Raw genomic sequence first — 113,523 nt, forward strand, 5'->3', positions numbered from 1 at the left:
GCCTATGCTACTTTTGGGACCATGCCCACAGATAAAACAAACATCATCGCCTAAGGGTAAAACTTTTTCTCGAAGAGATTGCATCAATTTTTCATAAGAACAGAAGGGGAAGTCCGTACGTCCAATAGAACCACGAAAGAGAACATCACCCAAGAGGGCTAAGCGCTCTTTTTTATTGAAATAAATAACATGACCAGGGGAATGTCCTGGGGTGTGAAAAACCTTAAACACATGTCCAGCAAAATGAACGCACTCACCATCTTCTAACCATCGATCAGGAATACAAATGCAAGCATCAGTGATGCCATAATTTTTTGCGCTTTCGCTCACGGCATCCATCACAGGCTTATCATCGCGATGTGAACCGATAATTTTTACATTAAGCGCTTCTTTCACTTGCATTGCTGCTCCTACATGATCAAAATGACCATGTGTTATCCAAATAGCCTCAACGATAACACCATTCTTTTCGATTACGTCTTGAATTCGTGGCCAATCACCACCAGGATCAACGAGAACCCCCGTTTTACATTCACTATCAAAAAGCAAAGTGCAATTTTGTTGGAATGTCGTAACTGGAATAATATGTATATTAAGACTACCCATAATATCCTTTTCAAAAATAACTTTTTTAAATTTATAAATAAAACTTTCTTTCCTTTAAGGTAAAGGTGCTGCTCGACAGCTTTATACAACTTATGTAAACTTGCATTTTGTGTAAACTAAATTTTTATCAAGGTTTTTTTAAGAATGAGCAATCACGTTCAAGTTTTGTGTGACGATGCCCCTCACCTTCTTGTGATTGATGACGATACACGTATTCGCAATCTTTTATTTCAGTTTCTCATTAAAAATGGATTTCGTGTTTCAGTTTCAGCTAATGCGAATGAAGCAAGACGACTGTTAGTAAGTTTAGATTTTGATCTTCTTATTGTTGATGTCATGATGCCTGGCGAAAACGGTATTGATCTCACTCATTCACTCCGCCAAACAAAAGATGTCCCTATCTTTATGTTAACAGCTTTATCAGAAATAGACAATCGTATCCGTGGATTAGAAGCAGGGGCAGATGATTATCTGGCTAAGCCGTTTGACCCTCGTGAACTTCTCCTTCGCATCAACGCCATTTTACGACGTGGTTTTCCCCCTCACCAACCCAAAATTGAGCAAATAGTTTTTGGTCCTTATATATTTTCAATTTCACGACGCGAACTCAAAAAAGGAGGAGAAATTATTAAATTAACAGATAAAGAACAAGAAATGATGATCATTTTTGCCGAAAATGCAGGCGACACAATTCCGCGCCATAAATTCGCGACCGATGACAGCAATATAGGTGAACGTGCCATTGATGTGCAGATCAACCGCCTTCGTCGTAAAATCGAAAAAAACCCAGCACTGCCTATATGGCTCCAAACCGTGCGAGGAATAGGGTATAAACTCTCTATTGAATAGGCACAAGAATGATCAAACCTTTAAGATTTTTTCTTCGATGGTTAACGAAAAAAATGCCTAAACGGCTTTATGCTCGCTCTTTGATCATTATCATTGCTCCCATGGTGCTTCTGCAAACGGTCATTGCTTATGTCTTTATGGAACGCCATTGGCAAATGGTAACCGAGCGTCTTTCAACGGCTGTCGTGCATGATATTTCAGCCATTATTGATATTCTTGAAACATATCCCCAACAAGATAACTATGAAGATATCAAGCGTATTGCACAACAACGTATGGGATTAAATATTTCTATTCTATCTCCTACCTCCTTACCCCCTCCAGGACCTAAGCCATTTTTTGCAATTCTTGACTATTTTTTAAGTGAAGAAATCACCCGCCAAATTAACCGTCCCTTCTGGATCGATACCGTAGGAGATTCTGATCTTGTTGAAATCCGTATCCACCTTGGTCACAACATCTTACGCGTCTTTGCTCCACGCAGCCAAGCCTATGCTTCCAATACTGCTATTTTTTTAAGCTGGATGGTAGGAACAGCTCTTGTTTTATTGCTGATAGCAATTTACTTTTTACGCAATCAAATCAAACCGATTCAACAATTGGCTGAAGCAGCAGAAAGCTTTGGACGCGGTCGTCCTTTACCAAAAGGATTTCAACCACAAGGAGCTGATGAAGTCCGTCGTGCAGGCATCGCTTTTTTACGTATGCGAGAACGTATTGAACGCCAAATCGAACAACGCACCATGATGCTCTCAGGAGTAAGTCATGATTTAAGAACCATTCTTACACGCTTTAAACTTCAGCTGGCATTAGTAAATACTGACTTTGATATTAAACCGCTTGAGCAAGATGTAAGTGACATGCAAAATATGTTAGAAGATTATCTTGCTTTTGCTCGTGGTGAAGGAAGTGAAAGTGTCAAGACTTTTGATTTAAATGCTCTTATGCAAAAATTCTCCACCGATGCTCGTCTTCACAAACGTCAATTTTCTTACACCATTGAAGGTCCTACAGAAATACAAGTACGTCCCCGTGCTTTCACACGCTTAGTCAGCAATCTTGTAACAAATGCATTTTGTTACGGCACGACTGTTAAACTAACCGCTAACTCTCAACAAGAATCTTTTATATTGATAATCGATGATAATGGACCTGGAATTCATGAAGATATGCGCACAGAAGTTTTTAAGCCATTCTTTCGACTTGATAAAGCGCGAAATCAAGATGCAAGTGGAACAGGACTTGGTCTTTCTATTGCTCAAGACATAGCACGCAGCCATGGTGGCAATATACAATTAGATGAGAGCCCACTCGGGGGAGTGCGCGCTATTCTTGATGTCCCCCTATGAGCAATATTTCCGCAAACCGTCTGTAAAAATAACAGACTGTATATTTTAGGCATTCCCTACAGTTTCAAACAAAGTGTACTGTAGTGCCTTGTAAGCACTTTCTCCCGACAAAGCAACCATCTGAAATGCAACATAATGGCTTTCACAGGCTTTAAGTGCATGTATCAACAATGTTTCAACCTGTATATGAGATGGATGCATCCCACCAGCCAAAAGAAGACCTTGTCGATAAATAACTGAATTATTCCTTTGCCAGTAATCAAAATGTCCCAACAACAACTTTTCATTAATTGCTAGCAATAAGCGCTGTATTTCAGCTGTTCGAGCATTTTTAATAGAGAGATCAAACGAACAAGCTAAATGAAGTGCTTCATGCTCTTCCATCCATGAAAAAGCAAGACGATAGTTTGCGCGTTTTCCTTCCACACAAACGCTAATTTCATCTTGTGCATCCCGCTCAAACGACCAATCATATTCACAGGCAATCTGTTCGATAAAGTCAACAGGGTGCTCTTTTCTTTCTGTGGCGCAAAATGCAAGCCTCATCACAATCCTCAATCATCTTAAAACATTGTCAACAGAATATAAACCGTCTCAACTGTAACAATATTTTGCTACAATCAGAACCTTTACACCAAACAAATACACATAAAAACATCGACAGTACACAAACACCCAGAACACAATCGCGCTGTTTAGGGCAACCTGATAGTCATAAAACGAATCATCAAGTCTTTTCAGTGTATTGATACAATTTCATAGCGCCAGCCCCCCTGATTCAAAAAAATGTACTTTACCCAAAAAAAAATCAAAAATAAACAAATGCTCCGCTCTAACAGACTCAAGATTAAGCATTTTTTAGTTTCACGCATCATATTGAAAAATTGGGGATATTTTTTTGAAGATTCTTTTTTTTAAACTATTTTACTTTTTTGTGTCTGCGTTTTTTTTAATCATCTTTTTTTAAATCATCAAGGCGTCTTTTCAAATCAGCGTTATCAGCATGGATTTTCAGCACCATCTCCTTAAAAGTCTCAAACTCTTCGCGAGAAACAAGATCAAGTTTGTTTGCTATCTTTTCAGCCTGCACACGAAAAGCTGTTCCAGCTTCACGTCGTATGCCTTGCGCAACGTCAGCAGCATCCGTTGCTAATTTTGCTAATTCATCAAGAATACGATTTGATCCATTACGCATAACCTTTTTCCTTAAATTTTAATTATTGACGCACGCATTATAGCGTATTCTCATAACATTTAGATACTGTAATTTGTTCCTTTTACTCTATATTTTACATACTGTGCAGATTTTTCATAATGATTTTGTTTAAGATTTTTTAATATTCCTTTTATCACCATATTTTTTACCGCGATAAATCAGTGGAAATCTATCTCCCTTTCTGACTAGCCTCCCTACTGACTTGACCATTGTGTATTCATCTGTCATTTCTGACCATCAGAGTCACTTCATATTCATCTCGTATAATGTAAGATGCTTAACTCATGAACAATTTGTCTTGTCCAACCATTGCTTTTCCGTCTTTTCTTGATCCTGTTATTATCCAGCTAGGTCCCATAACACTTCATTGGTATGGACTTGGTTACGTGCTGGGTATTCTTTTTGCTTGGTGGTATGCGCAAAAATTATTAAAAAAAACATCTCTATGGTATAGAAACTATCCTCCTATGGATAAAGAAAAAATCGGAGATTTTGTTGTCTGGTCTGCCATAAGTGTTGTTGTCGGAGGGCGTTTAGGACAAGTTCTTGTATGGGATCCCATTTACTATTTTAACCATCCAAGTGCTATTATTGCCGTATGGGATGGGGGAATGTCCTTTCATGGCGGACTTATTGGTATTATCATTGCTATGATCTGGTTTGCCCGTAAAAATCGTATTAACATACGAGCCATGTTTGATATCATTGCTGCAGGTGCTCCTATTGGTATCGGCATTGTACGAATCTGCAACTTCATTAACCAAGAATTATGGGGTAATATTACTACACGTCCTTGGGCTGTTTGTTTTCCTCTCGATCCTTACTATTTACCGCGCCATCCAAGCCAGCTTTACGAAGCATTTATGGAAGGATTTCTTCTCTTCATCATCCTGTGTCTTCTTATTTTTGGGTTCAAAGCATTAAAACGTCCCGGTACTGTATCAGGAACATTTATTATAGGCTACGCAGTAACACGCAGCATTTCTGAAATTTACCGTGCGCCTCAAGAAGATCCAGAATGGTTTTCGACTCTTTTCCATTCTACTGGTTTTACCTATGGCATGGCTTTATCTCTTCCCATGCTTCTTGTAGGGTTTTATCTTCTTCTCCACGCCTTTAAATATAAACCGACAGAAAATGGCCAATCTCAAAGAAAAAATTAAAGAAATTATTGTCCTTAATGGACCAATCACTGTTAGCCAATATATGACGTTGGCACTCACCGATCCCCAATTTGGTTATTATCACACACAAACCCCTTTTGGACATGCTGGTGATTTCATTACAGCACCTGAAATAAGCCAATTATTTGGAGAGATGATTGGCATTTGGACTCTTGCAAGCTGGAAAGCTCAAGGGTGCCCTCACCCTTTTATTCTCGCTGAAATAGGTCCAGGACGAGGAACTTTGATGGATGACATTTTGCGAACTATCCAAAAGCTCTCTCAAACGGCATTTAATGCTGCTGAAATTTTTCTGATCGAAATAAGCAAAAAACTTGCAAAAGAACAAAAAAAGCGCCTTTTCTCTTATCAAAAACAAATCCATAGCATTGAAAATTTTAATCAAATTCCTTCAAATCCTCTCTTCCTCATTGCTAATGAATTTCTCGATACACTCCCTATCAACCAATATATTAAAGTCAATGGAGAATGGAAAGAGCGCCGCATTACAGTCAATCAAAATGGAGATTTCATCTTTATTGCTGCCCCGCATAAACTTCCCTCTTCTTGTCTACAAACCTATTGTTCTAAAGTGCCTGACGGAACAATTTTTGAACATGCCCCCTTACGGCATCAATTCATGCAACAAATCAGCCACCATTTAGTGCAAGTGACAGGTTCTGCTTTACTTATCGACTATGGTGCTTGTGAGCTTGCCTTTGGCGATACCTTGCAAGCACTCTCAAAACATAGATTTCGTGATGTTTTTGATGCCCCTGGTGAACATGATTTAACATCCCATGTTGATTTTTCTTTTTTAAAAAACATAGCTCTTGAACAGGGCTGTTTTGCTGAAATCTTAGAGCAAGGAGAATTTCTTTTTAAAATGGGGCTACTGGAGCGCGCAAACCAGCTTGGAGTTGGCAAAAGTGCTCCTTTGCAAGACAAAATCCGCCAAGACATCGAACGGCTCGCTAGTCCAGATCAGATGGGAAAATTATTTAAAGTTTTACATTTCAGTGATAAAAATATCTCCATACCTCCCCAATTTTAATGATCGGCGCTTTTGTCAATAAGCACATCATTATCTGAAATATTCATTGACAAATATGAACATCTCCATCCTCACTTTAAATAATCTCCATAAGGAACTTTTATGAAATCTATCCCTCATCCCATTCTTGCAAAAAATCTTTCTACTTTACACCCCCATGGAATAAAACATGGATTTTTTACACGTCAAGGTGGTGTTTCAAAAAATCTTTATCATAGTCTTAATGTTGGGAAAGGTTCAAATGATCAACTTGAATATATTGTACAGAATCGTCTTTTGATTGCCAATTATTTTTCTATTGAAGCGCAAAATTTAGTCACAGTTAATCAAATACACTCCTGTAACGTTGTCGTAGCTCATCAAGCAACTATCGGTGCACCTCCTCAAGCTGATGCTCTGGTTACAACCACCCCAGAACTCGTTATTGGGGTTCTTACAGCAGATTGCGGACCCATTCTGTTTGCTGATCCACAAGCTAGAGTCATCGCTGCAACTCATGCTGGCTGGCGTGGAAGCTTAAATGGAATTATCGAGAAAACAATTGCTGTTATGGAAAAACAAGGAGCCAAAAGACAATCAATAACAGCAGTCCTTGGACCTTGTATTGGCCCTTATCACTATGAAGTAACAAATGAATTTTACGACCAATTTATTGATTACCACAGCAAATACCAAAAATATTTTTTAAAAACAGACAAAATAAATCGCTTTTATTTTAATCTATGGGCATTTATTATAAACCAACTCAAAGAAGCAGGTGTTAATGCTTCTTGTGTAGAGCTTTGTACCTATCAAGATGAACAGCGTTTTTTCTCCTATCGCCGTGCAATACACCGCAACGAACCCGATTACGGACGGCAAATTTCTGCTATTATGCTGAAAAACAAAAGATGAGCCCCTTTTATGCTTGAGAACAATACCAAAACTGCAAAACTAAACTTTTTACCCAAATGGAAAAATAAACCCCATTGTACTTTGCTTTTTTCACGAAATTATCTACCAGCCCATAAAATATGATAGCCTTCGCTATGATCATTTTCAATGTTTGGTTATAATGATTGAAGGCAAGATGATACTTCTTTTTATTACTCCCCTTCATTCATCTTAAATATGAAACATTCCCCATATTGAAAGTATTTTTATAAAGTAATAACCAAAAAGCTTAATCAATATGTATTTCTTTGCCGCATGGAGAAAAAACTTTGCTCTAAAAGTAATAAACTTTTGGAAAAAGAGAAAACATACTGCATAGCTCTTTTATAATAATCGATAAAATTGTAAGGCTTTTGTAATTGTTCTCTTGCAATTTAATAAAAAGAAATTAAAAACCGTGTCGCATTCCCACCATGATGATTCAGAGGTTCTACTATGAAACTTTTCTGCGGAAATTCTAATCCACGCCTAGCTGAAGATGTTGCAAATTATTTGAACATCCCCTTAGGCAAAGCAACTGTAAAGCGCTTTGCTGATCAAGAAATTTTCGTAGAACTGCATGAAAATGTACGTGGACAAGATGTTTTTGTTTTGCAATCTACATCCTATCCCGCAAATGATCATTTGATGGAATTACTCATCATGATTGATGCCCTTCGTCGTTCTTCTGCGCGTCGTATTACAGCTGTTATCCCCTATTTTGGCTATGCCCGCCAAGATAGAAAACCAGGACCACGAACTCCTATTTCTGCAAAACTTGTTGCCAACCTCATTACTGAAGCAGGGGCCCATCGTGTTTTAACACTAGACCTTCATGCAGGACAAATTCAAGGTTTTTTTGATATCCCTACGGATAATCTCTATGCTGTTCCTGTCATTTCTCGCGATGTCAAAGTGCATTATTCTCTTGAAAATGTTATCGTTGTTTCACCTGATGTGGGTGGTGTGGTTCGCGCGCGCGCGCTTGCCAAGCGCTTGAACAGTTTGCTCGCTATTGTGGATAAACGTCGCGAAAGCCCCGGTGAATCAGAAGTTATGAATATCATTGGAGATGTATCGGGAAAAGATTGCCTTTTGCTTGATGATATTGTTGATTCAGGTGGAACTTTATGCAATGCAGCAAGTGCTCTGCTTAAACATGGTGCCAATAGTGTCACAGCTTATATCACGCACGGTGTTCTTTCTGGTAATGCAATCGAGCGAATTGCTAATTCAGAGATGAAAGAATTGGTTATTACAGATTCAATTATGCCAACACAAGCTATTGAGAAAACCCATAATATTCGTGTTTTGCCCATTGCCGACCTTATGGGAGAAGCAATAGCAAGGACAGCAGCAGAACAATCGGTTTCCAGCTTATTTGGTTAAAGTGGTTCCTTGGGGTCTCCCGGTGCTGTTTCAACACCAAGATCAGGAAAGGCAACAATACGTTGACCACTAAAATGCGTGTGAATAACAATAAGTCCACGCTCTTCAAAGTAGGTTAAAAGTCGGCGTGCACGGCTTAAAGAATGAGTCCCATAAAGACGTGCTAAAAATGCATCAGATGGACATGGCTTTCCCCCTAATGCGGCCTGTGCCACGTTCAAGAAGACTCCTTGAACATCTTCTTCCAAACTTTCTGATATCTGCAAAATATGTTTCCAATGTTCACTGACAGCCGTTTGTTCATCAACAAAAGCCTGAGCAATAGCCAATTTACGCCGAAATTGTGAAAGATTAAAAGGAACCTTTGACATCCCATGGATACGGCAACGAACTGAAAAATCTTGATAAAGCACCGCTGTTGAACGATAAAAAGCTTCAGAATCCTCAAGAATTTCCCGAATAATATGTTCTGCTTGCCCGTCACGCTCAACATCAGAAAGTTCAGGAAATAAACTTGGGTTTTCTTCTAACAACTCTTGTTTTTTATGCACGACCTCCTCTAACATCTCGTGCATTGACTTTTCCCTCATCGGCTCTCGTGTTTGTTTAAATGGCGTTAAAATTTCCTCTGGTGAAGCAGTAAAAACGAGCTCTTGCACATCATCCCGCTCTGTTGGAAGTGGCATTAATTTAGGGCTAGAAGAGCGTGCCAAAGTTTCAACAGAACCGATAATGATTGGTAAGGGACGTCGTGATAAAGCAGGGCCTAAAGCTATAAAATTTCCCCGTTCAAGATCTCTAAACATTTCCGCTTGGCGACGATCCATCCCCAAAAGATCAGCGGCGCGCACCATATCAATATCTAAAAAAGTCCGCCCTATTAAAAAGTTTGAAGCTTCAGCCGCAACATTTTTGGCAAGCTTAGCCAAACGTTGTGTCGCAATAACACCAGCAAGACCACGTTTACGTCCTCGACACATCAGATTGGTCATAGCGCTCAAAGAAATTTTACGCGCTTCATCAGAAACTTCTCCTGCTGCAGTTGGAGCAAACAATTGTGCTTCATCGACAACGACAAGCATAGGATACCAATAATCACGTTCCACATCAAACAGTGCCCCAAGGAAAGCCCCTACAGCACGCATCTGTTGTTCAGTGTCCAAACCTTCAAGATTAAATACCACCGAAACCCGATGTTGTCGAATGCGATGCGCAATACGTGTCAATTCTAGTTCGCTCCGTTGAGCCTCTACAATAACATGACCAAATTTATCTGCCAAAGTTACAAAATCGCCTTCTGGATCAATTACACAATGCTGCACCCACTTAGCACTTTGCTCCAGAAGACGGCGTAAAAGATGTGATTTCCCTGAACCAGAATTACCTTGTACAAGAAGACGTGTCGCCAATAATTCTTCCAAATCAAGAAGTGCTGGCATCGATTTATGCAAAGCACGACTTTCTGACATCTCACCCAAGGCAATCTCAACCTTCATAACATCTCCAGTGTTTGATTTTGAACATATCAGTGCCAGCACATATTGGTTGATTCTCCATCCACACCGTAATTTGTAACATTTCCTCCTTTTTAACGGTAGAAATCATCGATTTTTCCCACAACTCTTGCATCTATGAATAGTTTGAACTATAGAACAAACTTCTGCGTAGACACCCTTGGAGGCAACGTAGAATGGAGTGATCGCTGTTGGTTAGCGCATATCTTCATATCCATGCAAAAACTATTACTGTTTTTGAAGGATCTCCAATCATGTAAAAAGGACTTAAATTATGAGCAAAAGCTACACTCTTAAGGCCGAAAAACGCGAGCGGGTTGGTAAGGGGTCCTCCCGTGAACTTCGCCGCAACGGTCTTATTCCTGCTGTCATTTATGGTGAAAAACAACCACCTTTGGCAATAACAGTTCCCTATAAAGAAATTTTCTACAAAATTCATGCTGGTGGCTTTCGTACCACTATTGCAACGATTATTCTTGACAAGCAAAAAATTATGGTTTTGCCAAAAGATTATCAACTCGATCCCGTGCGTGATTTTCCCCTTCATGTAGATTTCTTGCGCATTTCAGCAAAATCCGTTGTAGAAGTGAATATTCCTGTCCACTTCCTCAATGAAGATACGGCACCTGGACTTAAAAAGGGTGGTGTCCTCAATATTGTTCGGCACGAAATTGAATGTACAGCTCCAGCAAGTGCTATTCCTGAAGCTATTGAAATTGATCTCTCCAGCTACTCTATTGGTGATTCTATTCACATTTCAGCAGTGCAACTGCCCAAAGATGTGACTCCCATCATCCAAGATCGCGATTTTACCATTGCAACCATTGCAGCTCCTGCTGGCATGGATGTCAGCGATGAAACCTCTGAACAAGAAAATGATGATGAAGACACGCAAACTTCATAAAACTCAAAAGGCGGAAATTTTTTCCGCCTTAATTTATGAGACATTACCCTTAATCATACTTTGACTGAAGATACACATGTGGCTTATTGCTGGTCTTGGCAATCCTGGTTTACAATATCAAAATAACCGCCATAATATCGGTTTTATGGCTGTTGATGCCATTTACCAATCTTTTTCTTTTTCTCCATGGTCGAAAAAGTTTCAAGCAGAAATCTCCAATGGTTTCATAGATAATGAGAAAATTTTTCTTATAAAACCGCAAACTTTTATGAATTGCTCGGGTCAAGCGATCGGTGAAGCTTTGCGATTTTATAAATTAGATTTGAAGAATTTGATCATCATTTATGATGAGTTAGACCTGCCTCCAGGAAGAGTCCGTATAAAAATTGGTGGAGGACATAATGGACATAATGGTATTAAATCTATTGATACCCATTGTGGTACTGACTATTGTCGTATACGCATAGGAATTGGTCATCCTGGAAGCAAAGAACTTGTTCATCAGCATGTCCTGGGAAATTTTACCAAATCTGATCAAGAATGGTTATCCCCTCTCTTAGAGACAATTGCAAAAAATATCGCTCTCCTTATAAAAGATGATAAATCCCTCTTTATGAATGAAGTTTCACAAACGATAAAACACAATCAGAACCATTAGCTTGCGTGTCCCAGTCGCGTGAAGAATATGAATAAAAACTCTTAAAAAAATCCTCTTATAAACTTTCTCAAAGGCAAAATCTGTTGGCAACGTGAGAAGCTAGAAAATAGAACAGAATACAAGCTTGTATACACCTTTGAAAAAGAAAGGCTTATATTCTCTTTTGAGAGAAAGAGAAGATTGAACAGCAAACACAGCTCTCTCCAATCTTCTCCCCTAAATTAAAAAAAATCATTTGGCTGAATGGTCGACTGTAGCGGATCGTAACCATTTGATTGTTGACTATAAACTGTAGGAATACTCCTATTGTTTTGCAATACCACAACACGCGAACCAATGGGAACACGATCATAAAGATCGATAATATCTTGATTAAGCAAACGGATACACCCACTTGAAATAGCACGCCCAATTGACCACGATTCGTGTGAGCCATGAATACGGAAAAGTGTATCTTTCCCATTTTTGAACAAATAAAGTGCCCGCGCACCTAATGGATTATCGGGCCCTGGTGGCATTCCTTTCCCAAGATGACCATAACGTTCTGGTTCTCGAGCCATCATAGCTGCAGTAGGAGCCCAATTTGGCCACCGACGCTTGCGCTGTATAACCCCCTCACCTTCAAATGCTAGGCCTTCTTTACCGACACCAATCCCATAACGCAAAGCTTTTCCATTTTCACCAATAAGGTAAAGAAAACACTCTTGCGTATCTATAACCAATGTTCCAGGCGCATAAGATGTATAATAAATCACCTCTTGTCGCCAATATTTTGGATCAATTGTCGCAAGATCAACAGCAGGTAACGAATAGGTCTCACTCGTTACAGGACCATACAAAGCCTGTATTTCTGGTGGAATGTATCGAACTTGTTGAAAAGGTACCGATGACATATCTGACTGACGTGTAGCACATCCAGCCAAAGCCAAAAGTGCTGCAATTAAAAAGGCACAACGAGATAACACTCTTCTATTTTCTCCGATTAATTATTTATGCAGATTTGCATACCATGAAAAACTTAGCACAATATTAACATTAATTCGAAGTTTTCTTATCCTTGTAACTAAGGAGAACAATAAGGTAAGAAGAACTAAGGTAAAAAAGTAGATACCTATTGCTTTAGACTTTTTTCTCACTTATCGCAAGACCAGGACTATAACTCTTCTGAAAATATGCTATAAAAAGGAAGCTTTATCTTGACCATAAAATTAATAGAAAAGAAAGACTCTCATGGGCTTTAAATGCGGTATTGTCGGATTACCTAATGTCGGGAAATCAACTCTTTTTAATGCATTAACAAAAACAGCCACTGCACAGGCTGCCAATTATCCTTTTTGTACCATTGAACCCAATACCGGAGAAGTTGCTGTTCCAGATTTACGAATGGAAAAAATTGCATCAATCGCTGGTTCAAAAGAAATGATTCCTACACGCATTAATTTCGTCGATATTGCGGGGCTTGTGCGAGGAGCTTCAAAAGGCGAAGGTTTAGGAAACAAGTTTTTAGCCAATATTCGCGAAATCGATGCTATTGTCCACGTTTTACGCTGTTTTCAAAATGAAGATATTACCCATGTAGAGGGACGTATTGATCCTGTTTGTGATGCGACAACGGTTGAAACCGAACTCATGCTTGCGGATCTTGAAAGTCTTGAGAGACGAATCATACAAATCCGTAAACGAGCAACCGGAAAAGACAAAGAAGCTCTCACAATTTTACCTATTATGGAAAAAGCATTAAACATACTGCAACAGGGAAACCCTGTCCGGTTATTACTCAAAGATATTTCTTCCGATGAACACCACATTCTTAAGAGTTTGAATCTTTTAACCTCCAAGCCTGTACTTTATGTTTGTAATGTAAGCGAAAATGACGCCGCTCGTGGAAATAGCTTTACCCAAACAGTTGAAAAAATGGCAACAGAGCAAAATGCGCAAAGCATTATCATTTCTGCTTCTATCGAAGCGGAAATTACACAACTGAGTGATGCTGAAGCATCAGAATATCTCAATGCGCTAGGACTCTTTGAACCGAGTCTCAATCGCCTCATTCGCGCTGGTTACCATTTACTTGATCTCATTACTTACTTCACCTGTGGGCCTAAGGAAACACGAGCATGGACAATTACGCGTGGTACAAAAGCTCCCCAAGCAGCTGGTATTATTCATTCAGATTTTGAGCGCGGTTTCATTCGTGCCCAAACCATCAGCTATAATGACTATATTGCTCTGGGTGGAGAAAGCGGTGCAAAGGAAGCAGGAAAAGCCCGCGATGAAGGAAAGGAATACATTGTGCAAGATGGCGATATCATGTTATTTAAACATAATACTTAAATCTTCACTCTGTCTTAATAGTTTATCTTGAAAACTTTGGTAATAGCTCCTTGGAATCTTGTCGCAAAAATTCTCAAGAGTTTTTAGAACAAAAAAACTGTTGCTAGCATATGATTGTGATAGCAACAGCTTGGTCCATTAAAGAATAGAAATATAAAATTAGCGTGTCCAACGCCCTTCGTATTTAAATGTTGGAGCGTTCTTTAAAGAATCTTTTGTCGCATTTGTAATAAGTTTCCATTTACCATAATCATTTGTCATCTGGATTGTTTCTGGAGAAACGACCACATAACTCTCGCCTATGCCAAGAAAACCACCAACAGCAATAACAAATCCTGCAATATTATTTTCACGTAAAATAATATCTTTTACTTCACCAATATTTTCATCTTCTATATTATATACATTGGCGCCTATAAGACTGGAAGCAACAAAATCCGTTGCTAAAGGTGTCACATAACGCACAGACTTATCTATCCCCACCTGTACAATACCCGTCGAAGAGATCATTTCAGGTTTTGAAGGCACTTCAAAAGACTGAGCATAAGTACTAGAAACCATCAAAATTGACATAAGAGTAGTACATGCAATTTTTTTCATTTTAACATCTCCATTTTTACTTTGCTTTTACTTTATAAAACCTCAATGCATCATAAAAAGATTTGTTCCTTATGCTCTTTATACTCTATACTCTTTTGAGCCTTATCGCTTTACCCTTTTCTCTTTATTTCGTCTTTTATTTCTTTCTCTAATTCTTCTTCTAAACCACACCAAATACGATTTTTTAAAATATAAACAAACCCTGCAAAAATGATTAAAAATAAAATAACACGAAAACCGGTTTTTTTACGAATTTCCATATGAGGATCGGCAGCCCACATCAAAAAAGCAGAAACATCGCGCGCATAATGTTCAATGATTTCTGGGGTTCCATCTTCATAAGTAACCATACCATCACTCAAAGGAGGAGCCATAGTTAAAGAATTACCGGCAATAAAATAAGGATTATACCAATAACCATTCGCAATTTTTATCTCCTTCGGTGCCTTCTGATATCCTGTTAAAAGAGCTGTAATATAATCTGGACCAGCTGTATCATAATGAGTCAATGCATCAGTAATTAAAGCAGGAAACGGCAAAGATACCCCACGTGCACGTGCCATCAATGTCAAATCTGGAGGATAAGCACTATTCAAAATAAATCTTGCTTCTTCTTCATGTGAAAAGGGAGAAGGAAAATAATCCGTTGCAACCCCAGCACGTTTAAAAAATTTTCCTTCTCGATTAGGACCATCGCGCACTTCATATTGCCCCGCCAAAGCTTTGATCTGTTCTTGATCATACCCAAGATCTTTTAAATTGCGAAAAGCCACATATTTTAGCCCATGGCAGCTGGAACAAACTTGTCTATAAACCTTTAATCCGCGCCTCAATTGCGCCTTATCATAAAGCCCAAATGGACCTGAAAAACTCCATTCTTGTTTTTTAGGAACCTGTAAAGGAAAAGAAATAAATCCTTCTTCCTGATCAGAGGCATCACTCGCTAAACTCTGAGCAGAAAAACTCATAGCAACAATAACAACCAGCCCGACAAAAACATTTACCATAGTCTCTTTTTTTTCTGTTTTAAATCTTGCATAATTGAAGAAGGAAGAGAACAATTTTTTTCAAACGCTGGCAAAATCGGCAAAATAACCAAAAAAAATATAAAATAATAAACCGTAGCCAATTGTGTCCATAAAAGAATTTTGTCACTTATTTCTCTTGACCCCAACCAACCAAGAAAAACGACATCAATAACCAACGCCCAAAAGAAAATTTTATAAACAGGTCGATATCTTGCTGAACATATTTTAGAGCGGTCTAACCATGGCACAAAAATTAAAATGCAAATCGAACTGACGAATAAAACAAAGCCAACAAAGTTTGAAGAGAAAATACCGATATCAAAAGTTATAGCACGAAGCATCGCATAAAAAGGCAAAAAATACCATTCTGGAACCACACGAAGAGGTGCCTTTAAAGGATCTGCCACACTATAATTTTCAGCCTGCCCCATATAATCGGGCATATAAAACAAAAACCAGGCAAAGAAGATGAGAAAAACAGTAATAGCAAAAATATCTTTGATAAGCGCATAAGGCGAAAATGGAACTGTTTCCTTATCTGATTGTATAGCAAGACCCGTTGGATTGCCTTGCCCAACACAATGAATTGCCCAAATATGCAGCCCCACAAAAAGAAGCAAAATAAATGATAAAACATAATGGAAAACATAAAAACGATTCAACGTTGGTTGTCCTACGACATAACCACCCAGAAGTGTCTCATGCAACCATGTCCCCACCAAAGGTATCGTTTTTAAAAGCCCTGCAATCACTGAAGCCGCTGAAATAGACATCATCCCCCAAACAAGCACATAACCAAAAAATGCTATTGCCATCATGATGATATAAATAAAAATACCTGTAACCCATACCATTTCTCGCATATTTTTATAAGAACCATAATAAAGTCCACGTGCTAAATGGATATAAACAGCAATAAAAAAAAACGAAGAGCCTACACAATGCCATGGACGAAAAAGCCAACCAAACTGCCCTTCACGCCGAAATCGTTCACTGGTTTCAAAAGCCAAATGAATATCCGGAACATAATGCATAGCCAAGACAATACCAGTCAAAAGCTGTGATAAAAGCATAATGGTCAAAATACCGCCAAATGTATAAAAGTAATTAAGATTACGCGGAACAGGAAAAATCACAAATGCATTATAAAAAAAACGAGGAAGAGGAAAACGCTTATCAAACCAACGGGCAAGTGCATTTTTAGGACAATAAGGAGAAAACCTTGTCATAACCTTATCCTATTTTGAGCAAAGTATCAGAAAGAAATTGGTAAGGAGGAATAGCCAAATTATAGTTAGCTGGACCCGACCGCACTCTTCCAGCTGTATCATAAACAGACCCATGACATGGACACAACCACCCTCCAAATTTCCCAGATTGCCCAAGTGTTATACAGCCTAAATGCGTACAAAGATTAATGACGATAAGCCAATTTTCACGTCCTTTACCTGCTGAACGTGCAAAATCCGTCGCTTCTTTTTCACCTTCAAGATTAGGATTGCGCGCTTGACGATCTTTTAGAAGTCTCAATTCAGTAGCGCGCGCATCAGCAATTTCTTTTGCCGTACGATTTCGAATAACAACAGGCTGTCCTCGCCACTTTACCGTTACTGACATCCCCTCTTCAATACCAGAAAGATCAACCTCAACAGAGGAAGATGCCAAAACAGCTTCATCTGGACGCAACTGACGGATAAAAGGCCACACAACCGCTCCCATTCCAACTGCTCCTGCAACAGCTGTTACCAAAAACAGAAAATCCCGCCTCGTTTGCTCACCCATGGCCTTAACTTAAAGAGACACTTTGCTAAAACATTCTTTTACCATACCCTCTCCCATTGTACAATGCTTGATCACTCCGTTACCTCAACCATAAAAACATCCCCGTAAAACACTCCTGCCATTTGTATGGTTTATACAAAAAACTGTTTTATAATGATAATTCATCGTTTTACAGAGTAAATGAAATCCCTAAACACCGTAAGGTTTTTTCATTTCAAACCTATTCATATTAATCAATCAAAATTACTCCCCCGCCCGTGAAAATCAGAGATAGCATGTAAATAAACACTCCTAAAGAAAGAAACATAGTCTTGTTATGACCATATCTCAGTAAACAAGTTGAGCTTATCGGTTATTTCTTTAACACATTTACAGCATCTCTCCCTCCCTCAATTCCAACTGGTTGCATGAGTATTTTTTTCGCTTCTGTTTTTGCATAAAAAGCATATTTTGTTGATTTTAATTAAAATTGATGATCTAACCTCATTAAATATCCCACTTTTCAACATAATGAGCCAAGTCATTTCATGGATTGCTCAATAAAAGGAAGTCCCTAATAGGGAGCTTCTCTCTGATCCCAAACAGACCTGTATACATAACTTTTCCCTGAAATTTAAAGGGAATAAAAATGAACCGTAAAAAACATGTATTTCTCAAAGCATATTTTTCGAATAAATTGTGGTGCTTCTTTACAAAGTCGAAAGAAAAATCATATTACAGAGAACATGACACTTCATATAGCTCTTTTCCAACCTGATATTGCTGGTAATACTGGAACGATTTTACGTCTTAGCGCTTGCTTTGGTTTACATGTGCACATTATTGAACCTGCAGGCTTTAATCTGTCGGATCGTAATCTCAAACGCGCAGGATTGGATTATCTCGAATATGCTTCCTTAGAACGACACATTGATTGGCAACATTTTATAAGCTCCATGAAACACTTTAACCGCCGCCTGTTGCTTTTAAGTACAAAAGCAAAAACATGCTATACGCAGATATGCTATCAAAGAAATGATGTTTTACTTTTTGGTCGTGAAACAGCTGGCGTTCCCGATTATGTTCATGAAGCGGCCGATTACACATTAAAAATTCCCATGCAACCACAGGCACGCTCTCTAAATCTCGCCATGAGCGTAGCCATAACAACAGGAGAAGCATTACGCCAAATTGGTTATCATGAAAGAAACTGTAATCTATAAAAACATAAATTATCACGAAAAACAATAATACAACATATAAAGAACAGTTAGAGCGTATAATGCCTATCATTTTCCAACAATTAAGTGCTGGTAAAATAAACATTTCTTAGTGCCCATCACATCCATTTCATATCACCTCATATCACCACCTATGAATGATTAAATACTCCTCATAGTAAAAATCCAGTGAACATCCCCCTCTTTATGGTCATACAAGGTGCAAACCGCTACCACTATTCTCTTTATTCGTTCTCATTTTCGAGAATCCTTATCTTTGAGATGATTCATAAGAGACATTTTTCCTCTCTGTAATCATTTTTCCTCACTTGTGACGTGTAAGGCAATAACTTTGATTGATGTAATATGAACAGGTTTGAAATAACTTTACAATATTGTGAACTCTTATTTCACATGAATAATGATTATTATAAATTAATATGTTGACTTAAAAAATATAAACAACAGTGAGTTTATAAACAGAAATATTATAAATCAATTTTTTCTAATAGTGCATGACGATCCATTAAAAATCCGCTTTCAATCCATATCATTTCTAGCTCTTTAAGCTTTTTTCCTAAAAGTACACCTTTTGTAAAACCTTTCTTTATTAAATCGTTACCATTAATAGGAAAAGTTGGAATTTGCCATTTTTGGGCAAATTGATAAAGCTTGACATAACCCTCTGCTTTTTGCAAAGCATCACTTTTTTCCAGATGATCAAGATGTGATACAGCGACAGACAACGATAATTGATCTAAAACTGGCTGTCGTCCATGAAAATAAATCAGTTTTTGCACAAAATGATCAGAACAGTTTTGGTTTATTATTTCTAACTCTGCCCATTCTTTTAATCGCGTTGTTTCCTTAAGAGAAAAACGCAAACGCTGTGCCATTTCATGAAGACGCATGGGATCAGGAGGAAGAAGGCTTTCTAGCCGTAACAATGGATCAACTTTCCAACCAAGAGCCTGTTCTGTCTTCACCAATGCGTGAATTGCATCAATACCCCATCGTTCTGTTTCAGGAAAAATGAGTGCCAAAATTCTGCTTTGTCGCATCCATAAAAGAGCACGCGTTGGATCAAACGCCGCAAGAAGCTTTTTCATTTCTGCCCAAATACGTTCAGAAGAAAGTTTTTTTAAACCGTGTTTTAAACGAACACATGCCTTCAATCCTTGCACATCAGGTCGCCCTGCTCCATACCACGCAAAAAAGCGAAAAAACCGCAAAATACGCAAATAATCTTCTCCAATACGATCTTCTGCAACCCCAATAAAACGAACTGTTCGGCTAGCAATATCACTCAAACCTCCCACATCATCATAAAGGTTGCCAGCAGCATCACAATAAAGCGCGTTTATCGTAAAATCTCGCCGTTCAGCATCTTTTTTCCAATCACGACCAAATGCCACTTTTGCATGACGACCATCTGTTTCAATATCGCAGCGAAGCGTTGTAACCTCATAAGAACATGAATGAGCAACTACTGTTATTGTACCAAAAGCAATCCCTGTAGGAATAGCTTTAAATCCTGCTTCTTCTACACGTGCAATAACCTGTTGCGGCAAACAGGTTGTTGCAATATCAATATCACTAATAGGCTGCCCTAGCAGTTGATTGCGCACTGCTCCCCCTACAATACGCGCCTCTTCCCCCTCCACAGACAAAACACGAAGAAGTGTTTGGATATCACTTTGTTGTAACCACGCAACCTGTTTGAAGTTCTGTCTTATATTCACCCTTTAACCTTTCAAAAAAGTTGTCTTCATTGCTTTAAAAAACTCTCTTCATAAAACAAATTTTTTAAGACATCCCTTATAAAGCACGTCTATTCTTCCAAAGAAACTTTTCTCTTCTATACGAATATGAAAAAAAACGGCATATGATACTTCATTTCTTCTCATTTTCTGTTACAAACAATAAGATATCCATTATCATGCAGAGAAAATTACCATTTTTGCGACAAACGCCTTAAGGAAGAAATATGAGTCAACATGATCCATCATCCAATTCTATAAAAAAGGTCAATATCAATCATGAAGCTCAAGTCATTATTGATGATATTGATACGGCACACAAAGAATTGGATATTTTACAAAAAGAAATTGACAAAGTTATTTTTGGGCAAAATCAGGTAATCGAATATGCTTTAATCGCTATTTTTGCTGGTGGTCACACCCTTCTTGTCGGTGCTCCAGGACTTGCAAAAACACGTCTTGTTGAAACATTGGGAACAGTCTTAGGGCTTGATGAAAAACGCATCCAATTCACTCCTGACTTAATGCCATCGGATATTATTGGTTCTGAAATTATGGATTCCGATAAAGACGGTAAACGTTCTTTTCGATACATTCAAGGTCCTATTTTCACGCAACTTCTCATGGCCGATGAAATCAATCGTGCTTCCCCACGGACACAGTCAGCCCTTTTACAAGCTATGCAAGAATATCATGTTACTGTTGCAGGTAACCGTTATGATTTGCCACAACCTTTTCATGTCCTTGCAACGCAAAATCCTCTCGAACAAGAAGGGACCTATCCACTTCCTGAAGCACAACTGGATCGCTTTTTGATGCAAATCGATATTGACTATCCTGACCTCACAACAGAGCGACGGATTATTTTAGAAACAACAAAAGAAAAAAAATCAAATGCAAAACCAATTTTATCCGGCAAAAAATTGCAAAAAATTCAAAATATCGTTCGCAAAATGCCTCTTTCAGAAAATGTGATTGAAGCTATTTTAAAAATTGTCCGCTCATCTCGCCCTCATAAAGACAATAGCCTTGCTAATACTTATGTTTCTTGGGGACCTGGTCCACGGGCATCACAAGCCCTTTCACTTTGTGTTCGCGCCCGTGCTCTTTATTATGGACGCTTAGCCCCTTCACTTGATGATGTTGAAGCATTGGCCTATCCCGTATTACAACACCGCATGGCTCTTAATTTTTCTGCCCGTGCTGAAGATATAACCGTAAAAGATATTATCAATAACCTTGTGAAAGATGCTCTTTGAATGGCACTTGGCAAAAAAGTTTTACAAAAGCCTCCATTGTCGCTGGCAAATGAACTGCATAAGGATACTGGCAAAATGCCATATTTCCTTTTACAAGCGCGTCATATCGCTAATACATTGATAACCGGGTGGCATAGACAACGTAAAAGCGGTAATGGGGAAAACTTTTGGCAATTTCGTCCCTATATGGAAGGAGAATCCATTAGCCGCATTGATTGGCGTCGCTCAGCGCGTGATGAAAATACGTATCTCCGTGAACACGAATGGCAAACGACACAAACCGTTTGGCTTTGTCCTGATCAGAGCGCATCAATGCATTACTGTTCGCGCTTTTCTAAAATCTCTAAAGGTAATCATGCTATTATTCTTACCCTTACCTTGGCATCCCTTCTTGCACGCAGTGGCGAACATATTGCTATTCCCAACTTAATGTCCCCCACAATGACATCCAATGTCGTAGAACGAATAGCCTTTGCTTTAGAAAATCATTCAGATGAAAATTTATTTCCGGATTTTTCAACGATTACACGCTTTTCACATGTCGTTATAATGAGTGATTTTCTCGATTATCCTGAAAAAATCATCCAACATTTAACCGTTTTAACTACAAAACAGGTGACAGCTCATTTAATTGAAATTTCTGATCCCGCAGAAGAAAGCTTTCCCTACACAGGTCACACAGAATTTTTGGATCCTGAAACAAAAGAGAAACATGTTTCCACTAAAGCAGAAGATCTTCGTAAGAGCTATTGTAAACTATATCACGCAAGGCGACAAGAATTGGTAAATTTTTGCGCACGCCAAGGATGGTCTTATCACGTTAGTACAACAGATCAACCTTTAACAGAGACCATTTTTCATCTTGCAAATACAATGAGCGACTCTCCATTGCAAAAAAGGAGGGCACTTTGAGTTTTGCTGCTCCCTTTCTGTTACTAGGGCTTTTGTTCCTACCGGTCATTTGGTGGCTGTTGCGGATAACTCCTCCATCTCCGCGTAAAGAGCTTTTTCCCCCTTTTCGCTTCTTACCCAAACCAACTCATCAACAAGAAACAGCAAAACATACACCTTGGTGGTTGCTCTTGTTGCGTTTAACCATAGCGGCACTTGTTATCATAGCTCTAGCACGCCCCACTTGGAATCAAAAACCAATAAGCTTTTCTGGGTCTCAACCCCTTGCACTCATTATTGATAATGGTTGGGTTTCTGTAAAAGAATGGAAAAAGCGCATCTCTATCGCTGAAATACTCCTTGCTCAGGCAGAAAAACAGCAAAAAAATATTTATCTTGTTGCAACGGCTGAAAATAATATCTCCAATATAGAGCCCCAACCAGCCAAGATTATAAAACAGCATTTAATGCATTTGCAACCGCGTCCTTGGCCTGTCAACCGTGTGCATGCCTTCAAAAAACTCAGCGAAATAACCAAAGGAAAACCTCTTGATATTGCTTATTTAAGTGATGGATTACAAACAAATGAAGATGAGCAAGCTTTTGCTCTTCTTGAAGAATTAAAACCTAGAAACTTCTTGTGGTATTTGACTGATATTTCCGATTTAACCGGCATAACATCCATAGAAAATAACAATGGAAACATGGGCGCGCGTATTATCCGCTCAACAACACACAGCAACACTCCCGCTATACTCAGCCTCTACGATTCAAATAATCAACTTCTCGGTCAATTTACGAAAAATTTCTCTGAAGGAGAAACAACAGCACTTGTTCCTTTTAATGTACCACTTGAACTACGCAATGATATCGCTTGGATAAAAATAAACAATCAAAACCATGCTGCTGCAACCTTCTTGGTAGATAGCCATAACAGGATAAGCCGTGTTGCTCTTCTCTCACCCGATACCAATGAAATGGCACAGCCTTTACTTGCTCCATTTTATTACATTATCAAAGCCTTACAAGGTCATACACAGCTTATAACAGCCGGTGGAAGAGAACTTTCAACGGATATTGATCATTTGCTTAAACAAAATCCATCTGTTTTGATTATGGGTGACATTGTTAACATATCCCCAAAAGCAGAAAAAAAACTTTCTGATTTTGTGAATAAAGGGGGAACACTCATCCGCTTTGCAGGAGAAAAACTCAGTAGCGCAGAACATTACGATAACCTTCTTCCGATACCACTGCGCCCAGGTCAACGTTCCCTTGGAAGTATTATGTCTTGGACAAAACCACAAAAGCTTGCACCTTTTACAAAAAATAGCTTTTTCTTTGGTCTTCCCTTTCCAGGAGATGTTACTGTCTCGCGCCAAATCCTCGCAGAACCAACCCCAGATCTTTTTGAAAAAACGTGGCTTAGCCTTTCGGATGGAACTCCTCTTATTACCGCAGCAAAACGTGGTAAAGGAACCCTCATTCTCATTCATGTTGCTCCTGACCCAACATGGTCTAACCTTCCTCTTTCTGGCTTTTTTGCACAAATGCTGCAAAAATTAATCACATTAGGTTCTAACGAAAACACAAACCTAACACACAGAGAAAAAAGAACAGTGGTACAAAACCCTTGGCGAACTATAGCCGTTGACGGACAATTACAAGTACCACCCTCTGATGTTGTTCCTTTGATCTTTGACTCTCAAAATCCACCCCATCCTTCCTACCATACTCCCCCAGGACTTTATGGTACCAAAAACAATTTTTATGCACTCAATCTCTTAACTCATTCGTCGCACTTGATGAAACAATCATCATTGCCAACTTCTCTTAATAAAAGCCCTTTATCTTACGATACAAAAGAAAAAAATCTTATCGGTCCACTTTTAGGATTAGCCATCTTATTATTCGCCTTTGACAATTTTCTCATTTTATGGATGGGAGATATTTTTTCTTTCATGAAACGGCGTAATATGTTTCTCGTCCCCTTTATAAGTCTTATTGCCTTGTTTTCATATGATCCAACTCTTCATGCACAAACGAAAGAAAATCATCATGATAGTGTACAAGCTGCTGGCGCAACACATCTTGCCTATGTTATAACCAATAATCATGAAATTGATACAACGAGTAAAAGTGGTCTAGAAGCGTTAAGTCAATTTATCGCAGAGCGCACAATGCTTACCCTTGGCTCTGTTACAGCACTTGATCTCGATAAAGATGAACTCTCTTTTTATCCTCTTATTTACTGGCCAATTGATGTTAAGAGTCCTATACCAACCCCCAAAAGCCTTGAAAAAATAAATAACTTTATGAAACATGGGGGAACAATTTTATTTGACACGCGCGATCAGATAAAGAGCAATCTTAATCTTGAAGGAGACGCTACTCCAGAAACGCAAAGATTACGAGATATCTTAAAAGGATTAAACATTCCATCCATTGAGCCAGCATCAACAGATCATGTTGTTGCACGTTCTTTTTATATTATGCCAGATTTTCCTGGTCTCTACCGTGGTTCACCTTTATGGGTTGAATCCTCATCAACAAACAAAAAAAATAAAAACTCTCTTGCCAACGGCGATAACGTAAGTTCTCTTCTCATCACCGCAAATAACTTTGCCGGGGCTTGGGCACTCGATGAAAAAGGGGCATGGAAATATCCCCTTGTTCCCAATGATCCAATGCAACGTCTATGGGCATTTCGTGCAGGTTTAAATATTGTCCTTTATGTGCTTACAGGAAACTATAAAGCGGATCAAGTTCATGTTCCAGCACTCTTGGAACGCTTTAAAAGAGAAAGAAGGCAATGATATCATTTTTCACTTTTCAGCCTTTTTTACCACTCTTTTGGATTCTGCTCTTAAGCGGAATGTCGATTCTTTTTGTCGTTGTTAGTCTTGTTACGCAACGGCAAGGTTCTTTATTTCGTCTGATGGCATTAAGCGCCCTTATCCTTGCTTTGCTCAATCCAATGATCATAAAAGAACAGCGCGAACCACTGAAAAGCACAGTAGGCATTGTCATTGACCGCAGCAAAAGCCAATCATTTGGAACACGTACAAATGATAGTGATGAAGCGCGCAGGCAATTAGTCGAAACACTGGCGCATTATCCACAATTTGAACCACACTTTATTGAAGCTGGGAAACTTGCTGATAATCAATATGCACCCTCAACGAATTTGTTTGAAGCTTTAACACAAGCACTATCTGATGTACCGTTCTCTCGTTATGCAGGAACCATTTTTATCACCGATGGACAAGTGCATGACATCCCTGACCTATCAGACCTTCATCATGAAGCACCTCTCAATGCCCTGATTACAGGATACTCAGATGAATTTGATCGCCAAATCAAGTTTATTTCTCCTCCACGCTTTGCCCTTGTCAACAAACCACAAACGCTCTCCATTTTGGTAGAAGATAAAGGCCCCGCCCAAAAAACAATATCACAGAAAGCAAATATTACACTAAGCGTCAATGGACAAGACATTGGCCATTATTCTGTAACTCCTGGCGTGATTTTTCAAACTGAAATTACCCTTCCTCATGCTGAAAAAAATATTATCCAAGTTATAACTGATCCACACAAAGGTGAACTAAGCTTTGAAAACAACCGCGCCATAACAATTATTGAAGGAATCAGAGAAAATTTACGCGTTCTTCTTATTTCAGGTGCTCCTTATAATGGAGAACGGACATGGCGAGACCTTTTGAAAGGTGACTCCAATATTGATCTTGTTCACTTTACTATTTTGCGTCCCCCCACCAAAGCAGATAATACGCCCTCAAGCCAATTATCCCTAGTGGTCTTTCCCACAAGAAAACTCTTTGTTGAAGAAATTAATAACTTTGATCTCATCATCCTTGATGGCTACCAGCACTCTACTGTTCTCCCCTTAATCTATTATGATTATATCGCCCAATATGTACAAAAGGGGGGTGCATTGTTGATGGTAACAGGACCTGAGTTTACCCAAAAAAACTCACTTGCGAAAACACCTTTAATAAGCATTCTACCGGCATTGCCCAATGGAACTATTATTGAAAAACCTTTTCGCCCCACATTAACCAAAGAAGGTGAGCGCCATCCTGTCACAAGGGGTCTTGCAACACTTAACCTTCCCGCTTCTCAATGGGGGCAATGGTTGCGACAAATTGCTATTCAAAACATAAATAACGGAATCGCCCTCATGAAAGGAGCCGATGAACAACCACTTTTACTTCTCTCGCATGTTGATAAAGGACGTGTAGGCATGTTGCTTTCTGATGAAAGTTGGCTTTGGGCACGAGGTTTCGAAGGCGGTGGTCCTTATGCTGCTCTTTATCGTCGTATTGCCCATTGGCTCATGAAAGAACCAGAACTTGAGGAAGAAAAATTAAGTGCGACCAGCAGCCATCATCATTTAACAATTCGCCGCCAAACTCTAAAAGACCATCCAGAACCCGCTGAAATAATCTTTCCCTCTGGAAAAAAAGAAAATATTACTCTGACCAAAGAGAAAGAAGGCCTTTTTACTGCAACTGTGACCACTGATGAGACAGGAATTTTTACCATTAAAAATGGCGATTTAACAATACTTTCTTCTGTAGGGATGCTCGATAATCTTGAGTTGTTTGACTTGATTTCAACACAAGAAAAACTAGCCTCCATTATTAAGCACACTGGTGGCTACATCGGACGTTTACACCCTGAAGGAAAAGAAAACATTCATCTTCCTCCATTTAAGCTGATTCAATCAAAAACAAGTCCGTCCTCTTCCCCAGCACATTCAATCGTTCTGAAAGAAGCAACAGAAACCCGTTTAATCAATACCTTTTATTTTTCGATATTTTCTGGTTTTTTTGCACTGCTTGCTTGCCTTTTACTGTTGAGCAGCATGTGGTATTATGAAGGCCGTTAAAAAGTCTGAGATTTCGTATAATAGTTTTAAAATTCAGCTTATCTTTTTACGTATTTACTTGTCTTTTGTAATTAGATAACGTATTGATTTATAACTAAAAATACAGTGGAATTCTCCTTATTTCCAATATCCTCATATTAAAACAATAAAAAACATTCTCTTGCGTATTATTAGAAGGGATGCTGTATGGATAGAAACCATTGAAGAAAAGAGTGAAATACCTCTTATGAATCCTCTTAAAGCAAAGCAAGGATTTTCATAAAATTGGGGAAAATAGTATGATGTTTTTTATTTGCACCTTGTATAAGTGTAGAGATGGTAGTGTACAGTAAGCCCTATATAGTTCACAGAAGCTTTCCATTATAATATCGAGTACCATCGTGAAATTAGCTCAAACGCATTGAGAAATGTTTTTTTTTACAAATATGTGAATCTACAACACAATGATATTTTATTAGGGATATTCTATTTAGAACATTCCGCTTGAGACATTCTTTTTTGCAAGCTAATTTTCATTTTACAATCTTTCTTGCCTTTAAGCACTAACTTATCTTATGTTTATTCTTTAAATCGTTTTTAATACTTTACGAGCTTTTATGTTTTATCTTGCCCATATATCGGATGTACATCTTTCCCCTCTCCCGCAACCTTCCCTTTTTGAACTTTCTGGGAAACGTCTTACCGGCTATCTGAACTGGCAAAAAAAACGTAAGAGTCAGATGGCAACAGATGTCCTAGAAACTTTAATAGATGCCTTGAACAAAACAAAACCTGATCACCTTGTGATCTCTGGTGATCTTGTAAATCTTGCTCTCGATAAAGAATTTGTACAAGCTCATCGTTGGCTACTTAACCTAGGAAAACCTCAAGATATTTCTTTGACATTTGGAAATCACGATGCCTATGTCCGCGGCGCTTTACAAAAAGCATGCACTCTCTTTAAACCTTGGATTACAGGTGACATCCCTCAAAAAAGTGCCTTTCCTTATATGCGCATTCGCAAAGATGTTGCCATCATAGCAGCTTCTTCAGCCATTGCGACATTGCCTTTTCAAGCTTCTGGCTATTTTGGTAAAATGCAAGCGCAAACTTTACCGCTCTTTTTAAAGGAAGCAGCACAGCGCAACCTTTTTCGTGTCGTCATGATTCACCACCCCCCCTTTCCAAAGGCAACGTCTTGGCATAAAAAACTACGGGATATAAAACGTTTTCTAGACGTTATCAAATACCACGGTTGTGAGCTTATTCTTCACGGACATACTCATTTACCCACATTGAATTACATTGAAGGACCAATTAAAAAAATTCCTATTGTTGGTGTTCCTTCCGCATCACAAGCTTTTGGTGATAAAAAACCGCCCGCAGGCTTTAATTTATTTTCCATTGAACGCTTACAAAATCAATGGCATTGCCAATTAAAACGTTATAGCATTATCAACCCCAAAAACGAGATTGCATGTACTGAAACAATTAATCTTTAAACACCTTCATAGTTGCCCAAACAACCAAAAATAAAAATATTTTTATTTCATATCCCTTTGGAAATCATAATTCTTATTTCCCTTTTTCTCCTTAAAAGATAAAGTTTTACCTTCTCTGTCAATAGATCAATTTTTCTCAGACAGTTCCATCTGCTGCCCCACTTATGTGACTAGCTTTTTACAAACTTATCGGTTTTCTTCCTTCCCGCTCTAAAGGACGAAAATTCTACCACATCTGATTTATAAATAATTCGGATTCTTGTCTCACGGGTTCCAGCTGCTAATTGCGCATGTGATTTACTTCACAAAGCTCTACACATAAACCCTGCTTTGAATTTCATCATCCACTCCTCCAAAAGCATCTAATGCGTAAAATTCTTATATTATTACAATGATGATATTTTATAGAATAATAGAGAAGCTCATTCAGCTTCTATACCTGAAAATCAATGGCTAAAAAAGCCAAATAATAACTAAAGTATATAATTTAAATAACCCAACCTACTTGTGATTCATAAACAAATGATGTTGATTGATTTATCGTAAATAGATTTGAAATGATCCATTACTATTTCACTCAAAATTTATTATGGTACATTAAAAATTAGGAAAAATAATAGATTATATTTCGATAACAGACATAGGTAATAATGTTTTTTATGTCTCAATAAATTCCTAATTTTCTCTCTATTTTTTCCTATAAATCACTTTATAATACTCTTTATAATTATTTTATTATTGAGTTATATTGCGGATGTAATTTTACGTTCTTTAGAATTTTTTGCGAGCTTTTTGTTATTAAATAAAATGTTTTACGATACCGCAAAACAGAAACGTTGATTGTATGAAAGATCTTTCAAATAAAATAAAATGCCATTAGCTTGCCAATTCACATGTTGGTTTAAAAAAGCATCTTTTAAAGCACCCAAACCCATTTCCCGACGGTACCTATGAATGATGTAATGTTAAGTCCATTTAGCAACACCATCTTCACGTTTATGGAAAAGCAAGCTAGTATCAAAATCTCACACTTTGCCACCCCTAATGTAGCGACAGCCTTTAGCACTTAAGATGGTTCATAAGAAGCATTTTTATTCTTTCTTTAATGTTTTTATCTCACGACGCCTCCTCTTTTTGACGTGCAAAAGACATAGTTTTGATTGGTTCAATATGGTATAGGTTTAAAATGAGAAAATCTTATGACACTTGGGTCTCTCACTCAACATGACAAAACGTAATTTATGTTTACAAATCAAACTATTGTTCTAATAAAATAATAGCTCTTTTGAGTAAAGGATATTTACTAGAACATATCTGAAAAATAAAAGCCTCATTCGAAAATGAGACTTTTGAAGTGTTTAATTATGCAAAAAATTAAAATTTATAAGCTACACCCACGCGGAAATCATTTGTTTTGTAGCCCATTTCAAATTTATCCTGTATGAACTTCTTTTTGCCAAAATCTGAATAACGATATTCTGCACGCACAATAACATTATCAGTCATTGCAAAATCAATACCACCTCCAAGGGTATAACCAATCATGGTCTTTTTTTCATCATGCAACCAATCAGAAAAATCAACTTCTCCATTTTTGCTATCAGTAACTAACCCAAAAATATTCTGAAGCTGCGTATAAGCAATCCCTCCGGAAATATAAGGCATCATACGCTCAATCGCAAAACCAACTCTCACCCGTGTAGCACCAGCCCATTTTTGTTTTAAAGTATGACGTACAGCTTTAATACGCCTTGTTGAATCATTCTCCTGCAAATCTCTTGTTAGACTTGTTTCTTCTATAGGTTTTGGTGTTTCTTCAGTTGGACTTTTTTTCGGTAGATTGACATCTTTAGAATCCTTTTTACCAGACCACATAATATCTGTATCAATACCTATAATAAAACTATTATCGATATCAATATTGGAACCCGCATAAACTCCCCCGATAAAACCAGAAAGTTTAGGTAAATTCTCCTTTCCAATTGGATTCCATATCCCTGTCTCATGTTTTAAATAACTTGCAGTTGTTTTACCTGAAAAGTTACCAATCTGTCCTCCAAGATAAAATCCTGTCCAAGACAAAGCAGGCGCTGGAATAACAGGAACAGGTTGTTCAGGAATAACGATATCCGACGCCTGTACTACAGAAATTAAAATTAAAGAAAATAGAGATGTTGAGGCTAAATACTTTGTAATCATAATTGCTCCCCTAAAAGCTAATGTGATACATAAATAATGGTAAATCGTTTCACAATTTTTTGAAAAAATCTATAGCAAAAATGACACAGTTAAAAAATTAAAATTAGTTTTAAATAAAGCTTAAATATTATTTATAATTTCCAGAAACTATTAATCTATAGCAGCTTTTATAGCTTCATATTGATCATCATTATATTCAATAATATAAATAATTATAATGTCAATTTTTTGAAAAAATGAGATAACGCTCATAAAAAATATGATTCACTAAATTAATCACTCATCGTTTTTTGTATAAAGAATGATACCTAGAATGGAGAATTTTTTCATCACACTTGAAAAACCAGTAGAGAACTTCACTCTAACCATCTCAAGCGTCTATGAAATGAAAGACAAAAAATTAATATATAAAAATGGAATTAATAATTTTTATTTATTCTTATAGAATTATTTTAATGTTTCATGATTTTTGTAAAAACTGAACAGACCAATTGCCCAGTTTCTGCAATTAATTTTTCAACACGAAGCAAATCAGGTTCCCCAACACTATTCAACAAAAGGTCACTTAATCCAGGTGGCATATCATTGGGATCAAGAGAATCATTTAAGCAAAGCCGTATAATTTGACTCAAATTTGTATAAAGACGATGGGCATAATGTAAATCAGCAATACATGACTGATTAAGAAAACTATTTGGTAAGTGATCTAAAATATCCGCTGTCGTCGCTCCAATTTGAAACTCAATGACATGTGTAATAAGAGAAAATTGAGCAATAAACTCCAAATCCATAATGCCACCAGACATCGTTTTTAAATCCCATTGATTTTTTGGCGGCTTTTCTTTTGCAATCAAGGCACGCATTTCACATACTTCTTTTGCAACTTCCTTCTTATCACGAGAAATAGCAATAATTGCACACACTTCATTTTCTAGCTTTTGTAAAAAATCAGGGTCTCCTGCAATGCCTCGAGCTCTTGTTAAAGCAAGATATTCCCATATCCATGCTTCTTGGCGATAATACTTTTTAAAAAATGGAAAAGAAACAGCAATAGGTCCTTTATTGCCTAATGGCCGTAACCTTAAATCAACGGCATAAAGAATACCTTGGCTTGTAAGAGTGGATAAAGCAGAAACGAGGCGCTGTGCTAAACGCGTATAATATTGAGAGATATAAAGAGGCTTTTCTCCATCAGATATTTCTGCATCATTATCGTGTTCATAAAGCAAAACGAGGTCAACATCGGAATCTGCTGTTAATTCGCGACTTCCAAGCTTCCCCATACCCAATATGCCAACACGCCCCCCTTTAATACGACCATGAAGACGAGAAAATTCCTCTTGAACGGTAGCAAATGTTTTTGTAATCATAAGATCAGCAAGCGCAGTAAAAGCAAAACCCGCTTTTTCTCCTGTAATTGTACCGTTTAAAATTCGAATACCAATCAAAAAGCGTTGTTCATCTGCAAAAATCCTTAAATGGTCAAGAATTTCCTCATAAGAAAGAACATTTTCAAGAAAATATTCAAGCCGTTTTTCTAAGTACGTTTTGGTCGGTAATTCTGAAAGAATATTCGGATCTAACATTCCATCAAAAACATGGGACCTGCGTGCAATAATTTCTGCAAGACGTGGAGCAGCCCCCATAATAAGGACAAGCATATCCAAAAGAGAAGGATTAGACTGCAAAAGACTAAAAAGCTGAATTCCTGAAGGTAAGCCCTGTAAAAAACCATCAAAACGCAACATCGCCTCATCAGCTCGTTTTGTCCCACCAAAAGCTTTCAAAAGAGCTGGTGTTAATTCCGTTAATCTCTCGCGTGCTTCGGCTGATTGCGTTGCTTTATAACGACCAAAATGGAGCGTGCGCATAATACGACAAATATCACTTGCTCTTTCAAAACCTAAACGGCTTAACGTTATTAATGTCTCTGGATCATCTTCTTCACCTGTAAAAACTAAATTACCAATTTCTAAACCAAGCTCTTGCTCATTCTCAAACAGTGCTGCATAATGTTTTTCAACAACCTGAAGTGTTTTTAATAAATCACGGATAAAACTGTTACTGTCTTGATAACCCATTAAATAGGCAACACTCATGAATTGAGCAGTATCATTTGGAAGAAGATGTGTTTGTTCATCGAAAAGCATTTGAATACGATGTTCTACATTTCGAAGAAAAGCATAACTTTTTATAAGGCTATTTCTCGTTTTCTCACTGATCCAACCAAGCGTGTGAAGTTCTGCTAACATTGCAACTGTCTGACGTCCACGTAATTGAGGAAAACGTCCACCAGCAATGAGCTGCTGTGTCTGAACAAAAAACTCAATCTCACGAATACCACCACGACCTAACTTTATATTATGCCCATAAGCTGCAATTTGACCATAATTTTTATGCGCATGAATTTGACGTTTGATCGAATGAATATCAGCAATAGCAGCATAATCTAAATATTTCCGCCACACATAGGGAAAAAGCTCTTTGAGAAAGTTAAAACCTGCCCTCTTATCGCCAGCAACTGGACGTGCTTTAATCATGGCTGCTCGTTCCCAATTTTGCCCACGCCCTTCGTAATAACGCAATGCAGTCCTTACTGGTAAGGCCAAAGGGGTTGATCCTGGATCTGGACGAAGACGAAAATCAAGACGAAAAACATATCCTTCCGCAGTGCGTTCTTGAATGATACGGATTAATCGGCGTACCATTTTAGAAAATACGTCAACACTTTCAGAAAGATTACCAATATGAGGTGATGTTTCATCAATGAAAACAATAAGATCAATATCAGAAGAATAATTAAGTTCCCCTGCTCCTAACTTTCCCATCCCTAAAATAATTAAACCACAGTCTTTTTCTGGATTCTCACGGCTTAATAAATTGATCTTACCATGATCATGCGCTTCTCTTAATAGAAAACGTAGTGCTACACTTAATGCTGCTTCGCCCAAACGTGTCAACCAAGCACATGAAACTTCGTAAGTAAAAACACCACCCAAATCAGCTAAAGCAATAAGAACATGCGCTTCTCGTTTTTTGCGCCTTAAAGCAGCCATCAATGAAGTTTCATTTATAGCTTCATCCTTATCAATAGCTGTAATATCATCTATAATTTCGCTCAGCCTTGTTTCTATATCAACATTTAATAAAGCACTAAGATATGATGTGTTGGCAATTAAAACCTCACGCAAAAAAGGAGATAAGGTCATAACCGAACTGATAAAATCAATCTGCGTTCCACTCTCTGAAATGATGGAAACAATCGCTTCTAAACCTTCTTTCCTTGCTTGTTCTTCCATGTCTTTTAACCATTGGGAACCACTTTTATCGAGAGGACATAAAGGGAGAAGCTGTGTTTTTAAAAAAGCTTGTTTCGTCTGTGCTCCCTTGAAAAGCATTTTGCTTTCCTTTCTATTGCTTTATACTTTTAAAATAGTTGTTACGTATGAAAAGTGAAGAAAAATATCTTTAAGGAAATAACAAAACAGCTCTAAGCCCTGGATTTGCATTTTCAAGTAACAATTCACCCCCATGAAGCTTCATAACCGCTTTTGCTATACTTAAACCAATCCCAAACCCAGGTTGTGTGCGGCTTTCTTCAAGACGAACAAATCGTTCTGTCACTTTTTCACGTTTATCCTCTGCTATTCCTGGTCCATTATCGCTCACAACAACTAATAAATGTGCATCACGATATTCCATTGATAAGCAAACCTTCGCTTGCCTTCCACCTTTAGGCGCATATTTAATTGCATTATCTATAAGATTAAAAATTGATTGTGCAACAAGCTCACGATTCAATTTTAGCTCTTTATCAAATATATCTCCCAACTGAAGTAAAACACCTGACTCTTCAGCAAAAGGTTCGTAAAGCTCAACAGCATCCTCAATAATCAGTTTCATATTCATCATTTCAAGATGTTCAATTGCACTGCTGGCCTCAATACGTGAAATCATTAAAATCGCATTGAACGTACAAATAAGTTGATCTGATTCTGCAATAACCCTATCAAGGACCTGACGATATTCAAGCTTTGTCTTATTTCCTGAAAGCGCTTCTTCAGCGCGATTTCTAAGACGCGTTAACGGCGTTTTCAGATCATGAGCAATATTATCTGATACTTGACGTAAACCAATATTTAACTCTTCAATGCGGTCTAACATAACATTAAGATTGGTTGACAATCGATCAAACTCATCCCCTACTCCAGAAACAGGTAAACGCCCACTGAAATCACCATCCATCAAGCGCTGTGATGCAGCCGTTACATGATCAATCCTTTGTAAAGCTCTCCTGCCAACAAAAAACCATATGAGTAAAGCGCCTCCAACCATTGCAGCAAGTGCAATGATCACAGCTTTGCGAATAACAACAGCAAAACGTTCTGGCTCATCCAAATCACGTCCTATAAGAATCTTCATAGCATTAGGTAAATCAACAATAACCGCCAAAGCGCGATGTTCACTTGTTTTGCCATGTTCTCCAAAACGGGAATACAAAAAAGAGGTAGAAATAAAACCACTCTGATTCAAAAGACCTAATTCAATACGTGCTACATTTCCTGCTAAAATACGCCCCATAGAATCTGTAACAAGATAAAGAAATGCTCCTGGTTGTCTTGAACGATAATCAATAGTGCGCATTAATAAGGATAATCCCCCATAATTATAAGCATTTTCAATATACTTTAATTCTTCATGTAAAGCCTGTTCAGTTTGCTCTGTTAACAATGAAGCAGAAAATGCCGTCATATAAATAGAAAGTCCTGTTGCCACCAATCCAAACAATAAAATGTAAAGTGCTGAAAGCCTTAGCGCCGTCGTGCGCATTATATTAATCAAACGATTCATGCTTTGTTATCTGGTACTTTCAGCATATATCCAGCTCCACGCACTGTATGGAGAAGGGGAACATCAAAATCTTTTTCAATTTTGGCTCTCAAACGAGAGATATGGACATCAATGACATTCGTTTGTGGATCAAAATGGTAATTCCAAACGTTTTCCAAAAGCATAGTGCGTGTAACAACCTGCCCCGCATAACGCATCAAATATTCAAGTAAACGAAACTCTCGTGGTTGCAATAGAATGTTTCTATCACCTCGTTTTACCGTATGTGCTAACCGATCAAGCTCAAGATTACCTACACAGTAAACAGTTTCTGCTTCTTTAGGATTTTTCCGTCGTTGTAAAACTTCAACACGCGCAAGAAGTTCAGAAAAAGCATAAGGCTTTGTCAAATAATCATCTCCCCCTGCACGCAGCCCCGTTACACGATCATTAACTTGCCCTAAAGCAGACAGAATAAGAACCGGTGTTTCATTGCCTTTAGCGCGTAATTCAGCAATAATAGAAAGACCATCACGATGCAAAAGCATTCGGTCAACAACCATAACATCATAATTTTCCGTGGTTGCTAAAGCATATCCCGTATCTCCATCATAAGCAACATCAACAGAATGCCCTACTTCCAAAAATGCTTTTTCGAGATAATGCCCCGTCTCATGATCATCTTCAATAACGAGTATCTTCATAAAACGTATCTCCATTATTTTATTATGTTGTAGGACAAATGTTTAATAAATATTTGTCCTACAACTAAAGCTTTATTTTTTGAAAATTGGAAGAGCAACAAAACGATTCTGATCATTTGTTCGCACTTGTAAGAGTATAGCCTTTCGTCCTAACTGCTGAGCATTTTTGATTGTGTTAATAATATCAGAGACTCGTTTAACTGGTTTATTATTTACTGTCACAATGATATCACCAGGGCGTATCCCTTTATCTGCAGCATCTGAATCGGTATCGACATCCGTTACGACAACCCCTACACCATCATCAGAAGGCATAACAATCAAACCATAATCTTCCAATGTTTCATCTAAATCACTCTGTCCATTTGAATATTTTGAAGTCTCTTTCTTACTTTCATCTTCAGACATTGAAGCGAGTTTAACCTTTATACTCTCCTCCTTACCTGATCTCCAAATCCCTATGGTTACCATTTCTCCTGGTTTAATATTTGCAATACGTTTCGCCAGCTCACGCGCATCAGCAACTTTTTCATTATTCACTGAAATAATTACATCACCCGCTTTAATACCAGCCTTTTCTGCCGGTCCTTTTAACGGATCAGTAACCAAAGCACCTTTGGCTTCTTTCAATCCTATTGAATCGGAAATCTCCTTTGTTACCGGCTGAATCTGAACACCTAACCAACCACGTTGAACTGAACCTTTTTCAATAAGTTGTTGTACAACCTGTTTTACAGTCGCTGCTGGAATAGCAAAAGCAATCCCAACATTTCCTCCAGAAGGAGAAAAAATTGCTGTATTAACCCCAACAACCTTTCCATTAAGATCAAACGTTGGACCACCAGAGTTTCCTCTATTAACAGCAGCATCAATCTGAATAAAATCATCGTACACACCAGTGCCAATATCACGTCCACGTGCAGAAACAATACCTGCTGTCACAGTTCCACCAAGACCAAATGGATTCCCAATGGCAACAACCCAATCCCCAACACGAAGCTTTGAATCATCACCAAAATCAACATAAGAAAATTTTCTTTTATCATTCACTTTTAATACGGCAAGGTCGGTTTTGGGGTCTTTCCCAATGAGCTTTGCGTTCAATTCTGTACCATCATCAAGAACAACAGTATAACTTGTTCCGTCAGAAATCACATGATCATTGGTCACAATGTAACCATCAGACGAAATAAAAAAACCCGATCCAAAAGCAACAGGACGGAGTCTCTGCGATTGGTGCGGAAATTTATTTTTAGGTTTATCAAAATCATAAAACTCTTTAAAAAATCTTTTTAAAGGATGCTGATCTGGTAATTGATCAAGTCCTGGACCACTAAAAAAGTTGCTAAAGAACCTATCTTCTTTCTTTTTATTGCTCTTTACTTGTACTGCTACAACGGCTGGTTTCACTTGAGCAACAATATCGGCAAATCCCTGTTGTTGCATTAACGAAGTAAATACAGAACTTGCATGAGCCTTTGTCATCCACAAGCTTGATGTACATCCACTAAAAAACAGTGCACTTTCCAATATCGCAGAAAAACTCACTGCGACAAATGTTTTAAAGAAAGCCTTTTTAACCATTTATTCTATGCTCCTATTCAATCATACCTTTATTTCAATTCCGATCACTTATAAAATACCAGACCTTACCGTTTTCTGTCTAAATTATTAAAGTTTTGTAAGGTTTCAGTATTCCCTAATATAATTACAATAAGATTGTCTGCTCATTGCAGATGATCTGATTTTTTTCTTTTATGTAACATTTTTTTTAATGCAATGACATTTTTGACTGTTCTTTTTCATTCACATAACTCATGATTATTTCGTTTGAAGTGGAAAAATATGATACTTACGCCAATGATAATAATGATCAAAGGCGAGAACCATAAAAACCAAGTTATCTTATTCAATGGTGGTTTCAAGAGAATAAATTCACCATATCGCTCAACAAGAAAGTCAGTGACTTGCTGATTACTATAGCCCATTTTTAGCCTTTCCCGAATTAAAAGCCGTAAATCACGTGCTAAAGCAGAATCTGAATCATCAATTGATTGATTTTGACAAACAGGACAACGTAAATGCGATGAAATATGGCGTGCTCGCGCTTCAAGAATCTTATTCTTTAAAATCTCATCCGGCTCTACTGCTATTGCTAATCGAAAAGGAAACGTTGCAATTAAAAAAAATACAATCCAAAGAATTTTTTTCATCTCAATGTCTTTTCCAAAAATTTAAAGCAAGCACTACCCTATTGTACATGCCAATGCGAAACCAATACCCCAAAAGAGAAAGACATCCCCCCATAGCCATCATGAATGCCCCTAACCAAATACATATTACATAAGGCTTCCACCATACGTGCACAACGAGACCCCGATTATCAATATGTCCCGGTACAATATATAGCTGTGATAAGCCATGATTTTTAAGACCAACTTCTGTTATTGATGTATTTTGGCTTGAATAAAATCGCTTTGAGGCTGTTACATGACCTACAATGTTTTTATTTTCATATATTTTAAAATAAAACTCCATTGTCGAATAATTCGAACCAACACCATCATACACTGCATCAAAATGAAGCGTTTTATCCGCTATCGTCACCCTATCCCCTTCGTTCATGATTAAAATACGTTCTTGCCCAAAACTTGCTACGCAAACAATACCAAATAATGTAACGCCTAATCCCATATGTGCTATTGCTGCACCAAAAGTAGACCATGGCAATCCAAGAAATCTCTTAACGCGTACTGAAAAAGCTCTCTTGCCATATCCACTCTTTCCCCATAGATCCGCTAAACTGCCTAAAAAAACAAACGCTGAAAGCCCAATCCCTAAAACTGCAAAAATATCACGCACAGATGTCGCATAGAATATTATAAAACAGACGATACCAACCAATACAAAAACAAACCACAAGCGTTCAAAAACTGCAAGAAAATCACCGCGTTTCCATGCCATCATTGTCCCAAATGGAACAAACAACAACAGCAAAACCATTAGCGGTCCACAGGTAAGATTAAAAAAAGCAGCCCCTACAGAAATTTTTTGCCCTGTTAATATCTCAATAAAATAAGGATAAAGCGTACCAATCAATACTGTTGCTGTTATTGTTGTCAGTAACAAGTTATTTAAAACAATAAACCCTTCACGTGAAATTGGTTGAAAAAATCTTTCTGTTTTTAAAATAGGGGTACGCAAAGCAAAAAGAAGAAAAGCAGCTCCCGTAAAAAAAAATAAAAGAGCAAGAATTGCTTGCCCGCGTGCTGGATCAACAGCAAAACTATGAACAGAAACTAAAAGCCCAGAACGCACAAGAAAAGTTCCCATCAGAGAAAGGGAAAAAGTAAGCAGCGCTAAAAACAGAGTCCAACTTTTCAATATTTCTCGTTTTTCGAGAACAAGAGCAGAATGTAAAAGAGCCGTTCCTGAAAGCCACGGCATAAACGAAACATTTTCAACAGGATCCCAAAACCAATACCCCCCCCATCCTAGCTCATAATAAGCCCAATAAGAGCCAACCATAATACCCAATGTCAAAAAACACCAAGCAAGTAAAAGCCACGGACGAATCCCACGCGCCCAAATTCTATCAACATGTCCCATAATCAATGCCGCAACGGCAAAAGAAAAACAAAGTGAAAAACCGACATAACCTAAATAAAGTAGCGGTGGATGAATTGCTAATGCGATATCTTGTAAAAGAGGATTGAGACCATTTCCCTGCAATGCTGGTGGATTTACGCGTAAAAATGGATTGGATACAAAAAGAATAAATAAAAGAAAAGCAGTTGTAATCCAACTTTGGCAAATTAAAACAAGCGTCTTAAAATCTTCTGGCAAATGTTGGCTAAAAAAAGCCATCAATGCGCTAAAAAAAGCAAGACTTAAAACCCATAACAACATAGAGCCTTCGTGGTTGCCCCAAACACCTGTAATTTTATAGAGCATCGGTTTTTCTGAATGAGAATTCTCAACAACGTTCAAAACAGAAAAATCAGATACGACATAAGCATAAATTATCACTAAAAAAGATAAAAGCAGTAATGTAAAAGTGATATATGTTAGAGGAACAACTGTTTGCATTAACAAACGCTCTCTCCACCAAAAACCTAAAGCAGGTAAAAATGCCCCTAATAAGCTTACTGAAAATGCTGCAGCTAAAAAAATATGACCCAGTTCGACAAGCACAATCGAATTATTTCTCCATAATGTAATGTTTTTTCAAACGATCAGCTGTTTCTTTAGGCATATAAGTTTCATCATGTTTTGCTAAAATACGCATCCCTATAAAAAAGCCCTGTTTATCGAAATGCCCTTCTACGATCACCCCCTGACCTTCACGAAAAAGATCCGGTAAGGCACCATTGAAAACTACTTTTTCATGTTTTTTGTTATCCGTTACAAAAAAAACAACGCCTCTCTCTCCAACATATTGAACAGTTCCCTTTTCAACAAAGCCACCCAAACGCAAAGGGCGCTCCGTTAAAATATCTTCTCTTGTAATTTCAGAGGGCATTCTAAAAAAACTGACCGCATGACGCATTGCATACACTATGAGACTTGCTGCAATTGTCATAACCAAACAACATAATAATATGATCAGTAAGCGCTTTTTTTTTCGCTGCTCTAAAATAACCTTCCATGAGGCAGAATTCTTTAAAGATTGACTGTTCATAGACACTCTGCGAAAAAATTTTAAATATGTTATAATTAAGTATCAATATTTTATTTTTTAAGAGCTTTGCACATCTTCTACATAGGTGCAAGATTTCTTTTCTTTGTATACTCACTCGATAAATCACGTAACTGAATCATCATTTTTTTAACACGTGATTGTCCTGAAAAATTTTCAGGCATTGTATCAAGAAAGCTTTGTAAAAATTGTACTGCCTGCGCAGTTTTTCCTGCTTGATGCAATGCATCGGCCAACAATAAACGTGGATAAAAATCTGTTGGCGCTAAATCTGCTGCTTTTTGAAAAGCATTTTGCGCTTCTTGCGTTATCACTCCCCCTTCATAACCAACCAATGCTAAACCGTATCCTACAAGCCTTGGAGCTGTTTCTCCATTCAAACGAAGTGCATCTAAATAAGTATTCACTGCTTCTTGAAAAAGGCTTTCTTCGAGATACCCTACCGCTAACGCATCTGCTAGCTTGCCATCATGAGGTGCACGGAAAAAAAGCACTTGTAAACGAATAAGCTTTTCTTGCTTACTAAGAGTTTGAGGATTTTTATCCATTAATTCGCTAAAAAAATAACTTTTCACTTCTGGATTGCCTGTCAGCCCATAAATATTCCATGTCATAAGGAGAACAAACAAGATACTTAAAGCCTTAAGAATATTTCTTTTTTTATAATGCATGTAAAGCTTGTTAAACTCAATCATACGCTTATGGCTTCTGTAACCATCCATGGTTTGAACTTTCCATTCTTTTTTTATCTCATCGTCAAACCGTAGTGAAAGAAAAAGAACACTTGCCAGAAAAATCAGAAAAAATGCTGCAAAAATTAATAAGAGCATATCGTTTTTTTCCAATACGAATAGAGAATAACTCACTTACATTTTATCCTCTTCATGAGAAAAATGATGTGAATTAATAAAAATTCATTTTTTCATGGAGAATATTATAAAATCTATTATATACATCAATTAAACAAAGAAACTAAAAACAATGTTTCCCTACTCTTTGATGTATTATCTGAAAATACTGCTTTACAAACTTTATAGACATTTCTTGCTTAAGGAGAAAATATGTTATTCTCCCATCTTAGGTAATAAAACTTTTGCATACAATCCACCCAAATCAGAACGTGATAAAAAGAGATTGCCACCATATTCACTGACCATATCTGAAACAATTGCTAACCCTAAGCCTGACCCTAGTTTACTTTCATTAAACCGCCGCCCTCTTTTTAATGCTTCATCAATTTTGTCTTCTGTTAAACCAGGACCATCATCTTCTACAAAGATACTAAAATATTCTGTTTCTTCAGCATTTTCTTCTAAACAACAAGAGATCAAAACCTTTGCGCGAGACCACTGAGTAGCATTTTCAATCAAATTTCCTATAATTTCTTCTAAATCTTCCTTCTCTCCAGAAAAAACAATATCATCAATATCCATAATAAATTGAATTTGTTTTTCAGGATTAAGCTTTTTCATAACCCGCACCAAGCGTTCAAGCACACTGCGAACAGACGTATGATAGACAACACTATCGCATTGTGCTGCAATCCGCGCACGCTGAAGATAATGATTGATTTGAGCTTGCATTATTTGCGTTTGCTCTCTCAACAAACTAGCCTTTTCTCCGCGCATCTTATCTGTCTCATTCATAATCACGGATAGAGGCGTCTTCAATGAATGCGCGAGATTACCAACCTGTGTGCGAAATCGCTCGATAATACGCTGATTATTATTAATGAGAGCATTCATCTCTTGTACAAGCGGCATCACTTCGCTTACTAAATCCGTATTCACATAATGAACTCTTCCTTCGCGAATATCATTCAATGCACGTCGAATAAGCTTCAACGGTTGAAAACTAAAGAAAATAATAGCAATATTAATAAGAACACTCCCGATACCGAAACTCCAAAGAAAAATTTGCAAAGTTCGCTTAAATTCCTTTACCTGGGCATGAGCTTCATCGATATTCCCAACAAGCCGAAAACGTGCAATATGATTTTTATTATCAAGAACAACATCACTCTCAATCACTTGTAGCTTTTGACCATTGTTCCCCGTTATCCGATAAGAGCGAAAGAATTTATTGTCAAAAGGTATATCAACATCACTTGGTGTAAATATCTCGCCTGTTCCCAATGAGGGAGATGTCAATCTTCCTTTTAAATTATGGGATATCGCAACAACTTCCCAATACCATCCTGTTGTTGGATCAGAATAACGAATATCATCAATCCCAGCCCCTCCTATCAAAGTACCTTCCGATGACACCGTCACTGTTGCAATAAGACTGTAGAGTTGAGCAGAAAGGATACGCTCTAGGCTTTGTTCAGTCGAACGCTTATAAAATAAAATACTTACTGCAGAAATCGATAAAAGAGAAATAACAACCCATAATGTTGATAAGATCATAACACGTAAACTGAGAGATCGAGTAATTACAAAAAAGAACCTCCTATACCAATTATTCTCTTCAAAAACATTCATTAATCACCTCGCGTTCTCACGCGATATCCCATTCCTCGAATAGTTTCAATCAAATCCACTCCAAGCTTTTTCCGTAACCGACCTACAAAGACTTCCACTGTATTCGAGTCCTTATCAAAATCCTGATCATAAAGATGTTCAGTAAGCTCTGTTCTTGAAATGACCCTGTCACAATGATGCATGAGATACGAAAGCAGTCTGAATTCATAAGATGTTAGTTTAATCAATTGACCATCCACAAAAACACGAGACGTCTTTGTATCCAACAAAACATTTCCGCAACATAATGCACTTGTCGCATGTCCCGTAGTGCGACGAATTAATGCTCGCAAGCGCGCCATCACTTCCTCCAAATGAAATGGCTTCACAACATAATCGTCAGCTCCAGCATCAATACCTTGCACCTTATCAGACCAACGGTCTCGCGCCGTTAGCATTAAAACAGGCATGGAGAGCCCTTCTTGACGCCACTTTTCAACAACACTAATACCATCAATCTGCGGTAAACCTATATCAAGTATCACCGCGTCGTAAGACTCTGTGCTCCCTAAAAAATAAGCCTCTTCACCATCGAAAGCACTATCGGAAACATATCCTGCACGTCTTACAGCTTCTGCTAATTGATGGTGAAGATTCCGATCATCTTCAACAATTAAGATACGCATCACAACACCATCTGCTAAAGACTAATCAGCAGGAACAAAAAACTCAACACGACGTAACTTTTCACCATTACGGGCTGGTACAACAACCACAATTGCACACATGTCCTTTCCATCCTGAACAACCGGTTTTGAACGGACGAGAACCCCGCTCTCTTGCGCGGCAGCCTTCTTACCTACTTCAGCACACCCAGAAGCTAGAACAGAATCTGCTTCTAAAAAAGCTGCTATTATTACGAACAAGAATTTTTTTTTCATCATAAATATTTCAATAACCCATCTCTTCTCTTCCTTGATAAAGGATAAAAGAAATAATGTTTTTTTTTGGTCGATTAAAAAATCACAAATGGAAACAATTTATCCTCTATCTTACAGAATAACATATTAACATTACTCCAAATTTTTAAAAAATCAAAAAAATATTTTTAATAATGAGAATAAAATTTATTCAATAAAATAATAAAATATTAATATACTATCTTACAAAAAATGAATAATTCTAAAACAAATTCTTTCTCTGTTAGAACTATAGAAAAAAAATACTTCTACTCTATATAATTATTGTAGATTTGTTTGGTTGTATTGCTTTGCCATAGGCTCTCTTTAAATGTTTGATTTTTTTAAAAAAAAGAAAGGGCAGCACCGTAAGCCATTTCATAGTCCTGCTCTCATTGAATTAGACGCACGATTAGACACAGCGCTTTATCACATTCGTTCTGCTAACAGTTTTTTCTGGAAAAAGGCAAAAATCGTCTCACAAAATTTTCATCTTCAAGGATGGAAACGTTTTATCGTTGAAGTTCTCGATGAAATACTGACATTAGGGTTGATGGGATTTACTCTTTTCACTATTTTGGGCATTTCTGTTTTTGAACTGACCAAAACAGATTGGTCTTCTCCTAAAAACTTTTCCATTCTTTTTCTAGATCGCTATGGAAATTCCATTGGGCACCGTGGTGCACTGCCGGCAATCTCTGTCCCCGTTGAAGAAATGCCTGACACTGTCATTAAAGCGGTTCTCGCTACAGAAGACCGTCGTTTTTTTGATCATTGGGGTATTGATTTTCAAGGACTTACACGGGCAATTTCACAAAATATGCAAGCTAAAGGTGTGGTGCAAGGTGGTTCAACTCTCACACAACAATTGGCTAAAAATTTATTTTTAACAAACGAAAGAACCATAACACGTAAAATCAAAGAAGCTTATCTTGCTCTTTGGCTAGAAGCAAATTTTAGCAAAAAGCAGATTTTACAACTTTACCTTGACCGAGCCTATATGGGAGGAAACAATTTTGGTATTGCAGCCGCTGCAAAATTTTATTTTGGAAAAGATATCCGTCATGTCTCTTTAAGTGAATCTGCTATGTTAGCAGGACTCTTTAAAGCTCCAACAAAATATGCTCCTCATAGTCATCTCTTTGCTGCTCAAACACGTGCCAATGTCGTCCTTTCTAATCTTGTTAATAGTGGCTTTATGACAAAGAGCCAAATTATCAATGCGCATCGCCACCCTGCTAAGACACTTCCCCAAAGAGAAAATAATCAGCCAGATTATTTTCTTGATTGGGCATTCGAGGAAGTCAAAAAAATGCGCAATCAACTTCCAAGCCATAGTTTAATTATTCAAACAACCCTTGATCCGAATATTCAAAAAGCAGCAGAAGAATCAATCGCATATCATTTACATCAATATGGTCAACAATATCACGTAACCCAAGCTGCCACCGTTATACTCGATAATAACGGTGCCGTATGCGCAATTGTTGGAGGACTCGATTATAAAAAGAGCCAATTTAACAGAGCAACACAAGGCGGACGGCAAACTGGTTCTTCATTCAAACCTTATGTTTACGCAACCGCACTGGAACACGGACTGTCTCCCTCGACAATCGTTTTAGATGCTCCTATCAATTGGGGAGGTTGGACACCCAAAAATAATTCTGGTCGTTATTTGGGAAAAATTGATTTAGCAACAGCTTTAGCTTTTTCTATTAATACAGTCCCTGTGTATCTCACCTATCAATATCTTAACCGTGATACCCAACCCATCATAGATCTCATCAAGAATATGGGGATTAACGCGCATATTTTATCACACAAAACGATGGTTCTGGGCACTTCCAACATGACCCCCATGGATCAAGCAACTGGCTTTAATGTCTTTGCGAATGGCGGGATAGCTGGTAATCGTCATGGGTTTACGCAAATCAAAACAATTGATGGTCGTGTCGTGTGGGATTTCGAACATAACGGAAAAAAACTACACCGAGTTCTGAATGAACAATCAACAGCTTATATGAACCAAATGATGGTGGGTGTCACGACACGAGGATCTGGTAAGCGTGCTGCTCTACCCATGACTCTCGTCGCTGGGAAAACTGGAACATCACAATCTTATCGTGATGCTTGGTTTGTTGGCTTTACAGGCAATTATACAGGAGCGGTATGGATGGGAAATGATAACTTTTCACCGATGAATCGTGCTTTTGGGGGTGGCGTTCCTGCCATGATATGGCATCGCATCATGCTTGCTGCACATCAAAATATCATGCTCAAACAGCTCTATGGTGTTAAAGATTCTCTCCTTCCTTATCAGCCCCCAGTACTTTCTTCCCATGCAGATTCTGAAGTTCCTCCTCCAATACCCTCTACGCTTTCTCCTGAAACATTGAATATTGTGCGATTGATTAACAAAGATCTGAAAAAAACATCTGTAATTTCTTTGAAAATGAAAACAACTGGAGATTCAACATTTTGAATTCAAGATATTCACTGATGTTTTTTAATATCACCATTTTCTTTTTTATCTTCGCTTTTTCCATTTTATGTGGAACACTGAGTGTCGATTATGTGCTCAATTCCTTTCCTCATTTTGGACTCTTTAGAATTGGAAAATGGAGTGCTTATCCACAGGTGGGAACCGCTAATATGGATCCTTATACCCGCGCCCACACCGCTAAACGAGGCATTGTTTCACTCGGACGAACTGAAGGTATTCAATTCCAGATTTGGCAAGATAACCAAGGGCGTCCACTCCACCCTCGCTGTCATTATTTGCTCAAAGGCACCATCCCTGAAACCCGTCTTTTTACCCTTTATACAGCTGACAAGTCCCTTAAACCCTATACTTCATCCAAAGAAATACCTTTTGAACTCCACACTGACAATATTATCTATGAGCATGATGGCTCATTGCGCATCAATATTTCACCCACACCGCAAACCGGTAATTGGCTTGCAACAATTAGTCCAAAAGAATTCGGGCTTATTCTTACCTTATACGATACCTCAATCATCTCTGCAACGGCATTACAAAAGCTTACAATGCCATCAATAGAACAAATCCCATCAGGACAAATAAATTGTGACTAGATTTATTTATACCGCACTTCTTGCAATCATTGGCGCTATTATCGTTCATATTTGCGTTCTCTTTCTGATCCCCTATTGGGCACAAAATAATATATGGACAGCACTAAAAAAATCCGGAGCCCCTTATCAATTTGTTGATTTTACGCCCAATAATCCTATTCAGCAATCTGCTGATCCACTCTTTCTTCTTAAAGTCTGCAGATTTAATCTTGAAAATGGACCTGTTCATTTAAAAGCTTTGAAAACACGCCAATTTTGGTCACTAGCAGCCTACACACACGACGGAATTATTTTCTATAGCCTTAATGACCGAACCGCCCCTGATGCGACACTCGATCTTATTATTGGAAAACCAATACAAATCATAGAACTCAAAAAATCAAAACCTAAAAAAAATGCCAATTCAGTTTTGGTTGCTAAAAATTTGAATGAAGGGTTTGTTATTTTACGTATTTTTGTCCCTTCTTCCCTTGCAAAAAAAGAAAGTGAAGCTTTTCTTTCATCTGCAACCTGCCGCATATTTTATGAATAAAAACGGACTAACCTCTCATTTGTACAACACCTTCCTTTCTATAAAATACATGAAGCCTATCAAAATGGTTATCTTTTTTCTCTATTAATCAAATATTCGAATTCAGATTTATCTGATTGTAGATCCTTAAATTTTTTATTGAGATAGAATGAAATCTCTATTGCACATCATCATATCCTATTTGATACGCATTATCTGACAGAAAAAACTCCCCGCAATCAGAAGAGAAAAATCAAGAGTAAAGTTCTAAAAATATATGCTGCTAACAACCGTAGAACTTGTTATTTGAGTTTATTTCTTTTTATTTACAAACATTCCCATAAAATTCGCATCAATAACATGATAAACTATAGAAGAAATACTGATCACTTTCAATGAAGTGCTAAAATAACCGCTGGAAACTTATAAGACATTACGCATCCTTGACCTCAAAAATAAGTGCTTTATTTTTGGTTTATGAGCAGAAGCTTTTTGTAAGATAGCACTCTGAAAAAACTTGGCTTATAGTTTACAATCGAGGGGAAAAACTTCATGAAGAAGAGATATGTTCGGTTCGTTTCAAGAGCAGCAGTATGGTCCCCTCGATTTGGTGGATTGTCGTTCTTTATTTTATTATTTTCAGTCATTTTACAACGTTTTTCCGTCATTAACGTAACTGACTTCATAATTTTGATCGGAATCTCTACTGGCTGTGTAATTATTTCTCTTTTTCTGGCTATTAAAGCACTTCATAGTTTGTGGGTCTATGGTGCTCTAGGGGGAATGAAAGCTTTAAAAGGGATCATTTATTCGTTGATAACAGCCACACCATTGATGCTCTTTTTTGGACTTTGGTTTACCTTACCGGCTCTTTACGACGTTTCTACCGATACACAAAGACCACCGGCTTTTTTTCGCACAATACGTCCCAGCGATGCTTTACCACTCAAAAGTGTTTTGACTGAACAAGCAGCAATACAGATGTCACAATGGCCAGAAATATCGGGGCGCCGTTATGATGGCTCACCTGACCGTATTCGCGAATCCGTTCTTAATGTTTTAGCTGCGTATGATTGGCCTGTTGTAGCGCAACGAGAATTCAAAGGCGAAGAAAATGAAATTTATATCGAAACGAGAGCAAAAACTTTTTACCTTGGCTTTATTTTAGATATTGTTATTCGTTTAACTGATGAAGGGGATACAACTTTTGTTGATATGCGTTCTACTTCTCGTTATTTGCCAAGAGATTTGGGGACAAATGCTGCTTTTATTATCGATTTTATGGATGCACTTGATACAGAAATCGCCTCACTTCCTCTTGCTGAAGATAATGAGTAGAGGTTAGAAGTATAGTAAGTTACATTTACTAAATTAGCTTATTTCAAAAATAAATTTTGAGACGTGCAGAAACGCACAAAACATTTATCGTCTCTCGACGGCCATAAGCATTACTGACAAGTTCTTTAAACACCCAAAAGCAACTTATAGCCTCTTTTTAGCGCGTGACATATAGATAAAATATTTGAATTCAAATTCTAAACTTAAATACTATAATTGATTTTACATATATTTTTTATGCTCAGAAATCTCATCATAAAAGTAGGAAAGAAGACTTCTCTAATAAGGAAATTAAGCATTTCTTACAGGCGCATTTTTCCAAAGAAAATAGAAAAATACACCCTCATCAAGAAAGATGAAATACATTTATCATAAAATATGATGCATATGTAATATAGTTACAGAAAAAATTAACAATAAAATACACATAAATTCATCTGTATTTTACAATAAATGATTATTTCAATTTTATAAAGAAATTTCATAATAAAAAAAAATATATATATTATTACAAATAATAGAAACTTATTTAAATGAAAATAATTTTTCATCAAACATAATTTAAATATAAATACTAATATCTAATATATTTAAACGCAACATAAATAAAACAAAACGCCAAAAATAACCCACTAAATGTCTTAATTGCTTCCTTTATACTATTTTTCCAACTTTCACCACTTTATCTATAACTTAATAAAAATATAAAAACAAATATTGAAAATAAAATATCAAAAATATTATTATATAAAGATAATAAATAATCATTTTTCATATAAATAACGTATACAAATAAAAACTGTTATAGAAAGTAATATAACAAATATAATGAACAAAAATGTGCTTAAAAACATTTTTTTCACAATTTCTTTGTTACTATAACCTTTAAATTTATACCGTAAAAACATTGCATAGAAAAATATAAAGAAAGCACATGTAGAAGATAATAATTCTGCAATAATACGAATAATATCACTCATAAAAAATCCAAATTAAATATATATAAAAACAATAAACATTAATATATATTATATCATACAAAAGTTAATAAAGTAAAATAATATAAAAATAAAATTTCCAAATTAATCTATAATTATAAATTAATAATGAATAATCATTGTTCATAGAAATAACGTATATAAATAAAAAATATTATAGAAAATAATATAACGAACAAAAATATTCTTAACAAAATTTTTTTCCAAATTTCCTTTTTACTATAACCTTTAGATTTATAATATGAAAACAATGTATAGAAAAATATAAATAAAGCACCTATAGAAAATAATAATTCTACAATAATACTAATAATCTCATTCATAAAAAAAATCCAAATTAAATATATAATTTTGTAAAATTATGCACCTAAACCTTCCTGTCAAGTTTGTAGACACATAATTATGCCTACAAGCTTGTGCATTGCTTTACCGCTCAAAAGTGTTTTGACTGAACAAACAACATTACAGATGTCACAATGGCCAGAAATATCGGGGCGCCGTTATGATGGATCACCTGACCGTATTCGCGAATCCGTTCTCAATGTTTTAGCTGCGTATGATTGGCCAGTTGTGGCTCAAAAAAAGTTTAAAGGTGAAGAAGATGCGCTTTATATTGAAACAATGGCAAAAACTTTTTACCTTGGCTTTATTTCAGATATTGTTATTCGTTTAACTGGTGAAGGGGATACAACTTTTGTTGATATGCGTTCTGCTTCTCGTTATTCGCCAAGAGATTTGGGGACTAATGCTGTTTTTATTATCGATTTTATGGATGCGCTTGATACAGAAATCTCGTCACTTCCTCTTTCTCAAGATGATGAGTAGAAACTTGTACTTACTTCCAACAGAAAAATCCCTACCAACCTGTCATTTGTTTGCACTATTATTACTTATTACTGAAAGTGCTTTTACTCTTTCAGGACAAAGCTTTTAAACGAAAATATCTCAATCCTAACTTATTTCATAACAAAAATATTGTTTTGTCTCTCATTTGATGTTTTTATTTAAAATATTTTAAGTATTAATATATATTAACTATTAATATACTATGTATTAAACAATAAAAATGATTTATTTTATTAAAAAGTAAATTTATAATATTTGACAAATAATAACAAATTAACTAATAGGTAAGTATTGTAATTAAAATTTAAATTGTTTATTTTCCTTACTTCTAAGCGGGGAGAACATGCGGAGCTTATAAGGGAGGAACAGCTATGTCTAAAAAATCTTTACTCTCCTGTACAGCTATCGCAGCAATTATGCTTTTTGGCAAAAATCTCAACGTACATGCTGAATCTCTTGAAGTTGATAAAGGAGAAGTAAAAAACGTATCAAACAAGACTTATGAATATATTCAAACAACAAATAGTGGAAAAGTCATCGGTAAAAACTTAACACTGACCGGAGGTCATCCAATAAACAACGATTTGGATGCTGTAGTCCTTAGAACCCAATCTTCAATTGAGTTATGGGATACAACCATTAAAAGTGCAAACGATACTCAGCTGCATAGTGGTGTTGGAATATGGCATGGTAGTACATTTAAGATGATAGGAGGTGTTATTGCAGCCGATTATGGCGTTATATCAGACACTGATGACAGTGGCACAACGATATTGGAAAACGTGAAATTATCAAGCGGTAAAGACAACACTTCGATGAGCAAAGGAATCTCCGCTAGAAAAGGCATAATTACTTAAAAAAATGTAACCGTTAATGAAGCAGATTTATCCGTAGCAGCATCTTCTGATGCACATGTGATAATATCTGTCAGTTCCTTTGGCGGTGAGGTACAAGCTAAACAATGCAGTACCATTACTTTAAACGATAATGTCACAGTAACATCTAAAAATGATGGACTCCATGCAGATGGTGAACAATCTAAAATCACAATGACTGGAGGAACTGTAAAGGGGAAAAAAAGTGCTCTGTTGACAGAAAATGGCGGATATATTGATGTCGCCGATATCACTCTCACCGCATATAACAAAGGAACAGGCGCAAAATCCACTGGTCCTAACAGCATGATTGATTTGCATAATAATGCAACCATTAAAGAGACTGTTATTGGACTTGAAGCAAAAGACAATGGTGTCATTCAAATGACAGGAGGATCTATTGAAATCACAGAAGGCGAAGCAGTAGGTGCATTATTCCTTGACACCGCAAGCAAAAAAAAACACGCTGAAAGATGTGAAAATATCAAGTGGAAAAGATGGCTTTCTTATGGAGAAAGGAATCTCCGCTATAAAAGGCATAATTACTTTAAATAATGTAACCGTCACAAAAGCAAAACGCAGCATCTATGCAGATAACAAATCTCAAGTAATGGTTTCTAGTGGATCTTTTGAGGCAAAAGAAGATGCAATCAATGCTCAAAGTGGTAGTACCATTACTTTGGACAATGAGGCTAAAATCACATCATCTGAGGGTGATGGCCTCCATGCAATTGGTGAGCAATCAAAAATTTTTATGACAGGGGGAACTGTTACCGGTAGCAATAGTGTATTATATACAAAAGCTGGTGGATATATTAATGTTAAAGACGTTGCTCTCACAGCAAATGGAAAAGGAACAAAATTCGGCGCATTTGCAAGAGGTTCCAGTACCATTGAATTGAATGGAAACACAACAATTAAAAATGCTACGATCGGTGTTAAAGCCCAAAGTGATAATGCGACAATCAAGATGACAGGAGGATCTATTGAAATCACAGAAGGCGAAGCAGTAGGTGCATTATTCCTTGACACCACAAGCAAAGAAAACACGCTGAAAGATGTGAAAATATCAAGCGGTAAAGATGGCTTTCTTATGGAGAAAGGAATAAGTGCTGACAAAGGAAGCATGGTTTCTTTAAATAATGTAACCGTTAAGAATGCAGAAAAAGCTCTCTTGGCTAATGATAATTCCCAAATAACAGTAATGGGCGGAGGTTCCTTTGGTGGAGAAGTACAAACTCTGCAAGGTAGCACAATTACTTTAAATGATAATGTCACAGTAACATCTAAAAATTACGGACTCCATGTAGATGGTGAAGAAGCCAAAATCACAATGACGGGAGGGAGTGTAAGTGCAAAAGGAGCAGCATTTGTCGTAAAAGATGGCGGACATATTGATGTCACAGATATTTCTGCAAAAGCACAGCGCAATGGGATACGCTTTGATAACTCAAAAAACGATCAAACTTTAGAAATAAACCTGACCAATACAAACCTTCTCATCGAAGATGGAACGGGTATTGTTGCCAACAATTCATCAAATGGTAAACTCAACCTCAAAGATTCAGAAATCAGAGCCGATAGGTTATTCGTAGGGATAATCCATGATACACCAAAACCTAATCAAATCTTTTCACTCTCCGCAGACCGTTCTGTCTTACAAGGTGGTGTAAGAAATGACGAAAATGGACAAACAAGCTTTGATCTCAAAAACAATACAACATGGTTTGTGAACACCAGCACAAAAGAAAAAGATGATGCGGGCAAGTTACTTGATATCACTCAAAGATCACGTTCTGATGTTTCTGCACTCAACCTCAATGACAGCAAAATTGTTTTTGAAAAGCCAGTAGAAAACCATTATCACACATTACATATCGGTTCTGGTAAAAAAGATACTCCAGAGATCTATAACGCTTCTGGAAACGCAGAAATCCACTTTAACATGGCATGGAACGATGGGGTTGCTGTAGATGATCAAAAAACCGATCGCGTTCTCATTCATGGCGATGCATCAGGTACAACAACAGTTTATATCAAGAGTGATGTAGGGGATAAAAACAGTGTAGAAAATGCTGCGGCCCCCTCGAATACAGGCGGTATTTCCCTTATCCAAGTCTCTGGAAAAGCGATGGAAGACTCCTTCAAATTAGCCAATGGTTATATCACAAGAGATGGTTTGCCTTATAAATACACACTAACTGCTTATGGACCAGAATCACGCCATGGCACAGCCAATATTGAGCAAAACCTCTTTGATGAAAAAAATGAAAACTTCTGGGATTTTCGCTTGCATAAAGCATTTCTTGACTCCGGTGGCGGTAGCGGTTCCGGTGGCTCTGTCCCTGGTCCACATGTGGAAGCTGTCGTACCGCAAGTGGCAAGCTATATCGTGATGCCTAACGCTCTCTTCTACGCTGGTTTTACCGACATTACTAAGCAAAGCAAATTGTTAGCTGATATCCGTACAACACAAAATTATTCTTTCTTCTTTTCACCCTATGGTAGCAATGCTACCTTAACCTCTGAGCGTGGTCCCTTCAAATATGGCTATGGCGCTGATATTCGCTATGCTGCCGTACAAGCAGGTGGTGCATTAGCTGCAATGGAAAGCCAAAATATCACCATGCATTTTGGACTTATGGGAACCTATGGGAAACTCTCTTTCACACCTAAGGATATGGAGGGTGCAGACAAAAGCACACTCAATAAATGGGCGGTTACAGCTTATGGCAGTATACAACACAACAATGGCTTATATGTCGATGTCCTAACTTCCTATGGCATGATCGATGGAAATATCACTACGGCTGATATCAAGAATGCCGCAAACTTGAAGGGTGCCAAAACCTTGAGCGCTTTGGTTACCATTGGAAAAGAATTTGCTACAGGAATGGCAGGGATAGAGTTTGAGCCACAAGCACAAATTGTTTATCAACAATTGTCGTTTGACACCATGAAAGATGCTGATAATCTAGAAATTGATATGAAAAATCCTTCCCAATGGTTGGTTCGGATTGGCGGACGTTTAACTAAAACTGTTTCTGCCGAAAGTGATTATCCCTTTTCTTTTTATGGAAAAGTGAACTTTCTTAAAACCTTTAGTGATGATGGGAAAATACAGATTGGTAAGGAATTTGACCTTGATCCTGCCGGAACTGCCATTGAAGGCGGTTTGGGCATCAATGCACAACTCTCCCACAATATCGTACTTCATGGTGATGTTAGTTACCAACAAAAGCTACAAAAAACGGGTATAACAGGAGCGAGCTTTTCTGGTGGAATACGTTATCAGTTCTAAGAAAATGCTGTAAAGTGAGCGTTATTTTCCCATTTGCTTGCATAAAAAGGCTGGACAACTCCATACTGTGTGGCCTTTTTGATTTGCACAAACCTACCGTGGAATACCGGTTATTCTTTTCTTTATAACATACCTACAACACTTCTTGCTGAAAGCAATCCTTTGGATAAAGATTTTGTAACCAAAGGGCTTGCCTATCTGCCAGCTCCTCCTTCTGGCAACACGACTGCAAGAATAGAAGGGGAAAAACTCATTAGCGCTACCCTTCAATCTCTCCAAGATAAATTAAGAGCGCTAAAAGCACAGGCGGACCGCGTCGAGCGCAGCGGTGCAACACAACATGCGCAATTAGATAGGTTGGAAGATGATCGTCAATTAAGCCAAGGAAAATTAAAAGCTGCAAAAAGCCTGATGGAAACAAAAGTCATTAGCCAAGCCGTTTATTTAGAGCGTTTACATGATTTTAAAAATGTCGAGCATGAAATTTTAACCAATCAAAGACGTTTGGAAGAAAATGCCGCCGAAATAAACACCCTCCGCCAACAACGGAAAAGTCTCATTTCCGATGAAATCGCCCGCTATCGGCAACTTTCGCGTGAAACAGAACTGAATCTTCAAGGATTAAAAGCAAAGCTTGATAGCACTCAATACCATCTTGACCACTTATCACTCTATGCGCCTGTTGATGGACATATCGATGATTTAAGTATCCATACTTTGGGCGGCTTTGTAGAAGCTGGTAAAACGCTTATGCGTATTGTCCCTGATGCAGGTGGTCTCATTGTTGAAGCGTTTTTTGATAATCGAGATATTGTTTTTTTAGAAAAGGGTCAACGTGCTTACATCAAGTTTTCTGCCTTTCCACCTGAACGTTTCGGTGTTATCCACGGTACAGTCGTTAATGTAGGCGCTACAGCGCGCTATAATAAAGAAATTAATGGTGTCTATGCTGTTTTAATCAAAATTGACCAAGATCACATCACTTTGAATAACAAACATCTTAAATTTATCCCTGGCATGACTGTGGCAACGGATGTCATTACCTCAAAACGGCGTCTCATTTCCTATTTCTTTGAACCTATTACCAAAGTTTTAGAACAATCTCTAAAGGAAAGATAATGTCTGTAAATGAAAATTCATCACCTTCACTCATAGATCCTCTTACAGCGTTAGGAGCTATGGTTGTTTTAATGCTCACATCTCCCTTATACCGCCGCTGGCGAATCTGGGATATCGAACGAAATTTAGGACCAGCTTTACAGACTGGGCAATACAAGCTCTATAAAAATGAATGTGGAGAATTTTGTGCCTTTATCACTTGGGCTTTTTTAGATGAGAAAAATCATCAATCTATGCTTGATAAGGGAGAATTTTTACCTGATGCCAATTGGCAGAATGGAAAATACGTATGGTTTATTGATTGTGTAGCACCCTATGGCCATACTGCTCATATTGTACGCGATATGCAACGAAATATATTTCCTGATCAGCGTTATTGTTATGCTGTACGACGTAATGAAGATGGTGGAATACGAAAAATTGCACGCTGGTGTTGCTATAGAGCGCAAAATCCAGCCAAATAGTTTTTCTAAAGCAAGTGCGCATAAATCATTTACCCCTCGTCTTATAGAAAAGAATCTTTTAAAAGAGCTCTTTAAGCGATAGCTATAGCAAGAGAACCTTACCATATTTAGAGCTAACCCGCTACAAATAGGTGTTTTTCAGCTTACCAGACTTTCTATGAATAGCAATAGATAGTTAAGGGGATTGATCCACTCTCAAGCCGAACTTTTATTAACATTTTACCGGAACTGGCTGGGGTACCTGGATTCGAACCAGGGAATGCCGGTACCAAAAACCGGTGCCTTACCGCTTGGCTATACCCCAAAAAAACACGCTTTATAGCGACTCCTGCACCTTATAGCGATTCCTGTGATTGGACGCAATATCTGAAAATCAAAGACTTTACTTTTTTATCATAAAATTTCTGAGTCTTGTATGGCATTGCCATCGATACAAATTCGTAGCAGAAACTGATATACAGTTGTGATTTTAACATAAGTAGGAACCAGTTATCCATCAATTATTTTGCTCTTTGTATTGATTTTCTAGGAACAGAAAATGAAAATCTTGCAGTTTACTCATGTATCTAATAAATTTGCATATGATTTACTTTTCTTGATATATTAAAATCCCATCTTGCTCAATTAAAAAAAACTGTCTCCACATTGGCAACCGGTAAGTGTATGATAGTGCTGCTGTGCTCTTGCATTAAGCATAAAGATGGTAATGTCCACTAATTTTTACATTATATTATTCATGGGTAGCACCATAAAATAAAATCAAGCACATTGAAAAATATTTCCTAAAAAATAACACTTATTATTCTGTTGAAAACATTATGATACACCCATAAACTGGAAGAGTTTTGCAAAAATTAAAAACATTTTATATGGTATTTGAAAAAATAGAGATACAAAAACAAGGAATAATAGCTATTTCCATTTACTTTTTATTAAAAAGATAATGATATTTATTACCCACTCATAGATGTAAAAAATCTTCAGAAGCAATCTTTATGTAGACCAATATCCTTTTTGATTGATGAATATACATTTCCTAAAAGCTTCTTTTACAAAAAGAGAGACATTAAAACTATTTCATACAAACTAGGTATTCAACATTTGCTTTTAAATGCGGTAAATGGCAAATTAGGCTTATGAAATAAGCTTAACAATTAGAATCGAGGAGATTTTTAAATGGCTTTTGAATTGCCCCCGTTGCCTTATGATTACGATGCCCTTTCGCCTTATATGTCACGCGAAACGCTTGAATATCATCATGATAAGCATCACCTCGCTTATCTTACCAACACCAATAATTTTGTGAAAGAGTTAGGCTTAGAAAATGAAAGCCTTGAAGATATTGTTAAAAAAAGTTTTGGAAAAAATATTGGTTTGTTTAATAATGCAGCGCAGTATTACAATCATAACCACTTTTGGCTTTGGATGAAAAAAAATGGTGGTGGCCAAAAACTTCCTGAAAAGTTAGCAAAAGCTATTGACGCTGATCTAGGTGGTTACGACAAATTCCGCGCTGATTTTATTGCTGCTGCTAGTGCCCAATTTGGTTCTGGATGGGCGTGGGTTGCTGTTAAAGATGGCAAGCTTGAAATTATGAAAACGCCTAATGGCGAAAATCCCTTAATTCACAATGCTCACCCTATTTTGGGTGTCGATGTGTGGGAACATTCCTATTACATTGATTATCGCAATACTCGACCGAAGTACCTCGAAGCCTTTGTAGACCATTTAATTAATTGGGACTATGTTTTGAAACTTTATGAAGAATGTGAATTTTAAACTGTCTCAATAATTTTTTAGTGTATGAAAGTCCCTATAATCCAATAAATTATCGGAGACTTTCATACCAAAATATTATGGATTAGCAAAAGTCTTTTCCTGCTATCTTTAGAATATATGCATAGATATAGGCAACTTCTTCTAGCTTTGAAAAACGTCCAGCTGCACCAGCGTGCCCTGAATCCATATTAATACGTAATAAAATTGCATTATCGTCTGTTTTTAGGTCTCGTAATTTTGCCACCCATTTTGCAGGCTCCCAGTAAGTTACACGAGGATCTGTTAATCCTGCCATCACAAGTATAGGGGGATAGTTTTGAGCTTTGACATTATCGTAAGGGGAATAGGAAGCAATAAGCTTATAATCTTCTTCTGATTCAAGAGGATTCCCCCATTCGGCCCATTCTGGAGGAGTGAGTGGCAATGAAGCATCTAACATTGTCGCTAAGACATCAACAAAAGGCACATTTGCTACGATCCCAGCAAAATCCTGTGGAGCTATATTGGCAATGGCTCCCATCAACATCCCCCCTGCTGAACCACCATGAGCAATCAGCCGGTCGTGAGAAGTGAATTTATTGTTTACAAGGTAACGCCCACAAGCAATAAAATCTGTAAATGTATTGTGCTTAAAGAGATGTTTTCCTTTCTCATACCATTCTACTCCCTTTTCTTTTCCTCCGCGAATATGAGCAATAGCGTAAATAAAACCTCTGTTTACTAGAGAAAGTACATTACTATTGAAACTGGCAGGTATAGAGATCCCATAAGCACCATAACCGTAAAGCAGACAAGGCGCACCACCATCAAGGGGAGTATTTTTGTGATAAAAAAGTGAAATAGGAATCTTCTCACCATCGTCTGCTATTGCTGTAATACGTCGTGTTACATATGCATCTTTATTATGCCCAGAGGGAATTATTTGCGTTTTTAAAAGCATTCGTTTACAATTTTTCATCTCATAATCAAACACTTGATCAGGTGTTGTCATAGACGAATAGGAAAAACGAATAGTTGGACTGTTATATTCTGCAACTCCTTGCAGACCTAAAGAATAAGCCTCTTCAGTAAAAGCAATGGAATTAACTTGTTTAGTGGTACGTTCCATTACTTTTATACGTGGAAGCCCCTCAAAACGTTCGATCCAGACAAGAAAATCTTGATAAGCATCATGGGATAATATTAGGCACCCAAGCTGATGTGGAACAAACTCAGACCAATTTTCTGATTGTGGAGATGTATATGGCGCTACCATAATTTTGAAATCTTTTGCATTATCTAAATTGGTCAGAATATAAAAGACATCACCACCTTCTGTAAGTGAATATTCAATACCTTTTTGTCGTTTCCGTACACATTGGGGAATAGTAAAAGGCGCCTCAGCAGGAATTAACCAGATCTCGGATGTTTCATGATCATGAATATTAATATAAATAACATCATTAAGCTTAGAACCGCTTACATCTAAGAAAAAACCTGGATTGTCTTCACGAAAAATAAGCTTATCTTGTGATTGATCTGTGTTTAATTGGTGATAATAGAGCTCTGAAGGTCGGTGGTTTTTATCCATCTTAGTATAGAAAAAACCTTCAGATCTAGCATCCCATACAATTTGACCAGATGTATCAGTAATTGTGTCCATACAGTCAGACAATGTCTCAAAATTACGAATTTTAGCTGTATAGAATTCTGATCCTTTGTCATCATAGGTCCATACCACATGTGTATGGTCAGGAGATTCTTGAACTGAACCAAATTTGAAATATTCTTTGCCTTCTGCCAAGACATCACCATTAAGGTACACGTTTTTTTCTCCGCCATTCCTTGGTGTCCGAAAATAATGTGGTTGTTGGCCTCCGGTAACATAAGAGAATCCGTAAGCAAAAGGACCATGTTTTATAGGAACAGAACTATCATTCTCTTGGATCCTGTTTTTCATTTCGGTAAAAAGCAAATCTCGTAATGGTTTTGTATCAGCCATTTGAGCTGATTGATAAGCATTTTCTTTTTCAAGATAATGTCGAATATTGGGATCAAGACAGTTAGGATCTTTAAAAACATCTTGCCAGTTAGACGCACGTAGCCAATGATAGGGATCATCACGAAAAATACCATGATATATTTCCTTATGAGTGATTCTAGATGCTTTGGGAGGAATTGCAAAAGTGCGAGTCATACACAATCCTATATTAAAATATGTTAATAGCTTCGTTTATATGTTAGAATCACAATGATTGATGCAAGTGTAAAAACCTATAAGTTCTATTCACTTGCAAAAATAGCACCATGATAATTTTTAAAACTAATACCTTTCTGTTCATTACATATCACAGCTATTGTTTTCTAGGGATATAACACCACTTTTATAATGAAAGTGACTGGTAAAACAATTAAACTATTAGAAAAAGAATTGATTTTTTTTGAAACAGTATAATCGCATAATTTTACAGAAAGGAATAAATATATCTAAAATATTATTATTACTGTATAAAAAATAAAAATGTCCTATCTCCTTTTAATGAATAGTTTTATATTATAAATAATACTATTATGTCATATTTATAATATATCATGTTTTTTATTATTAAATTTTATAAATATAAATAATAAAAACAAATTTAAAACTTATTAAACATAAACTTACTAAACTATAAGTATTCAAAACAAAATATAATAATTTATATATTATATTTTTATAATTAGTAATTTTATTTTTACGTTCTCAAAAAAAATAAATAAATTTTATCATATATTTTTTTATATTTGTGATGTATTATATATTATGTATGATATGTTATAGGGTAAAAATATATTTTAGCATGTAATAATTTCGTTTTTCTTATTGTATATTATGACAAAAAATAGGTATTTATTTGATTTTTTTGTGTTTTGGCAATTTTATAGAATAATTGAATTGACAAAAAAGATTTTTGTACAATATGAAACTCATGTGCATGAGATCTTTATATCATGAGTATATGCACTATATCTCGATTTTGAATTACTCAATTTTAAATTAAAGGAAACAAGAATGGAACATCGTGCAGTCTTAGAGACTGAAAGCAATTTAGTTATTACATTGGTTGCTGATATTGTTGCTGCCTACGTGAGTAATAATTCTATTCGACCGACTGAAGTGCCAAGTTTAATTGCTGATGTCCATGCTGCTTTTCGTAAAGCAGGGAATCTAGAGTTAACAGAAGTCGAAGTTGAAAAACAAAGGCCTGCCGTTAATCCGAAGCGTTCAGTATTTCCTGATTATCTCATTTGCCTTGAAGATGGAAAGAAGTTTAAATCTCTAAAGCGTCATCTCATGACACATTATGGAATGTTGCCAGAGGAATATCGTGAAAAATGGCAGTTAGATAGTTCTTACCCTATGGTGGCGCCTAATTATGCAAAAACACGATCGGCTTTGGCCAAAGAAATGGGGCTTGGACGCAAAAGCAAACGGAAAAAAACTAAATAATCTTATTTTGCGAAAAAATGGTTTCGTGCATAAAGTTGATTTTAGTATACATGTTTTGTGTGAAGCTTTTGTATATATAGCAATTTCTACCAAGGGGATTACATATAGCTTTCGTTACGAATCCGTTTAATCATTGATTTCAAACCATTTGATCGTTGTGGTGTAAGATTTTCATTTAAACCAAGTTTTTCAAAGAGCTCTTGAGCATCAGAATTGCGAATTTCAGAAGCTTTTTTGCCTGAATAAAAAGCAAGAAGTATGTAAATGAGTCCACGCACAATATGAGCATCGGAATCACCTTGAAACGTCAATATTGGATCTTTTGAGTTATTACGTGAAGATAGAAGCCACACTTGGCTAACACAACCAGGAACTTTGTGAGCATCGTTTCGAGCGCTTTCTGGAAAAGGTGGCAATTCATAGCCAAGCTCGATGACATAACGATAACGATCTTCCCAATTATCCAAAAGCGAAAAGTTCTCTATAATATTACCGATTGTTTCCGCCATTATTTTAGTCCTGTTTCGTTTGAATAATCATTCTTGAATACACTTATAAAAAATAAATATTTATTCTTCCTAACATAAATAACACGAAGAACGTTAAAAATCCTTATTTCAAGATAACATTGCATGGTTTTGTAAGAACTCTTGTATTTCGATTTTGTAAGAAACATTAGGGGAAGTCTCTGATATCATTTTTGTTTCCTAATATGTTCCCTAAATATTCATAAGCAGCTCTTGCACCGTAATATGCGCGCTCACCAAGTGAACTTAAAAAGGATTTTCCTACTTTGCAGGTTTTTATATTACGGTCACAAAATGCGCCTAAGTCATTTAAGGCTTCCTTAAAAGCAACAATCACATCGCTCGTTGTTGTCTCATTATTTTGGGGGCTAGAAGAATGGTTACTGCTTGGATCTGCTACAAAAAATGAAATAATGACAAAAATAAAAAATAAAAAAAATGATAATTTGATTAAAAAACGTATCATGGACAATCAATGTACCGCAGTGGTAAATACAATAAAAGAAGCATTTTATACACTGTTGCTTTATAAACAATTTATAAAATGTGCTTTTTATAAAATTGAGTATTCATGTATTGGATCTATATCATTGGCTTTTTTATAAATATGGCACAATTCCGCTGTATAAAATGGGATACATTGTCTATTCAGTAAAAAATTAACATCAAAATTATACACTTACAAGCTGGTCATGTTAATGAACATACTATGATAAAAAATGAGAGAGATAATCGTGTTGTGTACATAATTATTTTAAATAATAGTCCACCATCTTAGCTTAGTTGAAAAAGCTAAAAAGAGTAAACTCTGTTATTCTGACTCTAGTGTCGATAAAATATTTATATTATCTATAAAATTTTTACTGGAATGTTATGAAAATAGTCAACCTGTCAATAAAAACATCAAAAAATAACTGCATCTCTTATGATTACATCTCAAGCCAGTTTTTTCTATAACATTGTAAACATCAATTTAATTAATACTTATGAAAATTATTTAATAGAAGGAATTTATACCAAAATATAATAATATTAAGAGATAATTATTATTACCAAACCGTTTATGGATAAGTAACCATCTATATGTAAATTATAAAGAATAGATAATGATTGTCATCTTTTTAGCGTTATAGGCAAATATTTTCAATTTTATTTTAAATAATAGGCAAACATATGCCCCAAAATGAAGAATAACGTGGCATTATTGTTTAGATAATTATATGTGATAATGCAGTTTGCAAATACCAAAATGATCTTGAATGCTAATCATTTGGTGCTCTCTTTATACACATTAAAGATTTGTATAAAATAAAATGAATAAACGTTGATAAGAACTCTTGTTGATTTATCAACTTATAAATTGATATAATGAAGCCGCTCATTTTAGGAGTTTGAAAGGAAAAATCAATAATGTCAATGCACTTCTCTCTGGCTGGAAGTAAAAACTGATTCATATTCGTTTCCTAATTTATATTTGTTTCTTTGTAAAAAATAAACGCAACTGAAAATAAAAGTAATGGCAACAAAACGAAAGACCTACCGAAAAAAAACTGTAAAACACCGTAAATACTATAGTAGTATTGTTATAACACTTCTTCTTATAATTTTTCATTTTATTTTTTGGAGTGCAAAAACTCTTTATTTCTATACACGAAAAAATACTTTATTTTTTGTTGGATCTTTTCTTTTTAGCATTAGTATTTTATTTATTTCATTTAATGCTTTATTTTCGCAAATGACAACGCATCAAAATATTTTAACTCAAATGAAATTTTCCTCTGTTCAAAGTATAGGTAAGAGCTCTACTTTATCGGAAAAAGAAGAAAAATCACAAGAACTCTCCCGTGTAACTTCTGTACATTCTCAAAGTCATAAGCACACAAATTCACCTTTACCCTCTCAATCAGCAAGCATGCTGGAAAAGCAAAAAGAACTAGCAAAATTAGGACTTTATGATGGACCATTAGATGGACTGGAAGGACCTAAAACACGCCGAGCCATCACTTTATGGAAACAGCAAACTGCTCAGAGAATGCAAAAGAATGTTCTATCTAATCCCGCAGCAGATGAAATCGCGATATTAATTAAGCAAAGCGAAATAGAAACAAACAATACAAAAAATATGACACACTTAAAAGAAGCTATTTTAGAGCCTTCTGTTGAAGATATTATACAAGTGCAAAAAGCTTTACATATTTTTGGGAATGAGGAGGTTATTGTCACAGGAATAGAAGATCAAAAGACGATAGAAGCCTTAAAACAGTTTCAAAAAACATTTGATCTTCCTGTAACAGGTAAAATTAATCACACAATTTTAATGAAAATGCGTGAAATTGGTTTATTAAATTGAAGCTAATCATAATAATCTCTTAATTTATAATGATAATTCATCTTTCGTTTGTTTAATGCTCCCCTCAAACATTCCTTCATCTCAAGCCCTCTTATTTTCAATCAATCAGAATGGTTTTCTTACACATTACATATTGAGCCGTATAATTTTCTTCAAAAAAACCACAACCGATTGCAGAAAAAAGAATATTGCAAAATAGCAAACGCGCTTGTTCTAGCATTTTTATTGCCTCTGATGATAAAAGGACACGAAATTTTTGTAGTATCATGTAAACCTTTCATATTATCGAACCACGAATTGTCCATATATTATCGTCAATTTGATCTTTATAAATATGATGCAAAGAATTTGTGCAAACACCTGTAAGGATAAATAGACGTAAAGCTAATTGTGTTATGGTTGTTGTTTTGCAAAGTGTCTGATAAAAAACCGGCACTTCTCTCTAATCTATTGCTGGAAAGTTATGTGTTTTATGACATTGTCTTCTTAAGAGAGCGTGTGCGTTTAGTATTGCCTATAAATCAACATCCAAACTTACCGCAGCAGTATGTTTGAAAAAAATGTTAAGACAGTTTAGTACTTCTCTCAGCTGTTATAGCTTTTATATGCCAAATGGAGGCAAGAATATTACGCATCTCTGTTTGTATAATCTCTTAAAACAGGAAAACAGCCTAATTTGGGAAAAATATGAAAAGTTAAGGTAAAAACCAGTTTTCATCTTTGTCATTTCCTTTTAATTCAGCTTTACGCCTTTCAAAGACATCTAAAGCAATATCTTTAAAATAACGGAAATTACCTATTGCCTCATGCTCTTACTTTATCACATGTCTTTTTGGTCTCACTCCCCCTCACCTAAAACAAAATGTCCCAAACGGAATATACTTGGATTGCCATTCACGGGCTTTCTTAAAAAACATCTCTAAAGCACCTAAAACCACTTCGCAACAACGCCCATGAATAATAATAGTAGTCCCACTGCACGCGCCGCGCATCATCTTTACGCTTTTTGTCAAGAAGCAAGCCGGCACCATTACACACTGTACCTACCTTCAATTTGTGACAGCTCTTGACACTTGAGACGTTTCATAAGAGGCATATCCTTGCTTTATTTTTTTATCTACAGACGCTCATCCCGCCTGTAACATACAAAAAACATGGTTTTGATTGATTCATTATAAAAGAAGTCGAAATAAGAAAATCTTATGATATTTACAGCTTTCATTCAATATGAGAAATAAAAAATTATCTTTATAAATCAATAGATTGTGTAACTTTGATATTCCTTTATAAATGTAAAGATGGGAGTGCATAATGGAGTTTATAAATTTTGGGAAGATTTTTATAAACTTACGGGGAGTTTTACATAATCCCCATTCCACGAATATCAATGTAAAATGGGGCATCCATTGAGAAATGTCTATCTCAAACAGCATGATGCGCAAAAAAAATGCATTTGTTTGGAGCATTCTATTTTGCGTGAGGAGCTCATTCCCCTATAAAAAAGCAAACGCGTAAATTGACTGCACAATAACACGTTTCTCTCTATCAAGAGGTTCGCCAATAAAAAGTGCATTAATAATACATCTTTGTCTATCCTGTGCTTTATATTTTCTCTCATAAACCTCTAAAAAAACACTTTCTCGCGTAACACAACTTATCGTACATTTTAGAAGCATTTTTATTCCCTTTATTAAAGAAAATAAAAGAATATATAAAAATTTATTTCAGTAATAACGATACAACAAAAAATATTAACCCATTACATCCTTTTTGCTATTGCGGCCTGAGCTGCTGCTAAACGAGCAATTGGCACTCGAAAAGGAGAACACGAAACATAATCCAGGTTATTTTCTTCGCATAAAGCAATAGAGGCAGGATCGCCTCCATGTTCACCGCAAATTCCCAATTTTATTTTTGCACGCTTTGAGCGTCCACGCTGTGCAGCAATGGTAATAAGTTCCCCTACTCCATCACGGTCAATAGACACAAAAGGATCTTGCTCTAAAAGACCTTTTTGAAAATAGGTTGCCAAAAAAGGAGCTGCATCATCACGGGAAATCCCAAAAGTAGTTTGTGTCAAATCGTTTGTTCCAAATGAAAAAAATTCAGCAGTTTCAGCAATTTCATCTGCTCGAAGCGCCGCTCTTGGAAGTTCAATCATCGTCCCAACCATATATTGAATAGTGCTTCCCTTTTCTTTCATCACTTCCTCAGCAACCTGATCAATACGCGCTTTCACAAAATCGAGTTCAGATTTTAGTGCAACCAGTGGCACCATAATTTCAAGCATAACAGGAGATCCAGATTTTTGGGCAGCTTCTGCTGCTGCTTCAAAAATCGCCCGCGCTTGCATTTCTGCAATTTCAGGATAAGTAATAGCTAAACGGCATCCTCGTAATCCAAGCATAGGATTAAATTCGTGCAACTGCTGAGTGCGTTCAGCAAGCACTTCAGCAGAAACACCCATAGCTGTTGCAACATCAAGAATTTCTGCTTTCGTTTTAGGCAAAAATTCATGTAACGGTGGATCTAGCAAGCGGATAGTAACAGGTAAACCACACATAATTTCAAATAATTCACTAAAATCTGAACGCTGCATTGGCAACAGCTTATCTAGTGCTTTACGACGACCACTTTCATCATGACTTAAAATCATTTCACGCATGGCAACGATACGTTCATCAGAAAAAAACATGTGCTCCGTACGGCAAAGACCTATACCTTCAGCCCCAAAAGAGCGCCCCATACGGGCATCAGATGGTGTATCAGCATTAGCGCGAACTCTTATACGTCGCATCCCATCAGCCCATTCCATTAATTTTGCAAAGTCTCCGCAAAGCTGAGGCTGCAACATTGCAACTTTCCCTTTGAAAATTTCTCCACTTCCACCATCAATTGTGATAACATCACCTTTTTTTAAGCTTTCTCCTGAGGCAAACAACGTATTTGTGTTATAATCAATCCGCACACTGCCAGCACCAGAAATACATGGTTTTCCCATCCCCCGCGCAACAACAGCAGCGTGACTTGTCATACCGCCACGCGTTGTTAAAATTCCTTCTGCAGCATGCATACCATGAATATCTTCTGGGCTTGTTTCTACACGGACCAAAATAACTTTGCGACCTTCCGCCGACACAGTTTCTGCCTCTTCTGAAGTAAAAACAATTTCACCAGTTGCGGCTCCAGGAGAAGCAGGTAAACCACGTCCTATAACAAAACGTTCTGCTTTAGGATCAAGTGTTGGATGCAAAAGTTGGTCCAGCGACTTTGCATCAATACGCATCACAGCCTCTTCACGGTTTATTAACCCCTCCTCAACCATTTCAATTGCCGTCTTGAGAGCCGCACGAGCCGTGCGTTTTCCTGAACGAGTCTGAAGCATCCATAATTTACCTTTTTCAATGGTAAATTCGAGATCTTGCATATCCCGATAATGCTGCTCAAGCTTCTGCGCAATCTGACATAATTTCAAAAAAGCCTCAGGCATAATTTTTTCTAACGACGGTCTATTTGAACCAGCAACAATACGCGCACTTTCTGTAATATTTTGAGGCGTTCGAATGCCCGCCACAACATCTTCCCCTTGCGCATTAACTAAAAATTCACCATAAAGTTCTTTTTTCCCTGTCGATGGATTGCGTGTAAAAGCAACACCTGTTGCCGAATCTTCTCCCATGTTACCAAAAACCATAGCTTGCACATTAACTGCCGTTCCCCAACTTTCAGGAATGCTATGTAAACGGCGATAAGTAACTGCACGTGCTGTCATCCAACTTGAAAAAACGGCTCCAATTGCCCCCCATAACTGTTGTTCAGGATCTTGTGGAAAAGGGGTTCCTAATTTTTCTTCAACATAGGCTTTATAAGAAATAATAACATTCTTCCAATCATCTGCTGTCATTTCTGTATCAATAGTGTAACCATTGCATGCTTTTACTTCATCAAGAATCTCTTCAAAATACGAATGGTCTAGCCCCAAAACAACGTTAGAATACATTTGGATAAAACGCCGATAACTATCATAAGCAAAACGTTCATTATTGGCTTGTAAAGCAATTGCTTTTACAGTTTTATCATTCATGCCAAGGTTCAGCACTGTATCCATCATCCCTGGCATAGAAGCCCTAGCCCCTGAACGAACAGACAGCAAAAGTGGTCTTTGTTCATTCCCAAATTCACGTCCTGTTTGTTCAGCAACGTATCTTAGTGCTTGCTTAACAGATTCCTGTAGCTCTTCTGGATATGATTTGTCATGGGCATAATAAAAATTACAAACTTCTGTTGTCAGCGTAAATCCGGGTGGTACGGGCAAACCAAGATTACTCATTTCTGCCAAATTAGCCCCTTTACCTCCGAGAAGGTTACGCTCACTTGCACTTCCTTCTGCCTTTCCATCTCCAAAACTATAAACCCATTTTTTCACTGTACAAATCCTCCCATATCAGCTTCAAAACATCATTCAACCCAGGCTCACTTAAAAGCAATGATTTGATTCAAAATTGGCTCAACGATATCGCTTCATAAATGCATAATATTAATCCTTCCAAAAGAGATAATGACCAAAAGTATCACTATCCATCTTCTGGAAGATTAAGATTCAGTTTTTTAGAAAACTATCAATCACCGAAAAAAATTCTTCTACTTTCATGGCACCTTCATATTTACTACCATTAATAAAGAAAGTAGGTGTTGCTGTGACACCAAGCTCTTTACCGCGTTCAAAAGATGCATTTACTTCATCTAAAATGGACTGATTTTTCAAACACGCAGTAAAACTTTCATCTGTAAAACCAGCCATTAAGCCAATTTTCTTCAATGGTGTTAGAGCATTTTTTCCGAAAGCCCATTCATTTTGTTTTTGAAATAAAACTTCTATCAAAGGAAAATAGCGATCTTCCGGTGCACACCGTGCCAACATAAAACCTGCTGTTGCCCGAGGATCAAAAGCATATTCTCGGAAAATAAGTTTTACTTTTCCTGTTTTGATATATTTTTTACGAATTTGGGGAAGTATATCATTATAAAAATGCGCACAATGGGTACATGTCAACGAAGCATACTCAACAATGACGACTGGTGCATCCGCCTCTCCCTCAAAGCGATCCTTTACTTTACCCGATTGGAGAAGCTCTGCCATATCAACAGTTGCCACTGATTTGGGATCACGCGCTAAAGCAACTGTTACACTGTTTTGTACAATCGTTATGAAGAGAAAAATTATCCCGAAAGATAAAAAAGAACGATATTTTACCATAAATAATACTTTTCTGTTGTTATTAACGAATAGGAATCCAATGCTTTCTCATATATTAAAGAAAAATATATAAAATATCTTTCTATTTATTATTTTTTTCCAAAAAAATGCAACAGCCAAGTTGATAAAGTGCTTGGTGCAAACTTTTATCTTCAATTCCTTCAAGCATTTTTTCCACGCATTTTTTGTCTTGTTCACTCAAAGGCGGTTTTAGAGGCAAGTGATTCATAAAAACCGACATACTCCTTTGCTCAATCTTGATGCGATCAATAGCAATATAGCCAAAAAATCCGTTAATTCTATGAAGTAATTCCTCTGTTTCATGCATCAATTTTAACGCAGCAAATCCTTCACATGCGACAACAAGTGTTGCTGGCTGAAAAACTTCATCTTGATCTGCACGACGTTTCCAAATAATTTTAAGCGGCATTGTATGTTCACTGATATCATAGCCCGCAATCTGTGGCCAATGTTCTATAAGCGCTACATTAAGCCCTGTCCGTTTGCGTAAAACTGGATCAAGTATTTTGTATACCGCCTCAGAAAGAGAATTAAAGATACGTTTTTTAAGTTGTTTTCTCATTTTTAGATCATTGTTCAACCGCTTACTAAATTAAAATCATTTGTTTCATCTAAAAATTGTTGCCTCCTCAATTTATGAAATATCAACAAAATAAAAAGCCTTTTCTCACCAGAGCCTTGACAATAAAAGAGCAAAAAACATGAATTACAAAATAAATAATTTTTTCTTTTGCATTTTATATCTCCCTATGCTTGAAAGCAATCATGTATGAAATTTCTTCGCACCTCCTTGCTTGGTACGATCAAAATCACAGACATCTTCCATGGCGGATTACCCCCGAAAAGCAAAAACAAGGTATCCGTCCTGATCCTTATCAAGTTTGGCTTTCTGAAATCATGCTTCAACAAACAACCGTTGAAACAGTTAAGCCTTATTTTAAAAAGTTTCTAAAACTATGGCCTGATCTTTCCTCTTTAGCAAAAGCCTCCCAAGATGATATCATGAAAGCATGGGCTGGACTTGGTTATTATTCACGCGCACGTAATCTTAAAAAATGTGCGCGACAGCTTGTTGAAAACTACGCGGGACAATTTCCACAATCTGTAAAAGAATTGCGAACTCTAGCCGGTATTGGAGATTATACTGCCGCAGCCATTGCTGCGATTGCTTTTAACCACCCTGTAGCAGTGGTTGATGGTAATGTCGAACGTGTGGTAGCGCGACTTTTTGCTATCACTTCAATATTGCAAAAAGCAAAAGTTGAAATTAAAGAAAAAACACAAAAAATTACTGCTTTAAATCGTCCTGGTGACTTTGCTCAAGCAATGATGGATTTGGGAGCAACAATTTGTACTCCACGCAAACCATCTTGTTATACCTGCCCTCTTCAATGTTTATGCAAAGCAGAAAAGATGCAACAACCGGAGTCTTTTCCAGTTAAAGCCCCTAAAAAAGAACGCCCTTCAAAAACAGGTATTGCTTTTGTGGTCCTTAATAAAAAGAAACAAATTTATTTGGAAAAACGACAGACGCAAAAGCTCCTTGGTGGAATGACCCAAATTCCTAACAATATTGGCATAAACAACGAAAATGGGCTACAAAACGCACCCTTTACTGCCAATTGGCAATTCAAAGGACAAATTACGCATGTTTTTACTCACTTTTCTCTAAAACTTGATGTTTACTATACCGAAGATGTTCATGAAATGAATTGTGAAAATGGTTGGTGGTGTAACATTCAACATCTTGCCGAAGAAGCATTACCTACTGTTATGAAAAAAGCCATTTCCGTAGCACTTCCCAATTCTTTTAGATTTAAATAACCTTCCCTATTCATAAAAATGTTTTCTAATGGAGACTTTTGTATCTCTAGCGATCATTTATTAATCTGTAAAAGAAAAATTTTAAAAAATGAAATAACCAATTTTTGCTACAGACAAAAATTAAGGAGCGATAGAAACGCTTAGAAGCTTTAGATTTAAATTTCAGGATCTATCCTTTTTTCGCTTATGACGGAGCAAGTTAGCACCATCGTTATATTTACCAGCTCCCTCAACATCCCTTGGTACGTGAAACGGATTATAAGAGGTACTTTTAGTTCTTTCGTTAACAATTTTTATTCACACGCCAACCCCGTTTATGACATGCAAGAAAGTAATTTTCATCGATTCAATATGGAACAAATTTGAAATAAGAAAACTTGACGATATTCCGAGGGCAATTCGATATGAGTTGCGCTAAATTATCTTTATAATCAATATATTATATGCACTTTACAGATGTACGTATTCAAAAAAGCACTTAATTTTGAACTTCTGAATGAACCTTTTAATTCTGATATTTCATTTTTATAAGCTTATATTGAAATTTTACTGTTTTGGAACTAAAATGAGAACATAGATTGAAAATTTCTCATTTTAATTTCTTCTAAAAGAAGCATAAAATACTCGCTTGTCGCTTACAAGCGAGATTTAGTGTGTCAATAAAAAACATCTAAGAAAGGCTAAAACACCCTCACGTCCATCTCAATCAAGATCAGGTATATTGGTGGTCAATAGAATGAAGCGATCAGCTTAGTTCATAAAACACCCGTTTTTAACATTTGTGAACGTATGATCATTCTTAAATGATCTATGGACTTCAACCGTCCATTTTCCTCATAATACCAAAAGGTCCAACCATTACAACTCTGCGAATCTTGAGCCTTTCTTCCCATTGCGTGAATTGAGCCCGCTTCACCACCATGCATAATCGTACCATCAGCTCTTACAATAGCAGATACTTGCTTCTTACGATCATACAGAACTTCTCCAGGATAGAGTAAACCTGCTTCAAGCAAACTGTTGAATGCTACGCGCGGTTCTGCTTTTTTTCTATCCAAAATCGCTAGTTCTGGTTGCGCTAAAGGTTGAACCGCCGCAATTCTCTCACATGCTGCATCGATGTAATCTTGCTCGCGTTCAATCCCAACAAAATCACGCCCTAAAAGCTTGGCAACAGCACCTGTTGTTCCCGAACCAAAAAACGGATCGAGAATAACATCACCAGGTTTACTAGAAGCCATAATAATACGCGCTAATAACGCTTGCGGTTTTTGTGTTGGATGTAATTTACGCCCCGAATCATCCTTTAAACGTTCAGCTCCAGTGCAGAGAGGGAAAAGCCAATCTGAACGCATTTGTAGATCTTCATTTGCCGCTTTTAAGGCATCATAATTAAATGTGTACTTTTTATCTTTTTGATCTCGCACGGCCCAAATAAGCGTCTCATGAGCATTTTGAAAACGGCGCCCTCGAAAATTAGGCATCGGATTATTCTTGCGCCAAATAATATCATTAAGCATCCAAAAACCTAAATCTTGTAATGCCGTCCCAACCCGAAAAATATTATGGTAAGATCCGATAACCCAAAGTGTTCCGTTGGGTTTTAATACACGACGACAAGCAAGCAACCATGCACGAGTAAAAGCATCATAAGCAGCAAAACTCTCAAACTGATCCCATGCATCATCAACCGCATCAACAAGCGAATGATCTGGACGGTATAAAGCTCCATCCAATTGCAAATTATAGGGTGGATCCGCAAAAATCATATCAACAGAATGTTTTGGAAGTTTTTCTAAAACGGAAACACAATCTCCTTTAAAAATTTTATTGCGCCATGGCATTTGTGAGGGAGTACGAAGGAAATCTTTTTGAAGCTGAATAACTGTCATGAAAAACCCAACAAAATTAACTGAATTTGCCCTATAATCAACCAAAATAGTTTATAGGCCCGCATTACCCATCTATATTTACAAAATAGCGTAAACGTATCGTTAAAGTTCTACAAAATTGATGATTGTTTTTGTTTTTTTAGTAAAAAAAAACTTTCATATGAATGAAACCTTAATTTTTTTTTCAATGTACTGTTCCCATATCTTTTATTTCGTAAAAGAATTAAGAATCATTTTCAAAGCGTATTTTTATGAAATAAGATCTTCTCAATATCGTTTTCATGAAAGTTGTCCATCTCGTAACATGTAAAGGAATATCTTATGCCTCAGATAGATCTTATTATTTTTGATTGTGACGGAGTTCTCGTCGACTCTGAATATCTTGCAGCAAAAATTGGATCTCAATTGCTCAAACAAACAGGATATGAAATATCACCCGAAGAATTGAGTGAGCGTTTTGCAGGGCTTATCTTTCGCGATATTCTTAAACACGTTGAACAGGAAACAGAAAAACCTATTTCTGCTCATCTCATAGATCAAATGACTAATATTTTTCGTACACAAATAAAAACTAAATTACGGGCTATTGATGATGTAAGAGAAGCTGTAGAAATTATCCAAACACGCTATCCCTACTGTATCTGCTCTAATGCAAAAAGCGTAGATATAAAAGAGATGCTCATCACGGTTGATCTCTATGACCTTTTTGAAGGTAAAATATTTTCAGCACCTGAAGTTGGAACAAAAAGAACGAAACCGGCCCCTGATGTTTTCCTTTTTGCCGCACAACAATTACAGGCAGAGCCCCAAAACACTATCGTTATAGAAGATTCACTTCATGGTGTACACGCAGCCATAGCAGCAGGCATGCGTGTCATCGGCTTTACGGGAGGATCACATAGCTATCTTGGCCACTCTAATGCACTTGCAGAAGCTGGTGCAGAAACAGTTATTGCAAAACATGCTCATTTAGGAGAAGTCTTAGAAGCAATGGCAGTATGGCGAGATCTATTATAAAAAATCTCTTGAATATATCAATTTGTAAACTCTTGTAAGAAGCATTTTTATTCAAATGTCCTGCTCTTCTCGCTGCTCCTTTTATAATAACTTCAATAAATGCGTAATTCACGACACGGGTGAATTGCATCTCAATGTGAAGGAAAAATATAGCGCCTCATTGAAATCATAAGTCTGTTAACCATTGCACGTGCTTTAAAAAAAGCCAAAAACAGGGGTGCCAACTCATGAAAATTAAACCCTGCTTATCTATCTCAACTCCGATATCCCACTCCCAACCTCAGCAGCTCATCCTGATAAATTATTATATTTGTCAAAAAAGGAATATTACGATGCCTTGCTCGATAAGATGTGAGAATTGCTAGCCTCTTTCATCTGATCAAAAAAATCACATACTATGGTAAAATTGTAAGGGATGTGCCTATTAATCATGGAAAAAATATTAAAATTCGCGGAATCTATGGAACACAAGACTTTATTGAAAATGACAAATGCGTCCTTGTTGAGTTACAAAGGCTTATATTTACTCAATCCAAATCTCATAAACTTGTTGAAGGCTTATTTACTTTGCTGCTTAAATAGTATTTTAACAGCATCAATTGGTACAACCTCCCTAAGATTACAAAAAACAAAAAGAATACACTCTTATGAAGATGTGCATTTTATAAAAAATATTTCATACCAAGTAATTTACAGACAATATATTGATTTATAATCATAATTTATCATGATTCAAATTAAGCAAAAAAACCGAATATTGTAAGATTCTCTCATTTCAAACCTAGATATGCTGAATTAAATAAATAAAGAAATAAAAATGCCTTTTAATGAATCATCTCAAAAGGCAAAAATTGTAGCAACATTAGGAGCGAGAAAAGTGTATGGCAATGCCATCTTTCTTCTTTATAAACGTCAAAAATTCTGATGCCCTAAGAATTTTATATTATGGGGGCTTTATCATCATATCTATCATTGCAAAATAGGCTTGAGTACCTTGAGAACGGTTTCTTTAAAAAAGCACATAAATATGAAACATATAATCATGTTAAACAAGCGACAGCGATACCAATAGTTGCTTAAAATTTTCCGAAAGCACTTAATAGCCTTTTTAAATAAGCAATGAAATCAGATCTTTTCAAAAGTAATCCACTTTCTAAAAATAAAAGCGGCTTTTCAGTTTGGAAAGAAGAAAGTGTTGAAAATATTATCTAATGCTGATCTTTCGGCACTCATAAATATGTCTAAATTATATTCTTCTATACACTGCCTTGCATCATAGTAATATGCTGTTCACATTGGCGATAAAAAGATAATATCATTTATCTCTATCCAATTCGAGCTCTACTTTACACTATGAGAAAATTGTACATTTTTTAGTATCTATAACATATTATTATCTATAAGATAAATGTATATATTTAATAGTAAAGTAAGAATTATTATTCTGATATCACGATGCAATTAAATAACCATTGAATAATAATTTAATAATATCTATAGAACACACATTCTACAATAATGACTATCTATAATAAATACTATAAATAATAAAATTTTAGCGTGTCCATTCATATTTTAATTGTTAATAATATTTTTATAACCACATCATAATTTTCATTTTTTCTATTATACTATCGATAATAAATAATTTTTTATATATTTAATATGTAAAAATTTTGATCAATTTTATTATCTATAAATGTATTTAAAAAATATATTAATGTCATTTTATAAAAATTATACGATAACCATATGTTATTTTATATATAACACATAATAAAATATTGTATAAAGTTTTTAAAAAATATAATTTGTAATTATTACTGTTACTTTTTTACAATAACGTTTATAAAAATTATAGTTATATTTTTATATGTATTTTTATTATTGACTAAAAATACATATTGAACTATATGTCTTGTATATAGTGTGATATACATAAACATTATGTATATTTCTTACATATATAACTTAAAAATATTTGAGGTAAAGTTATGGTAAAAATATTTAAAAATTATATTTTAAGCATTTTTATAGCGAGCACTTTTTTTATTTCACAAACTGTAAATGTTAATGCAAACTATTTGAAAAACGATAATCCAAAAGAGGAATTTTCTGTTTTCCCAATGGAACAAGTAAAATATGCGAAATCCGATGTAGTTTCTACGACTGCTTTCTATGCTCCGTCTGTAAATTATCAAACAGAACATGGAACAATAGGTGAAGGAAAATTTGAAAAGGTCGTTGAGCCTATGACTATAGGAATGGGGCTATTGTTTACTGGACATGTAATGAGCTTTATAGGATCGATAATAAGTTGGATAAAGGACATAGTATTGATGTTCAAATAATTCAACCTCGTCTAGAACTCTATAATAATAGCTTTATTATGTGGCTATAATTCATTGTAAATAATTACATAATGAAGCTCATTATGCTACAAAATATAAATGTTGTAGATTACATCCAAATATCCAAAGTATAAATTAAGTATAAATTTACGCATATATATTGAATAGTATAAATATTTGAGGTAAATTATGATTAAATTATTTAAAAATCATATATTAAGTATTTTCATTATTTCTGCCTTTTCTCTTTCTCAGGTTGTAAATGTGCATGCAAACTCTTTACAAAATAGTACTCATCGTGAGAATATTTTTGTTTCTGCAATAGAACAGAAAAGAAAGGATGCAGTCCATACCGTTTCTCTCTATAGACCTAGTCTAAATCGTGGAGTGGGTAATGAAGCTACTATTGAAGGAAAATTTGAAAAGGTTGTTGAACCTCTTACACTCGGGGCTTTTGGTATGGGGATGGCACTTGGATATGCATCAAGTACGATAGGCATGTTTTTAGGATGGATAATAAGTAAAATAATATTGTATTTTAAATCTCGTTAAAATTGAAATTTCATCAGAATAAGACCTTCTCATATGAAATATAAACTATGAACATATTCCGTGTTTATCCATTGTTGATGACAAAAACTAATGAATTATCACACTAAGAGTGAAAAAAGCTTTAAATGCTTCTGTTTCTCTCAATGTGCACTAATTCTGCCGATGCATCTATTCAATTCAGATTAAAATAAAAGTATTGGTGGTAAACTATGATTAAAGTATTGAAAACTTACGTATTAAATATTTTTATAGCAGTTGCTTTTCTGCTTTCACAAGTTATAAATGTTCATGCCAATCATTTGAAAAATGATACTCAATGGGAAACTGTCTCTTTAATAGAACAAGGAAAGAAAAAAGCTATCGATATAGCTGCTCTTTATGTCCCAAGTTTCACTCATAAAGCAAAAAGTGAATCTGCCTTTGAAGGAAAATTTGAGAAAGTGTTTGAACCAATTACGCTAGGAGTTTTTTCTACAGTAGGAGCTTTGGGTTTTGGATTCTTGACTGGATCTGTTATGGCCATATTTAGCGGGATAATCGGATGGGCAATAGGAAAAATTAAAGGCAAATAATTCAAAGATACTTAGTTATTTTTTTCTATTTAAAATGAAAATACTTTACAGCCTGCTTCCCATCATTTAGCAGGCTGTTGTATGTTTTCTATGGATAAACTTTAGGTTACCATACTGTATAGCACAAATATAATATCTATTATTATACAAAGTGATAAATTAAGCTAAAAAAGATTATTCAAAGTATAGATTTGCGCACGAAATGCCATAAAATTACCTTATAAATCTTCCAATGTGAGTTCTGAGATGTATCATTTTAACATTCAGTTTAGCAGATTTAATTGTTACAAAGTATTAAGAGCATAAAATAACTATGAATGATTGAGTTTTATACAAAAGTTCTTCAATAAATACCATTCTATCTATTTAATTTTATTATTTAAGAAGGTGTACAAGTGAAGATACGTTGTAAAATTTAAGTGAATGAATAATAGAGAAAAAAATTTTGACTGTAACAGATTTTCTGTGAACATTTGGCGTTTATATCTCAAAAATAAAAATGCTTAAGGCTATTTCCTTTCATTATTGAATTAAAAAGAAGAAAAGAAGCTCTATCCATTTAATAATTTAAATATTATGAAAAACGTGAAATAAATAACTTCATCAATTTGCCAGAAATAAAAAAAGGATAAGACTTATGGAATATATCAGCACGAGAGGTGAAGCTCCTGCTTTAAGCTTTACGGAAACAATCATGACAGGGTTGGCAAGTGATGGGGGACTTTATTTGCCAGATAAATTTCCTCAGCTATCATTTGATGCGTTACGAGCACTTCGTGGTCAGTCCTATACAACAATTGCTAAAACTATTCTGTGGCCCTTTGTGAATAACGAAATCGAATATACAGCTTTTGAAAATATGATCGCTGAATCTTATGCAACCTTTCACCATCCAGCAATCTGTCCGTTACGACAAACTGGAGCAGATGAATTTATCCTTGAACTCTTTCATGGTCCTACTTTAGCTTTTAAAGATGTAGCAATGCAGTTTCTTTCTCGACTGATGGATTATGTTTTGACTGAAAAAAATAGATGTGCAACGATTATTGCTGCAACATCAGGTGATACAGGAGGAGCTGCAATACAGGCTTTTGCTGGAAAAGAACACTCAGATATTTTTATTTTATTTCCTAAAGGACGTGTATCGCCTGTTCAACAACGGCAAATGACAACCAATCATTGTTCCAATGTTCATGCCATTGCCATTGAAGGAAATTTTGATGATTGCCAAGCTCTTGTCAAAGCAATGTTTAATGACCACAATTTTCGTAAAAAAAGAGCACTTTCAGGTGTTAATTCTATAAATTGGGCGCGTATCATGGCGCAAATTGTTTACTATTTTTCATCTGCACTTTCTTTAGGAGCACCTGATAGAGCTGTTTCATTTACTGTTCCTACTGGAAATTTTGGTGATATTTTTGCAGGTTATGTCGCAGCCCGTATGGGATTACCCATTGCTCAACTGGTCATCGCAACGAATGATAACGACATCCTTGTACGTACATTGACCAGTGGTACTTACAAAACACAACCAATAGTCCATACAACATCACCTTCTATGGATATTCAGGTCTCTTCTAATTTTGAACGTTTGCTCTTTGAAAGTGGCAATCGTGATCCAATGTGGATTCGCAATGCAATGGAAAACTTGAAAAAAACGGGTCTCTTTACTCTTGATGAAAAGCAACTCAAAAATATTCGTTCCCTATTTTCCGCTGGAAAAAGCAACATGGCTGCAACAGCTCAAACAATTGATAGTGTCTACAAGGAAAGTGGCTATCTTGTTGATCCACATACAGCGGTCGCTCTTCAAGTAGCGCGTGAAAACAAAAAATCGCATATTCCAATGATCGTTCTTGCCACGGCTCATCCAGCTAAATTTCCTGATACTATTAAAAGCGCTTGTGGCCTTCATGCTCCATGTCCATCTCATCTCAATGATGTAATGAAACACGAAGAACATTTTATAAATCTTGCTAATGATGAAAAAATAGTAAAAGATTATATTTCTTTAAAATCGCGTGCATCTTATTAAAGTTAGCTGCATTAATTTAAATCAAGAATATTCTGATACCCTTACAATGAGGTATTTAGCTTATTTAATGGAGTTGTAAATACATGGATGTAGATATATGTCGCCTTAGTAATGGTTTGACTATCGCCACACATACAATGCAACAAATTGATAGTGTTGCCCTCGGAATATGGGTTAAAGTGGGCTCACGCAATGAAACCTCCACACAGCATGGTATTGCTCATCTTCTTGAGCATATGGCTTTTAAAGGAACCGAAAACCGTACTGCTTTTCAAATTGCAACCGATATTGAAGATGTTGGCGGTGAAATCAATGCTACAACCAGTATTGAAACAACAGCTTACTTTGCACGTGTTCTTAAAAGCGATATCCCACTTGCTATAGATATTTTAGCCGATATTTTAATGCATTCAAAATTTGACGACGATGAACTAGAACGAGAAAAACAAGTAATCTTTCAGGAAATTGGTGCTGCCCATGACACTCCTGATGATATTGTTTTTGATCACTTTACAGAAACAGCCTTTCGTCATCAATCCCTTGGACGCTCTATTTTAGGAACAGCTAAAACTATTCAATCATTTACATCTACTGATCTCCATGATTTCATCAATAAACAATATAGTGCAGATCGTATGATTGTCGTTGCTGCAGGAGCTGTAAAGCACGAAAGTTTCTTGCGAGAAGTTGAAAGTCGTCTTGGTACTTTTCGCTCCCATTCAACCGCACCTCTTACTAATCTTGCAAATTATGTCGGTGGCGACTTTCGTGAATATCGCGATTTAATGGATACACAAGTTGTTCTAGGGTTTGAAGGACGTGCTTATCACGCGCGTGATTTTTATGCAGCCCAAATTCTTTCTATCATTCTTGGTGGTGGTATGTCTTCACGTCTTTTTCAAGAGGTAAGAGAGAAACGTGGATTATGCTATTCTATTTATGCTTTTCATTGGGGATTTTCAGATACTGGGCTTTTTGGTGTTCACGCAGCTACCGGACAAGAAGGGCTCAAAGAACTTATTCCTGTGATTCTTGATGAACTTTCCAAGGTCAGCAAAAATATTCACGCCAACGAACTGCAACGAGCACAAACGCAATATCGTGCAAATCTGACAATGTCACAGGAAAATCCCTCTAGTCAAGCACATCTCATTGCTCGCCAAATACTCCTTTATGGTCGACCAATTCCAATATCGGAAACAATTGAACGCCTCAATCTCATCACTCCTAAAAGATTAACTGATTTAGCACATCGTCTTTTTACAAACTCCACTCCAACACTAACTGCTGTCGGACCTGTAGGACCCCTTATAAATTTTGATGATTTAACGTCAACTCTTTCATACAAGCTAAAGTAAAAACTTCTTTTCAATGCAACATCACAATAACGTCACATATTTTATCATAAAATTTACCACAAAAGCTCTCCTCATTAAATAAGTTTTGGAAATATTGGGCAAATAGGCGTACAAAACTACCCAATTCATACTTCATGTGATAAAGATTCTAATAAGTGAAGGTATATCCGTGAAATCTGAAAATTCATGGTTTAACTTTGCCCTTTTAAAATATAAAACTTCATTCGCTTCAGGTTCCATTGAAGCAAATGGGTGTGTGGTCTATTTGTATATAAAATCACATAACTTAAGAAAAAGAGATAACAATTTATTATGTAAATAAATTATAAAAGGTGGACGTTTTTTCTCAAAAGTCGAAATGAAAATTAAACATCCTAAAATATTGAGAGTGGGACATTGTGAAGAGTTTGCGTAAAATAATTGACATCATTTTCATTGTAGTCGTTAGTTCTTTTGTCCATCTTACATCAGCACAAGCAATTGAACCAGTTAAAATTTCTTCTCAAGATGCTGCTCTTGATCTCTCAAAAGCAATTGAAATTCACCATACAAACAACTCTATTTTTCAAACAAGTACAGCACCAGGACCAGATGGTATTGTATGGCGTATTGAAGTGCAGGCAAAAAATGAAAAATTTTCCGGAAATTGGGCAGTTTTTTCTCTTGCAAATCCAACAGATGAACAAATTGATCGTCTCATCGTTGCCCCCCATTACCGCATGGCACGTTCTGGATTTTTTTGGCCAGACCTTGGATCATCAAGGATTCAATCCATAACGCCAAGCGAAGGTTTTTCCCTCGATCGTCAACTTAGTGCAAACTCTGATATCTTTCGTATTACCCTTAACCCTGGTGCTGTTATTACATTTGTGGCCGAACTTAACTCTGCAAATCTACCGCAAATCTATTTATGGCAACCTGAAGCTTATAAAGATGCAATTAATTCTTATACGCTTTATCATGGTATTCTTCTTGGGATATCAGGTCTCTTAGCGCTTTTGTTAACTGTTCTCTTCGTCGTCCGTGGAACAGGGCTGTTTCCTGCAACAGCGGCAGTTGCTTGGGCTGTGCTTTTTTATATTGGTATTGACTTCAACTTTTTAAATAAATTCTTTGCAGTTACACTCACAACCCAACCAATCTGGCGTGCTGGTACAGAAGTAGCACTTACTGCTACACTCTTCATTTTTCTTTTTACCTATCTCAGCCTTAACCGCTGGCATTATCATTTTAGTTACGGTGCTATCGCTTGGACCATTGCGTTTTGCAGTCTAGGAGCCTTTGCTATTTATGATCCCATCAGAGCAGCTGGAATTGCGCGTTTGTCTTTTGGCCTTACCGCTGTGCTTGGTATAATATTAATCATCTATTTCTCAATCAGAAGCTATGACCGCGCCATTATGCTTATTCCAACATGGTTGCTCATTAGCTTTTGGTGTGTTGGAGCCTATGCCTGCATAGCTGGACATTTAAACAATGATATTATCCAGCCAGCATTAGCGGGAGGATTAGTGCTCATTGTTCTTCTCATTAGCTTTACTGTCCTGCAACAAACTTTTTCTAATGACGCTTTCCATGAAGGAATATTTTCCGACCTTGAACAACAAGTACTCGCAGCAAAGGGAGCTGGAAATATTATTTGGGATTGGAATATTGAGCGTGACCGTATTGTTGTACATCCAAACATGGCAACCCTTTTTGGTACTGAAATTCATAACCTCAATGGACCTATGCGCAACTGGATTTCAGCCTTGCACCATGATGATCGTGAACGCTTTCAAGCCGTATTGGATATCATTCTTAAAAATAAAAAAGGGCGCATTGATCAAATTTTTCGGCTTTCTTCCGGTGGTGGTTATTATCATTGGTTTTCTCTTCGTGCACGTCCGGCTATGCAAAAAGATGGAAAAATCACACGTGTCATTGGAACCATTGTCAATATTACTAACCATAAAAAATCCGAAGAACGCTTATTGCATGATGCAATCCACGACAGCTTAACCGGACTTCCTAACCAACAAATTTTCTTTGATAGACTACAAAATTATACCTCTTTAGCGAAAGCAAATATCAAAATTAGACCAACCGTCTTTATGATTGATTTTGATAATTTTCGCCAAATTAATCGCAAATTAGGTATCGCTGTTGGGGATACTGTACTTCTTATAATTGCACGTCGTTTAAATCGTCTCATTAATTTTCAAGATACCTTATCGCGCCTTTCTGCAGACCGCTTTGCAATTATTTTACTCAGTGAAACAGAACCACAAAAAATTGCAGCATTTGCAGATCATTTGCACAAAACAATTTCAGCACCTATTTCACTTTCAGAAAATAAAATAATCCTTTCAACCTCTATCGGATTGGTTACATGGAGTGAAAGCCGATCGACGGCTAAAGATATTTTTAATGATAGTGAGTTAGCGATGATTCGCGCAAAACAAATGGGTGGGAACCATATTGAACCTTTTCGTCCTAATTTTCGCACTTTGGGTCTCGAACATAATACTCTGGAGAAAGATGTCCATTATGCCATAAAACGTAATGAGATGAAAATCCTCTACCATCCTATTCTTAATTTATCAGACGGACATATTATTGGTTTTGAAACAATTGTAGAATGGCATCATCCCACTTATGGAAATTTAAATGTCTCTGATTTCATAAAAATCGTAGAAAATGAACAAATTGTTATGGATTTGTCACAATTTATCATCGATAATGCCATTATTGATCTTATAAATGTACAAGAAAAGTTTTCCCAACAATCTTTCTTTATTTCAATTAATTTACCAAGCGCAGAAATGATTCATCCTCGTTTTATCAGTCAATTGCGTGCCGCTTTGCTTCGCCATCCGCTCCACAAAGGGCGTCTGATGATTGAAATATCTGAATTTGTCTTAAGAAATAATCCTGAACAATCAGCGCACTTTCTTGAACAAATTAAAACACTTGGAATGAATCTCGCACTCGATAATTTTGGAACAGGTTATTCGTCTCTGACCTATCTCGTACGTTATCCATTTGATATGGTTAAACTTGATCGTTCACTTATCTCAATCGACTCTCTTAAGAAGAAAATTGTTCTAAAGTCTATCATTAATATGGCAACAGATCTTAATTTGCAAATTATCGCAGAAGGTGTTGAAAATGAAAAAGAAGCAATCTTCCTCCGTCAAGAAGGCTGTAAATATGTTCAAAGTACACTTGTGACGAAACCGATTGCCATAGAAGAATTAATTACGCTCGTTCAGAGCCATTTCCCTTATAAAATAAAAACATAAGGGATAAAATAACGTGTAAAGTTAAAAAGCTTAGAAAAAACTCTACGCGTGTCCCATTTCAGAAGCAAGATAAGTTGGATCGATACCCATGCGTGTTAAACTTTTATCATACTTGCAGCTTAAATCGCTTTCAAAAAGAAAACTAGGTGATGTAGAACTGATTAGCCAACCATTTGTAGAAATTTCTGCCTCAAGTTGCCCCGCTTTCCATCCAGCATAGCCTAATGCGACCAGTGCATGTTGCGGACCTTGTTCGCAACTGATCGCTTTTAATATATCAATTGTCGCAGTAAAACAGATCTTATCCGCAATAAAAACAGTTTCTTCACAAGCATAATCATCTGAATGAAGGACAAAACCACGCGAAGGATCAACAGGACCACCATAGCGAACTGGAAACTGTTTTATTGGTTCAGAAAGACTTTTTTTTTGGCCACTGTCTATGATTCCTAAGTGAAGCAAAAGCTCTGGAAAATCAATGTGATGCAATTGATTGAGAATGATGCCCATCGCACCGGCATCAGAATGCGCACAAATATAAATAACAGAACGAATAAAGCGTTTGTCATTCATCCCAGGCATTGCTATGAGTAATTGTCCACCTAAAAAGCCATTACACCGCTTCATTAATCTGTTATTCTCCATAATTGACATGATAAAAATTTGTTCATTTAGCACACTAGGAAAATAAAACTCCAATGAAAAAAAGTTATATATTTACAAATTTACAAAATATCGCAACTTTCTTTTATAAAAAGCTTTTAGTTACTTTAAGCTTAACATTCATAGTTTTAGAATTACTTAACATTCCTGTAAATGCTCAAACAGAACAAAAACTCCAGCTTTTCGCAACATCTTGGTATGAATCAGATGGTGGTCGTATCCGATTAGCGATCACTGAACCTTCTCTTTCTGGAATAAGAGAAGGCATTATTGAAATTGAGCTTAAACCAGGATGGAAAACTTACTGGCGTAATCCAGGTAATTCTGGCATGGCACCATTTTTTAATTTCAACCAACAGATTTCTTATGAAATCTTTTATCCTACTCCACAGCTTTTTGAAACAGAAAATGATTGGTCATTAGGTTATAAAGATAAAGTAATATTGCCCTTCAATCTTTCTGGTTCAAGCAAAAATTTAAGTGGTGCTTTCACTCTTGGATTATGTCACAAAATCTGTCTTCCATTTACTGTTAACTTTGATTTTTCGCCATCTGCTCTTAAAAATAAACAGCTTCCTGCTTCCTTCTTAAAAAAGGCGCAAAATTCTTTGCCCCGCATGACGCAGAATGCACTAAAAATAAGTGCTGAAAAAAATAATAGTACCCTTCTTATAAAAATACAAAATAACAACAAAACCACTCCTTCCTCTCTCTTTTTAGATGGAGGAGAAATGCAAATTGGAGCAGCAAGAAAAGTCAGTGATAACGCAGAATATACACTCTTCAGTGCTCCACTCTATTTCACACCAGAAGAAATAAACCAAAAAATTTTTTATACAGTTGCTTTTAAAGATCACGCCTTAAGTGGAACATTCATATTCCATACGCAGCCAACCCCTCTTGCGTCTCCGTGATAAAAGAAAAAGCTCTCAAAAAGCAATTATGCTGGAAAACGTCCATTTTCACGATATTGAGTAATTGCTTTGCGAGCAAGGGCATCTGCGCGTTCATTTTCTGGATGTCCCGCATGCCCTTTTACCCAGTGCCATCTAACTGTATGACAAGAACTAGCATCCTCAAGAGCTTGCCATAGCTCCATATTTTTAACAGGATTTTTTGATGCAGTGCGCCAATTATTCTTTTTCCAATCTTCAATCCACTTAGATATACCGTTACGTACATAAACTGAGTCTGTATAAAGATCGACCAAACAGGGCTCTTTAAGCGCCTTTAATGCACAAATTGCCGCCATGAGTTCCATTTGATTGTTTGTCGTATGGATCTTACCGCCATAAAGCTCCCGTTCATGACCATTCCAGCGTAAAATTGCTCCCCATCCTCCAACTCCAGGATTCCCTGAGCAAGCACCATCTGTATAAATTTCAACGACTTTTTGTTGAGTTGCCATAAAATTTAAAAACCTAATTCACTTAGCGAATTTACATTACTGAAAAAACAAAGCTTGTGCCAATACTCCCATGGATCTTTCTTAATAACAAAGCTATTAGGCGGTGTATTAAACCAATCATATAGACGTGTGAGTAAGAAACGTAGAGATGCACCACGAGCTAATAAGACCATCTTGTCCAATTCTAAAGGGATCAATGGTCTTATTTTTTGATAATTTTCCAATAACTTACGTGCTTTGGTAAGATTATAGGAATGATCAGGCTCAAAGCACCAAGCATTTAAACAGATCGCTAAATCATAAGCAAAAAAGTCATTACAAGCAAAATAGAAATCTATCATCCCAGAAAGACGATGATTCACAAAAAAAACGTTATCATTAAATAAATCTGCATGAATAATGCCTATTGGTAAATTACATGGCCAATTTTCCTGTAAAAAAGCCAATTCCAACTCAATTTTTTGTCCAAATTCTTTTAACAATGCATCTTCTTTGGTTTGACAACGTTGCCACAATACCTTCCAATCCATAACAGAAAGAGTATTTTTACGACTGAGTGTAAAATCCTGTCCTGCTAAATGTAATTGTGCTAACCCCGTCCCCACTTCGCCACAATGATCTATATTGGGCTGGCGGATCCACTCTCCTTCCAGAAAAGTAATAATAGCAGCAGGACGTCCTGCTAGTTCACAGATCATCATTCCATCATTTTGAATAACAGGTTGAGGACAAGGAATTCCACGCTGTCCTAAATGCTGCATCAAGCGACAAAAAAAAGGTAAATCATCTTTTGAAATACGCTTTTCATAAAGTGTTAAAATAAATCGCCCTTGTGTTGTCTCTAACATAAAATTAGAATTTTCAATCCCCTCTTCTATACCTTGATAAGACAAAAGTGATCCTATTGCATAACGTGTTAAAAACACTTTTAAATCATTTGGGTGAATATCTGTATAAACGGCCATTATTCTGCTTTCGTTGTAGACATGTCTGTATTCTGATTTTCATTTTTTGCATTATTTGCTTGACCATTAACGAAAGCCATATCTTGAGACGTTAAAATGACGTCGCGTAATTCGCGACTCACTAAAAATTTTTCCGTTTCTACCACTGTTTCAGCTAATTCTATTGTGACATCATAACGCTCACGAAATGCTGAAATAATTTCATCAATAATAATTTCAGGAGCCGAAGCCCCTGCTGAAAGACTGACTATAGAAAGAGATTTTAGGTTTTCAAAATTAATTTCATCAGCGCGCTGAACTAAAATAGCTTGCCGCGCACCAGACTTTTCGGCAACCTCTACTAAACGTCGTGAATTAGAAGAGTTTGGTGCTCCAACAATCAAAAACAAATCACTCCCCTTTGCCGCTGCTTTAACCGCATCTTGTCGATTCGTTGTAGCATAGCAAATTGATTCAGCCGCTGGTGCTGCTAATGTAGGAAAACGTTGTTGTAATATATCGATAATTCCTGCAGTATCTTCAACAGAAAGCGTTGTTTGTGTAACAAATCCTAATTTATCTGGATCATTGGGTTGATAATGCAAAGCATCTTCTATCGTTTCAATAAGCGTCACAACCCCTTCTTCAAGCTGTCCCATTGTCCCTATCACCTCAGGATGACCAGCATGACCAATCAATATAACATGACGACCATGACGTTGATGTCGTATCGCTTGTTTATGAACTTTCGAGACCAACGGACATGTTGCGTCGAGATAAAACAAATTATAGTATCGTGCTTCTTCTGAAACAGATTTTGGTACACCATGAGCAGAAAAAACAACTGGTTGATTGCGATGTTCTTCTGGAATCTCATTAAGTTCTTCGACAAAAACAGCACCCCGTTGCTGTAATCCCTCAACTACGTAGCGGTTGTGTACAATTTCATGACGAACATATACTGGAACACCATATTTTTTTAATGCAAGCAGAACAATCTGGATAGCACGATCAACCCCTGCACAAAATCCACGTGGACCACAAAGACGTATCGCTAAAGGGGGAAGTCCAGACATAAATCATCCTTAATCTCTATAGTTTTAGCTATATATTCAAACAACCTATTATTATACATGAATAAGCAATGTAAAAAAACGTGCAATATCATCTTTTGCATAAGAACACACTCTATCGTGTTTTCTTACAGCATTTTCTTGAAGAAAAGCTCTTTTAAAATTTGCTCTTTCATTTTACGCAACTAAAGAGCGATAAAATACCAAACAAGAGATTCAATCAAAAGAATTCCAAAGATAGCTGCCAAATAAAGTAACGAAAAGAAAAACGTTTTTTTGGCCATCAAAATAGTTTCATTATGTGTATCAGCTTTCCATAAACGATAGGCAAAATAAATAAAGATAATGCTTAAAATTGTTGAAAAAATACCATAAAAAATTCCGCCAAGACCAGTAAAGCAAGGAGCAGCAGCACACAATGCCATCAAAACAGTATAAAATAAAATCTGTTTTTTTGTTGAATGTTCACCTCGTACATTAGGCATCATAGGGATACCTGCAGCCTCATAATCAAGAGATGAAAATAAAGAAAGAGCCCAAAAGTGAGGGGGGGTCCACATAAAAATGATTAAAAATAATAAAAAGCTATCAATACTCACTGTCCCTGTTGTCACGGCCCATCCAATCATTGGTGGAAAAGCCCCAGAAGCACCACCAATAACAATATTTTGTGGTGTGATACGCTTTAACCAAATTGTATAGATAACGACATAAAAGAAAATCGTAAACGCAAGAAAAAATGCCGCAAACCAATTAATGAAGCTCCCCATAACCAATACCGAGAGCATAGAAAGAACCATGCCAAAAATAAATGCCTTTTGGGAGCTGATTTTACCCATGGGAATAGGACGCTTTTTAGTCCGTTCCATCACAGCATCAATGTCAGCATCATACCACATGTTCAGTGCTCCCGCACCACCGCCACCAGCAGCAATACATAAAATTGCTAAAAAACCATACCACGGATTGATAGGAACAGGCGATACAAGCAAACCAACCAGAGCCGTAAAGACCACAAGAGACATAACACGTGGCTTTAATAATGTGATGTAATCACCAATACCGGATTTTGGTGGCGTTGATTTACCATTCACAACCGATAACTCTTCTGAAACTGACATTCCACTCAAAGCCCTTTTCCATTTCTGTCATTCACAAATCCAATATTATCTGACAAATATTATCTAGCGTATGGAAATGACCCATTAAGACCAATCGTATTTTTGAGAAAATATGAAATATCTCTTTCGCACGTATCCCCTAAAAGTAAATGGAAATATTGGCAATAAAAATACATTTTTTCAATCAACGTTCTCTCCACATTACAAATGTATCATAAAAATATATCATATGAATTAATATATTTGGGTAAATACTGATTTTGTGTTATGGTTTTTTATGGGGAATTCATTTTTTTATGTAAATCTATGCATGGTTGTGGGTGTTGAGTCGGATAGGATTTTCTGTGATACTTTATAAATTACTCAAAAAAACTTTTTTTATTGGTGCTGTTCTTTACACGCTTTATAGTAGTTTTATCAGTCATGCATTTGCACAAACACCCTATGCACAAGATGTCCCTGCTCCGCAAACCTATGGTGCATGGACAAAAGTGTGTTCTCTACCACCAGGTACACCTAACATACAGTGTGAAGTTGTACAAAACGTTCACACACAAGGGCGTCAAGATATTACCTTGCGCGTTACATTTTATAAACTTCCTCAAAAGCAAGGTGCTTTGATGCGTGTTTTTGTTCCGATTCGCGTTGAATTACGTCCTGGCGTTGGAATTAAAATTGACGATAAAAATATGGGCAGAATGGAATATCGTCGTTGTCTTGGTGATAATTGTGTTGCTGAAGCCTTTCTTAAAGAAGACATATTGCAGCTCTTTTTAAAAGGAAAAATGGCAACCTATTTTATCTTTACAACTCCGGAACAAGGGATTGGAGGTTTTGTTGACCTTCATGGTCTTGGCGACGCCTATGCAACCTTACCGACATGAATGAAATCAATACATTTTAAACAATCAAAATCTCATCGTATATTTTGAAAGATTCTTAAAATTAGATTGATAAAAATCTTCTGAGCCCCCATAAAAATAGGATAATTCTTATGAAATCGCTGATTGATCATTTTGATATTGCTTCCTCTAAAGTGCAATCACTTATACAGGAAACACTTCATCATGCTGATGATGGTGAGCTTTACCTTGAGTACACAGAAAGCGAAGCTCTTTTATTTGATAATGGACAGCTTAAAAACGGCTCATTTCATCAAGATATGGGATTTGGACTACGCGTTGTTGCTGGAGAGGCTACTGGATATGCTCACTCTAGTGTGTTATCAGCTGCTGCACTCAAACGTGCCAGTGAAGCTGCTAAAGCTGTTACCTATAATAATCATGCAGGGACTTATAGCATAGCACCTCAACAAACAAACAAAAGGCTTTATCAACCGCATAATCCCCTTGATGCTCCATCATTTGAAGAAAAAAGTGCTCTTTTGCAAAAAATTGATGCCTATTTACGTGCTAAAAATGATAAATTGCATCAGGTGACTGTTTCTCTTTCCGGCTCGCTACAACATGTTGAAATTTTACGTGCAGATGGTTATTTGGTTCGTGATATTCGTCCCCTTGTGCGACTTTCTATATCTGTGGTCGCAGCTGAAGGCAATCGTCGTGAAAATGGTTTTTATGGATGTGGAGGGAGACAAGCATTTAACCAATTTATTCATGAAGACAATTGGAAAAAAGCCGCGGATGAAGCCTTACGTATGGCTTTAACAAATTTAGAAGCAGAAGCAGCACCTGCTGGATCTTTTGATGTTGTCTTAGCTAACGGATGGCCTGGTGTTATGCTCCATGAAGCCGTAGGTCATGGTTTAGAAGGTGACTTTAACCGTAAAAAAACATCGGCTTTTGCTGGACTTTTAGGACAACAAGTTGCAGCAAAAGGTGTTACAGTTGTTGATGATGGAACAATTCCACAATGCCGTGGCTCTCTCACTGTCGATGATGAGGGAACCCCTTCAGGATATAACGTTCTCATTGAAGATGGAAAACTCGTTGGTTTTATGCAAGACAGACTTAATGCACGGCTTATGGGAGGTAAATCAACTGGAAATGGACGGCGTGAATCTTATGCTTATGCACCAATGCCACGAATGACCAATACAATCATGCTAGGAGGAGATAAAACACCTGAAGAAATCCTTTCTTCACTTAAAAGTGGTATCTATGCTGTTTCATTTGGTGGAGGACAAGTTGATATTACTTCCGGAAAATTCGTCTTTGAATGTACTGAAGCATACCGAGTAGAAAATGGCAAAATTTGTGCACCAATCAAAGGTGCAACTCTTATTGGAAATGGACCGGATGCTATGAAACGTATCACAATGATTGGTAATGATAGTAAACTAGATAATGGTATTGGTATGTGCGGAAAAGCAGGGCAAAATGTCCCTGTTGGTGTTGGTCAACCTCATCTTCGAATCAATAATATGACAATCGGTGGAACTGCGCTTATAGAGGAATAAGCTTGCTCATTCCTTCCCAGTATTGCCTCCTTCTCGTCTATTATGACCATTTTGTGAGGGGGAGATTACAATGAATTGATTTATAAAGATAATCTAGCGTTATTCATATTGTATTAGAACCTTGAATACCGCAAGATTCTCTCATTTTAAATCTGTGTCTGTTGGATCAATCAAAATCATTCGTTTATACGTTACAGGCGGGGAGAGTTATATGGATAAAACTGTACAAGAAAAGACTAAAGATTCCTCTTATGGGCCGTCTCAAGTACCAAGAGTTTTAAGAAACATTAGGGGATGGCAAATATAACGACGGCACAGGCTTATTCAGACACATCTTTTTCGTAAGATATTAGTCTTTTGTGTGTTTTTTTTGTGTGGGGTAACTTGTCTTTTATATTTCATAATAAAAAAGCTTAAAAGAAAAAAGCACTTTCTACATTCAGTGCTCTTAGCTCAACGAGAAAAAGGTTATTATTATAGATAAATTTTGGAGAAATTTTATAATAATACACAGGTCAACTTTTAAAAAATCTTCATAGTATTAAAAAACTTTCAGGCTAAAGTTTCCAACCTTTCTTTTTTTTCTTTTTGCTCAAAACAGCAACAACTTCGACATGTGGTGACCATAAAAATTGATCAATCGGTATGATTTTTTCTACTGTATACCCCCCTGCAACAAGAAGAGATAAATCACGAGCAAATGTAGTAGGATTACAAGAAATTGCCACAACACGTGATACTGTTGTCTTCGCTAATTCACGTACTTGTTGCTCTGCACCAGCACGGGGAGGATCAAAAACAACACTCTCAAAACATTCAAGTTCCTTTACAGAAAGGGGATGTCGGAAAAGATCACGTTTTTCACAAGTGACCGTTTTTAAACCAGTCGAAAAACGTGCTGCTGTATTTAGATTTCTTAATGCATCTTCATTATTTTCTACTGCATGAACATTCATCTTTTTTGCCATACGCAAGGTAAATGTTCCTACCCCTGAAAACAAATCAACAGCATTCTTTGCTTTTTTTAAATGAGTCAAAATAATATTGCCCATTATATTTTCAGCTTCACAAGTTGCTTGCAGAAAACCACCAGAAGGAAATTCAACACGGACATCTCCAAAGTAAATCTCTGGTTTTTCTCGTTCAACCAAAACTTCACCGTCAACAGATAAACGTATAATCCCATATGAAAGAGCAGCACTGATCATTCTCTGACGAAGTGATTCATGGTGTACAATGCAACCGCTTAAAGCAACATCTAAACCATTTTCAACACATGTTATCGTAACATGAAACCGTTTGGCAGAGCTCTTTAGAAAAGCACAGAGCTCTCTGATATTATGCAACTGAGAAATAAGCTCTGGACGGCTTACTGGGCATTCCTCAAGAGCTACAATCTCATGAGAGAGATAACGGTTAAAACCAACTTTTTGCCCCTGTGGGGTCATGGATGCTGTTAGAGTAATCCGCCGTCGGCTATAAGGTTTACATTCTATTAAAGGCGCAACAACATTATTAAGTCCATACTTTTTAAGCGCCTCAACAACCAATTGTTGTTTCCATACGCGATAAGCATCCATATGCCAATGCTGAAGAGTACACCCTCCACATTCTCCAAAATGCTGACAAAGAGTATCAATGCGTTCTGATGATTTTTCTTTTAATGTTATATATGTTGCATATTTTCCATGAACAGTAATTTCAGCACACTCTCCTGGTAAAGTAAAAGGAACAGAAACGAAGCCGTGAGACGTCTTAGCAATACCATAACCATTTGCTCCGATATGATCGATTATGACATTGTCATTCACTCTTGTTTTTCTCCGAATAGTAAATATTCCACGTTGCCATCACCACCTGTAATAGGGGAAGAAATTAAACCTTTTGCACTCCACCCTGTTTGTGTATTTAACCAAACAAAAAGCGCCTCAGCAGTTTCCTTAGCACTTGATGGACTTAATATTCCTCCCTTACTAAAGTGTTTACGACCAACCTCAAACTGAGGCTTTACCAGTAAAACAGCTTGGGCACCCTTCTTGGCTAAAGACAACACGGGAGGCAACGCAAGTTTGAGCGAAATAAAGCTAACATCTGAAACGATAAGATCAATTTCTCGCCCACCTAAATGTTCCTGTTTAAAATCTCTGACATTCAAGCCTTCTAATAACGTTATAGCACTGTTGCCCAATAAACGTTTATCAAATTGATGATGCCCAACATCAACGGCAATGACATGATCTGCTCCACGCTCTAAGAGAACTTGCGTAAAACCACCTGTTGATGCACCAACATCAATGGCTGTCACTTTGTCCGTTACAATTGGAAATGCATCAAGTGCAGCAATCAATTTTAACGCTGCCCGAGAAACATAATTCTGCGCTGGATCACAAACGGTAATCTCTGCATCATCAAAAACGATTTGCCCAGCTTTAAAAACGATTTCTCCGTTAACTTTAACAGTTTGGCGCATAATTGCATCACGTGCGCGTGAACGTGTCGTAAAAAAGTTTTTTTCAACTAAAAAAATATCGAGTCTTTTTCTGGAAGCCATCTCATACTCGAATTTTCTATCCTGTTCGAATCTCGCGTCCCAAAACAGCAAAAACCGTGTTTAAAATACCCATAGCGTCAAGTCCGACACGTGAAAGAATTTTTTCTGGTGAACCATGATTCAAATATTCATCAGGAAATTTTAGTGTACGAACTTTCAAACCATGCTCTAAGAGCCCTTCTTGCGCTAAAAATTGTAATATGTGCGCTCCAAATCCACCGATTGCCCCTTCTTCAATTGTCACCAATACCTCATGCTCACGTGCCAAACGACGCATCAAATCTTTATCTAAAGGTTTTGCAAACCGTGCATCTGCAACCGTTGTAGACAATTCTTCAGCCTCCAACGCATCAGCAGCTTGCAACACTTCTGACATCCGCGTTCCAAAACAAACCAAAGCGATTCTATTTCCTTCACGCAGAACGCGCCCTTTTCCAATTTCTAATAACTCACCACGTTGCGGTAAATCTATACCAATCCCCTCACCACGCGGATAACGAAAAGAAATTGGTCCCTGATCATAAGCTGCAGCTGTACGCACCATATGCATCAGTTCAAGCTCATCAGAAGGTGCCATAACAACAAACTCAGGAAGAGTGGCCAAAAAAACAATATCAAAACTTCCAGCATGTGTTGCACCATCTGCCCCCACAAAACCTGCTCGGTCAATAGCAAAACGTACCGGTAATTTTTGAATTGATACATCATGAATAATTTGATCATAAGCACGCTGTAAAAAAGTAGAATAAATTGCAACAAAAGGCTTATACCCTTCACAAGCAAGTCCTGCCGCAAAAGTTACGGCATGTTGCTCAGCGATACCAACATCAAACATTTTTTCAGGAAATTTTTCCGCAAAAGAATCAAGGCCTGTCCCTGTTGGCATCGCTGCTGTTATGCCAACAATCTTATCATCATGGCGAGCTTCTTCTATTAAAGCTTTAGAAAATACCTTGGTATAGGGTAGAATATTACTTGATGCTTTTACCTGTTTTCCTGTCGTGACATCAAAACGATTAACACCATGATATTTATCAGACGAGGCCTCTGCAGGTGGATATCCCTTTCCCTTATGGGTTACAACATGCACCAAAACAGGACCATTAGGATATTCACGAACATTTTTAAAAACAGGCAATAAATGCCCCAAATTGTGCCCATCTATGGGTCCAACATAATAAAAGCCAAGCTCATCAAATAAAGTTCCCCCAACCAAAAGGCCACGCGCAAATTCCTCTGAACGACGAGCTTTATCCAAAAAAAACTTTGGCAATTTTTCGCTCAACATCTTTACGCGTTCACGCAAATGACGATAAGAAGGACGAGACACTAATCGTGCAAGATGTGCACTCATAGCACCTGTAGGTGGTGCTATAGACATATCGTTATCATTAAGAACAACAATCAAGCGTGCATTCAAAGCACCAGCGTTGTTCATGGCTTCATAAGCCATGCCCGCAGACATTGCACCATCACCAATGACAGTTATGATATTGCGTCTTGTCTCTGCTTTCAAAGCACTTGCCACTGCCATACCAAGCCCCGCTGAAATAGAAGTAGACGAATGCCCCGCTCCAAATGGATCATACACACTTTCTGAACGTTTTGTAAAACCAGATAATCCGCCCTCCTGACGTAATGTGCGAATTTTTTCTCTACGCCCCGTTAAAATCTTGTGTGGATAGGTTTGATGACCAACATCCCAAATAATCCTATCCTCTGGTGTATTAAAAATATAATGTAATGCAACAGTGAGCTCAACAACACCAAGTCCCGCCCCAAGATGACCACCTGTTACAGAAACCGCATCAATTGTTGCGGTCCGCAACTCATCAGCCAACTGTACCAAATCAGACTCAGGTAATGCCCGCAAATCTTGCGGAAAACAAACACGGTCAAGCAATGGTGTTAAGACCTGAGACAAAAAAAATCCTTCCTATTATCTTAACTCAAGAAAACACAATGATAAAAATATATCTTCTCTACTCTTTTATTTACAGTTTTGCATCTTTTTTACTGAAAATGCTCTTTTCTATTTGAGATGAGCTATAATTTCCTCATTTTTAACTTATTTTATAAAAAAGAAATCAATAAAACTTTCTGTTTATAAACTAAGGTTATTGCTTCTCTTAAGTCCCACAATAAATATCCAAAAAGATTTAAATTATTTAGCATCAAGTGGTTCCACTCCTTCTGGAAAACCTTCTTCTGAAAGCTGGATTTTTTCAACTTTAGCTTCAGCAACTCTTAAGAGTTTTTCACAATGCTTTTTAAGCGCTTCACCGCGTTCATAAATATCAATGGATTGTTCCAAAGGCACATCGCCACGTTCCAAATTTTCGACAATAACTTCAAGTTGCTTAAGCGCTTGCTCAAAGCTTAAGGTCGTAATATCCCCCTCTTGTATCTCTTTTTTCATATGAACCTCAAAAAATATCTGTTCTGGATATACGAACTCCAAAACCTTCCAAACCTACATAATGATGCTCTTTAGAAGCATAAACAATAACAGAGCCTATTCCTAAATATTTTAAAATTTGTGATCCTAAACCAATTTTGCGCCATTCTTCTTCGCGTGCAATCGCCTGCACACGGTTTTCTGAACTGTTTCTTGTCATGTTTTGAATACCAACAGTTGATTGTATAACAGATCCTTCACGCAAATAAATAAATACGCCACGTTTTTCTTTTTCCATCATACGCCGCATCATCACCATAATATCTGAAGTTTGACAAAAAACGTCACTTATAATGTTTTCATGATGTAAATGCACAGGAATATTCTCACCCTCACGGACATCACCAAAAACAATTGCAATATGCTGAACGACTTCCCAAGGGAGTTGATAACTTTGAACAATAGCGGGACCTACGAATGTTTCAATAGGCATTTCTCCAACATGCTTGATCAATATTTCCTTACGTTGGCGGTAAGCAATTAAATCTGCAACCGTTATAATATGCAACCGATGTTCTTGCGCAAATTTCATAATCTGATCGCCATGTTTAACGCTTCCATCATCATTAACTAACTCACCGATAACACCAACCGGCGGCAAATTAGCTAATTTACATAAATCAACAGCGGCCTCCGTGTGACCTGAACGCATGAGCACTCCCCCTTCATGCGCAATTAAAGGAAAAACATGCCCTGGACGAACAAAATCATCCGCACTTGCATTTGAATTCGCAAGATTACGTACAGCTAATGTACGGTCATGTGCTGAGATCCCTGTTGTTATGCCGTGTTTAAAATCAACAGTAACCGTAAATTGCGTCCCATGTGCAGAGTTATTATCTGGTACCATAGGAGAAAGATTAAACCGTTTTGCTTCTTTTTTTGGCATAGGTGTGCACACAATACCTGTTGTGTGACGAAGAATAAACGCCATCTTTTCTTCTGTACAATGCGCTGCAGCAACAGTTAAATCACCCTCATTTTCACGGTCATCATCATCTGTCACCACAACAATTTCACCGCGTTCAAAAGCTTTAAGTGCAGAAACAATTTTTTTTTCATCATACGCCATTGTTCACCTTTTCAATCACCCAACTTGACCGCGATGTCTTAGATAATGGTCAGCAATAGCACAAGCAACCATCGCTTCACCAACAGGAACGGCACGAATCCCAACACATGGATCATGACGTCCCTTTGTTATAACGTCTATATCATGACCATCAACATCAATGGAACGACGAGGTGTTAAAATTGATGAAGTAGGCTTTACAGCAAAACGCGCAACAATTGGCTGTCCACTCGATATTCCCCCTAAAATACCTCCCGCATGATTTGATAAAAAAAGCGGTTTTCCATCATTTCCCATTCGCATTTCATCCGCATTTTCTTCTCCCCTCAAGCGGGCTGCCGCAAAACCATCACCAATTTCCACACCTTTTACCGCATTAATCGACATAAGTAACGAGGCAATATCTTGATCAAGCTTTGCGTAAATAGGGGCTCCTAAACCTGCCGGAACATTTTCTGCAACGATCTCAACAACCGCACCAACAGATGTCCCCTCTTTACGGAGTTTACTGATATAGTCACTAAAAATTTGAACCATCTCTGCATCAGCTGTAAAAAAAGGATTATTATCGACCTCTGACCAATCCCAACGATCACGATTAATATTATGAGGACCAATTGCTATCACTGCTCCTCGTACAATCAAACCAGGAACGATTTTACGAGCAAATGCACCTGCTGCAACACGTGCTGCCGTCTCCCGTGCCGAAGCACGTCCCCCGCCTCGAAAATCACGAATGCCATATTTAATATCATAAGTATAATCCGCATGTCCTGGACGATACTGATGAGCAATTGCTCCATAATCTTGAGAGCGTTGATCTGTGTTTCGAATCAACAGAGAAATTGGTGTACCTGTTGTCACCAATGTCGTTCCATCGTCTTGAACAACAACTCCTGAAAGGACCTCTACTTCATCTGGTTCTCGGCGCTGCGTTGTGTATTTTGATTGTCCTGGCTTGCGTTTATCAAGATAAGCTTGAACTTCTGCAAGAGTAAAAATAATTCCAGGTGGACAACCATCAATGACACAACCAAGAGCAGCACCATGACTTTCACCCCATGTTGTTACACGAAACAAATGACCAAATGTATTATGCGACATGAAAAAAGATCCATTTCTCTGTCAAATATATACAACGATAACGTATGTTGTGTGCTATACACAAAACAGCTCTTTTCTCCCAAATACTCTTGGACACCTTAAATTTGGCCAAATTACTGCTGTCTAATAAAATCTTATAACCAAACTTTATTCTTTAACGACAGAAATGTCTGGTGCATCAACTGCTTTCATACCTATGATATTATAACCCGAATCGACATGATGGACTTCACCGGTAACAGAACGAGACAAATCTGAAAGAAAATAAAGCGCAGAATCACCAACCTCTTCAATTGTTACCGTACGACGTAATGGAGCATTATATTCATTCCATTTTAAAATATAACGAAAATCACCAATACCAGAAGCCGCTAACGTTTTAATTGGTCCAGCAGATATAGCATTAACACGAATATTTTGGGGACCTAAATCTACCGCTAAATATTTCACGCTCGCTTCAAGAGCGGCTTTGGCAACCCCCATTACATTATAATTGGGAACAACCTTTTCTGCACCATAATAGGTTAGTGTCAAGATTGAACCACCATCTGGCATCAATTTTTCTGCACGCTTCGTTAGAGCTGTTAGGGAATAAACGGAAATATTCATGGTCATCATAAAATTTGATTCGCTGATATCAATATAACGACCACTTAATTCATCTTTATCAGAAAAACCAATAGCATGAACTAAAAAATCAAGTTTTCCCCATTTCTTCTCTATTTCTCTAAAGACCGTATCAATAGAGACACTGTCAGAAACATCACAATGTCCACAAACAAATCCCTTTAATTCTTCAGCCAAAGGCTCGACACGCTTTTTCATTGCTTCACCCTGATAGGTAAAAGCAAGCTCTGCCCCTGCGCTACTTGCCGCTTTAGCGATTCCCCAAGCGATGGAGCGATTATTGGCCAACCCCAAAATTAAACCACGCTTACCGTACAATAAACCATTACCCTTAGCCATCAGCACTGCCCCATTGTTACTTAAAATTAGTATTATTCACCTGCCTATGACACAGGTCAACTTTTTCTTCAAGCAATTGGTTTAAAATCAAACAAAAACTACGCTTTTATATATAAAATTTTTAAAATTAATCTTGTTGCATTTGCAAAAACTGTTCTAGTGCGGCGGCATTTTCATCTCCCGGCAACATAATGCGAACATGCACATAAAGATCATCTCTTGTACCATTTTTTAAACGAAGCCCTTTCCCTTTCAACCGTAAAACGCGATCAGAACTTGACCACGCAGGAATCGTTAAAACCACACGCCCCTCCAACGTCTCAACTTCTTCTTTTGCTCCCAAAACAGCATGTTTAAGAGAAACTGGTAAATCAAGATGGAGTGCTCTTCCTTCAACCCGAAAACGAGGATGTTTTTGAATCTGAATGGTTATTAACGCATCTCCTGCTTGCCCGTGAGGTACCGCTTCTCCCTGACCTTTTAAACGAATAACCTGTCCGTCTTCAATATAATCTGGAAGTTTAATTTTTAACTTTTTCCCATTTGGAAAAACAGCCTCCACCTTTTCTGCGCCAACCATCTGCTCTAATGTTATGGCAAGATTAGCACGAACATGTGCTCCTTGTTGGGGACGGTTATAGTGTGTGGAATTCGAAAAGCTACCACCTCCTCCAAACAGATCCCGAAAAATATCACTCGTATCAAAACCTGCACCACCTGAAGAGGAAAAATCAAATCCCTTTGCTCCTCCTGAAAAGGGATTTTGTTTATTGCTAAAATTTTCACCAGCACCATAGGCTTGATAAAGCGGTTTTCCTTCCATATCAATTTCACCGCGGTCAAATTGTGCCTTTTTATCTTTATCACCTATAATTTCATAGGCTTGATTAATTTCAGCAAATTTCTCTTTAGCCTTTGTATCATCTTTATTATGGTCTGGATGATATTTCTTCGCTAATCTTCTAAATGCCGATTTAATCTCTTGCGATTTTGCGGTACGTGCCACACCCAAAATCGTGTAGGGATCACGCATATTGCCCTCTTTTCAATTTCTTCGTTTTCAAAATATCAACTGATACGTTGTTCAATATCCCTTATAGCTTCATCAGTCTATTCTAAAGAATAATTTCTTCTTTTCTCTTTATATGTCTATCAATAAACTAAAATACCAGATAAAATGAGATATTTATTTAATATAGCTCCTTGTAGTCTATGCTAAAGTAAAAAATAATTAAACTACCATAGAAATACACGATAGCATTGGCTTTTTGAAAATAAGAAAAAATGGTACTGTGACTTCTTGATGATAAAGTAAATGAGAAAATGCCTCACCCATGCTCACTGATATTTGGAGAAACTATGAGCAAAAAAATACCAACAGATGATCATTTTATGCAAATGCAAAAACCTTTTGAACTTTTCGCAAAGTGGCTTGAAGAGGCAACGATAAGTGAAATAAATGATCCGAATGCTATGGCATTAGCAACAGTTGACGAAACAGGACTCCCTAATGTTCGTATGGTTCTCCTCAAAGACTACAGTCCCCAAGGATTCGTCTTCTATACCAATTATGAAAGCTGTAAAGGACAAGAAATTTTAAAATCAATGAAAGCATCCTTAGGTTTTCATTGGAAATCACTCCGTCGTCAAGTCAGAATTAGAGGAATCGTTGAAAAAGTAAGTCAACAGGAAGCCGATGCCTATTTCCAATCGCGACCACGTGGTAGTCGAATTGGTGCATGGGCCTCTAAACAATCTCAACCTTTAGACAATCGTTTTGTGCTCGAAAAAGCAATTGCTCAATATACTGCGCGTTATGCTCTAGGCAATATTCCACGACCACCTTATTGGTCTGGGTTTCGTGTTAAACCCCTTTCTATAGAGTTCTGGTGCGATCGCCCATTTCGTTTACATGATCGTTTGCTTTTTACACGGGATTGTGTTGAACACAGCGATTGGAAAAGACAAAAACTTTATCCCTAATCCTTCAAACTTCATCGTTATGAAGATTTTTTCTTCGCAACAATTAAACAAATATTTTTTATTCGAAAAATTCTAAAAGAAGATGATTTATTTTATTTGAATAGAAGAATTTTATTTTCACTGTAAAGGTTAATTGGTGATATTTTCTACTGTATTGCTTAAAAATAGATTAGCAACAAGCTTATTAAAAAAAAACATACTGTATTCAGTAGAAACTATGATTTTAGCTAACTTATTTTTAGACCGCAGGATAAAATATCATCCATATACCCCCACATACTAAACCAGCAAAAATCACAAAACCAATAAGCGAATTAGATTTGAAAAGCCTGAGGCATTGTGAACTGTCATCTATATCAATGACTTTAATTTGAATAAACATATGGATACTTGCCACAAAAATCCCCAAAAAACTAAGAACAGGAACTCCAGCTAAATAAAATGCTAGACTAACGAACATCACAAAACCACCATACAAAAATACTAAAGCACGCTTGGTTGCTTTACCAAAAAGAAGAGCCGTAGAACGGACACCAACAGTAATGTCATCTTCTTTATCTTGATGTGCGTAGATTGTATCATATCCTATGGTCCACAAAATTGATCCCACATAAAGCAAGATTGGTGCCCAGCTTAAACTTCCAAAGACAACAGCCCACCCCATTAATGCCCCCCAATTAAATGCAACGCCTAAAAAAAACTGCGGCCAATATGTTACGCGTTTCATAAAAGGATAAAATGCAACAGCTATCAATGACGAAATACCTAGAAAAAAACTAAACCTATTAAATTGTGATAAAACGACTAAACCAACAAAACATTGCACAAGGATAAAAACTCTCGCTTGAAACCGACTCACATGACCTGTTGGCAATGGGCGAGAACGTGTCCTTTCTACCTGAGCATCAATTTTATGGTCAATAAGATCATTCCAAGTACATCCTGCCCCTCGCATAGCAATAGACCCCAGAAAAAAAAGAAAAAGATACCAAACCCAATGAAGAAACATTGATAAAAGAGTATCGTAATGCATGTTATAAGAGAAAAAAGCCATTGTTGTTGACCAAAAACAAGGCCACATCAACAATTGCCAACCGATAGGTCGATCCCAACGCGCCAATTGCGCATAAAACCATAAAGAACGGGGAAGGAAGCTGTAGACCCATTGTTTGGAAGATGCATCCATAACCCGTCCTTGGCTATCATAGGACTGAACATGCGCGATATTTTTATTTTTTTTCATCAAATGATTTACCTTTGGTCTTGCGATAGAGACATTTCATTCTTATGAGAAGGGGATGAGATTAATTATCTTTTATGAGAGGAGCAAGCAATGAATATTCTTCTTATTGGCTCAGGTGGACGAGAACATGCTTTAGCATGGAAAATAGCAGCATCACCACTGCTAACAAAGTTATATTGTGCTCCTGGAAATCCTGCAACAACAGAATTTGGTGAAAATATTAATTTGAACATTGATGACCATCCCCTTGTTATTGATTTTTGTAAAGCACATTCTATTGATCTTGTAATTGTAGGACCAGAAGCACCCTTGGTGGCGGGTATAACAGACTCTCTTAATAGCGCTAACATCTGTGTATTTGGTCCTACTCAAAAAGCTGCTCAACTAGAAGGTTCAAAAGCCTTTACAAAAGATTTATGTCGGAAGAATAACATTCCTACAGGAAGTTACCAATGCTTTAATGATGCTTCTAAAGCTAAAGCTTACATTCAGCAACAAGGTGTTCCCATTGTTATTAAAGCTGATGGCTTAGCAGCTGGCAAAGGTGTCGTGGTTGCAACAACTATGGAAGAAGCGTTTAACGCAGTTGATGCCTGCTTCAAAAGTACATTTGGAGATGCAGGAAACAAAATTGTTGTAGAATCTTTTCTTGAAGGTGAAGAAGCAAGCTTCTTCTGCCTTTGTGATGGTAAAGTTGCTCTTCCTTTTGGATCTGCTCAAGATCATAAACGTGTAGGTGATGGGGATACTGGAGCAAACACCGGTGGTATGGGTGCTTATTCACCAGCGCCCATCATGACCCAAGAAATAGTGAATCGTACTCTCAAAGAAATTGTTGAACCAGCTTTAATAAGCATGAAAGAAATGGGCGCCCCCTTTAAAGGTATTCTCTTCGTCGGATTAATGATAACGCAAAAAGGACCCGAATTAATTGAATTTAACGTACGATTCGGTGATCCTGAATGTCAAGTTTTAATGATGCGCCTCAAAGATGATATTTTGCCAATTTTTCTTGCTGCAGCTCAAGGAAAACTTGAAAATAAGCCTCTTCGGTGGTCTGAAAAAACAGCTCTCACCGTTGTTATGGCTGCTAATGGTTATCCAGACTCTCCCCAAAAAGGTACTGTTATCCGTAACGTTGATCAAGTAAACACTCTTCCCAATGTGAAAGTTTTTCAAGCTGGTACAGTGTTGCGTGATGGAGAACTCATTGCAAATGGTGGACGTGTACTCAATATAACTGCAACAGGAAAAACGATTACGCATGCACAAAAACGTGCTTATGAAGCTGTTGATTTTATTGATTGGCCAGAAGGTTTTGTTCGTCGAGATATCGGATGGAGAGCCGTTGCGCGAGAAAATTAAATCCTTTGAATATTCTTTTTTTACGATTTTCTTATTTTATATAAGAGCATGACACACAAATTTTCTCACTGTTTTACGTTGACCATAATTTTGAAAAAATAAGTGTGCTTTCCTTTGAACAATCAAATATTGTAAATAGGATATCTACTCATGATAAAATAGGAAAATTTTCTGAATCTGAAGATGTAATATAAAATAATCATTTTACTGTTGTCTTTACTTTAAACGCATTTTCTCATCATTTTTATAAACACTTTCTTTCTTATAAAATCCTGAGGAAAAACGTATATACTATCATTTCTTTTATTTATCGCGTTTTTAGTGAAACTCCGCTTTTACGAAAAATAAAATGCCCAAAAAGATAGTTATGTTATTCACATACAAATTCTTAAACAATATCTCTCATGCTTATCATTCCCATTTTACGACACTACCTGCAAATAGTATAAATCCATTCTGCCAGCTTTCTGGAATAAAAATAAAAACCTATACCATCATTGTATTTTCCAATTCTCAATATTACGATAACCCTTTCTATCTAAATGATTTTGATTATAAAAGAGAGATGAAATAAGAATATTCTGAAATATTCAAAGCTTTCATTCAACATGGAGAAATGATTTATAAAAAAAATTCAAAAACACTTCCAGTAATCTTCTGGTGTTTTTAATAATGTGGCAAAAACCCAAAATTATACCGCAAAAAAACAGTTTCTATTGTTATGAAAACCGTTTTTACCTCTCTGAAAAAAGCGTTCTACATCATCGATTCCTGCTGCCAATGTATGGTGTCAAAAAACTCTTATTTACAATCATTGACTTTCTCTTTGTTTTCAAGAACCAAAAGTCACACCAAATCCAGTCTGTAAAGGTCTGAATTCTCATTAAGCGGGTTCCTCTTGCTTCCCACTCATATGCTGCACTTACACAAAGACCTACAAGCAAACTTAGAATATTCGCCATATCTTCTAAAAACACTTCATGTGTGAAGTTTACATGCCTTATGTTACCTCCCCAAACAACGATGTTTTACAGCACAACAAGATAAATGCTGACGGTCGTACAAAAATGAATGCATGTTAATTTACTGGAGTGCAATTCGATTCGCAATCACCAAACGCAAGCCTAACGGATTGCTATAACGAAGTAAAAAATGCTTTTGTTTAGAATGTGCTGTTGTACCAAAAAATCGATGTAAATCAGAACGATCTTTTACAACCAGAATGCGATTATCTTCATTGATCATAAGCATGGGAAGGCCATAAGTATCCGCCCATAACCGCCAATCCAGAAGAACATTATTCAAATCTCTGGAAACCAAAAGCGGTATACAAGCTTCCTCATCGGCATGAAGTAATTCTAATGCAACAGCTCTTTCTCCTGAACGCGTTTTTACGGTACGTGCTGCAATTCCTTGAAAATGATAAGGGGGTATTAAATGCGATAAGCTTGAAGGCATATCCGTTTTAAAAGAAACACCACGCTCATTTAACGAACAAATAACCTGATTACCCGTTTTGGATGAAAAATATGTCGTCGTTTGTGGCAAATGGCACGGATCTAACCGAAATTCAAGCACCGCTTTTGCCTGATTAAAGCATTGATTAGCCATATACATTATCCCAATTTATCTTAAATAACATACACCCTTTAGCAGCTTTTTCTCATTGGATTATTAAAAGTTTGAATAAAAAACAACTGGTTTCTTTTTTGGTTATTAAAATCTAAACAAAAATGCATGATCACCATTCTTGAATTATAATACTTTTCCAGGATTCATTATCCCTAAAGGATCGAGTGTTTTTTTAATCCCTTGCATAATATCCAATGCGACAGGCGATTTAAAAGAACGAAGTTCTTCGCGCTTAAGCTGACCAATTCCATGCTCAGCAGAAAATGCACCTCTATAGTCCACCACTAAACTATGAATGCGATGATTCATTGTTGACCATAACTGCAAAAACACTGTCGTATCAGCTCCTACAGGTTGTGTAATATTATAATGTAAATTTCCATCGCCCATGTGTCCAAAACAAATCACCTGTGCTCCTGGAGCAATATCTTCAACAATGAGCGCTGCCTCAGCAATAAAATCAGGAATAGAAGCAAGTGGGATTGCAATATCATGCTTAATGGACCCTCCTGCTAACTTTTGTGCTGATGATATACTTTCTCGTAATTGCCAAAAAAAATCTTGCTGTTTTAAAGATTGCGCAACAACTGCATCTTCTATCACCGCGTTCTTTAAAGCTTCTTCTAAAATAGTACTCAATACCGATAACGCCTCATCATTGCCTTGCAACGATGAAATGTTCATTAATACATACCATTCATGTTTCCGCTGAAGAGGAGGCTTCTCACACATCTTATAATCTAAAGCCATTTGCAAACTGGGATTTCCCATGAGCTCAAAACCTGTCAACATCCCTCCTCCATATTCTTGAGCCAGAGATAAAAACTCTAAGGCCTTCGCCGGACTATATAATCCCACCAAAGCAACAGCTTTTCCTTTTATTTTTGGAAACATCTTCAAAACGGCTGCGGTTATAACTCCCAATGTGCCTTCTGCACCAATAAAAAGATCTTTTAAATCATAACCGCTATTGTCTTTTTTAACAAAACGCAAATCATCTAAAATACGCCCATCCGGTAAAACAACTTCTAAACCAAGACAAAGATCACGCATATTGCCATAAGCTAAAACAGCTGTCCCTCCAGCATTCGACGAAAGATTTCCTCCTACTTGGCAAGAACCTTCAGATGCCAAAGAAAGAGGGAAAAAACGACCTGATTCATCCACTTTTTTCTGTAAATCCTGTAAAATAACACCAGCCTCTACAACAACAAAATTTCCCTCAAGATTTATAGCTCTAATCTTATTTAATCGCTCCATGGATAAAAGAACGCTCCCTCCTCCTTCATCTGGTTGTTGTCCCCCCACAAGCCCTGTATTTCCACCCTGTGGCACAATCGGTGTGCGCGTTTTGCTCGCTAACTGCATAATCGATGAGACCTCTGCGCAAGAAGATGGACGTAAAAGTAAAGGTGTTTTTCCATGAAAAAGCCCACGCTCTTCAAGCAAATACGGTGCAATCAAAGCTTGATCCGTTATAGCATGCTTAGCACCAACAATTTCCCTAAACCCTTCAATTAATTCCTGCTCCATGTTCATTTCTCCTTTGGAGCCGCAGCCCGTATAAGACGATCATTAATAGCCTCTCCTAATCCGTATGATGGAATAGGTTCTACTGCGATACATCTCACTTTAAATGAATCTAATTCCTTCATATATTGAAATAAATGAGAGGCTGCCTCTTCCAACTTTCCATCTTCGCTAAGGTTTAAAATAGAAACGGCATTTTCAGCCCCCATAACACGCTTTGAACCAAATGCTAAAAGCGCTTCACCATTTTCCACCTTTTCTACATTCAAACGAACCGTAGCATTGGGAGCATAATGCGATTTTAACATCCCAGGAGCTTCAATCGCCGCCCTTTGATCTATCCGTTTTAAAGGCTTCCCCACAACCTCTTCAATTTCATCAGCCGCAAGCCCGCCTGGACGCAAAAGATAAATATTTTCACCACAAATTTTAATAATCGTTGATTCCAGCCCTATTTTAGCAGGTCCTCCGTCCAATATCAAAGGAACAGATTCCCCCAAAGATGCAAAAACAGCCTCAGCTGAAGTAGGGCTAAGACGCCCCGATTGATTCGCACTAGGAGCAGCAAGTGGACGGCCAAAATGTTGTACCACTTCCGCAAAACGACTGTCTGGAAAACGAACAGCCAAGGTATTCAAACCAGAGGTTGTTAAAGGATGGATATTATGCTGTTCCTTTAAAGGCAAAACCAATGTCAAAGGCCCTGGCCAAAATTCCTCTATTAATTGGCGTGAAAGAAAGTCAATTTTAACATAACGTTCCGCCATTTCGATGCCGCTAACATGCGCAATAAGAGGATTAATTTGCGGACGACCCTTTGTAGAATAAATAGAAGAAATTGCCCTCCCATTGGTTGCATCGCCTGCTAATCCATAAACAGTTTCTGTTGGTAACGCTACTAACTTCCCTTGTTCAAGAAGCGCTATTGCCTCTCTTATCGAAGCACTATCGAGTGGTAGAATCGTCATGACACATCATTTCTATAACACTCTTTTAGTGATATTATGCTCTTTTTTATTCATATATCACATTGATTTATATGTTTTTTTAAGTATGGGGTTCATAAATAAAGGTTAGGGAATAGGATTTTCCAATATTCTTCTACAAAACATATCTTATTCTTCTAACTTTCTCTAATAATTTTTTGAATTTTGCTAAGTTCTCTTGTGAAAAGCTATTGTTGAAACTCTTGACATAGACTTAACGTGCAGTACATTGTACTACAATTGAATAGGGGATTTAGAAATGGGAAAAATTCAAGCCCGCATACCTGATCAAGTTCAAGAAATTGCAAGTGCAGTTATTAAGTCTACGGGTTTAACTGTATCGGATGCAGTACGCATGTTTATGACGCGCATTGCTAGAGATCGAACATTACCGCTTGGATCTTTCAACCAAATCCGGAAACATTACGAGCTATCGAGGATGCCGAAATGGGATGCGTCGAACATACATCATTAGACAGCTTAAGGACCATGATACGGGAAGATAGAACCGAAATGCGTAAATCTGAAAAGAAAACCTAAGCTTGCTATATTGTCTATACGCGTTCATTCCGGTCTGACCTTAAACGTGAAAGCAAAGGTAGGTATGCTAATACACTAGAGAAGGATTTGCTGCTTGTGGTCAAAGCGTTAGCGGAGAATGAACCGCTAAAAGCGCATTGGAGAGATCATGCGCTAACAGGTCAATGGCGCAATTGTCGTGATTGTCATATCAAGCCAGATTTAGTTGTGATCTATCGAAAGCCGAATACCAAAACACTAGAGCTCTTACGACTTGGTTTGCATTCTGAACTACGCTTATGATTGGATCTCCAATTCATAGTAAAAAGAATTTTTCGAAGTTTTTGCTTGTATGACAGTTTTTCTAATTCTTTGAGAACCACTGCTTCAAATGAGCGAAGATGTTGTCTATCGCATCCATGAGGCGTGCAAAATCAAGAATAAGCAAAAAAAGAAAAAATACTATCCACTTCATCAAGCGAGATATCATTTTCACGCTTTGATAGGTGATGATCATTTCTTTTTCTGATTCTATAAGCTCTATATCGTCTTGTGTTTTTTTTCTAGCCATGTTTCCACCCACACAAGCATTCACCTAGATTATTGTGCTTTAAGATCTCTCTTGCTAAATTGGAACTGATGGCGTTCAGATCTTGCCGGCTTAAATAAATAGGTAACCAACCAACACAAGAAGAAGCATATTTATTTGTCGTGCAACCAGTCAGAGAGAGCAGCATGCACATCAGCATCACTTTTTTGATTAACTTCACTTTCCACCTCCAGCCGTGTTGTGGCTGCTTTTAAAGCTTTTTCTGTTTGCTTTTGTTGCTCTGCTTTTTTCCCAAGAGTAAAAGCTCTTGCTAAGGCAATAAAAAAAGCGGCTAAAGCCGCACCTGTTACCATCAAGTTTCTTTTCATCCATAAGATCATAGGCGGTGCTCCTGAAAGCGTTTAGCAACAAAGAAAATACCAGTACATGCGGCTAAAACCATAATGGCGGCTAAAGCCCATTGAATGGGTCCANACCAGTACATGCGGCTAAAACCATAATGGCGGCTAAAGCCCATTGAATGGGTCCATTGCCCACTAAAAATCCACCAAGACCTGAGAAAGAACCAATAATCGGTGCCAATGCTTCTGCTTTGAAAACCCCCGTTGGTGCTTGCGTTTCTACTGTTTGATAATTGGAAGAAACATAAGCCCCTTTCGCCCATAGTCCTGCCTCTGCTACACGCCGGTGTACAAGACCTTGTAAACGCTTCCCGCCTGCTTTGGTCCATTTCTGCAATTCGGTTGGTACAGATTCATAATCCCCCGATTAAGCCTTTTAAGTAGTGTTCTATAGCCTTCTTGAGGGCTTAACGTGTTGCCTATGATTTTCATGGCAAGATCTGGATATTGCGTGAGTGCTTGCGCATCTTCATCGCTATACCCTTTAGAGCGTAAAAATTGCAAAGTTTGTTTATGTTGTGCGCGTTCCTTGTTGCCCTGCCGCATAAGGATAGATGCATTTGAAAAACTTTCTTGTGGTGTTTTTCCTGATGCTAACCCCGCAAAAAAATCCATGAGATGCTCGGAAAATTCTGATTTTCTAAAACGCTCCCATAAGCTGCTTGGATTTGCATCTTTATGAATAAAGTTCCCAACGGCGTTTACATAATCGGTTGCCTGTTCTGGCATATCATTTGCTTTTAAATGCTCCTCTTCTGGTAAGTGTGCATTCAAATGTTTTTCTTCTCCTATAGGTGCATCAAAAAGCTTTTCCTCATCATTTCCAGAATCATTTTTCAAAGAGTTTTCCGCTATAGATTTCTCATTAAGTTGAGCAATATAATCCATCACATTTTTTTGCTGTCGCCCAGCTTCATCCCCACTAGACTGATCAATGTTCCCAACAAGTGGAGATTGAGGAATCATTGATGCAACACCTCCCTGCTCTGAGAAGTCATGTTTTTGTTGCTCCGGCACCTCTTGTATCTTAACAGTATTCTTTGAAACATCCGGCAATGGAGGCATTTGGCGTTTTAAATCATCCATAGACATAATCAATTCTGCTGGCGTTTTTTCCCAGCTCGTTCTGTCCCTGCTTGAGAACCGCGAATAAGCTCTGTAGGACTCAATTTTTGCGGAGTATTATCCCCATTGCTCGCATCAAAAGGGTCTGTGCGACAAGCAGCCCGTTCTAAAAAACTTGGCTTGTATCGTCCTTCCAACGGCGTGCTTGGAGGCATCGAGCGTTGTTGCAATAAATATCTAGGTAACTGCGGTATAACCTGATACATTAAAGGACGCAAAAATTTTGGATCAAACAACTTTAAAAGAGAATTTGTGTTTTCTTGTTCCATCACTGCACCCTTTCCATCTCACAGCCACGCTTGCTATAATCTACATGCAAAAAACCTATTGCCTTATGCAAGAAAACAGCTTCAGGTTTTGACTTCAAAACATCTTGTGCCATCACCCCGCGATAACGCTCTGGATAGCCCCTGTAGTTATACTCATAGAGTTTGTATCCATCTCGCTGCCCTACTCGTACGATATTTTCTTTCGCTCTGATGTTGCTAAGCCCAGCAAAAGTACCAAGGATAGTTCCAACATTTCCAACAATCTCCTACGGATTAGGTTTTTTTATATAACAAGATATTGATTTATAATAATAATCTAGCGTTATTTATATTGAATTAGCCTCCCGAATAACGTAGGATTCTCTCATTTCAAATCTGTTTATCTTGAATCAATCAAAATCACTTGCTTGCACGTCACAAGCGGGGCTGACGTGTGGGTAAAAACTATAGCAGAAAGGAGTAAAAATGGTTCTTATGAATCGTCTTAATGCAAGATCTGTCGCAACATTGGGAACTGGCAAATATAATGATGGTGCCGGCTTGCTTCTTCATAAGCGTAAAGATGGAGGTGCTCAATGGCTGTATCGTTATACCA

Annotated in this window: 89 protein-coding genes, 1 tRNA gene and 6 pseudogenes; 44 read left to right on the plus strand and 52 right to left on the minus strand. The window is 37.0% G+C overall.

Annotated features, from left to right (window positions below):
* Nucleotides 1–606, minus strand: a 606-nt coding sequence (locus tag ACFIKX_RS03390) for an MBL fold metallo-hydrolase (RefSeq protein WP_375628176.1), incomplete at its 3' end; no start/stop codon positions are given.
* A gap of 144 nt (nucleotides 607–750) precedes the next feature.
* Between ACFIKX_RS03390 and ACFIKX_RS03395 the strand changes: the two genes are divergently transcribed.
* Nucleotides 751–1,455 (plus strand): response regulator, encoded by a 705-nt coding sequence (locus ACFIKX_RS03395; protein WP_375628178.1) that lies wholly within the window; start codon nucleotides 751–753, stop codon nucleotides 1,453–1,455.
* An 8-nt stretch (nucleotides 1,456–1,463) separates the two neighbouring features.
* On the plus strand, nucleotides 1,464–2,804 hold the full coding sequence (locus tag ACFIKX_RS03400) for an ATP-binding protein (RefSeq protein WP_273791227.1): 1,341 nt from the start codon (nucleotides 1,464–1,466) through the stop codon (nucleotides 2,802–2,804).
* A 45-nt stretch (nucleotides 2,805–2,849) separates the two neighbouring features.
* Here ACFIKX_RS03400 and ACFIKX_RS03405 read toward each other — a convergent pair whose 3' ends face one another.
* Together ACFIKX_RS03405 and ACFIKX_RS03410 are read right to left on the minus strand one after the other, a co-directional pair.
* Nucleotides 2,850–3,350 (minus strand): YbjN domain-containing protein, encoded by a 501-nt coding sequence (locus tag ACFIKX_RS03405; protein ID WP_273724125.1) that lies wholly within the window; start codon nucleotides 3,348–3,350, stop codon nucleotides 2,850–2,852.
* Between the two features lie 403 nt (nucleotides 3,351–3,753).
* Nucleotides 3,754–3,999, minus strand: coding sequence for an accessory factor UbiK family protein (locus ACFIKX_RS03410; protein ID WP_273791228.1), 246 nt, complete (start codon nucleotides 3,997–3,999; stop codon nucleotides 3,754–3,756).
* 305 nt (nucleotides 4,000–4,304) lie between these two features.
* Between ACFIKX_RS03410 and lgt the strand changes: the two genes are divergently transcribed.
* From lgt to ACFIKX_RS03430, 4 genes are all read left to right on the plus strand, one after another.
* Nucleotides 4,305–5,183, plus strand: coding sequence for a prolipoprotein diacylglyceryl transferase (lgt, locus tag ACFIKX_RS03415; protein ID WP_375628181.1), 879 nt, complete (start codon nucleotides 4,305–4,307; stop codon nucleotides 5,181–5,183).
* Nucleotides 5,158–6,237 carry a class I SAM-dependent methyltransferase gene (locus ACFIKX_RS03420; protein ID WP_375620698.1) on the plus strand — a complete coding sequence of 360 codons (1,080 nt, stop codon included), beginning with the start codon at nucleotides 5,158–5,160 and terminating at the stop codon, nucleotides 6,235–6,237. The genes lgt and ACFIKX_RS03420 overlap by 26 nt, the downstream gene beginning before the upstream one ends.
* A gap of 102 nt (nucleotides 6,238–6,339) precedes the next feature.
* On the plus strand, nucleotides 6,340–7,131 hold the full coding sequence (gene pgeF, locus ACFIKX_RS03425) for a peptidoglycan editing factor PgeF (protein ID WP_375612980.1): 792 nt from the start codon (nucleotides 6,340–6,342) through the stop codon (nucleotides 7,129–7,131).
* A 474-nt stretch (nucleotides 7,132–7,605) separates the two neighbouring features.
* The gene (locus ACFIKX_RS03430; protein WP_375606345.1) at nucleotides 7,606–8,538 is read left to right on the plus strand and encodes a ribose-phosphate pyrophosphokinase; all 933 of its coding nucleotides are present in this window, start codon (nucleotides 7,606–7,608) and stop codon (nucleotides 8,536–8,538) included.
* Here ACFIKX_RS03430 and ACFIKX_RS03435 read toward each other — a convergent pair.
* The gene (locus ACFIKX_RS03435; RefSeq protein WP_375628184.1) at nucleotides 8,535–10,034 is read right to left on the minus strand and encodes a helicase HerA domain-containing protein; all 1,500 of its coding nucleotides are present in this window, start codon (nucleotides 10,032–10,034) and stop codon (nucleotides 8,535–8,537) included. The genes ACFIKX_RS03430 and ACFIKX_RS03435 overlap by 4 nt on opposite strands.
* 292 nt (nucleotides 10,035–10,326) lie before the next feature.
* Between ACFIKX_RS03435 and ACFIKX_RS03440 the strand changes: the two genes are divergently transcribed.
* Nucleotides 10,327–10,956, plus strand: coding sequence for a 50S ribosomal protein L25/general stress protein Ctc (locus ACFIKX_RS03440; protein ID WP_375628186.1), 630 nt, complete (start codon nucleotides 10,327–10,329; stop codon nucleotides 10,954–10,956).
* A 76-nt stretch (nucleotides 10,957–11,032) separates the two neighbouring features.
* On the plus strand, nucleotides 11,033–11,614 hold the full coding sequence (pth, locus tag ACFIKX_RS03445; RefSeq protein WP_375628188.1) for an aminoacyl-tRNA hydrolase: 582 nt from the start codon (nucleotides 11,033–11,035) through the stop codon (nucleotides 11,612–11,614).
* Between the two features lie 221 nt (nucleotides 11,615–11,835).
* Here pth and ACFIKX_RS03450 read toward each other — a convergent pair whose 3' ends face one another.
* A complete protein-coding gene (locus ACFIKX_RS03450) occupies nucleotides 11,836–12,579 on the minus strand; it encodes a L,D-transpeptidase (protein ID WP_375628190.1) in 744 nt (247 codons plus the stop codon).
* A gap of 265 nt (nucleotides 12,580–12,844) precedes the next feature.
* Between ACFIKX_RS03450 and ychF the strand changes: the two genes are divergently transcribed.
* Nucleotides 12,845–13,948 carry a redox-regulated ATPase YchF gene (gene ychF, locus ACFIKX_RS03455; protein WP_375628192.1) on the plus strand — a complete coding sequence of 368 codons (1,104 nt, stop codon included), beginning with the start codon at nucleotides 12,845–12,847 and terminating at the stop codon, nucleotides 13,946–13,948.
* 159 nt (nucleotides 13,949–14,107) lie between these two features.
* On the opposite strand, the gene ACFIKX_RS03460 is transcribed toward ychF, so the two are convergent.
* From ACFIKX_RS03460 to petA, 4 genes are all read right to left on the minus strand, one after another.
* On the minus strand, nucleotides 14,108–14,548 hold the full coding sequence (locus tag ACFIKX_RS03460; protein ID WP_375611176.1) for a PRC-barrel domain-containing protein: 441 nt from the start codon (nucleotides 14,546–14,548) through the stop codon (nucleotides 14,108–14,110).
* Nucleotides 14,549–14,658: 110 nt separating this feature from the next.
* Nucleotides 14,659–15,555: a cytochrome c1 gene (locus ACFIKX_RS03465; protein ID WP_375628194.1), complete on the minus strand. Its 897-nt coding sequence runs from the start codon at nucleotides 15,553–15,555 to the stop codon at nucleotides 14,659–14,661.
* On the minus strand, nucleotides 15,549–16,805 hold the full coding sequence (locus ACFIKX_RS03470) for a cytochrome bc complex cytochrome b subunit (protein ID WP_375611174.1): 1,257 nt from the start codon (nucleotides 16,803–16,805) through the stop codon (nucleotides 15,549–15,551). The genes ACFIKX_RS03465 and ACFIKX_RS03470 overlap by 7 nt, the downstream gene beginning before the upstream one ends.
* Before the next feature lie 4 nt (nucleotides 16,806–16,809).
* Entirely contained in the window at nucleotides 16,810–17,358 is a 549-nt protein-coding gene (gene petA / locus ACFIKX_RS03475; protein ID WP_375611173.1) for a ubiquinol-cytochrome c reductase iron-sulfur subunit, read from the minus strand.
* A gap of 725 nt (nucleotides 17,359–18,083) precedes the next feature.
* Here petA and ACFIKX_RS03480 point away from each other — a divergent pair.
* Nucleotides 18,084–18,560: a tRNA (cytidine(34)-2'-O)-methyltransferase gene (locus ACFIKX_RS03480; protein WP_375612986.1), complete on the plus strand. Its 477-nt coding sequence runs from the start codon at nucleotides 18,084–18,086 to the stop codon at nucleotides 18,558–18,560.
* A 485-nt stretch (nucleotides 18,561–19,045) separates the two neighbouring features.
* On the opposite strand, the gene ACFIKX_RS03485 is transcribed toward ACFIKX_RS03480, so the two are convergent.
* Nucleotides 19,046–20,299 (minus strand): CCA tRNA nucleotidyltransferase, encoded by a 1,254-nt coding sequence (locus tag ACFIKX_RS03485; protein ID WP_375628196.1) that lies wholly within the window; start codon nucleotides 20,297–20,299, stop codon nucleotides 19,046–19,048.
* 245 nt (nucleotides 20,300–20,544) lie between these two features.
* Between ACFIKX_RS03485 and ACFIKX_RS03490 the strand changes: the two genes are divergently transcribed.
* The 5 genes from ACFIKX_RS03490 (at nucleotide 20,545) to ACFIKX_RS03510 (ending at nucleotide 28,857) form a co-directional block, all read left to right on the plus strand.
* Nucleotides 20,545–21,576 carry an AAA family ATPase gene (locus tag ACFIKX_RS03490; RefSeq protein WP_375628198.1) on the plus strand — a complete coding sequence of 344 codons (1,032 nt, stop codon included), beginning with the start codon at nucleotides 20,545–20,547 and terminating at the stop codon, nucleotides 21,574–21,576.
* A complete protein-coding gene (locus tag ACFIKX_RS03495) occupies nucleotides 21,577–22,488 on the plus strand; it encodes a DUF58 domain-containing protein (RefSeq protein WP_375628200.1) in 912 nt (303 codons plus the stop codon).
* Nucleotides 22,485–25,283: a DUF4159 domain-containing protein gene (locus ACFIKX_RS03500; RefSeq protein ID WP_375628201.1), complete on the plus strand. Its 2,799-nt coding sequence runs from the start codon at nucleotides 22,485–22,487 to the stop codon at nucleotides 25,281–25,283. The genes ACFIKX_RS03495 and ACFIKX_RS03500 overlap by 4 nt, the downstream gene beginning before the upstream one ends.
* Nucleotides 25,280–27,376 (plus strand): glutamine amidotransferase, encoded by a 2,097-nt coding sequence (locus ACFIKX_RS03505; protein WP_375628202.1) that lies wholly within the window; start codon nucleotides 25,280–25,282, stop codon nucleotides 27,374–27,376. The genes ACFIKX_RS03500 and ACFIKX_RS03505 overlap by 4 nt, the downstream gene beginning before the upstream one ends.
* A 596-nt stretch (nucleotides 27,377–27,972) precedes the next feature.
* A complete protein-coding gene (locus ACFIKX_RS03510; RefSeq protein WP_375628204.1) occupies nucleotides 27,973–28,857 on the plus strand; it encodes a metallophosphoesterase family protein in 885 nt (294 codons plus the stop codon).
* Between the two features lie 1,374 nt (nucleotides 28,858–30,231).
* Here ACFIKX_RS03510 and ACFIKX_RS03515 read toward each other — a convergent pair.
* The 12 genes from ACFIKX_RS03515 to ACFIKX_RS03570 all read right to left on the minus strand — a co-directional run bounded on the left by ACFIKX_RS03515 (nucleotide 30,232) and on the right by ACFIKX_RS03570 (nucleotide 44,695).
* The gene (locus ACFIKX_RS03515; RefSeq protein ID WP_375628205.1) at nucleotides 30,232–31,056 is read right to left on the minus strand and encodes an outer membrane protein; all 825 of its coding nucleotides are present in this window, start codon (nucleotides 31,054–31,056) and stop codon (nucleotides 30,232–30,234) included.
* A 452-nt stretch (nucleotides 31,057–31,508) separates the two neighbouring features.
* Nucleotides 31,509–34,454 carry a bifunctional [glutamine synthetase] adenylyltransferase/[glutamine synthetase]-adenylyl-L-tyrosine phosphorylase gene (locus ACFIKX_RS03520; protein ID WP_375628207.1) on the minus strand — a complete coding sequence of 982 codons (2,946 nt, stop codon included), beginning with the start codon at nucleotides 34,452–34,454 and terminating at the stop codon, nucleotides 31,509–31,511.
* 70 nt (nucleotides 34,455–34,524) lie between these two features.
* The gene (locus tag ACFIKX_RS03525) at nucleotides 34,525–35,907 is read right to left on the minus strand and encodes an ATP-binding protein (protein ID WP_375628208.1); all 1,383 of its coding nucleotides are present in this window, start codon (nucleotides 35,905–35,907) and stop codon (nucleotides 34,525–34,527) included.
* Nucleotides 35,904–36,590 (minus strand): response regulator transcription factor, encoded by a 687-nt coding sequence (locus ACFIKX_RS03530; RefSeq protein WP_273791552.1) that lies wholly within the window; start codon nucleotides 36,588–36,590, stop codon nucleotides 35,904–35,906. Before ACFIKX_RS03530 ends, ACFIKX_RS03525 begins: the two co-directional genes overlap by 4 nt.
* 72 nt (nucleotides 36,591–36,662) lie before the next feature.
* Nucleotides 36,663–38,174 (minus strand): Do family serine endopeptidase, encoded by a 1,512-nt coding sequence (locus ACFIKX_RS03535; RefSeq protein WP_375611163.1) that lies wholly within the window; start codon nucleotides 38,172–38,174, stop codon nucleotides 36,663–36,665.
* A gap of 218 nt (nucleotides 38,175–38,392) precedes the next feature.
* Entirely contained in the window at nucleotides 38,393–38,803 is a 411-nt protein-coding gene (locus ACFIKX_RS03540) for a cytochrome c-type biogenesis protein CcmH (protein WP_375628209.1), read from the minus strand.
* Between the two features lies 1 nt (nucleotide 38,804).
* Nucleotides 38,805–40,784: a heme lyase CcmF/NrfE family subunit gene (locus ACFIKX_RS03545; protein WP_375628211.1), complete on the minus strand. Its 1,980-nt coding sequence runs from the start codon at nucleotides 40,782–40,784 to the stop codon at nucleotides 38,805–38,807.
* A gap of 7 nt (nucleotides 40,785–40,791) precedes the next feature.
* On the minus strand, nucleotides 40,792–41,271 hold the full coding sequence (gene ccmE / locus ACFIKX_RS03550) for a cytochrome c maturation protein CcmE (protein ID WP_375611160.1): 480 nt from the start codon (nucleotides 41,269–41,271) through the stop codon (nucleotides 40,792–40,794).
* A 77-nt stretch (nucleotides 41,272–41,348) separates the two neighbouring features.
* Complete coding sequence (locus ACFIKX_RS03555; RefSeq protein ID WP_375628212.1) at nucleotides 41,349–42,119, minus strand: tetratricopeptide repeat protein; 771 nt, start codon at nucleotides 42,117–42,119, stop codon at nucleotides 41,349–41,351.
* A gap of 234 nt (nucleotides 42,120–42,353) precedes the next feature.
* A complete protein-coding gene (locus ACFIKX_RS03560) occupies nucleotides 42,354–43,772 on the minus strand; it encodes an ATP-binding protein (protein WP_375628213.1) in 1,419 nt (472 codons plus the stop codon).
* On the minus strand, nucleotides 43,772–44,437 hold the full coding sequence (locus tag ACFIKX_RS03565) for a response regulator transcription factor (RefSeq protein WP_375628225.1): 666 nt from the start codon (nucleotides 44,435–44,437) through the stop codon (nucleotides 43,772–43,774). The genes ACFIKX_RS03560 and ACFIKX_RS03565 overlap by 1 nt, the downstream gene beginning before the upstream one ends.
* 21 nt (nucleotides 44,438–44,458) lie before the next feature.
* A complete protein-coding gene (locus ACFIKX_RS03570) occupies nucleotides 44,459–44,695 on the minus strand; it encodes a hypothetical protein (RefSeq protein WP_375622279.1) in 237 nt (78 codons plus the stop codon).
* Between the two features lie 346 nt (nucleotides 44,696–45,041).
* Between ACFIKX_RS03570 and ACFIKX_RS03575 the strand changes: the two genes are divergently transcribed.
* From ACFIKX_RS03575 to ACFIKX_RS03620, 10 genes and pseudogenes are all read left to right on the plus strand, one after another.
* A complete protein-coding gene (locus tag ACFIKX_RS03575; RefSeq protein ID WP_375628215.1) occupies nucleotides 45,042–47,192 on the plus strand; it encodes a transglycosylase domain-containing protein in 2,151 nt (716 codons plus the stop codon).
* Between the two features lie 17 nt (nucleotides 47,193–47,209).
* Nucleotides 47,210–47,806: a DUF1214 domain-containing protein gene (locus ACFIKX_RS03580; RefSeq protein ID WP_375628217.1), complete on the plus strand. Its 597-nt coding sequence runs from the start codon at nucleotides 47,210–47,212 to the stop codon at nucleotides 47,804–47,806.
* Complete coding sequence (locus tag ACFIKX_RS03585; RefSeq protein WP_375628219.1) at nucleotides 47,799–48,338, plus strand: hypothetical protein; 540 nt, start codon at nucleotides 47,799–47,801, stop codon at nucleotides 48,336–48,338. Before ACFIKX_RS03580 ends, ACFIKX_RS03585 begins: the two co-directional genes overlap by 8 nt.
* Nucleotides 48,339–48,869: 531 nt before the next feature.
* On the plus strand, nucleotides 48,870–49,655 hold the full coding sequence (locus tag ACFIKX_RS03590; protein ID WP_375628221.1) for a DUF1499 domain-containing protein: 786 nt from the start codon (nucleotides 48,870–48,872) through the stop codon (nucleotides 49,653–49,655).
* A 1,421-nt stretch (nucleotides 49,656–51,076) separates the two neighbouring features.
* Nucleotides 51,077–51,478: pseudogene (locus ACFIKX_RS03595) on the plus strand (DUF1499 domain-containing protein); the annotation flags it as partial.
* Nucleotides 51,479–51,870: 392 nt separating this feature from the next.
* Nucleotides 51,871–52,356 carry a hypothetical protein gene (locus tag ACFIKX_RS03600; protein ID WP_375628222.1) on the plus strand — a complete coding sequence of 162 codons (486 nt, stop codon included), beginning with the start codon at nucleotides 51,871–51,873 and terminating at the stop codon, nucleotides 52,354–52,356.
* A 57-nt stretch (nucleotides 52,357–52,413) separates the two neighbouring features.
* The gene (locus ACFIKX_RS03605; protein WP_375661210.1) at nucleotides 52,414–52,929 is read left to right on the plus strand and encodes a hypothetical protein; all 516 of its coding nucleotides are present in this window, start codon (nucleotides 52,414–52,416) and stop codon (nucleotides 52,927–52,929) included.
* Nucleotides 52,883–55,675 (plus strand): autotransporter outer membrane beta-barrel domain-containing protein, encoded by a 2,793-nt coding sequence (locus ACFIKX_RS03610; RefSeq protein WP_375638130.1) that lies wholly within the window; start codon nucleotides 52,883–52,885, stop codon nucleotides 55,673–55,675. The genes ACFIKX_RS03605 and ACFIKX_RS03610 overlap by 47 nt, the downstream gene beginning before the upstream one ends.
* A gap of 78 nt (nucleotides 55,676–55,753) precedes the next feature.
* Complete coding sequence (locus tag ACFIKX_RS03615) at nucleotides 55,754–56,794, plus strand: HlyD family type I secretion periplasmic adaptor subunit (RefSeq protein ID WP_375628279.1); 1,041 nt, start codon at nucleotides 55,754–55,756, stop codon at nucleotides 56,792–56,794.
* On the plus strand, nucleotides 56,794–57,258 hold the full coding sequence (locus ACFIKX_RS03620; protein ID WP_375628281.1) for a toxin-activating lysine-acyltransferase: 465 nt from the start codon (nucleotides 56,794–56,796) through the stop codon (nucleotides 57,256–57,258). Before ACFIKX_RS03615 ends, ACFIKX_RS03620 begins: the two co-directional genes overlap by 1 nt.
* Before the next feature lie 229 nt (nucleotides 57,259–57,487).
* Here ACFIKX_RS03620 and ACFIKX_RS03625 read toward each other — a convergent pair.
* Nucleotides 57,488–57,562, minus strand: a tRNA-Gln gene (locus ACFIKX_RS03625).
* A gap of 872 nt (nucleotides 57,563–58,434) precedes the next feature.
* On the opposite strand from ACFIKX_RS03625, the gene ACFIKX_RS03630 reads away from it, so the two are divergent.
* Nucleotides 58,435–59,037 carry a superoxide dismutase gene (locus tag ACFIKX_RS03630; protein WP_375628283.1) on the plus strand — a complete coding sequence of 201 codons (603 nt, stop codon included), beginning with the start codon at nucleotides 58,435–58,437 and terminating at the stop codon, nucleotides 59,035–59,037.
* Between the two features lie 82 nt (nucleotides 59,038–59,119).
* Here ACFIKX_RS03630 and ACFIKX_RS03635 read toward each other — a convergent pair whose 3' ends face one another.
* Nucleotides 59,120–61,213: a S9 family peptidase gene (locus ACFIKX_RS03635; RefSeq protein ID WP_375628285.1), complete on the minus strand. Its 2,094-nt coding sequence runs from the start codon at nucleotides 61,211–61,213 to the stop codon at nucleotides 59,120–59,122.
* 855 nt (nucleotides 61,214–62,068) lie between these two features.
* Here ACFIKX_RS03635 and ACFIKX_RS03640 point away from each other — a divergent pair.
* Complete coding sequence (locus ACFIKX_RS03640) at nucleotides 62,069–62,506, plus strand: MucR family transcriptional regulator (protein ID WP_012754848.1); 438 nt, start codon at nucleotides 62,069–62,071, stop codon at nucleotides 62,504–62,506.
* A 98-nt stretch (nucleotides 62,507–62,604) separates the two neighbouring features.
* Here the strand turns inward: ACFIKX_RS03640 and ACFIKX_RS03645 are convergent, their stop codons facing one another.
* Nucleotides 62,605–63,015: a SufE family protein gene (locus ACFIKX_RS03645; protein ID WP_375611146.1), complete on the minus strand. Its 411-nt coding sequence runs from the start codon at nucleotides 63,013–63,015 to the stop codon at nucleotides 62,605–62,607.
* 108 nt (nucleotides 63,016–63,123) lie between these two features.
* Nucleotides 63,124–63,499: pseudogene (locus tag ACFIKX_RS03650) on the minus strand (DUF5330 domain-containing protein).
* 1,050 nt (nucleotides 63,500–64,549) lie between these two features.
* On the opposite strand from ACFIKX_RS03650, the gene ACFIKX_RS03655 reads away from it, so the two are divergent.
* Nucleotides 64,550–65,383: a peptidoglycan-binding domain-containing protein gene (locus tag ACFIKX_RS03655; RefSeq protein ID WP_375628288.1), complete on the plus strand. Its 834-nt coding sequence runs from the start codon at nucleotides 64,550–64,552 to the stop codon at nucleotides 65,381–65,383.
* A gap of 97 nt (nucleotides 65,384–65,480) precedes the next feature.
* On the opposite strand, the gene ACFIKX_RS03660 is transcribed toward ACFIKX_RS03655, so the two are convergent.
* The 4 genes from ACFIKX_RS03660 to ACFIKX_RS03675 all read right to left on the minus strand — a co-directional run bounded on the left by ACFIKX_RS03660 (nucleotide 65,481) and on the right by ACFIKX_RS03675 (nucleotide 71,223).
* On the minus strand, nucleotides 65,481–65,651 hold the full coding sequence (locus tag ACFIKX_RS03660; RefSeq protein WP_375628290.1) for a hypothetical protein: 171 nt from the start codon (nucleotides 65,649–65,651) through the stop codon (nucleotides 65,481–65,483).
* Nucleotides 65,652–67,142: 1,491 nt separating this feature from the next.
* Nucleotides 67,143–69,809, minus strand: coding sequence for a pyruvate, phosphate dikinase (gene ppdK, locus ACFIKX_RS03665; RefSeq protein ID WP_375613012.1), 2,667 nt, complete (start codon nucleotides 69,807–69,809; stop codon nucleotides 67,143–67,145).
* A gap of 174 nt (nucleotides 69,810–69,983) precedes the next feature.
* Nucleotides 69,984–70,640 (minus strand): DsbA family protein, encoded by a 657-nt coding sequence (locus tag ACFIKX_RS03670; RefSeq protein ID WP_375611143.1) that lies wholly within the window; start codon nucleotides 70,638–70,640, stop codon nucleotides 69,984–69,986.
* Between the two features lie 82 nt (nucleotides 70,641–70,722).
* Complete coding sequence (locus ACFIKX_RS03675) at nucleotides 70,723–71,223, minus strand: DUF721 domain-containing protein (RefSeq protein WP_375628293.1); 501 nt, start codon at nucleotides 71,221–71,223, stop codon at nucleotides 70,723–70,725.
* Nucleotides 71,224–71,426: 203 nt separating this feature from the next.
* Between ACFIKX_RS03675 and mutY the strand changes: the two genes are divergently transcribed.
* The gene (gene mutY, locus ACFIKX_RS03680; RefSeq protein WP_375620664.1) at nucleotides 71,427–72,485 is read left to right on the plus strand and encodes an A/G-specific adenine glycosylase; all 1,059 of its coding nucleotides are present in this window, start codon (nucleotides 71,427–71,429) and stop codon (nucleotides 72,483–72,485) included.
* 755 nt (nucleotides 72,486–73,240) lie between these two features.
* Here the strand turns inward: mutY and ACFIKX_RS03685 are convergent.
* The gene (locus tag ACFIKX_RS03685; protein WP_375613050.1) at nucleotides 73,241–74,329 is read right to left on the minus strand and encodes a site-specific DNA-methyltransferase; all 1,089 of its coding nucleotides are present in this window, start codon (nucleotides 74,327–74,329) and stop codon (nucleotides 73,241–73,243) included.
* Between the two features lie 369 nt (nucleotides 74,330–74,698).
* Between ACFIKX_RS03685 and ACFIKX_RS03690 the strand changes: the two genes are divergently transcribed.
* The 7 genes from ACFIKX_RS03690 to ACFIKX_RS03720 all read left to right on the plus strand — a co-directional run bounded on the left by ACFIKX_RS03690 (nucleotide 74,699) and on the right by ACFIKX_RS03720 (nucleotide 85,546).
* Nucleotides 74,699–75,394, plus strand: a complete 696-nt coding sequence (locus ACFIKX_RS03690) for an HAD family hydrolase (protein WP_375613014.1) — start codon at nucleotides 74,699–74,701, stop codon at nucleotides 75,392–75,394.
* 1,994 nt (nucleotides 75,395–77,388) lie between these two features.
* Nucleotides 77,389–77,745, plus strand: a complete 357-nt coding sequence (locus ACFIKX_RS03695; RefSeq protein WP_375628294.1) for a hypothetical protein — start codon at nucleotides 77,389–77,391, stop codon at nucleotides 77,743–77,745.
* Between the two features lie 189 nt (nucleotides 77,746–77,934).
* Nucleotides 77,935–78,297, plus strand: coding sequence for a hypothetical protein (locus tag ACFIKX_RS03700; RefSeq protein ID WP_375628296.1), 363 nt, complete (start codon nucleotides 77,935–77,937; stop codon nucleotides 78,295–78,297).
* Between the two features lie 209 nt (nucleotides 78,298–78,506).
* On the plus strand, nucleotides 78,507–78,869 hold the full coding sequence (locus ACFIKX_RS03705) for a hypothetical protein (protein ID WP_375613017.1): 363 nt from the start codon (nucleotides 78,507–78,509) through the stop codon (nucleotides 78,867–78,869).
* A 637-nt stretch (nucleotides 78,870–79,506) separates the two neighbouring features.
* Entirely contained in the window at nucleotides 79,507–80,904 is a 1,398-nt protein-coding gene (gene thrC / locus ACFIKX_RS03710) for a threonine synthase (protein WP_375628298.1), read from the plus strand.
* A gap of 83 nt (nucleotides 80,905–80,987) precedes the next feature.
* Entirely contained in the window at nucleotides 80,988–82,262 is a 1,275-nt protein-coding gene (locus tag ACFIKX_RS03715; RefSeq protein WP_375611135.1) for a M16 family metallopeptidase, read from the plus strand.
* A gap of 398 nt (nucleotides 82,263–82,660) precedes the next feature.
* On the plus strand, nucleotides 82,661–85,546 hold the full coding sequence (locus ACFIKX_RS03720; protein ID WP_375628300.1) for an EAL domain-containing protein: 2,886 nt from the start codon (nucleotides 82,661–82,663) through the stop codon (nucleotides 85,544–85,546).
* Between the two features lie 42 nt (nucleotides 85,547–85,588).
* On the opposite strand, the gene ACFIKX_RS03725 is transcribed toward ACFIKX_RS03720, so the two are convergent.
* A complete protein-coding gene (locus tag ACFIKX_RS03725) occupies nucleotides 85,589–86,173 on the minus strand; it encodes a YqgE/AlgH family protein (protein WP_375613019.1) in 585 nt (194 codons plus the stop codon).
* 71 nt (nucleotides 86,174–86,244) lie between these two features.
* Between ACFIKX_RS03725 and ACFIKX_RS03730 the strand changes: the two genes are divergently transcribed.
* A complete protein-coding gene (locus tag ACFIKX_RS03730) occupies nucleotides 86,245–87,123 on the plus strand; it encodes a protein-disulfide reductase DsbD domain-containing protein (protein ID WP_375628302.1) in 879 nt (292 codons plus the stop codon).
* A gap of 26 nt (nucleotides 87,124–87,149) precedes the next feature.
* Here the strand turns inward: ACFIKX_RS03730 and rnhA are convergent, their stop codons facing one another.
* The 4 genes from rnhA to cyoE form a co-directional block, all read right to left on the minus strand.
* Nucleotides 87,150–87,617, minus strand: coding sequence for a ribonuclease HI (gene rnhA, locus ACFIKX_RS03735; RefSeq protein WP_375613021.1), 468 nt, complete (start codon nucleotides 87,615–87,617; stop codon nucleotides 87,150–87,152).
* A gap of 5 nt (nucleotides 87,618–87,622) precedes the next feature.
* A complete protein-coding gene (locus ACFIKX_RS03740) occupies nucleotides 87,623–88,582 on the minus strand; it encodes a homoserine kinase (RefSeq protein ID WP_375613022.1) in 960 nt (319 codons plus the stop codon).
* On the minus strand, nucleotides 88,582–89,637 hold the full coding sequence (gene ispH / locus ACFIKX_RS03745; protein ID WP_375628305.1) for a 4-hydroxy-3-methylbut-2-enyl diphosphate reductase: 1,056 nt from the start codon (nucleotides 89,635–89,637) through the stop codon (nucleotides 88,582–88,584). The genes ACFIKX_RS03740 and ispH overlap by 1 nt, the downstream gene beginning before the upstream one ends.
* A gap of 182 nt (nucleotides 89,638–89,819) precedes the next feature.
* The gene (gene cyoE / locus ACFIKX_RS03750) at nucleotides 89,820–90,755 is read right to left on the minus strand and encodes a heme o synthase (protein ID WP_375613023.1); all 936 of its coding nucleotides are present in this window, start codon (nucleotides 90,753–90,755) and stop codon (nucleotides 89,820–89,822) included.
* Between the two features lie 344 nt (nucleotides 90,756–91,099).
* On the opposite strand from cyoE, the gene ACFIKX_RS03755 reads away from it, so the two are divergent.
* A complete protein-coding gene (locus tag ACFIKX_RS03755) occupies nucleotides 91,100–91,639 on the plus strand; it encodes an invasion associated locus B family protein (protein ID WP_375628307.1) in 540 nt (179 codons plus the stop codon).
* A gap of 110 nt (nucleotides 91,640–91,749) precedes the next feature.
* Nucleotides 91,750–93,174, plus strand: a complete 1,425-nt coding sequence (gene tldD / locus ACFIKX_RS03760; RefSeq protein ID WP_375661211.1) for a metalloprotease TldD — start codon at nucleotides 91,750–91,752, stop codon at nucleotides 93,172–93,174.
* 557 nt (nucleotides 93,175–93,731) lie between these two features.
* Here the strand turns inward: tldD and ACFIKX_RS03765 are convergent.
* The 8 genes from ACFIKX_RS03765 to ACFIKX_RS03800 all read right to left on the minus strand — a co-directional run bounded on the left by ACFIKX_RS03765 (nucleotide 93,732) and on the right by ACFIKX_RS03800 (nucleotide 102,358).
* Entirely contained in the window at nucleotides 93,732–94,985 is a 1,254-nt protein-coding gene (locus ACFIKX_RS03765) for a class I SAM-dependent RNA methyltransferase (protein ID WP_375628309.1), read from the minus strand.
* A complete protein-coding gene (locus ACFIKX_RS03770; protein ID WP_375613026.1) occupies nucleotides 94,982–95,725 on the minus strand; it encodes a TlyA family RNA methyltransferase in 744 nt (247 codons plus the stop codon). The genes ACFIKX_RS03765 and ACFIKX_RS03770 overlap by 4 nt, the downstream gene beginning before the upstream one ends.
* A gap of 16 nt (nucleotides 95,726–95,741) precedes the next feature.
* On the minus strand, nucleotides 95,742–97,649 hold the full coding sequence (dxs, locus tag ACFIKX_RS03775; RefSeq protein ID WP_375628312.1) for a 1-deoxy-D-xylulose-5-phosphate synthase: 1,908 nt from the start codon (nucleotides 97,647–97,649) through the stop codon (nucleotides 95,742–95,744).
* Nucleotides 97,650–97,889: 240 nt separating this feature from the next.
* Nucleotides 97,890–98,144: an exodeoxyribonuclease VII small subunit gene (locus ACFIKX_RS03780; RefSeq protein ID WP_375611123.1), complete on the minus strand. Its 255-nt coding sequence runs from the start codon at nucleotides 98,142–98,144 to the stop codon at nucleotides 97,890–97,892.
* Nucleotides 98,145–98,151: 7 nt separating this feature from the next.
* Nucleotides 98,152–99,255 carry a 3,4-dihydroxy-2-butanone-4-phosphate synthase gene (gene ribB, locus ACFIKX_RS03785; RefSeq protein WP_375628314.1) on the minus strand — a complete coding sequence of 368 codons (1,104 nt, stop codon included), beginning with the start codon at nucleotides 99,253–99,255 and terminating at the stop codon, nucleotides 98,152–98,154.
* A 15-nt stretch (nucleotides 99,256–99,270) separates the two neighbouring features.
* Nucleotides 99,271–100,359 carry a chorismate synthase gene (gene aroC, locus ACFIKX_RS03790; protein ID WP_375613029.1) on the minus strand — a complete coding sequence of 363 codons (1,089 nt, stop codon included), beginning with the start codon at nucleotides 100,357–100,359 and terminating at the stop codon, nucleotides 99,271–99,273.
* Nucleotides 100,360–100,506: 147 nt separating this feature from the next.
* The gene (fabI, locus tag ACFIKX_RS03795; RefSeq protein WP_273787904.1) at nucleotides 100,507–101,325 is read right to left on the minus strand and encodes an enoyl-ACP reductase FabI; all 819 of its coding nucleotides are present in this window, start codon (nucleotides 101,323–101,325) and stop codon (nucleotides 100,507–100,509) included.
* A gap of 127 nt (nucleotides 101,326–101,452) precedes the next feature.
* Nucleotides 101,453–102,358, minus strand: a complete 906-nt coding sequence (locus tag ACFIKX_RS03800; protein ID WP_375628316.1) for a DnaJ C-terminal domain-containing protein — start codon at nucleotides 102,356–102,358, stop codon at nucleotides 101,453–101,455.
* A gap of 326 nt (nucleotides 102,359–102,684) precedes the next feature.
* Between ACFIKX_RS03800 and pdxH the strand changes: the two genes are divergently transcribed.
* Nucleotides 102,685–103,308, plus strand: a complete 624-nt coding sequence (gene pdxH, locus ACFIKX_RS03805) for a pyridoxamine 5'-phosphate oxidase (protein ID WP_375628318.1) — start codon at nucleotides 102,685–102,687, stop codon at nucleotides 103,306–103,308.
* 238 nt (nucleotides 103,309–103,546) lie between these two features.
* On the opposite strand, the gene ubiA is transcribed toward pdxH, so the two are convergent.
* The gene (gene ubiA, locus ACFIKX_RS03810) at nucleotides 103,547–104,551 is read right to left on the minus strand and encodes a 4-hydroxybenzoate octaprenyltransferase (RefSeq protein ID WP_375628320.1); all 1,005 of its coding nucleotides are present in this window, start codon (nucleotides 104,549–104,551) and stop codon (nucleotides 103,547–103,549) included.
* A gap of 90 nt (nucleotides 104,552–104,641) precedes the next feature.
* Here ubiA and purD point away from each other — a divergent pair, with 90 nt between their 5' ends.
* Nucleotides 104,642–105,916 carry a phosphoribosylamine--glycine ligase gene (gene purD / locus ACFIKX_RS03815; RefSeq protein WP_375628322.1) on the plus strand — a complete coding sequence of 425 codons (1,275 nt, stop codon included), beginning with the start codon at nucleotides 104,642–104,644 and terminating at the stop codon, nucleotides 105,914–105,916.
* 1,083 nt (nucleotides 105,917–106,999) lie between these two features.
* Here the strand turns inward: purD and ACFIKX_RS03820 are convergent.
* From ACFIKX_RS03820 to ACFIKX_RS03830, 3 genes are all read right to left on the minus strand, one after another.
* Nucleotides 107,000–107,527: a DUF6101 family protein gene (locus ACFIKX_RS03820; RefSeq protein WP_375628324.1), complete on the minus strand. Its 528-nt coding sequence runs from the start codon at nucleotides 107,525–107,527 to the stop codon at nucleotides 107,000–107,002.
* Nucleotides 107,528–107,671: 144 nt separating this feature from the next.
* Nucleotides 107,672–109,081, minus strand: a complete 1,410-nt coding sequence (locus ACFIKX_RS03825; RefSeq protein WP_375611115.1) for an FAD-binding oxidoreductase — start codon at nucleotides 109,079–109,081, stop codon at nucleotides 107,672–107,674.
* 2 nt (nucleotides 109,082–109,083) lie between these two features.
* On the minus strand, nucleotides 109,084–110,046 hold the full coding sequence (locus ACFIKX_RS03830; RefSeq protein ID WP_375613034.1) for an L-threonylcarbamoyladenylate synthase: 963 nt from the start codon (nucleotides 110,044–110,046) through the stop codon (nucleotides 109,084–109,086).
* 277 nt (nucleotides 110,047–110,323) lie between these two features.
* Here ACFIKX_RS03830 and ACFIKX_RS03835 point away from each other — a divergent pair.
* Together ACFIKX_RS03835 and ACFIKX_RS03840 are read left to right on the plus strand one after the other, a co-directional pair.
* A pseudogene (locus ACFIKX_RS03835) lies at nucleotides 110,324–110,604 on the plus strand (type II toxin-antitoxin system RelB/DinJ family antitoxin).
* Between the two features lie 9 nt (nucleotides 110,605–110,613).
* On the plus strand, nucleotides 110,614–110,886 hold the full coding sequence (locus ACFIKX_RS03840; RefSeq protein WP_375628329.1) for a type II toxin-antitoxin system YafQ family toxin: 273 nt from the start codon (nucleotides 110,614–110,616) through the stop codon (nucleotides 110,884–110,886).
* A gap of 61 nt (nucleotides 110,887–110,947) precedes the next feature.
* On the opposite strand, the gene ACFIKX_RS03845 is transcribed toward ACFIKX_RS03840, so the two are convergent.
* The 4 genes and pseudogenes from ACFIKX_RS03845 to ACFIKX_RS03860 all read right to left on the minus strand — a co-directional run.
* Nucleotides 110,948–111,154, minus strand: a complete 207-nt coding sequence (locus tag ACFIKX_RS03845) for a hypothetical protein (protein ID WP_375628327.1) — start codon at nucleotides 111,152–111,154, stop codon at nucleotides 110,948–110,950.
* A 131-nt stretch (nucleotides 111,155–111,285) separates the two neighbouring features.
* Nucleotides 111,286–111,513, minus strand: coding sequence for a hypothetical protein (locus ACFIKX_RS03850; RefSeq protein ID WP_375613036.1), 228 nt, complete (start codon nucleotides 111,511–111,513; stop codon nucleotides 111,286–111,288).
* Nucleotides 111,510–111,921 (minus strand): annotated as a pseudogene (locus ACFIKX_RS03855) (glycoside hydrolase family protein); the annotation flags it as partial. The pseudogene ACFIKX_RS03855 and the gene ACFIKX_RS03850, both read right to left, overlap by 4 nt.
* Nucleotides 111,916–112,928 (minus strand): annotated as a pseudogene (locus ACFIKX_RS03860) (hypothetical protein); the annotation flags it as partial. The pseudogenes ACFIKX_RS03860 and ACFIKX_RS03855, both read right to left, overlap by 6 nt.
* A gap of 465 nt (nucleotides 112,929–113,393) precedes the next feature.
* Between ACFIKX_RS03860 and ACFIKX_RS03865 the strand changes: the two are divergent.
* Nucleotides 113,394–113,523: pseudogene (locus tag ACFIKX_RS03865) on the plus strand (integrase); the annotation flags it as partial.

Origin of the sequence: Bartonella sp. CM86QHHN (assembly GCF_042194695.1) — a bacterium.
GTDB lineage: Bacteria > Pseudomonadota > Alphaproteobacteria > Rhizobiales > Rhizobiaceae > Bartonella.

Bases quoted from the DNA above. Each gene is read 5' to 3' on its own strand.
- ACFIKX_RS03525 (WP_375628208.1), bottom strand. From the start codon at position 35,907: ATGAATCGTTTGATTAATATAATGCGCACGACGGCGCTAAGGCTTTCA.
- ACFIKX_RS03510 (WP_375628204.1), top strand. From the start codon at position 27,973: ATGTTTTATCTTGCCCATATATCGGATGTACATCTTTCCCCTCTCCCG.
- ACFIKX_RS03530 (WP_273791552.1), bottom strand. From the start codon at position 36,590: ATGAAGATACTCGTTATTGAAGATGATCATGAGACGGGGCATTATCTC.
- ACFIKX_RS03825 (WP_375611115.1), bottom strand. From the start codon at position 109,081: ATGGAGCAGGAATTAATTGAAGGGTTTAGGGAAATTGTTGGTGCTAAG.
- ACFIKX_RS03715 (WP_375611135.1), top strand. From the start codon at position 80,988: ATGGATGTAGATATATGTCGCCTTAGTAATGGTTTGACTATCGCCACA.
- ACFIKX_RS03420 (WP_375620698.1), top strand. From the start codon at position 5,158: ATGGCCAATCTCAAAGAAAAAATTAAAGAAATTATTGTCCTTAATGGA.
- ispH (WP_375628305.1), bottom strand. From the start codon at position 89,637: ATGTCTGGACTTCCCCCTTTAGCGATACGTCTTTGTGGTCCACGTGGA.
- mutY (WP_375620664.1), top strand. From the start codon at position 71,427: ATGTATGAAATTTCTTCGCACCTCCTTGCTTGGTACGATCAAAATCAC.
- ccmE (WP_375611160.1), bottom strand. From the start codon at position 41,271: ATGAACAGTCAATCTTTAAAGAATTCTGCCTCATGGAAGGTTATTTTA.
- ACFIKX_RS03620 (WP_375628281.1), top strand. From the start codon at position 56,794: ATGTCTGTAAATGAAAATTCATCACCTTCACTCATAGATCCTCTTACA.
- ACFIKX_RS03725 (WP_375613019.1), bottom strand. From the start codon at position 86,173: ATGAAGCGGTGTAATGGCTTTTTAGGTGGACAATTACTCATAGCAATG.
- ACFIKX_RS03395 (WP_375628178.1), top strand. From the start codon at position 751: ATGAGCAATCACGTTCAAGTTTTGTGTGACGATGCCCCTCACCTTCTT.
- ACFIKX_RS03655 (WP_375628288.1), top strand. From the start codon at position 64,550: ATGGCAACAAAACGAAAGACCTACCGAAAAAAAACTGTAAAACACCGT.
- ACFIKX_RS03635 (WP_375628285.1), bottom strand. From the start codon at position 61,213: ATGACTCGCACTTTTGCAATTCCTCCCAAAGCATCTAGAATCACTCAT.
- ACFIKX_RS03580 (WP_375628217.1), top strand. From the start codon at position 47,210: ATGTTTTTTAATATCACCATTTTCTTTTTTATCTTCGCTTTTTCCATT.
- ACFIKX_RS03535 (WP_375611163.1), bottom strand. From the start codon at position 38,174: ATGGTTAAAAAGGCTTTCTTTAAAACATTTGTCGCAGTGAGTTTTTCT.
- ACFIKX_RS03480 (WP_375612986.1), top strand. From the start codon at position 18,084: ATGACACTTCATATAGCTCTTTTCCAACCTGATATTGCTGGTAATACT.
- ACFIKX_RS03410 (WP_273791228.1), bottom strand. From the start codon at position 3,999: ATGCGTAATGGATCAAATCGTATTCTTGATGAATTAGCAAAATTAGCA.
- lgt (WP_375628181.1), top strand. From the start codon at position 4,305: ATGAACAATTTGTCTTGTCCAACCATTGCTTTTCCGTCTTTTCTTGAT.
- ychF (WP_375628192.1), top strand. From the start codon at position 12,845: ATGGGCTTTAAATGCGGTATTGTCGGATTACCTAATGTCGGGAAATCA.
- ACFIKX_RS03850 (WP_375613036.1), bottom strand. From the start codon at position 111,513: ATGATCTTATGGATGAAAAGAAACTTGATGGTAACAGGTGCGGCTTTA.
- ACFIKX_RS03730 (WP_375628302.1), top strand. From the start codon at position 86,245: ATGAAAAAAAGTTATATATTTACAAATTTACAAAATATCGCAACTTTC.
- ACFIKX_RS03515 (WP_375628205.1), bottom strand. From the start codon at position 31,056: ATGATTACAAAGTATTTAGCCTCAACATCTCTATTTTCTTTAATTTTA.
- ACFIKX_RS03660 (WP_375628290.1), bottom strand. From the start codon at position 65,651: ATGATACTACAAAAATTTCGTGTCCTTTTATCATCAGAGGCAATAAAA.
- ACFIKX_RS03640 (WP_012754848.1), top strand. From the start codon at position 62,069: ATGGAACATCGTGCAGTCTTAGAGACTGAAAGCAATTTAGTTATTACA.
- ACFIKX_RS03470 (WP_375611174.1), bottom strand. From the start codon at position 16,805: ATGACAAGGTTTTCTCCTTATTGTCCTAAAAATGCACTTGCCCGTTGG.
- ribB (WP_375628314.1), bottom strand. From the start codon at position 99,255: ATGGCGTATGATGAAAAAAAAATTGTTTCTGCACTTAAAGCTTTTGAA.
- ACFIKX_RS03460 (WP_375611176.1), bottom strand. From the start codon at position 14,548: ATGAAAAAAATTGCATGTACTACTCTTATGTCAATTTTGATGGTTTCT.
- pgeF (WP_375612980.1), top strand. From the start codon at position 6,340: ATGAAATCTATCCCTCATCCCATTCTTGCAAAAAATCTTTCTACTTTA.
- ACFIKX_RS03690 (WP_375613014.1), top strand. From the start codon at position 74,699: ATGCCTCAGATAGATCTTATTATTTTTGATTGTGACGGAGTTCTCGTC.
- rnhA (WP_375613021.1), bottom strand. From the start codon at position 87,617: ATGGCAACTCAACAAAAAGTCGTTGAAATTTATACAGATGGTGCTTGC.
- ACFIKX_RS03490 (WP_375628198.1), top strand. From the start codon at position 20,545: ATGAGTCAACATGATCCATCATCCAATTCTATAAAAAAGGTCAATATC.
- ACFIKX_RS03440 (WP_375628186.1), top strand. From the start codon at position 10,327: ATGAGCAAAAGCTACACTCTTAAGGCCGAAAAACGCGAGCGGGTTGGT.
- ACFIKX_RS03575 (WP_375628215.1), top strand. From the start codon at position 45,042: ATGTTTGATTTTTTTAAAAAAAAGAAAGGGCAGCACCGTAAGCCATTT.
- petA (WP_375611173.1), bottom strand. From the start codon at position 17,358: ATGGGTGAGCAAACGAGGCGGGATTTTCTGTTTTTGGTAACAGCTGTT.
- ACFIKX_RS03565 (WP_375628225.1), bottom strand. From the start codon at position 44,437: ATGCGTATCTTAATTGTTGAAGATGATCGGAATCTTCACCATCAATTA.
- ACFIKX_RS03505 (WP_375628202.1), top strand. From the start codon at position 25,280: ATGATATCATTTTTCACTTTTCAGCCTTTTTTACCACTCTTTTGGATT.
- pdxH (WP_375628318.1), top strand. From the start codon at position 102,685: ATGAGCAAAAAAATACCAACAGATGATCATTTTATGCAAATGCAAAAA.
- ACFIKX_RS03670 (WP_375611143.1), bottom strand. From the start codon at position 70,640: ATGGTAAAATATCGTTCTTTTTTATCTTTCGGGATAATTTTTCTCTTC.
- ACFIKX_RS03540 (WP_375628209.1), bottom strand. From the start codon at position 38,803: ATGAAAAAAATTCTTTGGATTGTATTTTTTTTAATTGCAACGTTTCCT.
- fabI (WP_273787904.1), bottom strand. From the start codon at position 101,325: ATGGCTAAGGGTAATGGTTTATTGTACGGTAAGCGTGGTTTAATTTTG.
- ACFIKX_RS03610 (WP_375638130.1), top strand. From the start codon at position 52,883: ATGGAGAAAGGAATCTCCGCTATAAAAGGCATAATTACTTTAAATAAT.
- ACFIKX_RS03405 (WP_273724125.1), bottom strand. From the start codon at position 3,350: ATGAGGCTTGCATTTTGCGCCACAGAAAGAAAAGAGCACCCTGTTGAC.
- ACFIKX_RS03645 (WP_375611146.1), bottom strand. From the start codon at position 63,015: ATGGCGGAAACAATCGGTAATATTATAGAGAACTTTTCGCTTTTGGAT.
- thrC (WP_375628298.1), top strand. From the start codon at position 79,507: ATGGAATATATCAGCACGAGAGGTGAAGCTCCTGCTTTAAGCTTTACG.
- pth (WP_375628188.1), top strand. From the start codon at position 11,033: ATGTGGCTTATTGCTGGTCTTGGCAATCCTGGTTTACAATATCAAAAT.
- ACFIKX_RS03685 (WP_375613050.1), bottom strand. From the start codon at position 74,329: ATGCCATGGCGCAATAAAATTTTTAAAGGAGATTGTGTTTCCGTTTTA.
- aroC (WP_375613029.1), bottom strand. From the start codon at position 100,359: ATGTCGCATAATACATTTGGTCATTTGTTTCGTGTAACAACATGGGGT.
- ACFIKX_RS03830 (WP_375613034.1), bottom strand. From the start codon at position 110,046: ATGACGATTCTACCACTCGATAGTGCTTCGATAAGAGAGGCAATAGCG.
- ACFIKX_RS03770 (WP_375613026.1), bottom strand. From the start codon at position 95,725: ATGGCTTCCAGAAAAAGACTCGATATTTTTTTAGTTGAAAAAAACTTT.
- ACFIKX_RS03560 (WP_375628213.1), bottom strand. From the start codon at position 43,772: ATGAATGTTTTTGAAGAGAATAATTGGTATAGGAGGTTCTTTTTTGTA.
- ACFIKX_RS03700 (WP_375628296.1), top strand. From the start codon at position 77,935: ATGATTAAATTATTTAAAAATCATATATTAAGTATTTTCATTATTTCT.
- ACFIKX_RS03435 (WP_375628184.1), bottom strand. From the start codon at position 10,034: ATGAAGGTTGAGATTGCCTTGGGTGAGATGTCAGAAAGTCGTGCTTTG.
- tldD (WP_375661211.1), top strand. From the start codon at position 91,750: ATGAAATCGCTGATTGATCATTTTGATATTGCTTCCTCTAAAGTGCAA.
- ubiA (WP_375628320.1), bottom strand. From the start codon at position 104,551: ATGAAAAAAAATAAAAATATCGCGCATGTTCAGTCCTATGATAGCCAA.
- ACFIKX_RS03400 (WP_273791227.1), top strand. From the start codon at position 1,464: ATGATCAAACCTTTAAGATTTTTTCTTCGATGGTTAACGAAAAAAATG.
- ACFIKX_RS03555 (WP_375628212.1), bottom strand. From the start codon at position 42,119: ATGCTCTTATTAATTTTTGCAGCATTTTTTCTGATTTTTCTGGCAAGT.
- ACFIKX_RS03820 (WP_375628324.1), bottom strand. From the start codon at position 107,527: ATGGCTAATCAATGCTTTAATCAGGCAAAAGCGGTGCTTGAATTTCGG.
- ACFIKX_RS03465 (WP_375628194.1), bottom strand. From the start codon at position 15,555: ATGGTAAATGTTTTTGTCGGGCTGGTTGTTATTGTTGCTATGAGTTTT.
- ACFIKX_RS03845 (WP_375628327.1), bottom strand. From the start codon at position 111,154: ATGGCTAGAAAAAAAACACAAGACGATATAGAGCTTATAGAATCAGAA.
- ACFIKX_RS03520 (WP_375628207.1), bottom strand. From the start codon at position 34,454: ATGCTTTTCAAGGGAGCACAGACGAAACAAGCTTTTTTAAAAACACAG.
- ACFIKX_RS03800 (WP_375628316.1), bottom strand. From the start codon at position 102,358: ATGCGTGATCCCTACACGATTTTGGGTGTGGCACGTACCGCAAAATCG.
- ACFIKX_RS03780 (WP_375611123.1), bottom strand. From the start codon at position 98,144: ATGAAAAAAGAGATACAAGAGGGGGATATTACGACCTTAAGCTTTGAG.
- ACFIKX_RS03495 (WP_375628200.1), top strand. From the start codon at position 21,577: ATGGCACTTGGCAAAAAAGTTTTACAAAAGCCTCCATTGTCGCTGGCA.
- ACFIKX_RS03430 (WP_375606345.1), top strand. From the start codon at position 7,606: ATGAAACTTTTCTGCGGAAATTCTAATCCACGCCTAGCTGAAGATGTT.
- ACFIKX_RS03740 (WP_375613022.1), bottom strand. From the start codon at position 88,582: ATGGCCGTTTATACAGATATTCACCCAAATGATTTAAAAGTGTTTTTA.
- ACFIKX_RS03590 (WP_375628221.1), top strand. From the start codon at position 48,870: ATGAAGAAGAGATATGTTCGGTTCGTTTCAAGAGCAGCAGTATGGTCC.
- cyoE (WP_375613023.1), bottom strand. From the start codon at position 90,755: ATGTCAGTTTCAGAAGAGTTATCGGTTGTGAATGGTAAATCAACGCCA.
- ACFIKX_RS03630 (WP_375628283.1), top strand. From the start codon at position 58,435: ATGGCTTTTGAATTGCCCCCGTTGCCTTATGATTACGATGCCCTTTCG.
- ACFIKX_RS03570 (WP_375622279.1), bottom strand. From the start codon at position 44,695: ATGATGAAAAAAAAATTCTTGTTCGTAATAATAGCAGCTTTTTTAGAA.
- ACFIKX_RS03705 (WP_375613017.1), top strand. From the start codon at position 78,507: ATGATTAAAGTATTGAAAACTTACGTATTAAATATTTTTATAGCAGTT.
- ACFIKX_RS03695 (WP_375628294.1), top strand. From the start codon at position 77,389: ATGGTAAAAATATTTAAAAATTATATTTTAAGCATTTTTATAGCGAGC.
- purD (WP_375628322.1), top strand. From the start codon at position 104,642: ATGAATATTCTTCTTATTGGCTCAGGTGGACGAGAACATGCTTTAGCA.
- ACFIKX_RS03675 (WP_375628293.1), bottom strand. From the start codon at position 71,223: ATGAGAAAACAACTTAAAAAACGTATCTTTAATTCTCTTTCTGAGGCG.
- ACFIKX_RS03600 (WP_375628222.1), top strand. From the start codon at position 51,871: ATGTCTAAAAAATCTTTACTCTCCTGTACAGCTATCGCAGCAATTATG.